General features: G+C 35.4%; 103 protein-coding genes and 2 tRNA genes (2 of these 105 cut by a window edge). 50 read left to right on the forward strand and 55 right to left on the reverse strand.

Translation table 11 applies throughout. From position 1 onward, the window contains the following. The 22 genes from ACFOUY_RS20955 to feoB all read left to right on the forward strand — a co-directional run. On the forward strand, nucleotides 1–216 hold the 3' portion of the coding sequence (locus tag ACFOUY_RS20955) for an amidohydrolase family protein (RefSeq protein WP_378963246.1). The gene continues 951 nt to the left of window position 1, outside the view; the window shows 216 of its 1,167 coding nt (coding positions 952–1,167); its start codon lies beyond the left edge, outside the window; its stop codon occupies nucleotides 214–216. 4 nt (nucleotides 217–220) lie between these two features. Continuing rightward, nucleotides 221–1,165 carry an NAD(P)H-dependent flavin oxidoreductase gene (locus ACFOUY_RS20960; protein ID WP_378963247.1) on the forward strand — a complete coding sequence of 315 codons (945 nt, stop codon included), beginning with the start codon at nucleotides 221–223 and terminating at the stop codon, nucleotides 1,163–1,165. 7 nt (nucleotides 1,166–1,172) lie between these two features. Next, on the forward strand, nucleotides 1,173–1,568 hold the full coding sequence (locus ACFOUY_RS20965; RefSeq protein ID WP_378963248.1) for a hypothetical protein: 396 nt from the start codon (nucleotides 1,173–1,175) through the stop codon (nucleotides 1,566–1,568). Between the two features lie 26 nt (nucleotides 1,569–1,594). After that, nucleotides 1,595–1,867 carry an acylphosphatase gene (locus tag ACFOUY_RS20970; RefSeq protein WP_378963249.1) on the forward strand — a complete coding sequence of 91 codons (273 nt, stop codon included), beginning with the start codon at nucleotides 1,595–1,597 and terminating at the stop codon, nucleotides 1,865–1,867. 83 nt (nucleotides 1,868–1,950) lie between these two features. Next, nucleotides 1,951–3,432 carry an oligosaccharide flippase family protein gene (locus ACFOUY_RS20975; protein ID WP_378963250.1) on the forward strand — a complete coding sequence of 494 codons (1,482 nt, stop codon included), beginning with the start codon at nucleotides 1,951–1,953 and terminating at the stop codon, nucleotides 3,430–3,432. A gap of 42 nt (nucleotides 3,433–3,474) precedes the next feature. After that, nucleotides 3,475–3,909 (forward strand): dUTP diphosphatase, encoded by a 435-nt coding sequence (gene dut / locus ACFOUY_RS20980; RefSeq protein ID WP_378963251.1) that lies wholly within the window; start codon nucleotides 3,475–3,477, stop codon nucleotides 3,907–3,909. Between the two features lie 82 nt (nucleotides 3,910–3,991). Beyond that, the gene (locus ACFOUY_RS20985) at nucleotides 3,992–5,686 is read left to right on the forward strand and encodes a tetratricopeptide repeat protein (protein ID WP_378963252.1); all 1,695 of its coding nucleotides are present in this window, start codon (nucleotides 3,992–3,994) and stop codon (nucleotides 5,684–5,686) included. Continuing rightward, nucleotides 5,664–6,455: a DUF4292 domain-containing protein gene (locus ACFOUY_RS20990; RefSeq protein WP_378963253.1), complete on the forward strand. Its 792-nt coding sequence runs from the start codon at nucleotides 5,664–5,666 to the stop codon at nucleotides 6,453–6,455. Before ACFOUY_RS20985 ends, ACFOUY_RS20990 begins: the two co-directional genes overlap by 23 nt. Nucleotides 6,456–6,611: 156 nt before the next feature. Beyond that, the gene (locus tag ACFOUY_RS20995; protein WP_378963254.1) at nucleotides 6,612–7,910 is read left to right on the forward strand and encodes a murein hydrolase activator EnvC family protein; all 1,299 of its coding nucleotides are present in this window, start codon (nucleotides 6,612–6,614) and stop codon (nucleotides 7,908–7,910) included. A 44-nt stretch (nucleotides 7,911–7,954) separates the two neighbouring features. Continuing rightward, complete coding sequence (gene tatA / locus ACFOUY_RS21000) at nucleotides 7,955–8,332, forward strand: twin-arginine translocase TatA/TatE family subunit (RefSeq protein ID WP_378963255.1); 378 nt, start codon at nucleotides 7,955–7,957, stop codon at nucleotides 8,330–8,332. An 11-nt stretch (nucleotides 8,333–8,343) separates the two neighbouring features. Beyond that, entirely contained in the window at nucleotides 8,344–8,544 is a 201-nt protein-coding gene (locus tag ACFOUY_RS21005; RefSeq protein ID WP_316755313.1) for a Sec-independent protein translocase subunit TatA/TatB, read from the forward strand. A gap of 15 nt (nucleotides 8,545–8,559) precedes the next feature. Continuing rightward, nucleotides 8,560–9,978 carry an Asp-tRNA(Asn)/Glu-tRNA(Gln) amidotransferase subunit GatA gene (gene gatA, locus ACFOUY_RS21010; RefSeq protein ID WP_378963256.1) on the forward strand — a complete coding sequence of 473 codons (1,419 nt, stop codon included), beginning with the start codon at nucleotides 8,560–8,562 and terminating at the stop codon, nucleotides 9,976–9,978. Nucleotides 9,979–10,299: 321 nt separating this feature from the next. Beyond that, nucleotides 10,300–11,703 carry a lytic transglycosylase domain-containing protein gene (locus tag ACFOUY_RS21015; RefSeq protein WP_378963257.1) on the forward strand — a complete coding sequence of 468 codons (1,404 nt, stop codon included), beginning with the start codon at nucleotides 10,300–10,302 and terminating at the stop codon, nucleotides 11,701–11,703. 234 nt (nucleotides 11,704–11,937) lie between these two features. Then, nucleotides 11,938–14,259: an NADP-dependent malic enzyme gene (locus tag ACFOUY_RS21020; RefSeq protein WP_378963258.1), complete on the forward strand. Its 2,322-nt coding sequence runs from the start codon at nucleotides 11,938–11,940 to the stop codon at nucleotides 14,257–14,259. Between the two features lie 58 nt (nucleotides 14,260–14,317). Then, a complete protein-coding gene (ruvA, locus tag ACFOUY_RS21025) occupies nucleotides 14,318–14,902 on the forward strand; it encodes a Holliday junction branch migration protein RuvA (protein WP_378963259.1) in 585 nt (194 codons plus the stop codon). A gap of 11 nt (nucleotides 14,903–14,913) precedes the next feature. Beyond that, on the forward strand, nucleotides 14,914–22,113 hold the full coding sequence (gene sov, locus ACFOUY_RS21030; protein WP_378963260.1) for a T9SS outer membrane translocon Sov/SprA: 7,200 nt from the start codon (nucleotides 14,914–14,916) through the stop codon (nucleotides 22,111–22,113). A gap of 95 nt (nucleotides 22,114–22,208) precedes the next feature. Next, complete coding sequence (gene gcvH / locus ACFOUY_RS21035; RefSeq protein ID WP_378963261.1) at nucleotides 22,209–22,589, forward strand: glycine cleavage system protein GcvH; 381 nt, start codon at nucleotides 22,209–22,211, stop codon at nucleotides 22,587–22,589. Beyond that, complete coding sequence (locus ACFOUY_RS21040) at nucleotides 22,582–23,001, forward strand: VanZ family protein (protein WP_378963262.1); 420 nt, start codon at nucleotides 22,582–22,584, stop codon at nucleotides 22,999–23,001. Before gcvH ends, ACFOUY_RS21040 begins: the two co-directional genes overlap by 8 nt. Nucleotides 23,002–23,256: 255 nt before the next feature. Next, nucleotides 23,257–26,070, forward strand: a complete 2,814-nt coding sequence (locus ACFOUY_RS21045) for an outer membrane beta-barrel protein (RefSeq protein ID WP_378963263.1) — start codon at nucleotides 23,257–23,259, stop codon at nucleotides 26,068–26,070. A gap of 150 nt (nucleotides 26,071–26,220) precedes the next feature. Next, a complete protein-coding gene (locus tag ACFOUY_RS21050) occupies nucleotides 26,221–28,986 on the forward strand; it encodes an outer membrane beta-barrel family protein (protein ID WP_378963264.1) in 2,766 nt (921 codons plus the stop codon). Between the two features lie 97 nt (nucleotides 28,987–29,083). After that, complete coding sequence (locus tag ACFOUY_RS21055; RefSeq protein WP_378963265.1) at nucleotides 29,084–29,299, forward strand: FeoA family protein; 216 nt, start codon at nucleotides 29,084–29,086, stop codon at nucleotides 29,297–29,299. A 3-nt stretch (nucleotides 29,300–29,302) separates the two neighbouring features. After that, nucleotides 29,303–31,417 (forward strand): ferrous iron transport protein B, encoded by a 2,115-nt coding sequence (gene feoB / locus ACFOUY_RS21060; RefSeq protein WP_378963266.1) that lies wholly within the window; start codon nucleotides 29,303–29,305, stop codon nucleotides 31,415–31,417. A 221-nt stretch (nucleotides 31,418–31,638) separates the two neighbouring features. Here feoB and ACFOUY_RS21065 read toward each other — a convergent pair whose 3' ends face one another. Beyond that, nucleotides 31,639–32,115 carry an Lrp/AsnC ligand binding domain-containing protein gene (locus ACFOUY_RS21065; protein ID WP_056848148.1) on the reverse strand — a complete coding sequence of 159 codons (477 nt, stop codon included), beginning with the start codon at nucleotides 32,113–32,115 and terminating at the stop codon, nucleotides 31,639–31,641. 154 nt (nucleotides 32,116–32,269) lie between these two features. Here ACFOUY_RS21065 and ACFOUY_RS21070 point away from each other — a divergent pair. The 3 genes from ACFOUY_RS21070 (at nucleotide 32,270) to ACFOUY_RS21080 (ending at nucleotide 33,758) form a co-directional block, all read left to right on the forward strand. Continuing rightward, a tRNA-Asp gene (locus ACFOUY_RS21070) sits at nucleotides 32,270–32,377 on the forward strand. A gap of 75 nt (nucleotides 32,378–32,452) precedes the next feature. Next, a tRNA-Asp gene (locus ACFOUY_RS21075) sits at nucleotides 32,453–32,596 on the forward strand. A 142-nt stretch (nucleotides 32,597–32,738) separates the two neighbouring features. Then, nucleotides 32,739–33,758: a LacI family DNA-binding transcriptional regulator gene (locus ACFOUY_RS21080; RefSeq protein ID WP_378963267.1), complete on the forward strand. Its 1,020-nt coding sequence runs from the start codon at nucleotides 32,739–32,741 to the stop codon at nucleotides 33,756–33,758. Nucleotides 33,759–33,817: 59 nt separating this feature from the next. Here the strand turns inward: ACFOUY_RS21080 and frr are convergent, their stop codons facing one another. From frr to pnuC, 9 genes are all read right to left on the reverse strand, one after another. Beyond that, the gene (frr, locus tag ACFOUY_RS21085) at nucleotides 33,818–34,381 is read right to left on the reverse strand and encodes a ribosome recycling factor (protein WP_378963268.1); all 564 of its coding nucleotides are present in this window, start codon (nucleotides 34,379–34,381) and stop codon (nucleotides 33,818–33,820) included. A gap of 39 nt (nucleotides 34,382–34,420) precedes the next feature. After that, a complete protein-coding gene (gene pyrH / locus ACFOUY_RS21090; RefSeq protein ID WP_378963269.1) occupies nucleotides 34,421–35,125 on the reverse strand; it encodes a UMP kinase in 705 nt (234 codons plus the stop codon). Between the two features lie 64 nt (nucleotides 35,126–35,189). Next, nucleotides 35,190–36,284 (reverse strand): N-acetylglucosamine-6-phosphate deacetylase, encoded by a 1,095-nt coding sequence (gene nagA / locus ACFOUY_RS21095; RefSeq protein ID WP_378963270.1) that lies wholly within the window; start codon nucleotides 36,282–36,284, stop codon nucleotides 35,190–35,192. 129 nt (nucleotides 36,285–36,413) lie between these two features. Next, complete coding sequence (gene tsf, locus ACFOUY_RS21100; RefSeq protein ID WP_378963271.1) at nucleotides 36,414–37,259, reverse strand: translation elongation factor Ts; 846 nt, start codon at nucleotides 37,257–37,259, stop codon at nucleotides 36,414–36,416. A gap of 107 nt (nucleotides 37,260–37,366) precedes the next feature. Further along, complete coding sequence (rpsB, locus tag ACFOUY_RS21105; protein WP_131557564.1) at nucleotides 37,367–38,227, reverse strand: 30S ribosomal protein S2; 861 nt, start codon at nucleotides 38,225–38,227, stop codon at nucleotides 37,367–37,369. Between the two features lie 18 nt (nucleotides 38,228–38,245). Then, complete coding sequence (gene rpsI, locus ACFOUY_RS21110) at nucleotides 38,246–38,632, reverse strand: 30S ribosomal protein S9 (RefSeq protein WP_025145383.1); 387 nt, start codon at nucleotides 38,630–38,632, stop codon at nucleotides 38,246–38,248. A gap of 3 nt (nucleotides 38,633–38,635) precedes the next feature. Further along, complete coding sequence (rplM, locus tag ACFOUY_RS21115; protein WP_378963272.1) at nucleotides 38,636–39,079, reverse strand: 50S ribosomal protein L13; 444 nt, start codon at nucleotides 39,077–39,079, stop codon at nucleotides 38,636–38,638. A 460-nt stretch (nucleotides 39,080–39,539) separates the two neighbouring features. Further along, nucleotides 39,540–40,508 carry an AAA family ATPase gene (locus ACFOUY_RS21120; RefSeq protein WP_378963273.1) on the reverse strand — a complete coding sequence of 323 codons (969 nt, stop codon included), beginning with the start codon at nucleotides 40,506–40,508 and terminating at the stop codon, nucleotides 39,540–39,542. Continuing rightward, complete coding sequence (pnuC, locus tag ACFOUY_RS21125; protein WP_378963274.1) at nucleotides 40,505–41,167, reverse strand: nicotinamide riboside transporter PnuC; 663 nt, start codon at nucleotides 41,165–41,167, stop codon at nucleotides 40,505–40,507. The genes ACFOUY_RS21120 and pnuC overlap by 4 nt, the downstream gene beginning before the upstream one ends. A gap of 213 nt (nucleotides 41,168–41,380) precedes the next feature. Between pnuC and ACFOUY_RS21130 the strand changes: the two genes are divergently transcribed. Further along, nucleotides 41,381–42,460 carry a mechanosensitive ion channel family protein gene (locus tag ACFOUY_RS21130; RefSeq protein WP_378963275.1) on the forward strand — a complete coding sequence of 360 codons (1,080 nt, stop codon included), beginning with the start codon at nucleotides 41,381–41,383 and terminating at the stop codon, nucleotides 42,458–42,460. A 109-nt stretch (nucleotides 42,461–42,569) separates the two neighbouring features. Here ACFOUY_RS21130 and ACFOUY_RS21135 read toward each other — a convergent pair whose 3' ends face one another. From ACFOUY_RS21135 to fumC, 5 genes are all read right to left on the reverse strand, one after another. Then, nucleotides 42,570–44,846 carry a Tex family protein gene (locus tag ACFOUY_RS21135; protein WP_378963276.1) on the reverse strand — a complete coding sequence of 759 codons (2,277 nt, stop codon included), beginning with the start codon at nucleotides 44,844–44,846 and terminating at the stop codon, nucleotides 42,570–42,572. Between the two features lie 363 nt (nucleotides 44,847–45,209). Further along, entirely contained in the window at nucleotides 45,210–46,013 is an 804-nt protein-coding gene (locus ACFOUY_RS21140; RefSeq protein ID WP_378963277.1) for a S1/P1 nuclease, read from the reverse strand. Between the two features lies 1 nt (nucleotide 46,014). Continuing rightward, nucleotides 46,015–46,533: a fumarate hydratase gene (locus ACFOUY_RS21145; RefSeq protein ID WP_378963278.1), complete on the reverse strand. Its 519-nt coding sequence runs from the start codon at nucleotides 46,531–46,533 to the stop codon at nucleotides 46,015–46,017. A 17-nt stretch (nucleotides 46,534–46,550) separates the two neighbouring features. Further along, nucleotides 46,551–46,898, reverse strand: a complete 348-nt coding sequence (locus tag ACFOUY_RS21150; RefSeq protein WP_378963279.1) for a hypothetical protein — start codon at nucleotides 46,896–46,898, stop codon at nucleotides 46,551–46,553. Between the two features lie 267 nt (nucleotides 46,899–47,165). Further along, nucleotides 47,166–48,563, reverse strand: a complete 1,398-nt coding sequence (gene fumC, locus ACFOUY_RS21155; RefSeq protein WP_378963280.1) for a class II fumarate hydratase — start codon at nucleotides 48,561–48,563, stop codon at nucleotides 47,166–47,168. A 415-nt stretch (nucleotides 48,564–48,978) separates the two neighbouring features. Between fumC and ACFOUY_RS21160 the strand changes: the two genes are divergently transcribed. The 3 genes from ACFOUY_RS21160 (at nucleotide 48,979) to hisS (ending at nucleotide 52,981) form a co-directional block, all read left to right on the forward strand. After that, nucleotides 48,979–50,580, forward strand: coding sequence for a sensor histidine kinase (locus tag ACFOUY_RS21160; RefSeq protein ID WP_378963281.1), 1,602 nt, complete (start codon nucleotides 48,979–48,981; stop codon nucleotides 50,578–50,580). A 1-nt stretch (nucleotide 50,581) separates the two neighbouring features. Further along, complete coding sequence (locus ACFOUY_RS21165) at nucleotides 50,582–51,325, forward strand: LytR/AlgR family response regulator transcription factor (protein WP_378963282.1); 744 nt, start codon at nucleotides 50,582–50,584, stop codon at nucleotides 51,323–51,325. Between the two features lie 264 nt (nucleotides 51,326–51,589). Then, entirely contained in the window at nucleotides 51,590–52,981 is a 1,392-nt protein-coding gene (gene hisS, locus ACFOUY_RS21170) for a histidine--tRNA ligase (protein WP_378963283.1), read from the forward strand. Between the two features lie 133 nt (nucleotides 52,982–53,114). On the opposite strand, the gene ACFOUY_RS21175 is transcribed toward hisS, so the two are convergent. The 11 genes from ACFOUY_RS21175 to ACFOUY_RS21225 all read right to left on the reverse strand — a co-directional run bounded on the left by ACFOUY_RS21175 (nucleotide 53,115) and on the right by ACFOUY_RS21225 (nucleotide 68,624). Beyond that, nucleotides 53,115–54,740, reverse strand: coding sequence for an NADP-dependent glyceraldehyde-3-phosphate dehydrogenase (locus tag ACFOUY_RS21175; RefSeq protein ID WP_378963284.1), 1,626 nt, complete (start codon nucleotides 54,738–54,740; stop codon nucleotides 53,115–53,117). Between the two features lie 126 nt (nucleotides 54,741–54,866). Next, nucleotides 54,867–56,306, reverse strand: a complete 1,440-nt coding sequence (locus tag ACFOUY_RS21180; protein WP_378963285.1) for an MFS transporter — start codon at nucleotides 56,304–56,306, stop codon at nucleotides 54,867–54,869. A 30-nt stretch (nucleotides 56,307–56,336) separates the two neighbouring features. Next, complete coding sequence (locus ACFOUY_RS21185; protein ID WP_378963286.1) at nucleotides 56,337–56,999, reverse strand: bifunctional 4-hydroxy-2-oxoglutarate aldolase/2-dehydro-3-deoxy-phosphogluconate aldolase; 663 nt, start codon at nucleotides 56,997–56,999, stop codon at nucleotides 56,337–56,339. Further along, nucleotides 56,996–58,045, reverse strand: a complete 1,050-nt coding sequence (locus tag ACFOUY_RS21190; RefSeq protein WP_378963287.1) for a PfkB family carbohydrate kinase — start codon at nucleotides 58,043–58,045, stop codon at nucleotides 56,996–56,998. The genes ACFOUY_RS21185 and ACFOUY_RS21190 overlap by 4 nt, the downstream gene beginning before the upstream one ends. Before the next feature lie 112 nt (nucleotides 58,046–58,157). Next, complete coding sequence (uxaC, locus tag ACFOUY_RS21195; RefSeq protein ID WP_378963288.1) at nucleotides 58,158–59,558, reverse strand: glucuronate isomerase; 1,401 nt, start codon at nucleotides 59,556–59,558, stop codon at nucleotides 58,158–58,160. Between the two features lie 95 nt (nucleotides 59,559–59,653). Then, nucleotides 59,654–61,300, reverse strand: coding sequence for a UxaA family hydrolase (locus ACFOUY_RS21200; RefSeq protein WP_378963289.1), 1,647 nt, complete (start codon nucleotides 61,298–61,300; stop codon nucleotides 59,654–59,656). 2 nt (nucleotides 61,301–61,302) lie between these two features. Further along, complete coding sequence (locus ACFOUY_RS21205; protein ID WP_378963290.1) at nucleotides 61,303–62,814, reverse strand: tagaturonate reductase; 1,512 nt, start codon at nucleotides 62,812–62,814, stop codon at nucleotides 61,303–61,305. A gap of 52 nt (nucleotides 62,815–62,866) precedes the next feature. Further along, on the reverse strand, nucleotides 62,867–63,883 hold the full coding sequence (gene pelA / locus ACFOUY_RS21210) for a pectate lyase (RefSeq protein ID WP_378963291.1): 1,017 nt from the start codon (nucleotides 63,881–63,883) through the stop codon (nucleotides 62,867–62,869). A gap of 23 nt (nucleotides 63,884–63,906) precedes the next feature. After that, a complete protein-coding gene (locus ACFOUY_RS21215; RefSeq protein WP_378963292.1) occupies nucleotides 63,907–65,838 on the reverse strand; it encodes a glycoside hydrolase family 88 protein in 1,932 nt (643 codons plus the stop codon). 1 nt (nucleotide 65,839) lies between these two features. Continuing rightward, entirely contained in the window at nucleotides 65,840–67,510 is a 1,671-nt protein-coding gene (locus tag ACFOUY_RS21220) for a glycoside hydrolase family 28 protein (protein ID WP_378963293.1), read from the reverse strand. 157 nt (nucleotides 67,511–67,667) lie between these two features. Next, the gene (locus ACFOUY_RS21225; RefSeq protein WP_378963294.1) at nucleotides 67,668–68,624 is read right to left on the reverse strand and encodes a pectinesterase family protein; all 957 of its coding nucleotides are present in this window, start codon (nucleotides 68,622–68,624) and stop codon (nucleotides 67,668–67,670) included. 244 nt (nucleotides 68,625–68,868) lie between these two features. Between ACFOUY_RS21225 and ACFOUY_RS21230 the strand changes: the two genes are divergently transcribed. Continuing rightward, nucleotides 68,869–70,509, forward strand: coding sequence for a glycoside hydrolase family 43 protein (locus ACFOUY_RS21230; protein WP_378963295.1), 1,641 nt, complete (start codon nucleotides 68,869–68,871; stop codon nucleotides 70,507–70,509). Between the two features lie 259 nt (nucleotides 70,510–70,768). Continuing rightward, a complete protein-coding gene (locus ACFOUY_RS21235) occupies nucleotides 70,769–71,218 on the forward strand; it encodes a GDSL-type esterase/lipase family protein (protein WP_378963296.1) in 450 nt (149 codons plus the stop codon). Nucleotides 71,219–71,349: 131 nt separating this feature from the next. Here ACFOUY_RS21235 and ACFOUY_RS21240 read toward each other — a convergent pair whose 3' ends face one another. Next, nucleotides 71,350–71,784 (reverse strand): carboxymuconolactone decarboxylase family protein, encoded by a 435-nt coding sequence (locus tag ACFOUY_RS21240; protein ID WP_378963297.1) that lies wholly within the window; start codon nucleotides 71,782–71,784, stop codon nucleotides 71,350–71,352. 196 nt (nucleotides 71,785–71,980) lie between these two features. Between ACFOUY_RS21240 and ACFOUY_RS21245 the strand changes: the two genes are divergently transcribed. Then, nucleotides 71,981–72,913, forward strand: coding sequence for a hydrogen peroxide-inducible genes activator (locus tag ACFOUY_RS21245; protein ID WP_378963298.1), 933 nt, complete (start codon nucleotides 71,981–71,983; stop codon nucleotides 72,911–72,913). Nucleotides 72,914–73,174: 261 nt separating this feature from the next. Here the strand turns inward: ACFOUY_RS21245 and ACFOUY_RS21250 are convergent, their stop codons facing one another. The 11 genes from ACFOUY_RS21250 to ACFOUY_RS21300 all read right to left on the reverse strand — a co-directional run bounded on the left by ACFOUY_RS21250 (nucleotide 73,175) and on the right by ACFOUY_RS21300 (nucleotide 81,421). Further along, entirely contained in the window at nucleotides 73,175–73,615 is a 441-nt protein-coding gene (locus tag ACFOUY_RS21250; RefSeq protein WP_378963299.1) for a hypothetical protein, read from the reverse strand. 90 nt (nucleotides 73,616–73,705) lie between these two features. Beyond that, nucleotides 73,706–74,314, reverse strand: a complete 609-nt coding sequence (locus tag ACFOUY_RS21255; protein ID WP_378963300.1) for a superoxide dismutase — start codon at nucleotides 74,312–74,314, stop codon at nucleotides 73,706–73,708. Nucleotides 74,315–74,451: 137 nt separating this feature from the next. Continuing rightward, on the reverse strand, nucleotides 74,452–74,919 hold the full coding sequence (locus ACFOUY_RS21260) for a nucleoside deaminase (protein ID WP_378963301.1): 468 nt from the start codon (nucleotides 74,917–74,919) through the stop codon (nucleotides 74,452–74,454). A gap of 14 nt (nucleotides 74,920–74,933) precedes the next feature. Continuing rightward, nucleotides 74,934–75,269 (reverse strand): tRNA-binding protein, encoded by a 336-nt coding sequence (locus tag ACFOUY_RS21265; protein WP_378963302.1) that lies wholly within the window; start codon nucleotides 75,267–75,269, stop codon nucleotides 74,934–74,936. A gap of 145 nt (nucleotides 75,270–75,414) precedes the next feature. After that, nucleotides 75,415–75,795, reverse strand: coding sequence for a hypothetical protein (locus ACFOUY_RS21270; protein ID WP_378963303.1), 381 nt, complete (start codon nucleotides 75,793–75,795; stop codon nucleotides 75,415–75,417). Nucleotides 75,796–75,798: 3 nt separating this feature from the next. Next, complete coding sequence (locus ACFOUY_RS21275) at nucleotides 75,799–77,025, reverse strand: ABC transporter permease (protein WP_378963304.1); 1,227 nt, start codon at nucleotides 77,023–77,025, stop codon at nucleotides 75,799–75,801. 38 nt (nucleotides 77,026–77,063) lie between these two features. Beyond that, nucleotides 77,064–77,702 carry an MBL fold metallo-hydrolase gene (locus ACFOUY_RS21280; RefSeq protein ID WP_378963305.1) on the reverse strand — a complete coding sequence of 213 codons (639 nt, stop codon included), beginning with the start codon at nucleotides 77,700–77,702 and terminating at the stop codon, nucleotides 77,064–77,066. 24 nt (nucleotides 77,703–77,726) lie between these two features. After that, nucleotides 77,727–78,314 (reverse strand): gliding motility lipoprotein GldD, encoded by a 588-nt coding sequence (gene gldD / locus ACFOUY_RS21285; RefSeq protein ID WP_378963306.1) that lies wholly within the window; start codon nucleotides 78,312–78,314, stop codon nucleotides 77,727–77,729. Nucleotides 78,315–78,355: 41 nt separating this feature from the next. Next, on the reverse strand, nucleotides 78,356–79,105 hold the full coding sequence (locus tag ACFOUY_RS21290; protein WP_378963307.1) for a shikimate dehydrogenase family protein: 750 nt from the start codon (nucleotides 79,103–79,105) through the stop codon (nucleotides 78,356–78,358). 84 nt (nucleotides 79,106–79,189) lie between these two features. Continuing rightward, a complete protein-coding gene (locus ACFOUY_RS21295; RefSeq protein ID WP_378963308.1) occupies nucleotides 79,190–79,957 on the reverse strand; it encodes a phosphosulfolactate synthase in 768 nt (255 codons plus the stop codon). Nucleotides 79,958–80,017: 60 nt separating this feature from the next. Further along, nucleotides 80,018–81,421, reverse strand: a complete 1,404-nt coding sequence (locus ACFOUY_RS21300; RefSeq protein WP_378963309.1) for a tetratricopeptide repeat protein — start codon at nucleotides 81,419–81,421, stop codon at nucleotides 80,018–80,020. Between the two features lie 249 nt (nucleotides 81,422–81,670). Between ACFOUY_RS21300 and ACFOUY_RS21305 the strand changes: the two genes are divergently transcribed. Both ACFOUY_RS21305 and amaB read left to right on the forward strand, forming a co-directional pair. Next, nucleotides 81,671–82,129, forward strand: coding sequence for a nuclear transport factor 2 family protein (locus ACFOUY_RS21305; RefSeq protein ID WP_378963310.1), 459 nt, complete (start codon nucleotides 81,671–81,673; stop codon nucleotides 82,127–82,129). A gap of 36 nt (nucleotides 82,130–82,165) precedes the next feature. Next, nucleotides 82,166–83,707 (forward strand): L-piperidine-6-carboxylate dehydrogenase, encoded by a 1,542-nt coding sequence (gene amaB, locus ACFOUY_RS21310; protein WP_378963311.1) that lies wholly within the window; start codon nucleotides 82,166–82,168, stop codon nucleotides 83,705–83,707. Between the two features lie 65 nt (nucleotides 83,708–83,772). Here amaB and ACFOUY_RS21315 read toward each other — a convergent pair whose 3' ends face one another. Beyond that, a complete protein-coding gene (locus tag ACFOUY_RS21315) occupies nucleotides 83,773–84,117 on the reverse strand; it encodes a hypothetical protein (protein ID WP_056086038.1) in 345 nt (114 codons plus the stop codon). Between the two features lie 139 nt (nucleotides 84,118–84,256). On the opposite strand from ACFOUY_RS21315, the gene ACFOUY_RS21320 reads away from it, so the two are divergent. Genes ACFOUY_RS21320 through ACFOUY_RS21330 form a run of 3 tightly spaced genes read left to right on the forward strand, consistent with a single transcriptional unit; the run spans nucleotide 84,257 to nucleotide 86,998 of the window. After that, nucleotides 84,257–85,282 (forward strand): Gfo/Idh/MocA family oxidoreductase, encoded by a 1,026-nt coding sequence (locus ACFOUY_RS21320; RefSeq protein ID WP_378963313.1) that lies wholly within the window; start codon nucleotides 84,257–84,259, stop codon nucleotides 85,280–85,282. A 26-nt stretch (nucleotides 85,283–85,308) separates the two neighbouring features. After that, nucleotides 85,309–86,082: a M90 family metallopeptidase gene (locus ACFOUY_RS21325; RefSeq protein ID WP_378963314.1), complete on the forward strand. Its 774-nt coding sequence runs from the start codon at nucleotides 85,309–85,311 to the stop codon at nucleotides 86,080–86,082. Nucleotides 86,083–86,107: 25 nt separating this feature from the next. Then, the gene (locus ACFOUY_RS21330) at nucleotides 86,108–86,998 is read left to right on the forward strand and encodes a DUF6263 family protein (protein WP_378963315.1); all 891 of its coding nucleotides are present in this window, start codon (nucleotides 86,108–86,110) and stop codon (nucleotides 86,996–86,998) included. Nucleotides 86,999–87,159: 161 nt separating this feature from the next. Here ACFOUY_RS21330 and ACFOUY_RS21335 read toward each other — a convergent pair whose 3' ends face one another. The 5 genes from ACFOUY_RS21335 to ACFOUY_RS21355 all read right to left on the reverse strand — a co-directional run bounded on the left by ACFOUY_RS21335 (nucleotide 87,160) and on the right by ACFOUY_RS21355 (nucleotide 91,367). Next, a complete protein-coding gene (locus tag ACFOUY_RS21335) occupies nucleotides 87,160–88,146 on the reverse strand; it encodes an alpha/beta fold hydrolase (RefSeq protein WP_378963316.1) in 987 nt (328 codons plus the stop codon). A gap of 333 nt (nucleotides 88,147–88,479) precedes the next feature. After that, complete coding sequence (locus ACFOUY_RS21340; protein ID WP_378963318.1) at nucleotides 88,480–89,328, reverse strand: hypothetical protein; 849 nt, start codon at nucleotides 89,326–89,328, stop codon at nucleotides 88,480–88,482. 4 nt (nucleotides 89,329–89,332) lie between these two features. Beyond that, nucleotides 89,333–89,707: a GntR family transcriptional regulator gene (locus tag ACFOUY_RS21345; RefSeq protein WP_378963319.1), complete on the reverse strand. Its 375-nt coding sequence runs from the start codon at nucleotides 89,705–89,707 to the stop codon at nucleotides 89,333–89,335. Nucleotides 89,708–89,724: 17 nt separating this feature from the next. Continuing rightward, nucleotides 89,725–90,534, reverse strand: coding sequence for a hypothetical protein (locus ACFOUY_RS21350; protein WP_378963320.1), 810 nt, complete (start codon nucleotides 90,532–90,534; stop codon nucleotides 89,725–89,727). A 5-nt stretch (nucleotides 90,535–90,539) separates the two neighbouring features. Next, nucleotides 90,540–91,367, reverse strand: a complete 828-nt coding sequence (locus tag ACFOUY_RS21355; protein WP_378963321.1) for an ABC transporter ATP-binding protein — start codon at nucleotides 91,365–91,367, stop codon at nucleotides 90,540–90,542. Between the two features lie 181 nt (nucleotides 91,368–91,548). Here ACFOUY_RS21355 and ACFOUY_RS21360 point away from each other — a divergent pair, with 181 nt between their 5' ends. The 9 genes from ACFOUY_RS21360 (at nucleotide 91,549) to ACFOUY_RS21400 (ending at nucleotide 101,234) form a co-directional block, all read left to right on the forward strand. Next, nucleotides 91,549–91,944, forward strand: coding sequence for a DoxX family protein (locus tag ACFOUY_RS21360; RefSeq protein ID WP_378963322.1), 396 nt, complete (start codon nucleotides 91,549–91,551; stop codon nucleotides 91,942–91,944). A gap of 2 nt (nucleotides 91,945–91,946) precedes the next feature. Then, entirely contained in the window at nucleotides 91,947–92,936 is a 990-nt protein-coding gene (locus ACFOUY_RS21365) for an aldo/keto reductase (RefSeq protein WP_378963323.1), read from the forward strand. A 108-nt stretch (nucleotides 92,937–93,044) separates the two neighbouring features. Further along, nucleotides 93,045–94,124 carry an NADH:flavin oxidoreductase/NADH oxidase gene (locus ACFOUY_RS21370; protein WP_378963324.1) on the forward strand — a complete coding sequence of 360 codons (1,080 nt, stop codon included), beginning with the start codon at nucleotides 93,045–93,047 and terminating at the stop codon, nucleotides 94,122–94,124. Between the two features lie 368 nt (nucleotides 94,125–94,492). Beyond that, entirely contained in the window at nucleotides 94,493–95,623 is a 1,131-nt protein-coding gene (locus ACFOUY_RS21375; protein WP_378963325.1) for a Fic family protein, read from the forward strand. Nucleotides 95,624–95,891: 268 nt separating this feature from the next. Continuing rightward, the gene (locus tag ACFOUY_RS21380; protein ID WP_378963326.1) at nucleotides 95,892–97,670 is read left to right on the forward strand and encodes a DUF885 domain-containing protein; all 1,779 of its coding nucleotides are present in this window, start codon (nucleotides 95,892–95,894) and stop codon (nucleotides 97,668–97,670) included. A 175-nt stretch (nucleotides 97,671–97,845) separates the two neighbouring features. Beyond that, entirely contained in the window at nucleotides 97,846–98,397 is a 552-nt protein-coding gene (locus ACFOUY_RS21385) for a cupin domain-containing protein (RefSeq protein WP_378963327.1), read from the forward strand. Nucleotides 98,398–98,465: 68 nt separating this feature from the next. After that, the gene (locus ACFOUY_RS21390; RefSeq protein ID WP_378963328.1) at nucleotides 98,466–99,695 is read left to right on the forward strand and encodes a serine hydrolase domain-containing protein; all 1,230 of its coding nucleotides are present in this window, start codon (nucleotides 98,466–98,468) and stop codon (nucleotides 99,693–99,695) included. Nucleotides 99,696–100,198: 503 nt separating this feature from the next. Continuing rightward, entirely contained in the window at nucleotides 100,199–100,504 is a 306-nt protein-coding gene (locus ACFOUY_RS21395; RefSeq protein ID WP_378963329.1) for a YbaB/EbfC family nucleoid-associated protein, read from the forward strand. Nucleotides 100,505–100,556: 52 nt separating this feature from the next. Further along, nucleotides 100,557–101,234, forward strand: a complete 678-nt coding sequence (locus ACFOUY_RS21400; protein ID WP_378963330.1) for a metal-dependent hydrolase — start codon at nucleotides 100,557–100,559, stop codon at nucleotides 101,232–101,234. Between the two features lie 54 nt (nucleotides 101,235–101,288). On the opposite strand, the gene ACFOUY_RS21405 is transcribed toward ACFOUY_RS21400, so the two are convergent. From ACFOUY_RS21405 to polA, 3 genes are all read right to left on the reverse strand, one after another. Next, on the reverse strand, nucleotides 101,289–101,612 hold the full coding sequence (locus ACFOUY_RS21405; protein WP_378963331.1) for a hypothetical protein: 324 nt from the start codon (nucleotides 101,610–101,612) through the stop codon (nucleotides 101,289–101,291). Nucleotides 101,613–101,761: 149 nt separating this feature from the next. Further along, a complete protein-coding gene (locus tag ACFOUY_RS21410; RefSeq protein ID WP_378963332.1) occupies nucleotides 101,762–102,619 on the reverse strand; it encodes a TonB family protein in 858 nt (285 codons plus the stop codon). A 9-nt stretch (nucleotides 102,620–102,628) separates the two neighbouring features. Continuing rightward, nucleotides 102,629–105,439, reverse strand: a complete 2,811-nt coding sequence (polA, locus tag ACFOUY_RS21415) for a DNA polymerase I (protein WP_378963333.1) — start codon at nucleotides 105,437–105,439, stop codon at nucleotides 102,629–102,631. Nucleotides 105,440–105,594: 155 nt separating this feature from the next. On the opposite strand from polA, the gene ACFOUY_RS21420 reads away from it, so the two are divergent. Continuing rightward, nucleotides 105,595–106,278: a hypothetical protein gene (locus ACFOUY_RS21420; RefSeq protein ID WP_378963334.1), complete on the forward strand. Its 684-nt coding sequence runs from the start codon at nucleotides 105,595–105,597 to the stop codon at nucleotides 106,276–106,278. Nucleotides 106,279–106,286: 8 nt separating this feature from the next. On the opposite strand, the gene ACFOUY_RS21425 is transcribed toward ACFOUY_RS21420, so the two are convergent. Continuing rightward, a complete protein-coding gene (locus tag ACFOUY_RS21425) occupies nucleotides 106,287–106,835 on the reverse strand; it encodes a GNAT family N-acetyltransferase (RefSeq protein WP_378963335.1) in 549 nt (182 codons plus the stop codon). A 20-nt stretch (nucleotides 106,836–106,855) separates the two neighbouring features. Continuing rightward, nucleotides 106,856–107,203, reverse strand: coding sequence for a carboxymuconolactone decarboxylase family protein (locus tag ACFOUY_RS21430; RefSeq protein WP_378963336.1), 348 nt, complete (start codon nucleotides 107,201–107,203; stop codon nucleotides 106,856–106,858). A 59-nt stretch (nucleotides 107,204–107,262) separates the two neighbouring features. Between ACFOUY_RS21430 and ACFOUY_RS21435 the strand changes: the two genes are divergently transcribed. Beyond that, nucleotides 107,263–107,625, forward strand: a complete 363-nt coding sequence (locus tag ACFOUY_RS21435; RefSeq protein ID WP_378963337.1) for a hypothetical protein — start codon at nucleotides 107,263–107,265, stop codon at nucleotides 107,623–107,625. On the opposite strand, the gene ACFOUY_RS21440 is transcribed toward ACFOUY_RS21435, so the two are convergent. Both ACFOUY_RS21440 and trmB read right to left on the reverse strand, forming a co-directional pair. Continuing rightward, nucleotides 107,615–107,947, reverse strand: coding sequence for an MGMT family protein (locus tag ACFOUY_RS21440; protein ID WP_378963339.1), 333 nt, complete (start codon nucleotides 107,945–107,947; stop codon nucleotides 107,615–107,617). The genes ACFOUY_RS21435 and ACFOUY_RS21440 overlap by 11 nt on opposite strands. Then, nucleotides 107,947–108,597, reverse strand: coding sequence for a tRNA (guanosine(46)-N7)-methyltransferase TrmB (gene trmB / locus ACFOUY_RS21445; protein WP_378963340.1), 651 nt, complete (start codon nucleotides 108,595–108,597; stop codon nucleotides 107,947–107,949). The genes ACFOUY_RS21440 and trmB overlap by 1 nt, the downstream gene beginning before the upstream one ends. Before the next feature lie 116 nt (nucleotides 108,598–108,713). Here trmB and fcl point away from each other — a divergent pair, with 116 nt between their 5' ends. Beyond that, the gene (gene fcl / locus ACFOUY_RS21450; RefSeq protein ID WP_378963341.1) at nucleotides 108,714–109,640 is read left to right on the forward strand and encodes a GDP-L-fucose synthase; all 927 of its coding nucleotides are present in this window, start codon (nucleotides 108,714–108,716) and stop codon (nucleotides 109,638–109,640) included. Here the strand turns inward: fcl and ACFOUY_RS21455 are convergent, their stop codons facing one another. The 3 genes from ACFOUY_RS21455 to ACFOUY_RS21465 are packed head-to-tail and all read right to left on the reverse strand — an operon-like array spanning nucleotide 109,641 to nucleotide 113,841. Beyond that, nucleotides 109,641–110,210 carry a Crp/Fnr family transcriptional regulator gene (locus tag ACFOUY_RS21455; RefSeq protein WP_378963342.1) on the reverse strand — a complete coding sequence of 190 codons (570 nt, stop codon included), beginning with the start codon at nucleotides 110,208–110,210 and terminating at the stop codon, nucleotides 109,641–109,643. It lies immediately after the preceding gene. 47 nt (nucleotides 110,211–110,257) lie between these two features. Then, nucleotides 110,258–111,040, reverse strand: coding sequence for a GLPGLI family protein (locus tag ACFOUY_RS21460; RefSeq protein WP_378963343.1), 783 nt, complete (start codon nucleotides 111,038–111,040; stop codon nucleotides 110,258–110,260). A 5-nt stretch (nucleotides 111,041–111,045) separates the two neighbouring features. Next, a complete protein-coding gene (locus ACFOUY_RS21465) occupies nucleotides 111,046–113,841 on the reverse strand; it encodes an outer membrane beta-barrel family protein (RefSeq protein WP_378963344.1) in 2,796 nt (931 codons plus the stop codon). Between the two features lie 346 nt (nucleotides 113,842–114,187). Here ACFOUY_RS21465 and ACFOUY_RS21470 point away from each other — a divergent pair, with 346 nt between their 5' ends. Then, on the forward strand, nucleotides 114,188–114,826 hold the full coding sequence (locus tag ACFOUY_RS21470) for a GIN domain-containing protein (RefSeq protein ID WP_378963345.1): 639 nt from the start codon (nucleotides 114,188–114,190) through the stop codon (nucleotides 114,824–114,826). A gap of 204 nt (nucleotides 114,827–115,030) precedes the next feature. Here ACFOUY_RS21470 and ACFOUY_RS21475 read toward each other — a convergent pair whose 3' ends face one another. Next, a protein-coding gene (locus ACFOUY_RS21475) for an OmpA family protein (protein WP_378963346.1) crosses the window boundary here: on the reverse strand, nucleotides 115,031–115,343 show its end. 365 nt of this gene lie beyond the right edge of the window; only the last 313 of its 678 coding nucleotides appear in the window; its start codon lies off the right edge, out of view; its stop codon occupies nucleotides 115,031–115,033.

Genomic DNA, 115,343 nt, shown 5'->3' on the forward strand with positions numbered 1-115,343 from the left:
CAGCTAAATATTTTATCAGAGATGAAAACTTTGCAAGAGCAAAAGCATGTCGATTTTGAAAAACTTTTACAATGGGCAACCATTAACGGAGCCGAATTTTTAGGATTAGAGAAGAAAATTGGAACGATAGAAAAAGGTAAAAGTCCAGGCTTAAATCTTATTCAGTTATCAGAAGATTTTATAATTGAGGATGACGGGGTGATTAAACTAATTTAAATTTATGAATCCAATCTGTAATCTTTTCAATATAAAATATCCAATTATACAGGCTGGAATGGTTTGGTGTAGTGGCTGGAAATTAGCCTCTGCAGTTTCTAATGCTGGCGGTTTAGGTATAATTGGTGCAGGCTCTATGTATCCTGAAGTTTTAAGGGAACATATTCGGAAATGCAAAATTGCAACAGATAAGCCTTTTGGTGTTAACATTCCACTCTTGTATCCAAATATTGAAGAAATTATAAATGTTGTTATTGAAGAAGATGTAAAAATTATTTTCTCTTCGGCAGGAAATCCGGCAACCTGGACGAGCATTTTAAAAGAAAAAGGAATTACAGTTGTTCATGTTATTGCGAACTCAAAGTTTGCTTTGAAAGCAGAAAAGGCTGGTGTGGATGCAATCGTTGCTGAAGGATTTGAAGCAGGCGGACATAATGGACGGGAGGAAACGACAACCATGTGTTTAATTCCAATGATAAAAGAAGTTATTCAAATTCCAATTATTGCCGCCGGCGGAATAGCAAGTGGAAAATCGATGTTAGCTGCATTTGCATTAGGTGCTGATGCGGTTCAAATAGGCTCTGCTTTTGCTGTTGCAGAAGAGTCGTCTGCTCATCCTTTATTTAAGGATAAAATTATTTCATCTGTGGAGGGCGACACCAAATTATCAATGAAAAAATTAGTTCCGGTAAGGCTATTAAAAAATAAATTTGCTGATATTGTTGAACAAGCGGAAGCCGAAGGCGCAAGCCAAAACCAGCTTACAGAACTTTTGGGCAGAGCGAGAGCAAAATTAGGTATGTTTGAGGGAGATGTAGAAAAAGGCGAACTCGAAATTGGCCAGGTATCAGCTATGCTTAAAGAAATTAAACCCGCAGCGCAGATTTTAACTGAGATTTGGCAAGAATTTATCGATGCGAAAGATAGCTTATCTCGTTTAACCATGTAATTAATTTATGAATACCAAAATATTAATGATTGCCAGTTGTATTCTTTTCGCTATAATGGGTGTCACTTGTTCTTTTCTCCCGGCTGAGATTTTAACTTTTTTAAAATTGGGAAACCCAGAAGCTTTGGTGCTTATTGTTCAAGTATTGGGTGCTCTTAATTTTGGTTTCGCTATTTTAAACTGGACAGCCAAAGCGAATCTTATTGGTGGTATATATAGTAAACCAGTTTCACTCGGGAATTCTATGCATTTTTTTATGGTTTTTATAATCCTGATTAAATACTTTTTAAAACACACGGAATTTACCATGATGATAATTCCAATCGCTATTTATGGATTTTTCGCTATAGCCTTTGGTTTAGTTTCTTTTGGGCAACATGAGTTTAAAAAAGGCTCAACATAAATCAAAAGAATTAACTTTGCAGAATTATGAAACACTTTAATATTACGATCACCGGTAAAGTTCAAGGCGTTGGTTTTAGGGAAACTTCAAAAATAATTGCCAACCAAATGACCGTTAATGGTTTCGTTAGAAATGAAAAGGATGGTTCGGTTTACATTGAAGCTGAAGCTGAAGATATTTTTCTTGAAGAATTTGTAAACTGGTGCCATGAAGGGCCAGATCGTTCTCGCATAGAAAAAGTTGTGGTTACGGAAGGTGAACTGAAAAACTATCGTAATTTTGAAATCTATAAAAAGTAGCAAGTATTTGGTGTCAAGTAGCAAGACCGTGATGGTGAGCTCAAAATCTTGATACCTGATACTTTCATCCTGATACTAATTAAATGTCTGTATATAAAAAATTTCTTGGGCAAACAATGGTTTACGGGATAAGTACCGTTTTTTCAAGATTGTTCAATTTTATTCTAACACCGATTTACACAGCGGTTTATAAAAAAGGTGTTTATGGCATTTTTACAAATATGTATGCCAACGCATCTTTAATTAATGCAGTTTTGGCCTTTGGAATGGAAAGTACCTATTTTAGGTATTTAAATAAATTTGAAGATAAAAAGCAGCAGGTTTACAACAATTCATTTTTGTGCATTGGCTTTATTTCTACGCTATTCTTAATTACTGGTCTAATCTTTTCTTCTTCAATAGCAGGATATTTGGCTACCAAAAGCAGCGAACTATCAGATTACAAACAGTACGTGAGCTTTTTTTTATGGATTTTATTTGTTGATGCAATTTGCGTTATCCCTTTTGCAAAACTTCGAGCAGATGGAAGGCCATTTAAATACAGCGTTGCTAAATTTTTAAATATCGGCTGCTTTGTTGGTTTTAATTTAATCTTTCTTTATTTAGTTCCTGCCATAATTAAACACAATTGGCTTGGTGCAGAATGGTTTGCTTCATGGTACAGGCATCAATGGATTGGATATGTTTTCGTAGCAAATCTTATTGCCTCGATTGCTACATTTATTTATTTACTTCCGGAATTTTTAAAACTTCAATTGCGTTTTGATGGTAAACTTTTCGAAAATATGTTCTCTTACAGTTGGCCAATTTTAGTTGCAAACCTATCTTTTATTGTAAACGAGAATTTGGATAAAATTGTGCTTCAGAAGTTACTACCCCCAGAAATTGCCGATGGCGAGGTTGGTATATATGGGGCGGTATGTAAAATCGCTATTTTTCTAAGTATATTTATCACAGCTTTCAGGCTTGGCGCAGAACCTTTCTTTTTTAGCCACGCTAAAGAAGCCAATGCAAGGAATACTTACGCAACCATTTTAAAATATTTCGTAATTGCATTATCCGTTCTTTTTGTTGGTATTATTGCTAACATCGAAGTATTAAAATTCTTTATTCGGAAGGAAGAATATTGGGTTGGTTTACCAGCCGTTCCTTACTTGTTATTGGGCTATGTTTGCCTTGGGATTTACATGAATTTATCAATTTGGTATCGCCTTTCAGATCAAACTCGTTTTGGATTATATATCTCTTTGGCCGGCGCTGTAATCACCATCGTTTTAAATGTTGTATTAATTCCTAAGTACAGTTATATGGGCTCTGCTTGGGTAAGTATGCTGGCTTATTTTGTTATGATGGTTTTGTCGTATATCTTAGGCCAAAAATACTATCCAATTCCATATAATCTAAAAAAGATACTGGCTTATTTGATCGTTTCAACCATAATTGTTTTCTCTTCGTTTTTTATCTTTAACAGAAATATTTACATAGGTAATGCAATGTTAATTGCTTTTGTTGCAGCTATAGCTTATTTTGAGAAAAACGATTTGATGAAAATACTAAAGCGATAATTTTTAATCAGTCACTCATATAATTCATTTATTCAGTATAAAATGGAAATAAAAATCATCAATAAGTCTGCGCATCCATTGCCACAATACGAAACTGCTCACGCTGCGGGTATGGATTTGAGGGCATCAATAAGTGAGGAAATTGTTCTTAAACCTTTCCAACGCCTGTTAATACCAACGGGTTTATTTATCGAATTGCCTATCGGCTTTGAGGCACAGATTAGACCGAGAAGTGGCTTGGCTTATAAACATGGAATTAGCATTGTAAATGCACCAGGAACTATAGATGCAGATTATCGGGGAGAATTAAAGGTTTTATTAATAAATTTATCAGATACTGATTTTAAAATCGTTAACGGAGATAGAATAGCGCAAATGGTTGTTGCTAAACATGAAACCGTTATCTGGCAAGCCGTTGAAGAATTAGGAGAAACACAAAGAGGCGAGGGTGGTTACGGGCATACAGGCAAAGCTTAATAATTGAGTTTTTGAATGATTGAATGTTTTGCATTTCGCAAATACACTCATTTTAATTCTCTTTCATTCAATCATTAAAAATATGATCAAAGGTTGTTTATTTCTCGCAGTAAGCTTTCTGAGCGTTCAAGCTTTCGGACAAGTTAAGCCTATTCCAGATCTTAGTCGCGATAGTAACATCGTGAAGCAGCTGTTTTTTGCGGCCTTGAGAGAAAAAATGTTTGAGAATTATGCCGTTGCTTCAACGAATTTTACCAAAATTGTTAGTCTGGATCCAAATAATCATGCGGCTTATTTTGAATTGGCAAACGCAAATTTTCGTCTAGATAAATTAACAGAAGCAGAGCAAAATATAAAGCAAGCAATAAAATTAAGCCCTGATAATAAATGGTATTTGCGTTTACAAGGCGAAATCTATAAACGCACAAATAAAATACCAGAACTTATACTTGTTTTAAACCAACTTATTCGTGTTGAGCCAGATAAAGATTCCTATTATTTCGATAAAGCTAATGCTCAGGTTATTTTAAATCAGCCTGATGAGGCTAAAAAGACCTATGAACAAATTCGGGAAAAATTTGGCGAATCTAGGGAATTAACTATCGCCATGAGCCGTTTTCAAACTAAGGGGAATGCCACTGAAAGTGATATAGTTAAGCTTTTGGAAGGAAATCAAGCCGATGTTAAAAATTATTTATATGCTGCAGGATTACTTTTGCAAAAAAATAATGAAGCTGAAGCATTAAAAGTTTTACTCAAAGCGCATCAGCTGGAGCCAAATAACTTCGAAGTTAATTTAGGTTTGGCAGATGTTTACCGTAAGCAAAAAAATGACGGAGCTGCTTTCGAATCACTTAAACTTGCTTTTGATAGTAGCGAAATGCCATTAACGGAAAAGGTAAAAATTATAGCTGCATTATTTCCAAAAATCGACCAGCCGATTGTAGCTAAAAATATTACAGATTTGAGTAAAAGCATTGCAGAAAAAAATCCGGATGACGCAAAGGCTTTAGCATTATATGGTGATGTTTTGTATCAGCAAAACAAGTTAAAAGAAGCGTTGGTTAAATATCTGGCGGCACTAAAGTTAAACGAACAGGTTTATGCAGTTTGGGAACAGGTAATTAATATTCAAACGCTTTTAGGGCATTACCAAGATGCGGTAAAAGTAGGCGATGAGGCACTAACACTTTACCCAAATCAAGCAGGATTATATTACTATATGGCTTATGCATTGTTTAAAACGGGTAAATATGACAGCGCTCAAAGCAATTTAAAAAATGCGCTTCAGCTGGATGTGGATAATAAAAGCCTTCAGGCTCAGGTTTATGCGTTACAAGGAGATATTTATATTAATCAAAATAATTTTTCTTTAGCGAAGTCAGCTTTTGAAAAGGCAATAGCAACAGAGCCCGATAATTACCTTATCATGAATAATTATGCCTATTACCTGGCTTTAAAGAATGATGATTTAGTAAAAGCAGCAAAATATGCGGAGACGGCTGCCAATGCAATGCCAGATAATTCCTCGGTTACCGATACCTATGCCTTCATTTTGTTTAAGCAACAAAAGTACGACTTAGCAAAAATGTGGATTGAAAAGGCTTTGCAAAACAATAACAATAAGAATGGTGTTTATTTGGAGCGCTACGGCGATATTCTCTTCATGAAAGGTGAAAAAGAGGTTGCGGTAATCCAATGGCAAAAAGCAAAAGAGGCCGGAAATGGCTCAGAATTATTAAATAAAAAGATAAATGAAAAAAAATATTTTAAATAGCCTGTTTATTCTAGGGGTGATAATTTTTGTTTCGGCTTGTAAGCCAAAAAAAGAAATTGTTGTTGCACCACCAAAAGCAGAAACTAAAGTTGATAATACTAAAGCAGAAGCGCTTACTCTACTTAACAGTAAACAGCTAAAATTTAATACACTCTCTTTAAAAGCTAAGGCTACGCTTGATATAGACGGAAATTCTAATGATGTTACAATGAATTTTCGTATGAAAGATAAAGAAACCATTTGGGTAAGTATTACCGCATTAGGTGGTTTAGCAGAAGTAGCGAGAGCTTTAATCACGCCCGATAGCATTAAAATCCAAAATAAGCTAAAAAGTGAATACCTGAAAAAACCTTTTAGCTACATTTATAATTTCACAAACAAACAAGTTAACTTTAATACCCTTCAGTCAGTTTTAACGGGGAATGCAATGGGCGAATTTTTAGCAAATGATTCTAATATAGCCCAGGAAAATGGGGTTTGGGTAGTATCTGGCTCAAAGGCAAATTTAGATTATAAATTACTTTTCAATACGCTGTTTAAAGTTTCAGAAACTAATCTAAATGATGCAAAAAATGGGCAGGCGCTAAAAGTTGCGTATGATGATTATCAAAAATTAAACGAGTTTTTATTCCCGGGAGCATTAAAAATCAATACACTTTCTGGTGCTAAAAAAATAAATATAGATTTGCAGTATGTTAAAATCGATGGCAATGTTCCGGTAGATTTTCCGTTTACAGTACCAAAGAGATACACGTTGGTGGATAAGTAACTAGTTTATAAATTCTACACTTTCGTATTTGTTATAATAATTGTGTTTTAAGCTTAGCATGAAGTTTTTGTGAATAAGGATCGCGTGCAGGCTTTTATCCAATCTGTATCTCAATTTTAATGTATTTTACTGTAAAATTTTTATACTTTTGGCTTAATGAAGCTCCATAAACTCCTATTTATCCTAGTTTTTTTTGTGTTTGCGTATTCTGCTTCGGCTCAAACTGCTAATGAACTCAGAAGAAAAAAAGAAGCAATTGAACGTGATATTGAACAACTTCAAAAAAGCTTAAGAAAAACGGCAAGTGGTAAAAAACTTACTTTACAGCAAATTAATGGTATAAATGCACAAATTCGTTTGCGTCAGGATAAGATAGGTACTATCAATTCTGAAATTAAAAATCTCGATAGCCAAATCTCTCAGAACACAAATACCGTACATACATTACAAGGTCAGTTAGGTGATCTTAAAAAAGAATATGCAGGCATGATTCGTTTTGCTCAGCGAAACAGGAACTCATACGATAAGATGATGTTTATTTTTGCTGCAAAGGATTTTAATCAGGCTTACAAAAGAATAAAATATTTACAACAATTTAGTCAATACCGTAAAAAACAAGCAGGTTATATAGAAAATACCCAGCAAGATTTGAACGGTAAAATCAAAGTTTTGGATAAAACATTGAGAGAGAAAGGTGATTTGTTAAAAGAACAAGAGCGTGAAAGAGAGCGTTTAGCTAAAGATAAAAGCCAGCAGTCTGCTGTTTTAAATAACTTGAGTAAACAAGAAAAAACTTTTAAGCAGGATATTGCTTCAAAGAAAAAACAACAAGCACAGATAGATAGAGCTATTAGAGCGGCCATTCAGCGGGCTATTGAAGAAGCGAGAAGAAAAGCTGCTGAGGAAGCACGTTTAGCAGCAGCAAGAGAGGCAGCGGCAAGGGCTGCTGCAGTAGCTAAAGCAAAAGCCGAAAACAAGCCTGTTCCTGTTGCACCACCTGCTGCTAAAGCTAAAACGAGCGGTGAGGCACTTACAGCCACACCAGAATCCGCAAAGCTATCAGAAGGTTTTGAAAATAATAGAGGAAGATTACCTTGGCCAGTTGCTTCAGGGCAGATTACTGAAAGATTTGGGGTACATAAAGTAGATCAGGCAACATACTCAAACGATGGTGTTGATATTACAACGTCTGAAGGCGCAACCGTAAGGGCTGTATTTGGTGGAAAAGTTGCAGCAGTGCAGAATTACCTTGGTAAAAATCTTGTTTTGATTAATCATGGGGAATACTTTACTGTTTATCAAAATCTGAGGTCGGTAAGTGTTAGTGTTGGTAGTACAGTAGATACAAAACAAGCAATTGGAACCGTTGCAAATACAGATGGTGTTCCGTTACTTAATTTCCAGATTAGAAGGGTTTCTACACCATTAAACCCCGAGGCTTGGATTAGTAAATAATATTAGGAAATTAAATGTTTATATTTGTATAAAATAGATTAGTGATGTATCAAGGCACGTTATTAGAGTTTTTAAACATGGGTGGATCGGAGATCGTACTCATTTTAGGGGTAGTTCTATTGTTATTTGGAGGTAAAAAATTACCTGAATTAGCAAGGGGCTTAGGAAAAGGAATCAGAGAATTTAAAGATGCCTCTGATGGTGTGAAGCGTGAAATTCATAGAAACATAAATGCTATGGATTTGGATAAAGAAGAAGCAGAACAAACAGTCGCAAATAATAATAACGAACGTCATCATCCTACTGAGAGTACTTTTACAGAAACTGCAACTCCTCCTGTAGCGCATGAAGGTTCGGATGTCCCTTATCCACAAAGCACTCCCATCGACGAAAAAATTGTAACTGACAGTCAAAAAGTTTAAACAAAAAAGTTATGTTAAATACAACAATAGCAGCAATGCTTGGTACGCCAGAAATTATCATTATCGCGGTAGTGGTATTGTTATTATTCGGTGGTAAAAAAATTCCTGAACTTATGCGTGGCTTAGGTAAGGGTGTTAAAGAATTTAAAGATGGTAAAGACGGTACTGACGGAGAACAAGTTGATCCCTCTAACCGCGATAAAACCGTTTAATACAATATTTTAGTTTTGAAGAAATACAGCTCTCTTAAAGGGATACAAACGCTCATTTCGCAGAAGCAATTAACTTTACCAGATTTATTGGCTTATTACTTTAAGCAAATAAAAGATAATGAACACCTCAATGCATTCAACGAGGTGTTTTTTTATTCGGCAGAAGTTCAGGCGAAGGCAGTACAGCAAAAGATAGAAGAAGGTGCAGCAGGTAAGCTTGCAGGTATGGTTATCGGTATTAAAGATAACATTTGCTACAAAGATCATATCGTTACCGCATCTTCAAAAATGCTAGATGGCTTTGTTTCTCCCTATTCATCAACTGTTGTGCAACGCTTATTACAGGAAGATGCCTTAATCATCGGTCGTTTAAACTGTGATGAGTTTGCTATGGGTGGTTCAAACGAAACTTCCTATTTCGGACCGGTGGGTAATGCCGTAAATTCCGATCTTGTTCCGGGAGGTTCTTCAGGTGGTTCGGCAGTTGCAGTTCAGGCAGATATGTGTCTTGCCTCTTTGGGTACAGATACGGGTGGCTCAGTTAGACAACCAGCGGCCTTCTGTGGTCAAATAGGTTTAAAACCAACCTATGGGCGTATTTCCAGATACGGTGTTATTGCCTATGCTTCTTCTTTCGATCAGGTTGGACCAATTACCTCATCTGTTGAAGATGCTGCTCTACTTTTACAGGTTTTAGCTGGCGCTGATGAAAATGATTCTACGGTTTCTCCTTTAGAAGTTCCAGATTACTCAGCGAATTTAAACCAAAGTAAGAAGCAAAAAATTGCAGTTTTAAAAGAAACGATAGAGAGCGAAGCGCTTGATCCGGAAATAAAAACGGCGATACTAAAATCAATTGAAGATTTAAAGGCTCAAGGGCATACAGTGGAATATGTATCGTTTGATTTGCTTGATTATCTTGTGCCAGCATATTATATTTTAACAACAGCCGAAGCCTCTTCAAATCTTTCGCGTTACGATGGCGTTCATTACGGACATCGTAATACTGAAGCTAAATCACTTACCGAACTTTATAAATTATCTCGGGCTGAGGGTTTTGGAGAAGAAGTTAAGCGTAGAATATTACTTGGAACTTTTGTTTTAAGTGCAGGATATTACGATGCATATTATCAAAAAGCACAACAGGTAAGGCGATTAATTAGAGACAAACTTGATGTTTTGTTCGAAGATTATGATTTAATTCTATCTCCTGTAGCGCCAACTCCACCATTTAAAATTGGAGACAATTTGCAAGATCCTTTGGTGATGTATATGGCCGATATTTTTACAGTTTTACCATCATTAAGTGGTAATCCAGCAATTGCATTGCCATTGGGCAATAATAAGGATGGTTTGCCGTTAAGTATTCAGTTTATAGCCAAACATTTTGAGGAAGAACAGTTGCTGGCTTTCTCTCAGGCATTTTTATCATAAGTAGTTTATGCGGGGCATAACGCAAATTTTTAGTTTTAGAAAATTTAAGTATTTACCTGGTGGCGGACTTTAGTACCGCTTTTTGTTACAAGCTCCGAGAAAATCGGAGGCTTTCCACTACAATCGGGTTTAGGTACTAAGGTCTGTGCAGGTTTGAAACGTTAATATAAAAAACCGAACCCTGCAATTTAGCCCCGGGTGCAGCAATTACCCAGCAACAAGGAGGAAACCGACGAAGCGAAGCGTAAAAGCGCAACACGGGAGGGATTTTTAATAGCTGTAGGAATTGCGCTACAATATTTTTATATTAAACCAAAACGTATGATTAAAAAATTACTTTTTACTTGTATTTATGCTCTAACGGGATTTGTGCTTACCTCATCAGCCCAGCAAATTTTAAAACTCGACAGTCTTCATAAAATTCAGAACAATATTTTCATTAATAATGATACTATAACTGTTCCCTTAGCAATAGAAAATCCACTGCTTTTAAGTCAGAATTATGTTTATAAACTTCGTTTAGATTCTATTACAAAAGCAGTACCCTTACCGCATAACGAATTCGTTCAACAATACATTGATATTTACGCTAAACGGAAAGATATGTTTGGTAAAATGCTGGGTTTATCCGGGTACTATTTCCCGATTTTTGAAAAGGCATTAAAGGATTACAACATTCCTCAAGAGATAAAATACCTCACTATTGTAGAGTCTCAAATGAACCCTCATGCGGTTTCCCGAGTTGGTGCAACAGGTATTTGGCAATTTATGTTCGGTACGGGAAAAGCGTACGGCTTAAAAATGGATAACTACGTTGATGAGCGGAAAGATCCGGTTCAGGCTAGTTATGCTGCAGCAGCATATTTTCGTGATGCTTACGAAGAACTTGGGGACTGGTTACTTGCTATTGCAGCATATAATTGTGGTAAAGGAAATGTAACGCGAGCAATTGATAAAGCTGGTTCAAGAGATTTTTGGGCGATAAGACAGTATTTGCCAAAAGAAACCCGCAATTACGTTCCTGCATTTATTGCTGCAGTTTATGTAATGAATTACTCAAATAAACACCAAATTACACAACAAGCCTGTAATCTGTTTTTAAAAACAGATACCATGCAAGTAAATCATTTTGTTTCATTATCATCACTGGCAAAAGTGCTAAACATCGAAGATGAGTCGCTATTTGCTTTAAATCCATCCTATAAAAAGAAGATTATTAATGGAACGGCAGATTTGCCAAAACGATTAATTTTGCCAAAACTAAAAGGTGCCGATTTGGCTGGATTATACGATTTACTAAATAATAGCGAACTCGATAATCAGATGCAGGTGATTCAGGCAAGCACAGATGATGTGCGGGAATTAAGGAAAAAGAAATCTACATCTATTGTTTCTGCAGGTGTTGTGTATCACAAAGTAACTTCAGGGCAAAATTTAAATGCTGTTGCCGATAAATATGGTGTTGAAGTTCAAGATTTAAAAGTTTGGAATGCTCTAAAAAGCAAAACTATTGTTCCCGGACAGAAACTTAAAATATATACGAGTAAGAAAGTTGTATTAAAAGCGCCCGTATCTTACTTAAGTTATACGGTTAAACGTGGAGATACGCTTTCAGAAATTGCCGAAAAATTTGATGGTGCCACTGTTCAAAGTATTAGGAGGGATAATAAATTAGCAAAGGCTGGTTTACAAACAGGTATGGTACTTAGGATTAGTAAGGGGTAGTAAAACATATATATTGCAAAGAAATATTCTCAGATTGAGTCTCAATTCTAACCGGGGTTCAGACTTTTTATTTAACCACTGTCTTACAACATTATTTTTTGTATTGACATCATAAGTGAATAGATTTAGAGAGAAGTTGTTTTTATCTTTCGCATTCTTTTTATTCAATCGCCTTTTTATTTCAACGCTCATAAAAAGAATTGTACCTTTGCCGCGTCACTAATAAGTTACTTAATGAGTAATATAAACAGAAAGCAAGATGCGCTTGATTACCACTCGCAAGGGCGGCCGGGAAAGATAGAAGTCGTACCAACAAAACCAACAACTTCACAAAGAGATTTAACTTTGGCTTACTCGCCAGGTGTTGCAGAGCCTTGTTTGAAAATAGCAGAGAATAAAGAAGATGTTTATAAATATACCGCAAAAGGGAATTTAGTTGCTGTAATTAGCAATGGCACAGCTGTTTTAGGTTTAGGTGATATAGGCCCGGAAGCTGGTAAGCCAGTAATGGAAGGTAAGGGTTTACTTTTTAAAATTTTTGCAGATATTGATGTATTCGATTTGGAGTTAGATACTAAGAATGTTGATGATTTTGTAAAAATCGTTAAAGCTTTAGAGCCAACATTTGGTGGGGTTAACTTAGAAGATATTAAAGCCCCTGAATGTTTCGAAATTGAGCGCCGATTAAAGGAAGAAATGAATATTCCTGTAATGCACGATGACCAACACGGAACAGCTATTATTTCTGGTGCTGCATTGCTTAATGCCTGCGAAATTCAGAAGAAAAAAATAGATAAAATTAAGGTTGTGGTAAGTGGAGCAGGTGCTGCTGCAGTTTCATGCTCTAAAATGTACCTTTCTTTAGGTGTTAAGCAAGAGAATTTAGTCATGTTCGATATTAACGGACTAATTGATATTCACCGTACAGATTTAGACGAAATGCGCATGCGTTTCGCAACAACAAGAAAAGATATTAACAGTATAGGCGATGCAATGAAAGGTGCCGATGTTTTCATTGGTCTTTCTGCGGGCAATGTTATCCAACCAGAAATGTTGGTTGGCATGGCTAAAAACCCAATTGTTTTTGCAATGGCAAATCCAAATCCGGAAATTGCCTACGAGCTTGCGGTAAAAACCCGTAAGGACTTAATTATGGCCACTGGCCGTTCCGATTATCCTAACCAGGTTAACAACGTTTTAGGTTTCCCTTATATTTTTAGAGGCGCTTTAGATGTTCGGGCAACAACAATTAATGAGGCAATGAAAATTGCTGCGGTTAAAGCAATTGCAGAGCTGGCTAAAAAATCAGTTCCTGAGTCGGTTAATTTAGCCTACAACGCTCGAAACTTAAAGTTTGGTAGAGATTATATCATCCCTAAACCAGTCGATTTCAGATTAATAACCGAGGTTTCAATTGCTGTTGCAAAGGCCGCCATTGAAAGTGGCGTTGCTCGTAAAATGATTACCGATTGGGATGCTTACAACGAAGAATTAAGAAAGCGCTTAGGCTTGGACGATACCATTATGCGCTCCATTACTAATAAGGCAAAATCAGATCCCAAACGTGTTGTTTTCGCAGAAGCGGATAATTATAAAATTTTAAAAGCTGCACAGATTGTTAGAGATGAAAAAATTGCTATACCCATACTTTTAGGGAATAAAGAGAAAATTCAGGCAATTATTGATGGCCATGCTTTGGAGTTAGATGGTGTTCAGATTATCGATCAGATGCAGGAATCTGAAAAAACTAAAAAGTATGCAAATGCGTTGTACAAAAAGCGCCAGCGTAAGGGCATATCAGAAAGAGACGCTATAAAATTACTCAGAGATCGTAATTATTTCGGGGCTTCGATGGTCGAATTTGGTGAAGCAGATGCCATGATTTCTGGTTTAACTAAAGATTATGGAAGTACAATTAAACCTGCTTTGCATGTTATAGGTGCCGATCCCGAAGTTAAACGCGTTGCAGGGATGTATATGATGATGACTAAACAAGGACCTGTGTTTTTTGGTGATACAACTGTTAATGTAGATCCAACTGCCGAAGAACTTGTAGATATTACTTTGCTGGTAGAAAAATCTGTAAAACAATTTAATATTAAACCTCGTGTAGCGATACTCTCTTACTCTAACTTTGGTTCTAACGATGGCGTTGTACCTGAAAAAGTTAGAAAGGCGGTAAGTATTCTTCATAAACAACATCCTGAAATTGTTGTAGATGGAGAAATGCAAGGTAATTTTGCAATTAACAATGAATTATTAAAAGATAATTTTCCGTTTAGTACACTTGCCGATGCACCAGCAAATACCTTAATTTTTCCTAACTTAGAATCTGGTAATATTGCTTACAAATTATTACAAGAATTAGGTGGTGCTGAAGCAGTTGGGCCAATTTTACTAGGTTTAAACAAACCGGTACATATTGTGCAACTGGGTAGTTCGGTACGCGAAATTGTAAATATGGTCACAATTGCTGTTGTAGATGTGCAGGGTAAAGAAGAGTTGGCTTCATCACAACGAAAAGGTATATTTGGAAAAACCACAACTAAGAAATAAATTGGTTTGAGATTTAGCTCGCTAAATCTCAAACGTAAAAATCTAATATCGCAGATAAATGTACGCCTACATCGATGGTAAACTAGCATTTAAAAATCCAGCTTATGTTGTGGTTGAAGCCGGAGGTATAGGCTACCATATTAACATTTCTTTAAATACTTACAGTAGTATTGGCGATGCAGAAAGATGCAAACTCTATACCTGGCTGCATGTTAAAGAAGATGCACACACATTATACGGCTTTGCCGATGAGGGTGAGCGTCGTTTATTTTTACACCTAATATCAGTTTCTGGTATCGGACCAAATACTGGCAGAATGATACTATCGTCCATCACTCCTGTAGAAATTCAAACTGCAATTGTTAAGGCAGATTATGCCTTAATACAACGAATTAAAGGGCTTGGAGCTAAAACAGCTCAACGATTAGTTTTAGAATTACAAGATAAATTAAAAAAAGAAGGTGTAGATTCATTAATTTCTATGCCTCAACACAATACCGTTAAAGATGAAGCGTTATCAGCATTGGTAATGCTCGGATTCGCCAAACAAACAGCCGAAAAAACTATCGATCAGATTTTAAAAGTAACAGAGGGGACACTTTCGGTAGAACAGCTTATTAAACATGCATTAAAAAACTTATAGAACTAACGCCTTTGAAGAGAATATATACCCTATTAATTCTCATCCCACTTTTTTTTGCTAATAAAAACGCCTTATCTCAGGTTGTTGCTGGCAAAGCCGACACCGTCATGTCGAAAAATAGCTTTAGCCTTCGCGAAAAACAGCTACTTGGATTGAGCCCTACAACTAATCCATTTTATCCGCTACCTAATAATCTAAAAAGGGTGGTAGAATATGATGCAAAAAACAAAAGATACATAGTTAAAGATTTGGTTGGCGATAAGTACGTTGCCAATACTCAGTATTTAACTATTGAAGAATACCAAAGATTGGTTAACAGTGAAATTAAGAGAGGCAATTGGCGTAGTATTTCTAATGCCGAGGTCAGCGATTTTCGTAATACCGGAATTATTCCTCAGATACAGATTAATAGTAAAGCTTTCGAGAAAATATTTGGAGGTACTACAATTGATATCCAACCTCGTGGTGAAGCTGAACTTACCTTTTTGGGTCGAATTAACAAAAACGAAAACCCCTTATTTAACGAACGTCAGCGAGTTCAAACTAATTTCGATTTTAACCAGCGAATTCAGATGGATTTGGTTGGTAATATTGGTACAAAGTTAAAAATTAAAAGTAACTACAATACAGAGGCACAATTTGATTTCGAAAACCAAATAAAACTAGACTATACTGGCGGACCAGATGATATTATTAAAAAAATTGAAGCTGGTAATGTTAGCTTACCTCTAAATACAAGTTTAATTAACGGAACTCAAGCCCTATTTGGGTTAAAAACTCAGCTTCAGTTTGGCAAACTTAATGTAACCAGTGTTTACACGCAGCAGAAATCTCAATCAAGAGAAATTAAAATAACAAACGGAGCGCAGTCTAACGAATTCCGATTAAGTGCTGATAATTATGAAGCAAACCGACACTACTTTTTATCTCAATATTTCAGGAATAATTATAATAAAAATCTGGCTAATGCACCGATTATTACTTCTGCAATTCAAGTAACAAAAATTGAGGTCTGGATAACAAATAAATCAGGTAGTACAACAGATTCCAGAGATGTATTAGGTTTCTTAGATTTAGGTGAAAATGTACCATACAACACGGCTCAGATAACAGGTGGTGGCTCTGTTCTGCCAGGTGGCACAACAGCTACAGGTTTTCCGCAGCAATCGAATAATTTATTGCAAAACCTTCCTGCGGGTGCAAGGTTTACAAACTCTAATGATGTAATTTCTTATTTTCAGGCAAATGGTGCTACAGATAACTTCGCAAAGCTTACTTACGCTAGAAAGTTAACAGAAAGAGAGTTTAACTTTCAACCACAGCTGGGTTATATATCTTTAAATAATGCTTTAAATTCTGATGAGGTTTTAGCAGTTGCCTATCGTTATACCTACAATGGAGTAGAATATCAGGTTGGGGAATTTTCTACAGATGTAACCTTCGATGCTGCAAATCCGAAAGTGTTATTTGCGAAGTTGTTAAAAAACGAGACTACAAAAATAAATCTGCCAACCTGGGATTTAATGATGAAAAATATCTATTCAATTGGTGGTTATCAAATCAGTAGCCAGAATTTTCGATTAGATATTTTCAGAATAGATAATGAAACCGGTGTCGAAAACCCAGTAATGACCGAAGGGGTAAATACGGCAAACAAGCAATGGATTAACTTGGTCGAATTTGATAGATTAAATCAGCAGAATGAGCGTAAATCTGATGGTGTTTTCGATTTTGTTCCAGCCAATAATGCCTTTGGTTCTGCATCTAATTCATACACAGCGAACAATATCGGGAATTTTGGCTCCAATTTGTCAACCACAGGTTTGGCGTCTTTAGTAAGCAATACGAATACTGGTTACATAACAATAGACCCTGCGAATGGACGAATCATTTTTCCAATAATTGAACCATTTGGAAAAGATTTGGCAACTAAGTTTTTACCTGGAGAGCAAGCTTTAATTGATAAATACACATTTACTGCACTTTATGATTCAACTCAAACGATTGCAAAACAGCTCTTTCAAAATAAGAACAGGTACATCATTAAAGGTAATTATCAATCTGATGTTTCGTCAGAATTTAGCTTAAACGCAATTAATGTTCCCGAAGGTTCTGTTAAGGTTTTTGCAGGAACAATGCCCTTAACTGAGGGTATAGATTTTACAGTCGATTATCAAGGTGGAAGGGTTAGTGTTATCAATCAGGCTTTGCTAACCTCTGGCCAGCCGATTAGAATTACTACAGAAAATAATGAGCTTTTTGGTTTGCAGCAACGCTCGTTATTTGGTACAAGATTAGATTATAGGGTTAACAATAAGCTAAATATCGGAGGTACTATTATGAACCTTACCGAAAAACCATTAACGCAAAAAGTTAATATCGGCGAAGAACCAATTTCTAATACCATATGGGGTACAGATATTAATTATAGTTCTCCATCAAGGTTTTTAACCAAAATGGTCGATAAAATTCCTTTTATTTCTACAAAAGCGCCATCAAGTGTAACTTTTTATGGAGAATATGCACAACTAATTCCAGGGCATCCGAGAGCATTAAATTTTGCAGGCAGTAAAAACGGGGTAAGTTATTTAGATGATTTTGAGGCATCGAGATCTGTTATTGATTTAAAAAGTGCCATTTCTTGGCAGTTATCAGGTACGCCTCAACTTTTTACAGAGTCTCAACTGATAAATGATTTGGCTTATGGTTACAATCGTGCTCGTGTTGCATTTTACAATATCGATCCAACTTTTTATAACTCAGCAGCCTCAACAACCCCAGCAAATATTCGGAATAATCGAACAGAACTTTCTAATCACTACGTGAGAGAAGTTATTGAGCAAGAAGTTTTTCCTTTCAAACAAACGGCTACGGGGCAGGCGTTAAACATTACTACTTTAGATGTCGCGTATTATCCAACCGTTCGTGGACCGTACAATTTCCGTACTACAGGCTTTAACCGAGATGGAGCTTTGCTTAACCCAAGAAATAATTGGGCAGGTTTTCAGCGAAAGATAGAAACCAACGACTTTGAAGCTTTAAATATCGGATTTATTGAGTTTTGGGTTATGGATCCTTTCATTTACAAAACAAATTCTGCAGGTGGTGATGTATACTTTAATTTGGGTAACATCTCCGAAGATATCCTGAAGGATGGCAGAAAATCTTTAGAAAATGGTTTACCCGCTACGGATGACCCCACTAAATATGATGAAACCAATTGGGGAAGGGTTCCGAAATTACAGCCGGTAGTTCAGGCATTTGATAATAATGCTGATGCCAGAAAAGCTCAGGATGTTGGTTTGGATGGTTTATCTAACCAAAATGAAAAGGCAAAATTTGCATCTGCAATAAATGCAATAAAAGGACAATTGAGTCCGGCGGCGGCGGCAATTATAGATGCCGATCCATCATCAGATGATTATGCGTATTTCCGTGGTCCACTTCTAGATCAGGCAAATGCAGGCATTTTAAAACGATATGAAAAATATAATGGACCAGAAGGGAATTCAAAAACCTCACAACAATCTCAAGATGAATTAGGGTTAGAAAATTCTGCTTCAACATCATTACCAGATGGTGAAGATATTAATCGCGATAATAATATGACGCAAAGCGATGAGTATTTTCAGTATAAAGTTTCAATGCGTCCAGGCGATTTAAATGTTGGTCAGAACTTTATTACTGATAAAGTTACTTCGCAGGTGAAATTGCCAAATGGTAATACACAGGCCGTTTCATGGTATCAGTTTAGAATTCCGATTGGGCAGTACGAACAAAAGGTTGGTAATATTCAGGATTTTAAATCTATCCGTTTCTTCAGAATGTTCATGACTAATTTTGCTGATACAGCAGTTATGCGTTTTGCTAAATTGCAGTTAATTAGAGGCGAATGGAGAGAATATAATGCAGCAAATACATCTGCTCAGGTAATTGTAGACCCGGCTTTGCCAGCATTAACGCCCGATAATTCAACAATAGAAGTTTCTACGGTAAATATCGAAGAAAATGGTAAGCGTTCTCCAATTCCTTATGTAACCCCTCCTGGAATTGTTCGCGAGCGAGATTACAGCAATTATCGTGGAGATACCCAACTTAATGAGCAGTCTTTATCTGTTACGGTAAAAGATTTAAGAGATGGTTATGGAAGAGCTGCTTTTAAAACAGCGTATAGCGATTTCCGCTCTTACAAACATTTGGAAATGTATGTTCATGCTGAAGCTGTTAATAATCAGATTTTGAACGATGGGGATGTTTCTGCATTTTTAAGAATAGGTACCGATAATCAGGATAACTATTATGAATATGTTATGCCTTTGAAAATTACAACACCTGGGACTTCAGATCCTGATGCAATTTGGCCTGAGGCAAATAGAATGGATATCGATTTATTGCTGTTTCAGAATGCAAAATTGGCTCGTAATGTAGCCAAACAGGCTAACGGACAGCCCTGGCCAATAAATGTTCCATTTACCTATTCTGATGGGCTTAGAACAATTATAGTTAAGGGGCAACCAGATATGAGCAAGGTTAGGGTTTATATGCTTGGTGTTAAAAACCCTTTGAGAAGTCAAACCAATCCCGAAGGAGACGACGGCTTAACTAAAAGTGTTTTGGTTTGGTTTAATGAATTAAGATTAACTGAATTTGATGAACGTGGTGGTTGGGCTGCAACAGCAAGATTAAACTTAAAACTTGCAGATTTTGCCGATGTTAATATTTCTGGAAGTAAATCTACCATTGGTTTTGGTTCTATTGATTCGAAAGTTAGCGAACGCAACCGTGCAGATAATACACTATTGGATGTTTCTTCGGCGGTAGAATTGGGCAAATTCTTACCTCAGAAATCGGGTGTGAAAATACCAATGTATGTAAGCTATTCAAAACAGGTTTCAACGCCACAATACAATCCGAAAACACCAGATATTGAGCTAAAAAATGCTTTAGAACAGGCAACTAAAGAGCAAAAAGATTCTATTTTAAATTTTGCACAAGATTATACGGTTCGCAGAGGCATTAACTTTACCAATGTGCGTAAAGAACGTACAAATAATACCAAACCAGTTAGACTTTGGGATATAGAAAACTTTGCGGCAAGCTATGCTTATACTCAATATAACCACCGCGATTTTATTAATCAAAGTAGTATTCAAAATACATATAGAGGCTCATTACAATATAGTTATTCAAAAGAAGCACGGAGCTACGCACCATTCGAGAAAATTATTAAATCGAATATGCTCGCAATACTTAGAGATTTTAACTTTAGCATTTTGCCAAGTGCGATTAATTTCAGGGTTGATGTAGACAGACTTTATTCAGAAAATACTTTAAGAAATAACGATCCGAATAATTCGATACCAATTTTTCAAAGTGGGTACGGCACAACGTTCAATAAAAATTTCAGAATGAGCCGTATTTATGGTATTGCATGGAATTTAACCAAATCGCTACAATTAGATTTTAATGCCACCAACTATTCGATTATTGATGAACCTGACGGTAGAATTGATGGCTTGAAACGAGATACCGTTTGGGAAAACCTTAAACGCCTTGGACGCACAACAGATTATAACCATAATCTAAATGTAACTTACGCTTTGCCGATTAATAAAATTCCTGGTTTAAATTGGGTTACTGTATTAACTAAATATGGTACAAATTTTAACTGGCAAACAGAACCTTTATCAACGCTTCGCGATCCGAATATTAACTTAGGAAACACAGTTCAGAATAGTCGAAATATTCAGGTTAATCCAACCTTAAATTTAACTACGCTTTACAATAAGTTTGGTTTTATTCGTAATGCAACAAATGATCAGGAAGGTGGCGGAGCCAAAAAACTCTTTATTAACTTATTAACCAGTATAAAGAATGTAAATGTAAATTATGTACAAACAAAGGGGATATTTCTGCCCGGCTATTTGCCTAAAACCAGTTATTTAGGTATAGATAATGTAACAGGTGCACCTGGTTTAGGTTTTGCTTTCGGAAGCCAAAGGGATATTCGAGACATGGCACTTAACAATGGTTGGCTAACAACTGATACCTTGCAAACGCAAATGTATGTAAATACGCTTCGTGAGGATTTTCAGTTAACAAGTCAATTAGAACCAATAAGAGATTTACGGATAACTTTACGTGCAAACAGAGCCCAAACCAGAAATTTCTCAACTAATTTCAGATATCTAGCTACTACATCTTCATTTGAAAATTTAAGCGCAATTACTACTGGAGATTACAGTATTTCATATATCGCAATCAATACTGCTTTTAAAGAAAATAATGCAAGTAATGTAACCACGCTATATAATCGCTTCATTTCAAACAGACTCATAATATCGCAACGTTTAGGAGCACAAAATCCTAATTCATCAGGTAGCGCGAATGGTTTTGCTGATGGGTATGGAAAGGAAAGTCAGGATGTGATTATTTCGGCTTTTCTTGCTGCTTATTCTGGTAAAGATGCCGGAAGCTCTAAAATTAATTCATTCCCAAGAATTCCACTGCCAAACTGGAGCTTAACCTATAGTGGTTTAACTAAAGTTGCTTTTATTGCAGATAGGTTTTCTTCTGTAGATCTTAGACATGGTTATCGCTCTGCGTATAACATTAACGGATATAACTCTTTATTACGATACCAGGAAAATGATGGTTTTGTAAGCAGCAGAGATGCCAATAATAACTTTTTACCTCAATTTCAGTTTGCACAGGTAACCGTGTCTGAATATTTTTCGCCATTAATTGGAGTTGATACCAGACTAAAAAATAACGTTACCGCAACTTTTGAGTTAAACCGTTCACGTTTGTTAGGTTTGAGTTTATCAAATAGTCAGCTTGCACAATTATCAGAAAATAACGTGGTATTAGGTTTAGGCTATCGTACAAATAAATTCCGTTTCCCTTTTGGCTGGTTTAAAAGTTTAAAAATGGATAACAATATGGATTTTAAACTTGATGTTGCCATAAGAGATAATAAAACCGTAATTTACCGTACAGTTTTAGATGATAATAATGCTGATGTTGCCCAAACCGAAGTTTCTTCGGGAGCAAAAAACATTACGTTGAGACCAAGTGTTGATTATGTATTAAACCAAAAATTTAATATTAAACTTTTCTACGATTCGAACATTACCAAACCTTACACCTCTCAAACCTTTAATACCTCGTTTAGTAATTTTGGGTTTAGTTTAAGATTTACTTTGAATTAAAAACATTGAAAAGTTTAAGCGTAACATTTCAATGCTTAAACGTTTCAACATTCCAACTTAATATTTAACTTTGGCTCAAACTAATAATAAAACAAATGAATTTCCCATCAGAATTAAAATATACTAAAGACCACGAGTGGGTTAAAGTAGAAGGCAATGAAGCATTTATTGGTATTACTGATTTTGCACAACGCGAATTAGGCGATATCGTTTATGTTGATATTAACAGCGTAGGTACTGAAGTTGCTAAAGAAGAAGTTTTTGGAACTGTAGAAGCCGTTAAAACTGTTTCTGATTTATTTATGCCTGTTACTGGAACAGTTTTAGAAATCAATGCAGAACTAAATGATAATCCTGAACTTGTAAATTCTGACCCTTATGGAAAAGGCTGGATGGTTAAAGTTTCTTTATCAGATTTGGCTGAGGTTGAAGATTTACTTACTGCAGATGCATACCAATCATTAGTTGGTGCCTAATTCTGACAATACATTGTACAAAGCACTAAAACATCAAAAATGGGCCATATTCTGGACCGTAGTTATTTTAGTGCTTTGTAATATCAAAATGCCCGAAAGTAATGGGCAAGGATTTTTCTTTACAGGTTTTGATAAGATGGCCCACTTAGGGTTTTTCTTTGTCCTGTCGGTTTTGCTTTTTTATGGAAAAATCGCTTATCAGCACAACTTTGGTTTCAGAACCTTAACGATTTTTAAAATAATTTTAATCAGCGCAATAATTGGTGGTGGCATAGAGTTATTGCAATGGAAGATTTTTACTTATCGCTCTGCAGAATGGTGGGATTTCGCATGCGACATGCTTGGCTGCTTAATGGCCGTTTTTAGCTACGTATTATTACATAAATTAAATTTCAATGAGAAAAGCAATTAGTTTAATTTGTTTAGTAGCAGTTTTAGGTTTAACTGGTTGTGGCATTTTTAAAAAAGGCTGTAATTGCCCAACTGTTTACTATAAATCTTATCCATCACCTCGCAAGTAGTCGTTATTAATGTTTGATTTACAGCAAAACCATGGATTTTGGCGCTGTATTTAAAATGTTACCTAACTTTTAACAATCCTTAACAAACCTTTCTACATTCTCTTAGTCTGATAGCTTAGTTTAGTATTACTTATATTTATATTTTGATGAAAATTTACGTTCAAAGAGCAATATTTCTTGTTCTTATTTTTTGCGGATACTTCGCACATGCACAAAACACTGGAGCCATTAATGGCCGCGTAATTAATGCTAAAGATAAAAAACCTGTTGATTTTGCAACAATAGCTATCAAGAGTTTAAAAGATTCGAGCATAGTTGCAAGTGGTCAAACAAATCCTGATGGAACTTTCTCCTTTAAAAATATTCCTGCCGGAAATTATCGGGTTATCGCCGCCTTTTTAGGTTTAAAAACTACAAATAAAAATGTTACAGTAGCTAAGGCTGCGGTAAGCACCGGCGATATAGCAATGGCTGATGATGGTTTAAACCTTAATGATGTAAATGTAACCGCACAGGTTCCAACTGTTGTTGTTAAGAAAGATACTTTAGAATATGATGCAAAATCGGTTAAGGTGCGTGAAAATGCAGTTGTGGAAGATGTTTTAAAGAAATTACCAGGTGTTGAGGTTGCAAAAGATGGAAGTATTAAAGCAGGCGGGGAAACGGTAACCAGGGTAAAAGTTGATGGGAAAGAATTCTTTGGAAGTGATCCATTATTAGCTACAAAAAATCTTCCTGCAGATATGGTTGATAAAATTCAGGTTATTGATGAACTATCTGAGCAGGCACAGTTTACAGGTATTGATGATGGAACAAGAACTAAAATATTAAACATTACCACCAAAAGCGGCATGAAAAAAGGCTATTTTGGAAACAGTACCGTTGGCTATGGCACAGATGATCGTTACGATGCAAGTTTAAACGTAAATAAATTTAATGGCGATCAGCAGTTCAGTTTTATTGGCCAGTTTAATAATGTAAACAAGCAAAATTTTGGTGGTGGCGGTGGCCAGGGTAATGGGTTTGGCGGCGGTGGTGGTGGTCGTGGTTTTGGCGGTGGCGGTGCGGCTTCTGGCGGCGGTGGTATAACAACCACTAATGCAGCTGGTTTAAACTTTGCCGATACTTATAAAGATGGAACTCAAATTCAGGGAAGTTATTTCTTTAACAAATCCTCTGTTTTTAATGAACAAACCAGTAATACACAAACATTATTGGGTAATAGTTCTCAAAACGTAAATAACTATTTAAACAGCAATAGCGATAGATTAAATCATAGATTAAATTTTATGATTGATACGAAGTTAGATTCATCAACAAGTATAAAAATACAACCAAATATTGCTTACACTGAAAATGATGGGCTAAGCTTGAATGACTATGTTAGAAATAATGCAGTTGCTACTGGTACTTCGAACACAGTAGGTAGCCAAAATTATACAACAAAGAATTCTACCCCAGTAATTACTAATAATATTCTGGTGCGTAAAAAGTTTCAGCGTAGAGGTCGTACGCTATCATTAAACGTTAATACTTCGATTAACGATAGTAATTCTGATAATATCAATTACATTTTAGATAATAATACCATAAATGGTGTAACTACTCAAAAATTAACAAATCAATTAAATGATTTGAGCAGTCATAATATTACGAATACCACTAGAGTTGTTTACACTGAGCCGTTGTCTAAAACAACGAGCTTAGAACTTAATTATCAAAACGGAATTAACAATAGTACTTCAGATCGTAATGTTTTCAATTTCAACGCAGTAACCGGCGATTTTGATTTAGTTGATAATACCTATTCAAATCACTACGAAAATCAAACTTTAACAAATGCAGCTGGTGTTAGTTATACGGTTAATCAAAAAAAGTATAACTGGAATATTGGCGTTGCAGGGCAGCAAACACATAGAGAAAATACGAACTTAACAACAGGCGCTGTATTTTCTCAAAACTTTGTGAACTTAACACCATCAGCTCAGTTCAGATATAATTTTAGTAATAGCAAAAGATTATCTGTTAACTATAGAGGAACCACACAACAACCTACTATCGATCAGATTCAGCCAATTCCTGATAATACGAATACACAATCTGTAATTTTAGGTAATCCAAATTTAAAGCCAGCGTTTAACAATACTTTAAGTGTTAGATACAACAATTTTGCTTTCGCTAAAATGCGTTTCTTCGCTGTATTTTTAAATTTAACGCAAACCTTTAATGCGTTTGCTTCAAGCCAGCAATCGGTAACGGATATAAACGACCCGAATTATGGTAAAATTGCTTCAACCTATGTAAATGTTGACGGTAATTATAGTGGAAATGCAAACATTGTATTAGGTCAACCGATTATTCCAAATAATAAATTAAACTTAAATGCAACATTAACCGGAACCTATTCAAAAGGTACCAACATTACCAGTGGTGTAAATAACATTACAAACAACTGGAGCTTAGGCAATACATATCGTTTCGTTACTAACCTTGATAAATGGGATATAACGGCAGGAATTGGTGGAACAGTAAATAGTGCAACTTATTCTGCTCAGCCAAATTCAGATAACAAATTTTACACAATTAATCCAAGCTTTGATATTTCTTATGTTTTACCAGGAAATATCCGTTTAGCAATCGATTTAGATTATTTTAAAAATACTGGTCGTGGAGAGGCTTTCAATACAGAGTATACAATTGTAAATTCTTACATCAGCCGTCAGTTCTTTAAAAACCGTGGTACATTTAAAATTGCTGTAAATGATGCATTGAACCAGAATCAAGGTATCAGCCGTACAGCGACAAGTAATACCATTACCGATTTAAATTATAATGTATTAAAACGTTATTATATGTTCTCTTTCACCTATTCATTAACTCGTATTGGTGGTCGTAACATTGGTAATGACGCTCAAATGCCTGGTGCTCCTGGTCAAGGTGCTCCACGTATGAGATTCTAAGTTCGTAAATGAATTATTTTGAAACAGCTTTCTGATTGAATCAGAAGGCTGTTTCTGTTTAATAATAAAATGTATTTCAATTGTTACTTCTGTAAAAACAAACCTTCCCTTAAGTTAGCAGTCATAAATAAACACTACTTAATTAACCGAATGAAGCTATTTTTTACTTGCCTTTTACTCTTAACATGTCCTTTTATTTATGCCCAGCAAAAAATTGGTTCAGTGAGCGGACGGATTATTCAAGCTAAGGATAAAAAACCAATTGATTATGCCTCAATTGCGGTGAAAAGCCTTAAAGATTCGAGTGTTATTGGTTCAAGTACTACCAACGAAGCAGGAAAGTTTATTTTTAAAAATCTACAGCCTGGTTCGTATCGGTTATATGCAGCTTTTTTGGGCTTAAAAAACTCAAATAAAGATTTTATAATTTCTATTGATAAGCCAGACGTAAACTTAGGCGATATCAGTTTGGAAAGTGGTTCATTTGACTTGCAAACAGTAGAAATTAAGGCCGAAGTTCCGCCGATAGTTGTTAAGAAGGATACATTAGAATTTAATGCAAGTTCTTTTAAAACAGTAGAAAACGCCGCGGTAGAAGATTTGTTAAAGAAACTTCCGGGAGTTGAAGTTGACAAAGCCGGGGCTGTAAAGGCGCAAGGCGAAACAATAACTAAAATAAAGGTAGATGGAAAGGAGTTTTTTGGCAACGACCCATTGCTGGCTACAAAAAATCTTCCGGCAGATATGGTCGATAAAATTCAGATTATTGATGAACTCTCTGATCAGGCACAATTTACAGGAGTAGATGATGGAACGAGAACGAAAATCATCAATATTACAACCAGAAAGGATAAAAAGAACGGTTATTTTGGGAATAGTAGTATTGGTTATGGCTCTGATGATAGGTATGATGTAAATGCTAATGTAAATAGATTTAATAAAGATCAGCAGATGAGTGTTGTTGCACAATTTAATAATGTAAACAAACAGAATTTTGGTGGTGGTTTGGGTGGTAATGGAGGGAACGGTGGTAGAAGTTCTGGCCTTACAAATACAAATGCATTGGGTTTTAATTTTGCAGACACCTATGCCGATGAAACACAAATTAGTGCCAGTTACTTTTTCAATAAAACAGAAAATTTTATCCAAAGAAATAGTGTAACCCAAAATTTGTTAGGCGACATAACAACTGTGTTTAACAATAAGCAGGATAATGTTTCTGATAGACTAAATCATCGTTTAAACTTTATGGTAGATACCAAAATTGATTCCTTAACATCATTACGTATTCAGCCAACTGTAAGTTACACCAATAATTCTAGTTTAAATAATAGCATTTACACAAGAGATTATAGTACCTACACAACTAATGGAAGCCAATCATTAAATAATAATAATACTGCACCTACAATTAACAATAACATCCTGCTAAGAAGGAAGTTTAAAAGGAGAGGACGAACATTGTCTCTAAATTTTAATACAAGCATTAATGATAATGATGCAGATAATTATAATAATATAACCGATAATACTTTAAACGCCGGGGTTACGACTCAAAAAATTACTAATCAGTATAACGATCAGAATTCATCATCGATTAATCAGAATTCGAGATTAGTTTATACAGAACCTCTATTAAAAACATTGAATCTAGAATTGAATTATCAGAACGGATATAACCATAATACCTCAGATAGATTTACTTACAATTTTAATCCTGCTACATTAAAGTACGATTTGCTTGATTTAACCTATAGTAACTCTTACGAAAACACGATTTTAACAAATACCGCAGGATTCAGCTTTAATGGTAATGGGAAAAAGTTTAATTGGAATGTTGGAATGGCCGTTCAAAACACGGATAGAACCAATAATAACCTTACTCAAAATTATGTTTTGAAACAAAATGTATTCAACTACACCCCTTCTGCTATGTATCGCTATAACTTTAGCAACAGCAAGCGGTTAGTTATTAATTATCGCGGAAGTACGAATCAGCCAACAATAAATCAGTTACAACCAATCCCGAATAATACAAATACGCAAAGTATTCCGGTTGGTAATCCTGATTTGAAACCAGAGTTTAATAATAGTCTGCGAGTTGCCTACAACACATTTACTGTTGGTAAAAACAGGTCATTGTTTGTCAATTTAAACTTAGTTCAAACTTCAAATAAAATAGCAAATAGTAGCAGTTTGATTCAAAGTGGTATTAATCAGGGTAAATTGGCCATTTTACCTGTAAACGTTAATGGAACTTATTCGGGCAATATATCATCATCTTTAAGTTTGCCCTTAATGGCCGAAAATAAACTAAATTTTCACATTAGTGTTAGCGGAAATTATGATCGTGATGTAAACTTCACCAATTCAATTAAAAATATAACCAATAGTTGGGCAATCACAAACGGTTATAGATTGGTATCTAATTTGGATAAACTTGATTTAACAGCTGGAGTTAATGGTTCGATAAACCGATCTACTTATTCTGTTCAGCCTAATTCTAATACAAGATATTACACATTTAGCCCAAATATTAGCGTTAGTTATCTCTTCCCTGGCGAAATTCGCTGGTCTGTAGATGCCGATTATAATCAGAATACTGGCAGAGGAGAAGGCTTTGATACACACTTTACCCTGATCAATTCTTACATCAGCAAACAATTTTTCAAAAACAGAGGGACATTCAAAGCCGCGGTTAACGATTTGCTTAACGAAAATCAAGGAATAACTCGCACAGCAAATAACAATACGATACAAGATGTGAGTTATAATGTTTTGCAACGTTATTTTATGTTTTCATTCACTTATACCTTAAACAGGATGGGTGGTAAAAACCGTAATAACATGCGCAGAGGTGATGGACAGGGTGAGAATCGTGGAGGTGGTAATGGCGGTGGAGGAAGAAGAAATTAAATCATTTTAAGGTAATTCCTTTGCGTTTAAGAAGAGAATCTAAGGCTCTTATTTGGAATAAATCTAAAGAAAGGCTACCTTGCAGCAAATTTAATACATGAAACTTTCACAATTAAAAGTAGGGCAAAAAGGTACGATATTGGCTTTTACAGATTTAGAAATGTCTGTAAAACTTATGGAAATGGGATGCTTGCCTGGTGAAATAGTAGAAGTAGAAAGATTTGCTCCACTAGGAGATCCAATGGCCATTCGCGTGGCCGGGTATCAGCTTTGTTTACGTAAAAGCGAAGCTGCGGTTATTATCATTCAATAAATTTTGGGTTTGGATATTAAAGTTGCATTAGTTGGTAATCCCAATACAGGTAAATCTACTCTGTTTAATCGCCTAACGGGATTAAATCAAAAAATTGGAAATTTCCCAGGAATAACTGTCGATAAAAAAATTGGTTATTCAAAGCTTACAGATGATAGTCTGGCAGAAATTATAGATTTGCCAGGAACCTATAGCCTTTATCCAAAGAGTAGCGATGAAAGCATTGTTTTTCAGGTTTTAGCAGATAAAAAAAATAATAGTCATCCCGATGTTATTGTATTAGTTGTAGATGCATCAAACCTAAAACGCAATATGCTTTTGTATTCGCAGGTTGCTGATTTAGGTATTCCAATGATTTTGGCCTTAAACATGATTGATCTCTCTGCTAAACAAGGTATAGAAGTTAATGTAGATAAACTTGCTGAAAAGCTTGGTGTACAGGTAATTCCCATATCGGCCAGAAATAACCTTGGTATTGATAAATTAAAGCAGGCTGTTGCTTACACTACAAAAATAGCCACACAGTTTAGCACTATTGATGTTGTAGGTTTTGCTTCTGATGCTATCAATGAGATAAAAGCGAAAATTAATACAGATAATAATTACTACGCCTTACAGGTTTTACATCAGCATGAGTACTTAAACTTCTTTTCAGAAACCGAGCAAGAAGAAATTGAGGCAATTGAGCGTTCTCATAAATTCGAGTCATCTAAAATACAAGCTGCGGAAACTATTGCCCGCTATAAACATTTGGGTACAGTACTATCTGATGTAGTTATTGATAAAGGAACTGCACAGAAGTTTAGTTTTAGCGATAAACTAGATTCGATTTTAACCCACAAAGTTTGGGGTTTTACTATTTTCCTGCTCATACTTTTTGTGATTTTTAATGCAATTTTTGCTTGGTCATCCTACCCTATGGATTGGATTGAAATAGGTTTTGGATTCATTACAGAAATTGGACATCAATATTTGCCAGCTGGAATGTTAACCGATCTATTGCTTGATGGTGTAATTGCAGGCTTAGGCGGTATTTTTGTTTTTATCCCTCAAATTGCAATCCTATTTGCTTTTATATCTATCCTCGAAGATACTGGCTACATGGCCAGGGTTACCTTCATGATGGATAAAGTTATGAGCAAGGTTGGCTTGAATGGTAAATCTGTTGTGCCAATGATTGGTGGCTTAGCCTGTGCTGTACCTTCCATTATGGCTGCCAGAAATATCGAGAACTGGAAAGATAGAATGATAACCATTATGGTTACTCCATTAGTTAGTTGTTCTGCAAGGTTACCGGTTTACATTCTTATCATTTCTTTGATTATCCCATCTAAAAATGTACTTGGCATATTTAACCTGCAGGGTTTAGCGCTAATGGTTATGTATCTGGTTGGTATAATTGCAGCAGTTTTGGTTGCCTGGGTTATGAAACTTATAATCAAAACTAAAGAACGTTCCTATTTTATAATGGAATTGCCAGTATATCGTATGCCGCGTTGGAAGAATGTGTTTTACACCATGTACGAAAAATCTAAAACCTTTGTTTTCGAAGCTGGTAAAGTTATCATTGCCATCTCGATAATTCTATGGGTAATGGCATCATTTGGTCCTGGAAACCGCTTCGATAATATTGATAAAAAATATGCGACAGCTTTGGCTGATACAAATAAAAACACCGATCACATCGCAACATTAGTTGCCACAGAAAAACTAGAAAACTCTTACGTAGGTATACTGGGGCATTGGATAGAACCCGGAATTCGTCCGCTCGGTTATGATTGGAAAATTGGTATTGGTTTAATTACCTCTTTCGCTGCTCGAGAGGCATTTGTGGGCACTATGGCAACCATTTACAGTGTTGATGGTGGAGATGAAGATACTTCGACTATTAGAGAGCGAATGGCCGCATCAGTTAATAGCCGAACAGGTTTACCTGTGTATAGTTTTGCAACGGGTATATCGTTGATGCTGTTTTACGCTTTCGCAATGCAATGTATGAGTACTGTTGCTATCGTTTATCGTGAAACAAAAGGTTGGAAATGGCCAGTAATTCAATTAGTTTACATGACTGCTATGGCCTATTTCGCCGCATTAATTGCTTATCAATTGTTAAAGTAGAACTTTCATAAAGGTTTAATTGTGCTTTTTTTGAAGAGCACTCACCGTAAATCTTATCAAAGTATGTTTCCGTTTTACTCATCCCGATGAAAATCGGGATTCGCGTTCACTACAATCGGGTCTAAGTGGCTAAAGCTGTTCAACTATTTAGGACTATGTGCAAAAAAAATAGCGTGGTTTAGCATTTCCAGCTTCAGTCTTTAACCTTTTAGCTTTACGCTTTACCCAAGCTCAATTTGGCGCTTAATGCTTTCTTCTAACGATATTAATGTCTCTGTGCGCTGAATGCCATTAACAGCTTGTATTTCCTCATTTAATACATGGCGTAAATGATTTGTATCTCTACAGATAATCTTAGCAAACATACTGTAAGAGCCAGTTGTATAATGCAATTCAACTACTTCCTTTATTTTACTCAATTGTGCTACAGCATCCTTGTACTGAATACCTTTTTCTAAATATATCCCTAAAAATGCACAAATATCGTATCCTGCCTTTTGCGGATCTATAATCAAATGCGAACCCTTAATAATACCCATTTCCTGTAATTTTTTCATTCTAACATGGATTGTACCGCCCGAAACGATTAAATCTTTTGCAATTTCTGTATACGGTTTTGTAGCATCCTGCATTAATTGTTTTAAAATATCAATGTCGAGGTTGTCAATTTCTAAATTGGAATTGTCTTTTTTAAGCATATTTTCTAAATCTGTTAAGCAAATTTAGTAAAAATTATCAATATTATAAAAATAAAATTAAATGATTAAAATATTTGCAAGGTATTAGATGTTCCTTTACATTTGTATCAAGCAATTAACAAAAAGGAACGTTCTTTAAAATTGTTTAATATAATGTAGGGTGGTGAAACAGGCAGACACACCTCCTTGTCTCGGTGGTGGAGAATATGGAAAACCGGCAACGGCTAACTACTCCTTGAAGGTTCGATTCCTTCCCCTACAGCAATTTACTGTTAAAGGTTTAAAGTTGGCAGTTTCCAAACTGAAAAACTTAAAATTGAAAGCTGTAAACTAATAATGTTGGGTGGTGAAATTGGCAGACACGCCTCCTTGTCTCGGTGGTGGGGAATAATGGGACAAACGCAGTTTATTGGGTTGACCACAATTAATTTTTTGAACTGTAGCTAACTACCCCTTGAAGGTTCGACTCCTTCCCCAACAGCATTTTTTATGAATAATAAGTTAGTTAATCGAGCAATCCCGGATGGGTTGCTCTTTTTCTTTTTATAGCATTCTGTTAAAATTTAGTCTCTAAATAAATATTTTGGTATATTCCCTTCTTTAATAACGTTTCCTAAATTTTAATGAACACAAAAATAAAAATTAAAGATATTGCAGACGAACTTAATATATCTTCCACAACGGTTTCATTTGTAATAAATGGTAAAGCAAAGGAGAAAAATATAAGTAAAGCAGTAGCACAAAAAGTGTTAGATTTGGTAGCTGAGTGGGGCTATCAACCTAATTCCTTAGCCAAAAGTTTAAGAACTGGGAAATCGAAAATTATTGGCTTTTTAGTTGATGATATTTCTGAGCCATTCTTCTCTCGTATAGCCAGATTAATCGATGAAAAGGCATCAGAGCATGGATACAAAATACTTTTTAGCAGTACTAGAAATAATAACGAAAAAGCGAAAGAATTGCTTCAAATTTTTCGCGACAGGCACGTTGATGGTTATGTAATAGCGCTGCCCGAAGGACTTGAATCTGAAATAGAAAAGTTGATTAATACCCAGGTACCTGTTGTGTTGTTTGACCGATATGTCCCTGGAATTGAAACCGATTACGTTGTAACAAACAATGATGAAAGTGTTTTCGAAGCAACGCAACATCTTGTTAATAATGGTTATAGAAATATTGGTTTTATAACAATTGAGACCGAGCAACAGCAGATGTTAGATCGTTTAGCTGGTTTTAAAAGAGTAATCGAAGCGAATAACTTGAAAAATAATGTTCTAAAAATCGACTATCAAAATTCAGAAAATTCGATTAAGCAAATGAAAAAGTTTTTTGAGATTAATCAAAACCTTGATGCTGTTATCTTCGCAGCTAATTATATTTGTATGGATGGCTTAAGAACTTTCAAACAGTTAAATATTAATCCGTTAAACAATATTGCAATTGTCTCTTTTGATGATTTTGAATTGCTGGAATTTTATAATCCACCTATTACAGCCATTGCGCAGCCTGTTGAGCAAATAGCAGAAAATATTATGAAAATTTTGCTTTCTAAACTTAATGGTCAACTTCAAATTTCTGAACACAAACAAGTAGTGCTTCCCGCTTTATTAAATGTGCGCAGCTCTACTTTAAAAAGAGTTTAAAACTAAAAAAGGAAAAGCTAAGCTTTTCCTTTTTTAGTTGAAATATTTTGAGACTAAACTTAAACAGTCATCACATCTTTTTCTTTAGCTTCAGCATGCTTATCTACTTTAATAATGTAAGCATCTGTTAATTTTTGTACTTCGCCTTCGCCTGTTTTAATTTCATCGTCAGAAACACCCTCACCTTTTAACTTTTGGATTTTAGTGTTTGCATCTTTACGAATATTTCTAACTGTAATGCGGCCACGTTCGGCTTCTTCTTTTACTTTTTTAACAAGGTCTTTTCTTCTCTCTTCGGTTAATGGTGGTACAACCAAACGAATAACAATACCATCATTTTGAGGATTAATACCAATATTTGCCACTTGAATAGCCTTTTCAATTGGAACTAGCAAAGCTTTTTCCCAAGGTTGGATAACTATGGTTCTTGCATCTGGTGTATTGATACTGGCAACTTGCGATAATGCAGTAGATGCTCCATAATAATCTACAAAAATACCATCAAGCATTCCAGCTGATGCTTTACCAGCTCTAATTTTAGTTAATTCAGCTTCACAATGATCGATCGCTTTATCCATTGAAGATTGAGCGTCCATTAATTGTAATTCTATGAGTTCGTTCATAATTGTGTGTATTTCTACAAAAATAATAATTTTTATATGCTATTTTACTAAAGTACCAATAGCTTCACCATTTGCAATTTTCATAAAGTTGCCATGTTTGTTCATATCAAACACGATAATCGGAACTTGGTTTTCTTCACATAATGTAAAAGCAGTCATATCCATAACATTTAAGCCTTTAGCATAAACTTCTCTGAAAGAAATTTCGTCATATTTAGTTGCCGATGGATCTTTTTCAGGGTCAGCGGTGTAAATTCCATCTACTCTTGTGCCTTTTAATACAGCATCGGCCTTAATTTCAATTGCTCTTAATGCAGCAGCTGAGTCAGTTGTAAAGTACGGATTACCTGTTCCTGCACCGAAAATTACCACACGACCTTTTTCTAAGTGACGTACAGCTCTTCTGCGGATGAATGGTTCGCAAATTTGCTCCATTTTAATTGCGGTAAGTAAGCGGGTTTTTATCCCAACCTTTTCTAACGCATCTTGCAAAGCCATTGAATTGATAACAGTTGCTAACATACCCATATAATCGGCCTGCGCTCTATCCATTCCACTTTTTTCAGCACTAAGGCCTCTAAAAATATTTCCTCCACCAATTACGATTGCGATTTCTAATCCTTTATCGTGTACAGCTTTAATATCTTCGGCATATTGTTTAACGCGTTCATTATCAATTCCGTATTGTTTATCGCCCATTAGCGATTCGCCGCTAAGCTTTAGTAGGATGCGTTTGTATTTCATGACCTCAAAAATATTAACAATTTTTTAATACCTCGCTATGCTTTTTAACAAATGATGTAAATATTTAGCTTGATATTTGATTTCCTTCAAATATTACTTCCTGCAAGTTCAAATCTTTATCTAGAACCAAAAGATTTGCTTTACAGCCAATATCAATTCTGCCAATAACATCTTGTCTGCCAATTAATTTTGAGGGATAGATTGTAGCCATATTTAATGCGTCAACAAGCGAGATATCGCAACGTAGTACACAATTTTTCACAGCCTGTAGCATTGTTAATGATGAACCAGATAAGGTTCCATCTGGCATTACAAATTTTTCTGCTTTGGCAACATGTTGATATGGGCCAGTAGAACATTCTGTAACTGCATCGGTGATCAGAAACAACCGCTGTTTTAATAACTTTTGAGCAAATTTTACAACTTCAAAATTCAAATGTTGTCCATCTGCTATTATGCTGGCCATTGCCTTGTCATGACTGAAAACGGCGGTTGGTATTCCAGGTTCACGATGATGAATGGGGCTCATTGCATTAAATAAATGCGTTGTGGTCTGAATTCCTTTATTGTATGCTGCTGTTGCTTCATCAAAAGTGGCATTACTATGCCCAAGGGAAACAACCACGCCATTATCTAAAAGGTATTGAATAACATCGTCATCTTGTAATTCTGGTGCAATAGTCATCATTTTAATTACGCCATCTCCAAAATCTAAAAGTTGTTTAATTTCATCAAGCGAAGCTTTACGGACAAATTCAGGGACATGTGCACCTAAGCGTTTTGGATTTAAATATGGGCCTTCGAGATGTAAGCCTAAGCAATTTCTGGCTGATGAGCGGTGTTCTTTTGCTGCTTTAATACATTCATTAAAAACTTCGGGTGTATTGGTGGCCATGCAAGCTAAAAAACCAGTTGTACCTTTTTTCAGCAAATCATCTTCCATAATGGTCAAAGATTCTACGGTTGGTGCTGCAGAAAACAATCTCCCACCTGCACCATAAATTTGTAAATCAATAAAACCAGGAACAACAAATTTTTCTGTTTTCTTTTCTGGTGGATTTGATTCGAATGATGTGATAAGTCCTTGATTAATTTCTATATTTTGATTTTCGATTAGAACATTATTTTGATAAAAGCTTACGTTTTCAATGACTGGCATATTTTTTAATATTGTTTTAGCTAAATTACAAAGTAACAAGCTAATTGTTGATAGTGAAACTGTATTATAAAAAAGGGCAAAAAAAAATCCCGATTTTCATCGGGATTTTTTAAAAAATTATTTTTTTACTTATGCACCTAATTGTACACGTTTGAAAGCTGTTACAGTTAATCCTTTAGCAGTATTATCTAAGAATTTACGAACATCTACAGAACCATCTTTAACAAACTCTTGGTTTAGTAAAGTACTGTCTTTGTAGAATTTGTTTAATTTACCAGCTGCAATTTTTTCAACCATTTCTTCTGGTTTACCTTCAGCACGGATAACATCTTTAGCAATTTCAATTTCACGCTCAATTGTAGCAGGATCAACTCCGTCTTTATCAACAGCAACGGGGTTCATTGCAGCAATTTGCATTGCAACATCTTTACCAGCATCAGTAATATCTGCACCGTTTGCACCTTCAAAAACTACTAAAACGCCCATTTTACCATTCGAGTGGATATATGAAACGATTTTTTCGCCAGATACATTTGCATACTCTTGAATAACGATTTTCTCGCCAATTTTACCAGTTAATTCAGTAATAGTTTCAGCAACAGTACGTCCATCTTCTAAAGTAATTGCTGATAATTCTTCAACATTAGCTGGATTGTTTGCTACAGCTGCTGCTAAAACAGCTTGTGCTAAATTACGGAAATCTTCAACTTTAGAAACTGGCTCAGTTTCGCAAGCTAAAGCAACTAATTTACCGTTTGTACCATCTGCTGATACATTGATTGATACAAGACCTTCAGAAGTAGCATTTCCAGAACGGGCAGCAGATACTTTTTGGCCTTTTTTGCGCAATAAATCAACCGCAGCTTCAAAATCGCCATTAGCCTCTACTAAAGCTTTTTTGCAATCCATCATACCAGCGCCAGTTTGTTGGCGCAATTTGTTTACATCAGCGGCAGTAATTTGTACTGTAGACATTTTATTTCCTTTTTACCCCCAAACCCCCTGAAGGGGGCTTGCGAGTGATTAAATAATTTTATGAATTTGAATTTTTTGACCCGATACTCCCCTTTAGGGGTTGGGGTCTATTCTTCTGTTTTAGTTTCTTCCGATGAAGGTGCTTCAACTTCTGCTTCAGCAGTTACCTTTTTAGTAGTTGGTCTTTTTTCACCAGCTGCTCTAGGCTCTTTTGCTTCAGGAGCATCAGCTGCAACTTTCGCTGCTACTGCTTCTTTCTCAGCTTCATCATCTTTTTCACGTTTACGCTCATCTAAACCTTCTTCAATAGCTTTGATAATTACATCAGTAATTAAAGAGATTGATTTTGTAGCATCATCATTCGCTGGAATAGGGAAATCGATGTTAGAAGGATCAGAGTTTGTATCAACCATCGCAAAAGTTGGGATGTTTAATTTTAACGCTTCAGTTACTGCGATATGCTCTTTCTTAACATCAATTAAGAATAAAGCTGCAGGTAAACGGTTTAAATCAGCAATACCACCTAAAAGTGATTCTAATTTAATACGTTCACGCTGAATCATCAAACGCTCTTTTTTAGATAAAATCGCATAAGTACCGTCTTTAGTCATTTTATCGATGGTAACCATCTTTTTAATCGACTTACGAACTGTAGCGAAGTTAGTTAACATACCACCTAACCAACGTTCGGTTACGAAAGGCATGTTTACTTTCTTAGCTTGCTCAGCTACGATTCCTTTTGCTTGTTTTTTTGTTGAAACAAATAACACTTTACGTCCTGATTTTACGATTTGTTTAATCGCAGCCGCAGCTTCTTCAGTTTTAGTTAAAGTTTTATTTAAATCTATAATGTGAATTCCATTACGCTCCATGAAAATGTAAGGAGCCATTTTTGGATTCCATTTACGGGTAAGGTGACCAAAGTGTACACCTGCATCCAATAAGTCTTGATAAGTTGTTCTTGCCATTGTCTTTGCCTCCTGTGATTAACGTTTACTGAATTGGAATTTCTTACGAGCTTTTGCACGTCCTGGTTTTTTACGCTCAACCATACGGTTATCACGTGTCATTAAACCTTTAGCACGCAATGCTGGTTTTTTCTCCGCATCAAGTTCTACAATCGCTTTAGCAATAGCTAAACGAACAGCTTCTGCTTGTCCTTTTACTCCACCACCTTGTACATTTACAGTGATATCATAACGACCTGTAAGTTCAGAAACCTCTAAACTTTGGTTTACGATGTATTGTAAAGGTAAAGTTGGGAAATATACTTTGTGATCTTTACCGTTAACGGTAATTGCTCCAGCACCATCTTTTAAGTAGATACGTGCAACAGCTGTTTTTCTTCTGCCTGAAGTGTTAGTAACTGACATTTCTTAAAGTTTAATGGTTTTTGGAGATTGAGCCGAGTGCGGATGAGATTCACCAGCATACACAAAAAGATTTGTGTATAATTTTTTGCCCAATTTAGTTTTAGGTAACATACCTCTTACTGCTTTCTCAATTACACGTTGAGGGTGTTTCGCCATTAACTCCTTAGGAGAAATAAAACGTTGACCACCTGGATAACCAGTATAAGAAACATATTGCTTTTGGCTGAATTTGTTTCCTGTCAATTTAACCTTGTCTGCATTGATAACAATTACGTTATCTCCGCAATCTACGTGTGGGGTGTACTCAGGCTTGTTTTTACCACGGATGATCATAGCGATCTTCGATGACAAGCGCCCCAAAATCTCGCCTTGTGCATCAACAACAATCCACTGTTTGTTAACAGTTTTCGCATTGGCAGAGACAGTTTTGTAACTTAACGTATTCACTTGCTTGTATTTAATTTATTAAACAATTTATTATTCCCATTAAAATTGGGACTGCAAAGATAGATAGAAAACTTTTATTATCAAATAGTTGGTTAAAAAAAATAACCCCAACCCCTAAAAGGGGTTTTTACCTGCGAAAGATGTAAGTCCCCTTTGAGGATTTAGGGGTAAAGCAATTGCAGTAGTTCTTCGGTCGGTTTCTGTCCCGCTTTTTGTTTCAATTTTTTTTGAACTCCTTTCATTCTTTCAAAATTCCCGTCATTGCGTGGAAGAACGACGAAACAATCTATTAAGTTAGGAACTACAAAAAAAGGATTTCCACTTCAATCGGGTTTGAGGAACTTAGTTTACCAATACTATTTTCGTTTTGGCTTAGGCATAAACAATTAATTGCCCTCGCTTGAAACGAGGATACTTGAGATACACATTTTTAATGTGTAATGTTGTTCCAGGTGAAACCTCAAAGAATTAACATTTCATCAATAATCGTTTTCACCATTAATTCTCTTTGCTGATAATCCCCTCTTATTTCAATGTATTTAATACTTCGCTTATCAAGTTCATTTTTAAATATCGCATACATTTCTTTTCTTCTATCACCCATATCGCGTAAATCATCTTCAACCCAGGCAACATCAATATTTAACAAGAAGTATAAATCATATTTAATTTGGGCTTCAAGTTCGAAGAGAATTTCAGGAATGTATTGCAGATAATGTTGTGAATAAATTTGAGTGGTAATCACGTCTGTATCGCAAAAGAGAATTTTATTGGCAATAAGCGTTTTCTCTAAAATACGTTGCGTTTGTGCTTTGCCTATTTTAATAATATCATCAACAGAAATATCATTAGATGTAATAAGCTCTCTGGCAACTTCTGGCACAAATTCAGTTTTATAAAGTAAAGCCATCTTTTCTGTTAGTGTAGATTTTCCTGTGCTTTCAGGCCCGTAGAAACAAATTCTTTTAACAAAATAAGATTTAACCTCATCAGGAATGTATTCCCAATATTTATAAGGATTGCTGCGAATCATAGTAGCAGAAACTGGTGTTGTAATTCTTTGCTGGTCGAACAGAATATGTTCGGCCTCTAAGTTTAGTGCGAAAGGCTTACCATATTCTTCTGAACTAAAAAGTATATCAATTTTTGGATAAACTTCTTGCATTCTTTTTGCCCATATTTCTGTTCTTTCTTCAAGGTTTAATAAATTGTTATCAAAATCATCAGCAATTAAAGCTGGTTTAATATTCGATTGGTTTTTGAAGATTTCTTTTATCCAGTTAAAACGCAATTCTGCATTTATTGGGTCGCTTGGCGATGAACTCATCGATACGATAAGTTCATCGCACTGCGAAGCCGCAAAATTAATTAATGCCATATGCCCTTTATGAATAGGCATAAACTTACCAATTACTAAACCTCTTTTCATCTGGTTTTGCTATAGCTTTTAAACTCTTTAATCCAATTCCAAAGTGCAAAAGCAGCAATAATGGTAAATATAAAATACTCTACTCCGAAAAATTTAGCGCCTTTTAAAAAGTATAAATATGTCGCTACAACATCAATCAACAACCAAATAATCCAGCACTCTATTCTTTTCTGAATCATTAAGAAAGTAGTAATCACACTCATCACTAAAATAAAAGAATCGACAAATGGATAAGCACTTGGTAAATTAAAAAGTAAAGGGAACCAGTTGTGTAATTGACTTGCTAAAGTGCCTACAAGTATAGTGCCAGCAATGCCCGCTGCAAGCCAGATGTAAAATTGCTTTCGAGGCATGAGACTTACTTTCAATTCTTTCTTTTTATCTTCCTCATCGGGTTTAGGATTTGCCCATCGCCACCAACCTAAAATATTGGTTACGAAAAAGAAAAACATCAAAAACATATCTGGGTAAAGCTGAATTTGATAATAGAAAAAAGCCGATAAAAAAACATTCACAATTCCGGCCGGCCAACTCCAAATGCTTGCTTTTGCCGAAAGTACGACAGAAATTATGCCTGTGGTTACAGCAAAGAATTCGAGATAACTCATTTGGTAGCCCAGTGCGGTAAAAAATATACTATGTGAATTAAAAAAATCCATATTGATTGGTAAGGAAAAGCAGGTTTAAATTTACTTCATTTATCTACAGTTATCATGCTGAAGCCTGTGGAAGCAAATATAAACTTAAAAACAGTTTTCAATTTTATATAATTTATTGTGTTCGATTTCTTCAGCACAAACAAATACAAAAGATTCTTGTTATTTAATTGTCTAATGGCTTTCGGCCTATTTATTAACCAACAAATTTCTTAAATGCAGTATTTAGATAATATTTTCGGTTATCCTATTCCATTATTTTTAAAGAATCTGATTATTGCTTTGATAGCAATTTTACTAGGTATTTCAGTTAAACTCATCATTCATAAGATATTTATTTTACTATCTCGTTGGTGGGATTTTGTTGTCATCAAATCTACAATTAAGCATCTTCGTCGCCCAATTGCAGTTTTCATACCGTTACTTTTTCTAAATTTTTCTTTGGATTTAATGATAATGCCAGCGACAGTTAGATTATCATTGGATAAAGCACTCGAAATATGTTTAACCATCATTTTTGCTTTAATTTTGGTACGAACAATTAATGTTCTCGAAGATTATTTCTTCCTCAAATACGACCTTAACAAAGAGAATAATTTAAAGGAACGCAAAATAAGAACCCAGCTTCAGTTTGTTCGGAAATTTATTGTTTCCTTAATTATTTTAATTACTGCTGCAATAATTCTATTGAGTTTCGAAAGTATGCGAAAAATAGGCGCTGGCTTACTTACTGGCGTTGGTATTGGTGGTATTATTATAGGCTTTGCTGCGCAGAAATCGCTAGGAAATTTACTCGCAGGCTTTCAAATTGCCTTTACACGACCTATTCGTATTGATGATGTTTTAATTGTGGAGGGCGAATGGGGAAAGGTAGAAGAAATTACTTTAACCTATGTTGTAGTTAATATTTGGGATCAGCGAAGACTCATTCTGCCAATTACTTATTTTATAGAGAAACCATTTCAAAACTGGACAAGGGTTTCTGCTGATTTACTTGGAACGGTTTTTCTTTACCTTGATTACACCATTCCAATTGAACCAATGCGACAAGAATTAACACGATTATTAAATTCTAATCCCCTTTGGGATAAAAGGGTTAATGTGGTTCAGGTTACCGATAGTACCAAAGATGGGTCGATTGAAGTGCGTTATTTAATGAGTGCTTCCAACTCTTCGAGGGCTTTTGATTTACGCTGTAATATACGAGAAGAAATGATTGCGTTTATTCAAACCAATTATCCTGAAAGTTTACCAAAGAAAAGGTTAGAATGGAAAGATAAATTTGAGGGGATCTAGTCGTTGCTGTCCTTTCGACTGGAGGAACCGTAGTGGAGATTTTTTTTTACTTGGCATATAATCAGGTACAAAGATTTCTCCACTACGGTCGAAATGACGATTTTAGAAACTATTTAAACATCCCTTTTAACTTAGCTAATTTTTCTTGCAAATCGCCATCAGCATTCTTTGGCTCATTTTTGGGTTTAAAATTAGGTTTGTAATCTTGCTTTGGTTTATCTTCTCTTGGCTTTCTACTTTGCTCTTTCGGTTTTGCGCTCTCTTCGGTTTTCATAGAAAGCGAAATCCTTTTGCGAGCCACATCAATTTCCATCACGGTAACTTCTACTTTTTGGTGAACTTTTACAACATCATTCGGGTTTGCTACAAAACGATTAGCCAATTGACTGGTGTGAACCAAGCCATCTTGGTGAACGCCAATATCAACAAAAGCACCAAAATTTGTAATATTGGTTACAATTCCCGGCAATTTCATGCCCGTTCTTAAATCGGCAATTTCGTTTACACCATCTGTAAAGCTGAAGGCTTCGAACTGTTCACGCGGGTCGCGGCCAGGTTTTGCCAACTCTTTTAAAATATCGGTTAAAGTTGGTAAACCAATTTCATCGGTAACGTATTGTTGAGGCTTAATTTGTTTCTGTAATTGCGTATCTTTTATTAAAGCCGAAACGGTTGTGCCTAAATCTTTAGCCATTTTATCAACTACAGGATAACGTTCTGGGTGTACTCCACTGGTATCTAAAACGTTTTCCGCATTTCGGATACGCAAAAAACCTGCCGCTTGTTCGTAAGCTTTATCACCTAACCGAGGAACTTTTTTCAAACTTTCCCGATTTTTAAACGCACCATTAGCATTTCTATAATCGACGATGTTTTGTGCTAAACTTGGACCTAAACCAGAAACATAAGCCAAAATTTGTTTAGAGGCAGTATTCAATTCAACACCAACCGCATTTACCGCACTAATAACGGTATCATCTAAACTTGCCTGTAATTTACTTTGGTCAACATCGTGCTGATATTGCCCAACACCAATTGATTTTGGGTCTATTTTTACAAGTTCAGCTAACGGGTCCATTAACCTACGACCAATTGAAACGGCACCACGAACGGTAATATCTTGAGTAGGGAATTCTTCACGAGCAACATCAGATGCTGAATAAATTGAAGCGCCGCTTTCATTCACCATCACAATGGCAACATTAGGTAGATTTAAACCGCGGACAAAAGCTTCAGTTTCTCTGCCTGCAGTTCCATTACCGATTGCAATGGCTTCAACATTGTGTTTCTCACAAAGCTGCTGAATAGTAACTTCTGCATTTTTAACGTTTCCTTGTCCGGTATGTGGGTAAATTGCCGTGTTTTCCAATAACTGACCTTGTTTATCTAAGCAAACTACTTTGCAACCTGTTCGGAAACCTGGATCGATAGCCAATACATTTTTTTGCCCCATTGGCGCAGATAATAAAAGTTGGCGAGCATTTTCTGCAAAAACCCTTATAGCTTCTTCATCTGCTTTTTGTTTGGTTAACACACGAAGTTCTGTTTCCATTGCAGGCTCTAGCAAACGTTTATAACCATCTTCTAAAGCTAATTGAACTTGCTTCGAAGCCTCATTATTGCCTAAAATAAACTCGTTTTCCAAAATTGCCAAAGCATCTTCGGTTGGTGGTAAGGCATCTAAACGCAAAATCAATTCCTTTTCGCCACGGCGCATAGCCAAAACACGGTGCGAAGCGGCTGTTTTTACAGGTTCACTCCATTCGAAATAATCTTTGTATTTGATTCCTTCTTCTTCTTTTCCCTTAATCACTTCCGATTTGAATTCGGCTTTTTCTTGAAAATAAGCCCGCATTTTTGTACGGACTTCGGCATTCTCCGAAATCATTTCGGCAATAATATCTCTGGCGCCAGCAAAGGCTTGGTCTAAAGTATTTACCCCTTTATCAGCATCTATAAATTTTTGGGCAACAGCTTCCAAATCAAAATTCTTCTGGTCGAAAATTTGTAAAGCCAATGGCTCTAAACCTTTTTCTTTCGCCATCGAAGCACGTGTTTTACGCTTCGGTTTGTAAGGCAAATAAATATCTTCTAAAAGCGAAATGGTTTCAGCTTCGCTTATTTGTTTTTCCAACTCTGGGGTTAGCTTGCCTAGCTCCGTCATCGATTTTAAAATCGCTTCGCGGCGCTTGTCTAAATCGCGTAATTGCAAAACTCTGTCTCGAATTCCAGCCACCTGAACCTCGTCTAAGCTTCCGGTTAATTCTTTTCGGTAACGAGAAATAAATGGTACGGTTGCGCCGTCGTCTAATAAATTTACGGTCGCAGTTACTTGTTTTTCTGCAACTTTTAATTCGGCTGCAATTATTTTATGGTGAGCTAACATATTCGAAAATTAATGTGGCAAAGCTAATCAGGTTTTGTGGAATTTAAAGTGTTTTAAAATCAAGTTTTCCACCGAAATATGTGAGTAAAATTATCTCAGGATTAGATAGATTTTCGATAAAGTGATGATTTTATTTTTTGAAAAGCAAAGGCGTTAAATTTTTTTATGATGGCAAATGACGGAAAGTGGAGATCAACAGATTAGAATAAATGATGGAACTAAAGGAGCCAAAAAATACTTGCTATTGTTTTCAGAAAAACTTTACCATATAAGACATTTTAGCCCATCTAAGCTTAAATGTCTTTATGGTAGAAACAAAAAATCCCCTAAGCATTGCTTAGAGAATTTTAATATCAATGAAAATTATCCGTAAATATCATTCAACATTTTCGCTAAACGAACTCCACCTTTTAAAAGCTGTTGATTCAATGTTTCAACCCATTCAAAATTGTAACGATAACTTAACTTAGAATCAGGTTTCGTGTTATCATAAATTTTGCTGCAAACCGTATAAGATTCGTAAATGCAATCTTTTAAAGTGGTATTTTTCCAATTATATAATTGCACTGCCGATGGATGATTAATTGCTTTCGTGTATTCTGTATAACTTAACTGCTGATATTCGATTAACTGCTCATCCCAAACTCGATGTAAATTAGATTTTTCGTTAAACCACAATACAGAAACTCTATTACCGCCTAAATCTTCTTTATGGGCAACATGCATTGGCTGGCATAAATCGCCTGCCATGTGTACAAGCATTCGTAAGGCTAATTGTTTTTCGGATGCAGTACTGCCTGTTTTTTTTAGAATTGCAGTTAAATCGATTATCTTGTTGTAAAGGTTTGGAGCCTTTTCGGTTTCTAAAATATTATAAACACCTTGTTTATCTAATCCTCCTGGGAGGTTTACAAAATGCCAGTTATACATATAGTTATAGGTAGAATCCGATTTAATGAAATCGCCCCAGTTTGCACACATGGCTAAACTTTCTGTCCCTAAAATAGCTTGTATCGCTTTGCGGGCTTTTGGTGTTAGGTAGCTATCGGCAACTTCGCCAACTACTCGGTGACCAATCATTCCCCAGGCCATAACCTGAGTAGGTAAATAGGCCAATGCTGCCACAGCAAATGCTGTAACTAATTTCTTTTTAATAGATGATATCATTTTATAATTCTTTTTGAACACAGGTAATTTTTTCTTTGAACGATAGTTTAATTTCTCTTTGATCGCTTAAACTTTCCATTAAGATAGAATCAGCGGTACGTTTTTTAATCAGAAAATTTTGGTCGTAACGACCAATACGATAACAACCCGATATTTTCTGTTTGTAATTAGCATGTGTAAAAGTTGCCCCGATAAATAATGTATCGCCTTTTACAGCATAAACACCTTTTGCATATTCTTTCCAAACGCCATTGTTATAGCAAGAATCTTCGTAAAAATTAATTTTGCTGTGCGTTACAAAATCTATGTAAACAGAATCGCAGGTAAATTTTAAATGGTGCTGCGTGTAGTTTTTTAATTTATTACTAAAAGCAACCGAATCTTCGTTCCACACGCCTTGCATATATGCTTCACCTTTACCTTGTATGTTAGGGCGAGGAGAACAAGCAAAATGTAAAATGGGTAAAGTAAAAAGGAAGATGTAAAGCGGCTTTGTAAATATTTTTTTAAATGCGGGCATGATGAAAAATTTATTCGCTAGTGTAGCGGAAATTGATTGGCAACGATTTTATTACTATTTACAGTGTTGTATATCAACATAAATAAGCCTACGGCAAAGAAGATTCCGCCGATAAAGCCAGCAACACCTAAAATTTTATAATATTGAGTTACTTCTGAAGCTGGCAAATTACCTGCACTCATTAAATAAGGCATTAAAACATTATAAGTAATGCTCAACAATAACGACATTCCTGAACCTATTATAAGTAAAACTGCATCTGCACTTCGTTTTTTAGAAATATAGTAGCATGAGGCAATGAAAATTAAAAGTGGCGAGAGTAACGAAATCAGGCTGTAAAAAATTGTCATTATTGAACTATCCATTTTTCTGGTTTTTAAGTTTTTACTTTACGTTTTGCAACCGAGATTTTCTGTTATAGGCCTAAGTTAATTAAACCCGTATTGAAGCGAAAATACTTTTATCCCTAAATCCCCAAAGGGGACTTGGGTAAAAGATTGAAGCAAAAAGCAGGGCTTGCGAAACCGAAGAACTACCGCCTTTTGCTTTACATCCCAAACTCCTAAAGGGGCTTTCATTTCTAATGCTAAATAAACTGTAGAAAGGAATTTACCCTTCAGGGGGCTAAGGGCTTACTTCAAACTTCCAACCATATCGCCGGGTTTAACCCACTCATCAAATTGTTCGTTTGTTAATAAGCCTAGTTCTACTGCAGCTACTTTTAAAGTTTTATTTTCTTTATGTGCTTTTTTGGCAATTTTAGCTGCGTTTTCATAACCTACATGAGGATTTAATGCCGTTACCAACATCAACGAATTTTGCAAATGTTTCTCAATTTCTGGCAAGTTAGCCGTAATCCCTTCTGCACATTTTTCAGTGAAAGAAACGCAGGCATCACCAATTAAACGAGCCGATTGCAACACATTAGCCGCGATTAAAGGCTTGAAAACATTCAGTTCGAAATGACCTGACATACCGCCAATAGAAACCGCGACATCGTTGCCCATAACCTGGGCACAAACCATAGTTAATGCCTCTGGCTGTGTTGGATTAACTTTTCCTGGCATAATTGAAGAACCTGGTTCGTTATCTGGAATTACGATTTCGCCAATACCACAACGCGGACCAGAACTTAGCATGCGTACATCATTTGCTACTTTCATTAAAGCTACAGCAGTACGTTTTAAAGCACCAGAAAGCTCAACCATTGCATCGTGAGCAGCCAAAGCTTCGAATTTATTTGGAGCGGTAACAAATGGTAAACCTGTTAAATCGGCAATTTTTTTAGCCACTAAAACATCGTATCCTTTTGGCGTATTTAAGCCAGTACCAACTGCAGTACCGCCCAAAGCTAATTCAGCAACCATTACCAAAGCATTTTTAATAGCTCTGATGCTGTTGTCAATCTGTTGTACGTAACCCGAAAATTCTTGCCCTAAAGTTAATGGAGTTGCATCCATAAAGTGGGTACGACCTGTTTTAACAATCGAGCTAAATTCTTCTACCTTTTTAGCCAAAGCATTATGTAGTTTCTCTAAACCCGGAATGGTATTTTCTACCGTTAATTTATAGGCTGCAATATGCATTGCTGTTGGATAGGTATCGTTTGATGATTGCGATTTGTTCACATCATCATTCGGGTGAAGCACTTTTTTATCATCAGCCAATTGGCCACCGTTAATTACGTGAGCACGGTTTGCAATCACCTCGTTCCCGTTCATGTTACTTTGTGTACCAGAACCGGTTTGCCAAATTACCAATGGAAATTGGTCGTCTAAATCGCCAGCAATAATCTCATCACAAGCTTTGGCAATTAATTCTGCTTTATCTGCAGAAAGTACGCCAAGTTCGGTATTAGCCAGAGCAGCAGCTTTTTTCAAATAGCCAAAAGCATGAATAATTTCTTTAGGCATTGAACCTTCAGGCCCGATTTTAAAGTTATTACGTGAGCGTTCGGTTTGTGCACCCCAGTATTTATCTGCAGGCACCTGAACCTCGCCCATGGTATCGTGTTCTATTCTGAAACTCATGATAATTTTGATTTTTATTGTGGCAAATTTAAGTTTTTAGATTTTTAAAGCGTTGAATTTATGTAAGATATTTAATGCAAAGCGAAATATAATAAGAAAAGGTGCTGAACTGGTTTTTGGCTTGGGTTCTGCCCTGGTAATTCGCTTCAATCTTTGTCGTTCGGCTTTAGCCAATGGCAAATTAAAAATTTTTAAATGAGCAAATTTGCTCTATATTCTTCATTACCTATAATAATAATGGCTAGTTCGGCTAAAGCCTTGATTTTTCTTTTAAATTCCGTTGGTTCAAACCAACGGTAAAACTAAAAATAAATACTGTTCGAAACTCGGTAAATACTAAGTTTAACAATCCATTTACTATTTTGGGCTTTTTTAAATGGGCTTTGAACTGGAAGTTTATGAAAAATTAAAACTTATGAAAAAGATAACCTTCCTATTGCTCAGCTTTATGATCACCATTTCTACTGTAAATGCACAAAAAGGCATAGACTTTAATAAAAAATATCCTGGTGGTGGAAAACTACTTATGTGTGTTGATAGCTCAGCCAAAAATATCTCGTATTGGAATGTATTTCCAAATCAACCTCAAACATCATTTAATTATCTACCTGAAGTAAATAATGTTAGTATCCAAATTAATTTTAGAAAGACGATTAATATACAGGACTATCGGTACACAATTTTAGTGGATAATATTCCTGTAGCAGTAAATAAACTAATTAACCAGTCGCAATTAACAGATACTCATGCCGAGGGAGATGATGAAATATTCAGTTCTACAACACTCGGCACTTATCCAATAAAAGGTAAAGTGATAACAGTATTAGTTTATAGCATCGAAAAACCTCAGGATATTGATAAATCAATTTTTTACGGGAAACCTATCCCAGAAGCAAAAATCAAAGGTCTTGGAAAGCGCTTTATAGTTGAAAAGGGTGTTGACTACAGCTACATAACCAACCCACAAGAAAAAACAAACCTCAATCTCACTAAGAAAGATGACGAGCTAACAATTGTAAAAGACAGAACAGATATTGATTACATCTATCAAGCCTCGATAAAAGATAAGCAAACAGATAAAATAATTTACGAATCAACTGCCTGGCAATATGGTGGCCACATTGATGAAACACATCAGTTTTCTCCATATTTAAAATTTGATAAAAGCATTTTTAAAAAATCGGGGGATTACGAAATTATTATTCAACCATTGATTAAAATGAATGCTTCGCCGAAAGAGATAGAAAAATATATAACTAGATATACGCTTTCTATAACACTTGATGAACAAGCCTATACTAAAAAAGAATTGATAATTGCTGGAATTCTTATCGCAGCTATGTGTGGAGCCATTTTTGGTGTAGCGGTTACCTACATCAAAAAGAAAGATGCTAAAAAACTAGCTCAACAGTTTAAAGAAAAAGAAATTGCGCAACTTCAGTTAAATTCTGTTCGTTCACAATTAAACCCACACTTTTTGTTTAATGCTTTAGCTGGGATTCAAAATCTGATGAACAAAAATGAAACTGATAATGCCAATCGCTACCTCAGTAAATTTGCTCGGTTAACAAGAAATGTTTTAGATAGCAAAGACCTTATCAGCCTAACCCAAGAAAAAACTTTGCTAGATGATTACCTGCAAATGGAACAGTTGCGTTTTGGCTTTCAATATACTTTAAAAGCTTCGTCAGATTTAGATACCGAGAATAACGAAATACCAGCCATGCTTTTACAGCCTTTTGTAGAAAACGCAGTTAAACATGGTATTGCAGAAAAGGGGAAGGATGGCTTGATAGCGGTCAGCTTCGAAAAGCAGTCTGCAGATTTAGTTCTCCAAATTAAAGATAACGGACAAGGTTTCGATGCAGCTAAAACTTACAACGGCTTAGGCTTGGCTTTAAGCAAAAACCGAATATCTTTACTAAACACAATTTATAAACAAACATCATTTGTTTTGAATATTCAATCTGATTTAAACGGAACAGTAGTTACGATTACTTTAAAACAATGGTTATAAAATGAGGGCAATTTTAGTAGATGATGAACAGGCAAATTTAGAAAACCTACAGGTTTTACTGGCAAAGAACTGCCCTGAAGTTAAAGTCGTTGCTGTTTCAAATGGCATTGATGATGCTTTTGCAAAAGTAAATCTGCATCGCCCTGATTTGCTTTTTCTCGATATCCAAATGGGAAAAACAACGGGTTTCGATTTACTAACCTTACTTACTGAAAAATCTTTTGAAGTTATTTTTGTAACGGCCTATGATAACTACGGAATCCAGGCGGTAAAATTTGCCGCCTTGGATTACCTGCTTAAACCTGTCGACCCAGACGAATTAAAGCAGGCCGTTTCAAAAGCTGAAGAAAGGATCAAAAGTAAAATCAATGGAGAGCAACTAAATTTTTTGCTCAACCAGATAAAAAGGGTTGAACCAAGTGTACCTAAAATTGCTTTGCCACAGCAGAACGAAATCCGTTACGTTTCAGTTGATAATATTGTACGTTGTGTAGCTGACAATACTTACACTTTTTTCTATTTATCTAGCGGAGAAAGAATTTTAATATCGAAACCTCTTAAGGAATATTCCGATTTATTGAAACCGCATGGTTTTGTGCGGGCACATCAAAGCCATTTAGTAAATCCAAAATTTGTTAAAAGCTGGCTTAAAGAAGATGGGGGAATTTTGTTGATGAATAATGGAGATAAAATCCCTGTTTCTAAGCCAAACAGAGAAATGGTAAAAACTTTTCTAGGGAAGTAAAAATATTTTTACTACAAAGACAAAAAAGCATCTATGAGCCTGGCTTAGTTCCCAATATTGCGAGGCACAGCTTGTCGAGCACTTCGAGAAAGCCACCTTTTAATTACAGTTATTTTTTCAGCGAGCACAATAACGATCGCTTTTAGAAACTTTGCTATTCATTGCCGCTGGGCTTTAGCTAGCGGTTTCTAGCAAGCTCTTATATTCTCTGTGAAAATCTCTGTGCGCTCTGTGGTTAATAAACCTTTTTGTACTTTTGCAGCTATGTCAGTTATTAAACCCTCATTAGCAAAAGGTACACGCGATTTTTCGCCTGTTGAAATGGTAAAACGCAACTTTATTTACGATACAATTAAAACGGTTTTCAAAAAATATGGTTACGCCGAAATTCAAACGCCAAGTTTCGAAAACCTTTCTACCTTAACCGGAAAGTATGGCGATGAAGGTGATAAACTGATTTTTAAGATTTTGAATAGTGGGGAGTATTTAAAGGATGCAAAGAAACATTCCTTCGACTTCGCTCAGGACGACAACAGTAATAAGCTTATTCCTTTAATTTCCGAAAAAGCCCTACGTTACGATTTAACCGTTCCTTTTGCCCGTTACGTAGTAATGCATCAACACGAAATCACCTTGCCTTTTAAACGTTTTCAGGTTCAGCCGGTTTGGCGTGCCGATAGACCTCAAAAAGGCAGATACCGTGAGTTTTACCAATGTGATGTAGATGTTGTAGGTTCAGAAAGTTTGTTAAATGAGGCAGAATTTATCCTGATTTACAATGAAGCCCTAGCCAAATTAGGGCTTAAAGATTTCAGCATCAAAATTAATAATAGAAAAATTCTATCAGGCATCGCCGAAATTATAGGTAAACCTGATTTGATTATCGATATGACTGTCGCTATCGATAAACTGGATAAAATCGGTTTAGATGGTGTAAGTAAAGAATTATTAGAACGCGGTTTCACTGAAGATGATTTGGAAAAACTTCGTCCCGTTATTTTATTAGAGGGAACCAACGAAGAAAAGCTAACAAGTTTAAAAGACGTGTTAGCGGGATCTGAAACGGGTTTAAAAGGCGCGGCAGAAATCGAACAGGTTTTTGAATATGTAGAAAGTTTAATTTCTTATGGCTTGCCATTAACGGCTAAGGTAGAATTAGACATCACTTTAGCTCGTGGCTTAAATTATTATACAGGTTGTATTTTCGAGGTTAAAACCAATGAAGTTGCGATGGGCAGTATTGGTGGTGGCGGTCGTTATGACGATTTAACTGGCATGTTTGGCTTGAAAGGTTTAACTGGCGTTGGCGTTTCATTTGGTGCCGACAGAATTTACGATGTATTGGAAGAATTAAATCTTTTCCCTGCATCGGCAGAAGTTGGAACAAAAGTTTTAATCAGCAATTTCGATGATGAGGCCGAAAAATATGCTCTACCTATTTTACAACAATTCAGAAATGCAGGAATAGCAACGGAATTATATCCATCATCAGCAAAGCTGAAAAAACAAATGGCTTACGCAGATGCCAAGAACATTCCTTACGTAATTTTAATTGGTGGTGATGAAATTGCAAGCGGCGAATTAACGTTAAAGGATATGCAAAGCGGTGAGCAAAAAAAGTTAACGGTTTTGGGTATTTTGGATTTGTTGAAGTAGGTTTTCACCATCAAATTACAAAGGATACAAAATTTAGCACATTCCACAGCAAAAATCATAAAGAAAACAAAAACCCCCAGATTCGCAGCTTAAAAACTGTAAATCTGGGGTATAATCTTATTGAAATTAATCTTTAAAAAATATATTTCGTACTTAAGAAATTCGAATCATTACCGCTAACAATCTCGTTCAATAATTTCTTGTTGCTATCTGTAAGTTTAGTTGCCACCAAAGAACGGATAGAGAAAGAACGCAAGGCATCAACCACTGAAAGTGTTCCTTCAGCGCTGTCTTTTCTACCAGTAAATGGAAACGCATCAGGACCACGTTGGCATTGGCAGTTAATGTTTACTCGACTAACCTGGTTAACCAATGGGTCAATTAATGAAGAAATAACTGCTGAATTATTACTAAAAATACTTACTTGTTGTCCGTGTGGCGAGCCAATTAAATACTCAATTGGTTCTTCCAAATCATCGAAAGGAACAACTGGAACAATTGGGCCAAACTGTTCTTCGCGATACAATTTCATATTGCTGTTAACAGGATAAACAATGGCTGGATAAACGAAAGTTTCGAGCGTTTGACCGCCATTTTTATTTACCACTTTAGCGCCATGAGCAACTGCATCATCAATGCATTCCTTTAAATATTCTGGCTTGTTCAATTCTGGAAGAGGCGTTAAAGCAACTCCTTTTTCCCAAGGCATTCCAAATTTTAATTTTTCTACCTCAGCAGATAGACGTTTTAAAAACTCTTGTGCCAAACTGCGGTGTACATAAACAATTTTAATTGCTGTACAACGCTGTCCGTTAAAAGAAAGCGAACCTAAAAGTGTTTCAGAAACGGCTAAATTTAAATCAGCATCTTTTGTAATAATTGCTGCATTTTTAGCATCCAAACCTAAAATTGCTCTTAAACGATTAACTTTTGGATGCAGTTTTTTCAACTCATTAGCTACTTTACTCGAACCAATTAATGTTAAAACATTAATCTTTCCCGATTTCATTAATCCCGGAACAATCGTATTTCCACGACCGTAAATCGTATTTACAACACCTTTAGGGAAGCTTGAACGAAAGGCCTCTAACAAGGGATAATGTAATAAAGTTCCGTGTTTTGGTGGTTTAAACAAAATGGTGTTACCCATAATTAACGCCGGAATTAACGTTGTGAAAGTTTCGTTTAATGGATAGTTAAAAGGCCCCATGCAAAGCACAACGCCAAGCGGGGAACGACGAACCTGTGCAACAATTCCTTGCTCAATTTCAAAACGTGAAGATTGCCTGTCGATATCTTTTAAAGCATCGATAGTGGCGTAAATATATTCCACTGTACGATCAAATTCCTTGATAGAATCTGAATAAGATTTACCGATTTCCCACATAATTAATTTCGCAACAATATCTTTTTGCTCAATCATTTTGTGTGTGAAGTTTTCTACACAGCTTATGCGGTCGGCAACACTCATGGTAGGCCATTGCCCGCGACCATTATCGTAAGCAGCAACAGCTGCATCCAATGCTTCGGCAGATTCTTTTTCCGTACACACAGGAAAACTACCAATGCGTTTTCGCTTCAAGCCATCTGCGGTTTTTACGCATACCGGAGAAAAAACCTCGTTAAAAGGTCCGCTCCATGTTTTCATTTCTCCGTTAGAAAGAAATTCTTTTTGATTGATTTCTTCCTTGAGCCTGAATTCCTCAGGAATCTGGCTTTCATCAACGAAAATACTTTCGAGATTTAAAGTTGTGCTCAATTTGGTTTGTTTTAAGGGTTTATAGTTCTGTTAAATCCATAGTTTTAGTATAGATTTTTAATGTGATTTGGTTATATTTTGAAATTTGGAAGCCCAATTAAAGGCTTCCATTGTTTAAAATCAATTTTATTTTAGTTCGATAACTTTATATTTCGGTACAAGGGCTTTCATTACAACCCAGCCGATTAGGTAACAAACCGCACAGATAGAAAATATAATGAAGTAACCTGCTTCTTCACCTTTAAAACCCATGAAAACGATTTTGTTTTTACCCGTATAATCGAATAACACACCAGAGCCTTTGTTGATAATAAAAGCGCCAATACCACCTGCCATACCGCCTATTCCGGTTATAGTTGCAATTGCCTTTTTAGGAAACATATCGCCAACGGTAGAAAAAATATTTGCCGACCAAGCCTGGTGCGCCGCACCAGCAATACCAATAATAATTACCGGAATCCAATAAGTAATGTGGCCTAAAGGTTGTGCAGCCAAAGCTAAAAGAGGGAAAAATGCAAAAATTAACATGGCTCTCATTCTGCCTTCGTAAGGGTTCATTCCTTTCTTATCAACAAAATAAGTTGGTAACCAACCTCCAATAATCGAAAGTAAGGTTATCATGTAAAGTACAAATAATGGTAATGCACTTTGGGTAGAGTCCATCCCGTAAACAGATTTTAAATAAGCCGGGGTCCAGAATAAAAAGAACCACCAAACACCATCTGTCATAAATTTACCAAAGGCAAACGCCCAGGTTTGTTTGTATTTAAAACAATCTATAAAAGAGACTTTTTCCTCCGTTTCTTCTACGTAATCGGCAAGTTTTCTATCATTAATAACGTCTTGTTGTATGTAAGCTAATTCTTCTGAGCTAACTCTTTTATGTAGCTCGGGCTTATTGTAAACGAAAACCCATAAACCCATCCATATAAAACCTAATGCACCAATAATAAGAAATGCCATCTCCCAACCATAAGCTCTAGCAATAAATGGAATTGTAATTGGCGCAGCTAATGCACCAACTGTTGCGCCAGCATTGAAAATACTGGTAGCAAATGCTCTATCTTTTTTGGGGAAATACTCTGCGGTTGCTTTAATTGCTGCCGGGAAATTTCCTGCCTCACCAACTGCTAATACAAATCGGGCAAAAATAAATAAGGTAACACTCACAGAAACAACCATTCCAGTATTGTTAATTCCTCCGATAATTTCTTTAGCACCTTCAAAACCAACAAGCCAATTTCCATTTATTATTCCGGCGGTTGCAATTCCACAAAAAGCATGTAAACAAGCACCAACCGACCAAATTCCAATTGCCCACAAAAAGCCTTTTTTAGTATCTAATTTATCAACCAAACGACCTGCAAAAAGCATCGATATGGCATAAAAAATAGAAAACAGCGCTGTTATATTTCCATAGTCGTTATTATCCCAATGAAATTCTGGTTTAATAAAATCAGTCCATGTTAACGAAAGTACCTGTCTATCTAAATAATTTATTGTGGTAGCAAGAAACAAGAGTAAACATATCGTCCATCTGTATTTGCTTGTTTTTGGTTGGTTCATTTGGTTAGTTTGTTGAGGTTGAGACTAAGGTTATTTGCTTTGCTTAATTAAATCGATTGCTAATTTGGTGTTATCAAACAGCTCATCGTAAAGGCGTTTGCTCATAACATCTTTACTAATTAATTTACTGCCCATTCCAACAGCACAAACACCCGATTTAAACCAGGTTTTTAAGTTGTCGAGATTAATTTCTACGCCTCCCGTTGGCATAAAAAGTTGTCCGGCGAATAAATCTTTAATAGAAGATATAAACTCTGGACCTAAAATATTTGCAGGAAAAATTTTAATTAACATGGCTTTATGCTCTTGCGCAATGCTGATTTCTGTGGGTGTCATACAGCCAGGAATCCAAAGCATACCAATTTTATTTGCAATTTCTGCAACAGCAGGATTAACAATTGGTGCTACAATAAAATCCGTTCCGGCTTCAATAAAAGCATTCGCATCAGCAGGTGTTTTTATCGTACCAATTCCTAAATATAAATCAGGCATTTCAGCGTCGCGTACTTCTTTTAATTTCTTAAAATTAGGCAAAGCCGATTTACCGCGATTGGTGTATTCGAAAACACGAACACCAGCTTTATACAAAGCCCGAAGGATTTCTACACTACCTTCTTCACTATCCTGATAAAAAAGTGGTAACATGCCTTGCTCTAAAATGGCATCTAAAATTTTATGCTTATTGGTTATCATCTTATTATTCTTTTTTCTATGTCGGCAACAGTACTGGTTGTTGCATCGCTTGGAATATATAATTTATCGTATGCTGCTGCAGTAGCAAAGTTTAAAGTTTCGCTAACGGGTAAATGGTTGTAAAAACCATAAATTAATCCCGCCATAAAACAATCGCCACTGCCAACCTTATCTAAAATTTCTTCTGAAACATATTCTTTAGAAACCGTTAATTCGTCATTTGTATATATTGCAGTATAATATCTAATGCCTTTTCCATTATCAAAACGGAAGGTATTCGCTACAGCTTTGCAGGCTGTGAACAAACTTAATATTTCTTTCGAAGTATCTGTTGCTTGTTGCAGTAACGTTTCCTTTGCATAGCCTTCGGTTGGTTTTAAATCATCGTGAAGTGCAGTACCGAGCATTTTATTTGCCGCCCAAACATTTCCCATAATCAGCGTACAATATTTGGCTAATTCTGGTAAAATATTGATGGGTTCTTTTCCGTATTTCCAAAGTTTTGCACGGTAATTTAAATCCAAAGAAATGGTAATGTTTTTCGAAGCGGCTACTTTTAAGGCTTCTAAACATATATCAGCAATAGATTGGTTTATCGCTGGACAAATGGCGCTAAAATGAAACCAGCTAACATCTTCAAAAATTTCTTCCCAATTAATTTGACCAATTTTTAAATCTGCATAAGCCGAATTTGCTCTATCGTAAATAACACCCGCGTTTTTTAAATCTTTTCCCTTCGGGAGATAATATAAACCAAGACGCTCGCCATGGTAAATCATTGGCGATGTATCTATATTTCGCTTATCAAGATAGTCTACAATTTCTCTTGTAACAGAATTATCAGGCACCGCTGATAAATAAGCCGATGGAACATTCCAAAGTGCCAAAGCTGTGGCCACATTTAATTCTGCTCCACCAACATAAAATGGTAATTTATTTTCTTTAAGCCATTCGCCATCCATATCTGGGCAAATGCGTAAAAGGATTTCCCCGAAGCTTAAAACTTTTTTTCCGTTTTTTGATTTTGATAATATCTGCTCGCTCATTGTTTGGTTAATCGGCACATTTCTGTTCGTTTTTAATTCGAAACAGAAGATGAAAGGAAATCGATTGAAACGATTTGATTCTAATCATTTCCCTTTAAAAAGTTCATTTTTATTAAAATTTAAAGTAATTTTTTGCGTTAAAATACGAAATATCCTGCACAATTTTGCCAATCCATTCCATGTCGTTTGGCAATTCGCCATTCTCCACATCATCACCAAAAAGATTACAAACTATTCTTCTGAAATATTCGTGACGAGGGAAAGAAAGAAAACTACGCGAATCGGTAAGCATACCAACCATACGACTTAAAAGTCCCATGTTTGAGAGTGCATTCAGTTGTTTTATCATCCCATCTTTTTGGTCCAAAAACCACCATGCAGAACCGAATTGAACTTTTCCAGCAATTGAACCATCATTGAAGTTGCCAATCATGGTTGCAATTAATTCATTATCTGCCGGATTTAAATTATAGATTATGGTTTTAGCCAATTTATCCTGATTATCCAATCGGTTTAAAAATTTAGAAAGCATTCTGGCCTGGCTAAAATCTCCTATAGAATCCCAACCTGTATCCGGACCTAATTGCCTTAACATACGTGCATTGTTGTTACGCAAAGCGCCTAAATGATATTGTTGTACCCAACCTTTTTCGTGATCCCACTCTGCAAAATAAATCAGCATAGCCGATTTGAATTTTAAGTTTTCCTCGAAAGAAATACCTTTTTTACTTCTAATTTTTTCGAAGATCGACGTAATTTCTGCATCAGTATAATCCTCAGCGTAAATTTGCTCTAAACCATGGTCGGAAACAGAACAGCCGTTAGCCGCAAAATAATCGTGACGACTTTTTAGAGCATCAAGATAATCCTGAAAACTGCCTATTGTTTTGTTTACAACAGATTCTAATTTATCAATATATTCATTTAAACCTTCAATATCATCACTATTCATCGCTTTATCCGGACGGAAAGCTGGCAACATTTTCAGGTTTGTTCCCTCAGCTGCCAATTGCTGATGAAAATTTAAGCTATCTAAAGGATCATCAGTTGTACATACGGCTTCAACATTCATTTTCGCCAATAAACCACGAACCGAATAATCTGATGCTTGCAATTTTGATGAACATTCGTCGTAAATTTTTTGCGCCGTTTTACCTGAAAGCAATTCATTAATTCCGAAATAACGTTGCAGTTCCAAATGTGTCCAATGATACAATGGGTTTCTTAAAGTATAAGGAACGGTTTCTGCCCATTTTTCAAATTTCTCGTAATCTGTTGCATTCCCGGTAATGTATTTTTCATCAACACCGTTCGCTCGCATGGCTCTCCATTTGTAATGGTCGCCTGCAAGCCAAACCTGACTAATATTCGAAAACTGAATATTATTTGCAATTTGCTCGGGAATTAAGTGATTATGATAATCGATAATCGGCATTGATTTTGCAAAATCGTGATAAAGCTTTTGAGCTGTTTTAGTTTGCAAAAGAAAGTTTTCGTCTAAAAAAGATTTCATTCTAAAATGAGGTTTTTAGATAGAGGCGAAATGAAGACTTCTATCTGTTAATATTATGTTATTGGTCTGTGAGGACACAGACCATTAGTTTTTCACTACAAACTCACACCACGTTTCCATGGGATAAAATCATCTTGATTTAGTAAAACTGCTTTCGGAATTACTTCTCCGCTTGCCGCTTTAATGCAGTATTCAAGAATATCTTCACCCATTTGTTCTATGGTTTTTTCACCTTCGATAACTGGCCCACAATTGATGTCGATAATATCGCCCATGCGTTTAGTTAACTTGTTATTTGTAGCAACCTTGATGGTGGGGCAAACCGGATTTCCGGTTGGCGTGCCTAAGCCTGTTGTAAACAAAATCAAAGTAGCGCCAGAAGCCGCTTTTCCTGTTGTTGCTTCTACATCATTACCGGGTGTACAAACCAAATTTAAACCAGGCTTTGTTGCAGGTTCGGTATAATCTAAAACATCTTCAACTGGCGATGTGCCTCCCTTTTTGGCTGCACCAGTGCTTTTTATCGCATCGGTAATTAAACCGTCCTTAATATTTCCTGGTGATGGATTCATGAAAAAGCCCGAACCTACGTTTTCTGCCGATTGGTTATAAGCCGTCATTAACTGAATGAATTTACGTGCTGCAGTTTCATCTTTAGTACGGTCTATTAATTGTTGTTCTGCACCGCAAAGTTCAGGGAATTCTGCAAGTAAAACTGTTCCGCCTAAAGCCACTAATAAATCGGAAGTATAACCAACAGCTGGATTTGCACTTATGCCACTAAAACCATCGCTTCCTCCACATTTTACACCTAAAACTAATTTGCTTAAAGGTGCTGGCTGACGTTCTATTTTATTAATTTCTGTTAAACCGATAAAGGTTTTTCTAATCGCTTCTTTTACTAATTGTTCTTCGCTTTGCGATTGTTGTTGTTCGAAAATAAATAACGGTTTATCAAAATTCGGACTACGGTGTTTTAAGTCATCCATAAAATCCTGAACCTGTAAATTCTGGCAACCTAAGCTTAAAACGGTAACACCAGCGACGTTTGGATGGTCGGCATAAGCTGCTAATAATTTACTTAAAACCGCAGCATCCTGACGAGTACCACCGCAACCACCCTGATGGTTTAAAAACTTAATACCATCAACATTTTTGAAAATTCTATTTGCAGCAGGATTAGCTTGCCCGATAGAACTTATATCAGCTTCGCCAAGAATTTCTCCATTTTTATATGCATCAACTAATTGATGCGTGTATGATTTGTATTTATCGGTTACTGCGTAACCCAATTCGTTATGTAGCGCCTCACGGATTACATCCAAATTACGATTTTCGCAAAAAACCGTGGGGATAAAAAGCCAGTAATTTGCTGTTCCAACGCGACCATCATTACGGATATAACCATTAAAAGTTCTGTCGGCATATTTCGAAACGTCCGGTGCATGCCACTCATAATGATAGGGACGAAACTCGAATGGATCTGAAGCATGTTTGGTATTTTCAGTATCCATTAAACCACCTTTTAAGATAAAATGCTGTGCTTTTCCAACCAACACACCATACATAATAATGTGGTCGCCTGCATTCATATCCTGCATAAAAAACTTATGCTTTGCCTGAATATCATCCTGTAAAGTATATTCATGCCCATCATGAATAATGGTTTCACCTTTTGCCAAATCTTGTAAGGCAACTAACACATTATCGTTCGGATGAATTTTTAAAATTCTTGTAACCATTTTTAAATTGTTCTTTCTGTATGCAAGTTACTTAATGTTTCCTTTGCACCTGTATTTTGTAGCAAATCAACGTAATTTTTAATAGCTGCGTTAAAGCCAGGATAATTATTTAAGTTTTTATCCCACAAACGTCTGTCGCCTAAAATATTATCAATTGCAGTTTCTGGATTTTGCCAGTAAGTGTATAAAATTTCTGCAAATTCATCTTGAACAGGATAAGTTTTACCATTCACGTTTGCAACGTAATTTGCACCATCTTTTGTGGTATTCATGAAGATGATATAAGCCGAAAGGCCAAGCGCAATAAGAGGTGGTACTTCGTTTTTCTGACTATAATATTTCCTGATTAAAGGCATATTACGCATCTGCATTTTTGAGGTAAAATTTAACGTAATTGCTTGCCATTGATGTTCTAAAGATGGGTTGCTAAAACGGTCGATTACACTAGACGCAAAATCGATAGCATCTTGATAAGTAATATCATCGTTTTCTAAAGAATGCGCAATTTCCTGTTGCATCAAGTTAGAAACGTATTTAGCGAAAACTTCATCAGCCATTGCTTCTTTAACCGTATTGAAACCTGATAAAATTGCTAAGCCACAACTTAAAGTATGCGTTCCGTTGAGTAAACGAAGCTTTAATTCTTTAAATTTATTTATAGATGGAACGATAAAAACCCCTTTATCTGCTTGTTCAAAAGATAAAATCTCTTTTACTCTTGGGTTTGCTGATTCGATAGCCCAAAGCCTGAAAGGCTCTGCCATAATCATCAACTCATCTTCGTAGCCTAACTGCTCTTGAATTGATGTTTGCTGTGTAGCAGGTAGTTTACCCGGAACAATTCTATCAACCAAAGTTTTGCAAAAATGATTAGACGTTTTTAACCACTGCTCAAAATCCCAACTTAATTTATTCTGAACCGAAAGTTTTAGCAAAATTTCTTTCAGTTTATCTGCATTATCGCTAATTAATTCTGTTGGTACGATAACCATTCCGCTTTCTTCTGAACCATTAAAAGCTTTATACCTTTCGTGTAAAAAAGCAAGTAATTTACCCGGATAAGATTGGGGTGGATTATCAGTAATTTTATCTTCGCTCAACACAATTCCAACTTCGGTCGTATTAGAGATTACAACTTGCAAATCAGGATTATGAGCAGCTTTTAAAATTTCAGTCCAATCTTGCGAAGCAGATAAAACACGGCTAATAGAAGAATTGATTATATTTTCTTCAACTTTTACGCCATCTTCGATTCCCTTAACACAAAGTGTATAAAGATTATCTTGTTTAGAAAAAGCATCGGCACCGCCTTGACTAGTTGATTTTACAACCAAAACACGACCATTAAAAACGCCAGCCCTGTTGGCTTTGTCGATAAAATAATCGGGCAAGCCACGAAGTAAAACCCCGGTGCCAAATTGAATCACTCTTTCGGGCAATTCTAAAAGTTCTACTGCAGGTTTATTTACGCTTTCCCCGCTAATATTTTTTAAATTTTCTTTGCTTAAAATCATCTTCTTACGATTTCCGTCATTGCTAGGAATGAAACAATGACGTATTAAAATTTTATTTTGTTCCGTTGGTTATTAACCATTTTGGATATTCTTTTTCTATAATTTTCTGCGCCCAGTTACCATACCATGCATAACCATTACGGCGCTCTGGACTTAAATCCTCAAGTTTTAGTTTTATGGTGTTATCACGGTCTCCAAAAATTGGAATGTTCTTTTCTAAATCATAAAAACGAGCCCAAACAACGCTAGAATTATCCGCTATTAAACCAGAGGAGGTTTTTTCTCTATCGAAACGGTAGCCCAAAATTTTATTATCACTAAACCATTTCACAGCACCAGCTATTGAAGTTTTAATGTCTGGAGACGGATTTTTTAGACGCATTAGGAAACGAACAATGCTTACCGACTCGGCTGTACTTAAAGAAGCGGGTTCAAAAGCTCTGGCCTTAGCTGGCAACATAGAATCTTTATCATATTGCGCAGCCCAAATGGTTAAATTTCCTTTTTGTTTAACTTGCGTTTTTAAAATACAATCGATGCCTTTTTTTATAGCCTTTTCTGCTTTAGGAATGTAGCTGGGATTTACTGCATCAAAATCGTTGGTTTTTGAAGCAATATCTTGCAGTATATTTAAAACGTTAATCATTGCATCATCGTTATAAGTAATTTCAGAACGATATAGTGCTTTATCAGGATAATATTGTGGCCAACCACCATTTAGATATTGTGCCATTAATATATAATCCAAGCCTTTTTCTGCAGCTTTTAAATAGGTTTTATTCTGTGTTTTTTTATATGCCTTTACCAGATAAACCACCTCCCTGCTTGTTGCTTTATTATCGAAAGTTGCATGTAGATCTGTAGTTGCTTTTATTTTTTCTTTTATTTCTGGTGTTAAAGCTAAGCTATAATTCACTACACTTTTATCTTCAAGCTGCTTTGGCCATCCGCCGTTACTTAACTGGTAAATCAGCATTTTATCTGCAACAGAATCAGTTGGTACTTGTGCAAAACAAGACATTAGCAATGTGCTTAAAGCAAGGGAAAGAAATGTTTTTAATCTTTTCATGTTTGTTGTGTTATAAAAATCACCTATTTCTTCCCTGGTACTTGTTTAATCAGCCAGTTTACTAAATCGTTGGTTGCCTTATAATTTTCCAAATCTTTTGGAAGCTTTCTTCCATCGATATATTCATTGTAAAACCAAGGGTCGCCAACGGCAAAAACAGTTCCCTTGCCATATTTTGCAGTCGCAATAATTACATCTCCGTTATCTGTTAATGCAGAAACCGCTGGGGCTTTAGCTGTGATTGTAGAAATTTCTTTGATATAAACTTTCTTAGCTGTTTGGAAAATGCTGTTTCCGGCAGGGATTTTTATAGCGCCTTGTTCAAAGTTTAATCCTTGCACTTTATTACGGCTATCTTCATTAAAATGAATGCCAAAAGTTTCTGGTAAAACATTAAATTTTGTGATTTCGCAATTGCCAACATCGTTTAATAAGAGCACCAAAACACCTCCAGCCTTTACCCATTCGCTAATTTGCTTTGCATGAGCAGCATTCATAAAATTCGGATTTACAGTTTCTTTTTCCGTATCAGGGTCTACGATAATGTAGATATTAGAAGCTTTTAAATTTGCTGTAGTGGGTGCAGATGATAGTGTTGATGTTTTTACACCAGCATCGTTAAATACTTTTCCGAAAAGGGAGAAACCATTGTTATCATCTTCGTTCCATAAATAATGAAAAGGAATTTTATCACCAGTTGGACCAGTCATGAATTCATTATTGAAAAAATTATCAACCGTTACGGTTAAGCCTTTTCCTGGTTTAGGTAAAGCATCAATCTCCATTTCAGCAGCAGCACAAATAAATGCGCCTACACCTTTTGGGTCGTTTGTAATTACTTTCTCGCTGATGTAATATTCAAAACTACCATCACGATATTTTGGTTTTCCACCCAAACCGGAAACAGAAACAGTTTTGGTTAAGTTTACCCTTTCATTGCCAGCAGACTCTATAAATTCTTTCTTTAAGCCAGCATAACCTTTATTCGCAGCATTTAAGTACGATTTTGGCAAATATCCCTTGCGAACGCCTTTAGCCAAGCCATAAACAAGCATGCTAGAAGCAGAGGATTCAAGGTAATTTCCTTTGCGTTTTGGCATATTCAGAATATCGAACCAAACACCAGATTTTGCATCCTGATATTTTACGGTTGCGGCAGCTGTGCGATTTAAAATTGCAATCAGTTCTGCTCTTTTAGGGTGATTTTTGGGGAAATTATCTAAAACATCTACTAGTGCCATAATATACCAGCCCATTGCTCTGCCCCAAAAATTTGGTGATTTCCCGGTATTTTTATCCGCCCATTTTTCTAATCTGCTTTCGTCGTAACCGTGATAAAGTAAACCAGTTTTTGTATCTCTGGAAACTTTCTCCATTAAAATAAACTGCTGAGCAATATCATCAAATGCAGCCTCTTTTTTCATCAAAGCGGCATATTCTGCATAAAAAGGTTCGCCCATGTACAAACCATCTAACCACATTTGGTTTGGATAAATTTTCTTGTGCCAAAAACCACCCTCTTTAGTACGAGGTTGTTGTTGTAATTGACTGTATAGTTGCGTTGCTGCAGTTAAGTACTTTTGTTGTCCGGTAACTTTATAAAGCAACAATAACGAGCGACCATTTTTTATGTTATCAATATTAAAATCCTCTGCTTTATACGTTCTGATGTTTCCTGTTTTATCTACATAAGCATCCATCGATGATTGGATGTATTTAAAATAATCGCCGTTGCCAGTGTTGCGCCAAACCTGTGCCGCACCTTCCAGTACAACACCCATATCATAACTCCACTTGGGACCCTTCGCATCTTTAAGTACAGTTGTATCTTGAAACAAGGTTTCCATTGCAGTTAAAGTTAACTGCTCAGATAATTTCTTTTGTGCAAAACTGCTCGTAGATAAAGCTATCAAAACAGCTAGAGCTGAAGCGGCTTGTTGAATAAATTTTTTCATATTATTTAGAAATCTCTAATACTGATTTGTTTACTTCTTCACTAAATGCTGATGTTTTCTTTGCTTTGGATACATCGGTGCCACTTACTTTAATATCCTTGGTTTTATCGCCAGAAATATTAAAAAGTAATTCGCTTTCATTTTTATATTGCAAGCCACTAATATTAATATTTGTTCCGTTTTGAATATTAACAATAGGGTTAGTGTCTTCGGTTATTACATTTACGTTTTTAAGAAAAATGCCAGAAGCCTCAATAATTTCTATTCCTTTTTTTGATTGAATAGTTACGTTTTCTAAATGAATATCTTTAATATTCATTTCAGGTAATCCTCTAAAAAATATTGCTTTTTCTGCGCCATTTGCAACTACATTTTTAATGTAAAAGTTTTTAAACTGTGGCGTTGCTTCTGTAACAGGAAGAAGAACGGTTTTTATGGCTTCACGTTTTTCTCCAGCTAAAGGAACCGGGTCAACAGCCGCGTAGTACATATCAAATAAAATCGCTTCCCCAGGAATGTCAATCATATTTATATTATTTACATATATATTTTCTACCACCCCACCCCTACCACGGGTTGTTTTAAACCGTAAACCAATATCTGTACCAATAAAAGAACAATCGTAAACCCAGATATTTCTGGCGCCACCGCTCATTTCACTTCCAATTACGAAACCACCATGTGCGTGGTAAACAATATTATTTCTGATAATAACATTTTCAGTTGGCATTCCTCTTTTTCTGCCCGATTCATCTCTGCCCGATTTTATACAAATCCCATCATCGCCAACATCAAACGTGCTGCCTTCTATTAATACGTTTTTACAAGATTCTACATCTACACCATCGCCATTTTGTGCAAACCAAGGGTTTTTAACCTGCAAGTTTCTTAAAGTTAAATCTTCGCACATTAATGGATGTAAATTCCAGGCAGGCGAATTTTGAAAAGTAACACCTTCCAAAAGAATCTTTTTACAACTGGTTAAAACTAACAAATTTGGTCTTAAAAAATCTTTAATATCTTCATAATCTGCAGCAGTTTTTCCAGCTACAATAATACCTGCATTCTTGATTTTTGAACCTTTAAAAGTTTTTTCTGATGGATACCATGTTTTACCATCTTCGCTAACTAATCCACCACGAGAAACTAATTTTTTCCATTGGGTTTCTGTAAGCTTATCTTTTTTAACCATACGCCATGCACCGCCATTTCCATCAATAATTCCAGAACCAGTTATGGCGATATTTTGCAGGTTAGTTCCAGAAATAGGGCTTTGATTGCGCCAGGCAGGTTGCCCTTCCCAGTTGCCCTCAACCAACTTATATTGATTAAAATCATCTGTAAACTGAAGAATTGCATCGCGTTTTAAGTGCAGATTAACATTACTTTTTAACTCTATAGGTCCTGTTAGCCATAAGCCAGAAGGAATTAAAACAACGCCACCACCTTTTTGGCTTACGTTTGCTATAGTTTTATTTATGCTAATTGTATTTAGTGTTACCCCATCGCCTTTTGCACCGAAATTAACAATGCTCGTAGTGTCCTTTTTAAATTTAACCTGTTGGATAATGGGTAAAGTTTGGGCTTGTGCTATCGCAACGCTTGTAAAGAGTAAAACTAGGTAAGTTAAAACCGTTTTACAAAGGTGTAATTGACCTATTAATTGTTTCATTAGTTGCTACGTTAAATTATACTTGGTTATTGTAAAAACAAGTTTACGGTCTTTAACGCTAAAACAGAAAAGAAATCTATGCAATCGTTGCCAAAGAAAATTGCACATAATGACCAATATACACAATCAAAAACCTGATAATCAAACTTTTAAAGCCCTATTTAGCTTCTGGATTCCATCCACGGAAAACGTTTTCCAAAGTGTAACCTTTGTATTGAACATCAGTCATCTGATGCGACCAGCTAGATCTTTTTGGTGTATTGGCACCTTCTCCATAGCTTTTATACTCAGCATAGTATACTGTTTTTTCATTACTTTCTTTGCTCCAGTTATTCCAGCCTTCTGGGTGAATAAGCTGAGGAAGCTCACAATTTAAATAAACCACTTTTGCATACGGCCTCCATGGCCGGCCTAGATAGAAGCTACTTGCTGGCGCATCTCCTTTTATTTTGCAATTATTGAGTATGTAGCCAAACTTTGTAGTATCAGCAGTTGATGCTGCAGTTATATAGCCGGCTTTTTTGCAGAAAATGACACAGTTTTCAAACCATGCAGTTGCAGAACCAAAAATAAAATCTACAGTTCCTTCTATATAACAGTTTTTATAATATTGACGATTACTCGCACCATAAGTGTAAAGTGTATCTTGGAAACCTAAAAATCTACAATTATTAAATTTCAATTTGTCTCCACCAGCCCAAACTGCAACAGCTTGACCAACTGGCCCAGAAGAGTTTTCGAAGGTTATATTTTCAGCCGAAAAGCCCTCCCCGTAAATATAAAAGCTTGATGACCCCGAAGTTCCCTTTTCCTCCCCGAAAATGTTTTTTTTCTGGTTGTAATCATCATAGGTTAATATGGTTTTATATAAGTCCTCGCCAATAAACTTTACATTCTTTTTAGAAGCAGCCAAAACTAGTTTTTCTTTATAGGTGCCCTTTTTTATAAAAATTACGGTTGTTTTATTTCTAAAATCCGGCACCGCGTTTATAGCTTCTTGTACAGTTTTAAAATTTCCGCTTCCATTTGCCGCAACAATAAAATCAGGTTTAACTTCAAAGGCATTAGCCGATAAAAAAAACGTGACCAGGATTAGAAAAAAGGGAATTTTCATATAGAGAATTTAGTAGAAAAATTAAAATCGGTTGCGCAATTGGCAAACTTTAACGCAACCGTATTTTAATAAATATATGATGAACAATTTTAAATATAAAACCTGATGCAAAAGAAATAAATAGAAAATTAAACTTTGCAAACGATAACGGGAACGATTGCACAATAAAGATTGGAATAAAATTAAAAATCACTTAACCTTGTTTAGCCAAATATAAAAAGGATTTTTCTTCAAAACAGTAGTTATGAAATACATCGCCCTAATTTTTTCTATCACTTTTATTTGCTTGTCAGCTTTTGCACAACAAACATTAAAGGGCAATTACATTTCTGGAGTTTGGGTTGCAGATAAAGGCGATGGAACATACAAGAACCCAATAATTAATGCAGATTATTCAGACCCAGATGCGATTCGTGTTGGCAATGATTTCTACATGGTGGCTTCTAGCTTTGATGCCATTCCTGGTCTACCAATCTTGCATTCAAAAGATTTAGTGAACTGGAAAATAATCGCACACGCTCTCTTACGTCAACCTCCATTCGAGCATTTCGAGAAAACCCAGCATGGCAATGGTGTTTGGGCACCTTCAATCCGATATAGAAATGGAGAATTTTACATTTATTATCCAGACCCAGATTTCGGTATCTATTACATAAAATCTAAAAATATAAGTGGAGATTGGTCTGCTCCACAATTAGTTGTTGCTGGTAAAGGTTTAATAGATCCTTGCCCATTTTGGGATGATGATGGAAAAGCATATTTAGCTTATGCATACGCTGGTAGCCGTGCCGGAATTAAAAGTGTTTTAGCAATTATGCCACTAAATTCAGAAGGAACAAAATCTACATCGACAGGCATAATTATTTATGATGGGCATGAATTAGACCCAACAGTAGAAGGGCCTAAATTTTATAAGCGAAATGGTTATTATTATCTTTTTGCTCCTGCAGGTGGTGTTTCTACAGATTGGCAATTGGTACTAAGAAGTAAAAATATTTACGGCCCTTACGAGCGAAAGGTTGTAATGGATGAAGGAAACTCGAAAGTAAATGGACCACACCAAGGCGCATGGGTAAATACACAAACTGGCGAAGATTGGTTTTTACATTTTCAAGATAAAGATGCGTATGGCAGAGTTGTTCATTTGCAACCAATGAAATGGATAAAAGATTGGCCTGTTATTGGTGTAGATAAAAATGGTGATGGTAAAGGAGAACCTGTTTTAACGTATAAGAAACCGAACGTAGGAAAGGTTTTTCCGATAGAAACGCCTGTAGAAAGTGATGAGTTTGGGGCTCAAAAGATAGGTTTGCAGTGGCAATGGCAGGCAAACCCAAAAGCAACCTGGGCTTTTACAGATGTGGCAAAAGGGATGCTTAAGTTATACACAGCTAAAATTCCAGATGAGGCTAAAAACCTTTGGGATGTTCCGAATTTATTAATGCAAAAATTTCCTGCCGAAGAATTTATGGCAACAACTAAATTAACTTTTAAACCAAATATTAAACTCGAAGATGAGAAATCGGGCTTGGTAATTATGGGTAGAAGCTATGCCAACCTTACGGTAAAAAGTAAAAAAGACGGCTTGTATTTGGTATTGGGCATTTGCGAAAATGCAGATAAAGGGAAAAGCGAACAAGAGAAAGAAATCGTTAAAATAAAATCTGCAACTATTTACTTAAGAGTAAAAGTTTTGGCAGGGGCAAAGTGCAAGTTTAGTTTTAGTGAAGATGGCGAAAGTTTTATTGATGTTGGCAATACCTTTCAGGCTACTGCTGGTCAGTGGATCGGAGCGAAAATGGGTTTGTTTGCAACCAGAGAAACACAAACTAACGATTCTGGAATTGCTGAATACGATTGGTTTAGAGTTGAAGCTTTGAAATAGATTATCATGAAGAAAAATAAAGTATTTGCCTAATTGGTTTTTGTTACTTGTGCTTTATTTTACTATCGGCTTTTTTGTTTAAGCCAAAACCCATTCTATTTACTTAATTGGCGATTCTACAGTTGCAGGTTATACTCAGGAATCGGATTATTTGCAAAAGAAATTTCTAATTACAGGTTGGAGTCAGATCTTTCAGCAGTTCTTGCATCACGATAGCCTAAAAAATTAATCATTTTGATAAAAAGGTGATACGGTTTTAGTGGTAGATAAAGCAAAAGGTGGTAGAAGTACCAGAACTTTTTTTGAAGAAGGAAGATGGAATTTATTAGAGAAAAATGATTTAGTCCTGATTCAGTTTGGGCACAACGATGCTGCTAAAGATAAGCCAGAACGATATGTCGATATTCCAGAGTATAAAAATTTCCTTCGGATGTATGTTAAAGAAAGCCGGAGTAAAAAAGCCATTTCCATTTTAATTACTCCGGTTATGCATAATTATCCATGGAAAAATGGTGTGCTTGGAAGTGCGTATGGCGATTATCCTCAAGCGGTAAACGATGTTGATAAAGAATTAAAGGTTCCCGTTATAGATTTAACTAAACTTTCTACCATGTTTCACTCAAAAAGGCAAAGATTTTGTATCGAAAAACTATTTTATGAATCTCGATTCTGGCAAATACGAAGCATATCCGAAAGGGCAAAAAGATAATACCCACTTTCAGCCGGAAGGTGCTATGCAAATTGCCAGACTAGTTTACTTAGATTTGGTTCGTATTAATAAACAAAAATGAATTTCGCCCGGTGTTAATCAATAGACCAGGCAAAATTCTTTGCTGTTTTTTATCCAACTATTGTTTTTGACGTTATCGCTATCCTATTCCATGCATTAATGGTTACAATTGCCATAATAACCTGTGCTAAATAATTTTCATCAAAAAGACTTGCTGCTTTTTGGTAAGTTGCATCAGAAACGTGATTAGTAATTAAAGTTACTTCTTCAGTCAAAGCTAAAATCGCTTGTTCTTTTTCTGTGTATAAATTAGTTTCTCTCCAGGCATTTAACAAGTAAATTCTTTGTTCGGTTTCGCCGAGCTTACGGGCATCAATACTGTGCATATTTATACAAAATGCACAGCCATTTATTTGAGAAGTCCTTAGTTTAATCAACTCTTTATGTGTTGCCGTTAATGCGCTAGTTGCTAAATATTTTTCTAATGCATACATTGCCTGATAAGCTGCAGGCTCAACTTTTTGAATATCAATTCTACTTTCCATTTTTTTGTTTTTTATTTAACGATGTAAAGTTGCGGATCCAAATCTTCTAAAAACTTAATGTAGATTAAGAAATTCTAAAGTTTATGAAATCATTACTTTTTGATTTCATTATTGAAATTTTTATTAATTAACTAAATCATTAAACATATCATAACTAAAATCGATATATTTGAAATTATAAATCAATTTTACCTATATGACACTTGTTCAGCTTGAATATATCGTTGCAGTAGACACATACAGAAGCTTTGTAACTGCTGCCGATAAATGCTTTGTAACGCAACCAACATTAAGTATGCAAGTACAGAAACTGGAAGAACTATTAAGCGTAAAAATATTTGATAGAAGCAAACAACCTGTAACTCCTACAGAAATTGGTGCTCAAGTTATCGCCCAAGCAAGAATTATTTTGCAAGAAAGCGGCAAAGTAAAAGAATTAATTAGCAGTCAGCAACAGGATGTTTTAGGAGAATTAAGAATAGGTGTAATTCCGACGGTTGCTCCTTATGTATTGCCAGAAGTAATATCTGCCATGCTGGAAAAGTACCCAGAATTAAAATTAATGATTTGGGAGTACACAACCGAAGATATTATTCATCATTTAAAAACAGGTATTTTAGATTGTGGTATTTTGGCAACACCATTAACCGATTCAAATATTATTGAAATGCCTTTGTATTATGAAAATTTTGTAAGCTATATCAGTAAGAACAGCAAGCTTTATAAAAAGAAAGCGGTAGATGCTGAAGATTTAAATGACGAGAATATCTGGCTTTTAAATGAAGGACATTGTATGCGTAACCAGGTTCTAAACATCTGTCGATCTACAAAAAACAACAGACTACAAGGTTTAGAATATAATACAGGAAGCGTAGAAACCTTAGTCAGAATGGTTGATTTAAATGGTGGAGCTACTTTGTTACCAGAGCTTGCAATTGCCGAGTTAAACGCAAAACAAACAAGCAAAATCAGGTATTTTAAATCGCCAGAACCTGTACGCGAGATAAGTTTGGTTACACATAAGAATTTTATAAAAAAACGTATGCTGAATGCTTTGAAAGAAGAAATTTTGGAGATTATTCCGAAAGCAATGAAGCAGAGAAAGAAAAAAGACGTGATTGGCATTTAAACAAAATGCTAAACACTGGACTGCTTGATCCTTATCAACATGATCAGCTAGTTTATAGCCTTCAGTTCGCAGGTTTTTATCCTCAAGAAAAATTAAAATTATAAGCGATACAACAGGGATTAAAAAAGAGATACAAAACCAAAAATTTCTTCCAGTTCTCTTAGCCAGAAAGCCTGCTAAAAGCTGGGGAGATAATAAAAGGGCAATAACAATACCAGCTGCAATTATTTCTGGAATCGTATTTAAGCGAAGCTTTGGGTATTAATTAACCTTTTCAGGTTTAATTAATAAACCATTAATATCTCCTTCAACTTCTTCTTCTTCACCTTTTTTCTTTTTCCTATTAGCCTTTCCACTCAAGCGATCTTCAATAATTTTATCATATTTTGTTTGCTGGTCGCCCTTTAAAACATCACGGATGTTTTTAGAAGTTTGATTCTGAAGTTTATAATATTTATCAGCATCATCCTCCCTGGAATTGCCAGTTTGTTGCCTTTTAACTAAATCTGCCTGCTCTTTAGCTTGGTTAAAAGTTAAACTATAAATAATACTCTTTTGCGTATCGTTTAATTTTAGTTTTTTATCTAAATCTTCAACATTTTTCTTCGCAATTTCGGAAGGTGTAGGCACTTTATTTTGCTGTGCGCTAACCAAAGTATTGAAACTAATAACAATTAAGAATAAAAATATAAGCTTTTTCATATTGACAAATAATATATGCGAAGGTATTAATTAATAAGAAAGCCTGCAAATTTGAGTTTGCAGGCTTTCTGAAATTCTATTTCTAGACGTTTACAATGCTTTTTTGTAAAGTTCTGCAACAGCATCCCAGTTTACTGCATTCCAAATTGCAGCTAAATAATCAGGGCGCTTGTTTTGGTATTTTAAGTAATAAGCATGCTCCCAAACATCAATTCCGAAAATTGGAGTACCTTTTACCTCAGCAACATCCATTAATGGATTATCTTGATTTGGAGTAGAAGAAACTTGAAGTTTTTTATCAGCACCAACTGATAGCCAAGCCCAACCAGAACCAAAGCGAGTTGCGCCAGCTTCTTGCATCTTAGTTTTAAAATCTGCAAAAGAACCGAAAGCAGCATTAATTGCTTTAGCTAAATCGCCTGTTGGTTCACCACCTTTATTTGGACCTAAAACAGTCCAGAATAAAGAGTGGTTATAATGACCACCGCCATTATTTCTAACAGCAGCTGGGTATTTAGAGATATTTTTTACAATTTCCTCGATACTCAAACTCGCTTCAGGCTTACCTTCAACAGCTTTATTCAAGTTGGTAACGTAAGCTTGGTGATGTTTGTCATGGTGGATTTCCATGGTCATTTTATCAATATGCGGTTCTAATGCATCGGTTGCGTAATGTAACGCAGGTAATTCAAAAGCCATAATATTATATGTTTAAAGTTTAAAAAATGTTTCTTGAAGCAAATATAACATTCGAAGGTTAAGTTTTGTTCATGTTATTATCATCAAATGTTTTTTGTTATTCCCAATTGCCGCTTGCACGCGTTTATGAATGGATTTTATCTTTTCTTTGCAAAAAAATTCTTCATCATAGAAGCACATTCTTCACCTAAAATCCCACCTTTTAGTTCGGTTTTAGGATGAAGTAAATTAACTCCTTTTGACAAAAAACCTCTTTTTTCTTCCCTGGTGCCGTAAACTATCCTACTTATTTGCGTCCAATAACTAGCTCCTGCACACATTACACAAGGCTCAACAGTAACATACAATGTGCAATCTGTTAAGTATTTACCGCCAATAGTTTGGCTTGCAGAGGTAAAAGCCTGCATTTCTGCATGAGCAGTTACATCATTAAAACGCTCTGTTAAATTATAACCACGACCAATAATCCTGTTTTTAGAAACCACTATTGCGCCGATAGGAATTTCATCCTCTGCCATCGCTTTTTGTGCTTCCGCTATTGCCAGTTTCATGTAATGAATATCTTCAGCGTCGGGATCTTTATTTTCGAAATCGTAAAAACTCATGTTGTAAAGGTAACTTATATCATTTTACTTCCATTAGGAACTTTCTGCTCAACTGTACTTAAAACAATATCGCCATTTTCATCGGCAAACCCTGTTATTAAAAATTCAGACATAAACTTGCCGATCTGTTTTTTAGGAAAGTTAATTACCCCGATAATTTGTTTACCCGGCAATTCTTCCTTTTTATATCGTTTAGTTATTTGTGCACTGCTGATTTTAACACCAAATTCTCCAAAATCTACCTTTAATTTATATGCAGATTTTTTGGCTTCCGGAAAGTCTAAAACTTCTAAAATTGTCCCTGCACGTAGTTCTACTTTTTCAAAATCGTTCCACGATATCTCTTCCATTACCAATAGCATTTGAGTTAAATGGTAAAAATATAAAATTTAGGTTAGAATTATATTGAGGTAAAATTTCTACAGAAACTATATTAACGGGATTTTGGGCAATTGTAGTAATCGATAAATAAACTAAGCACTAAGGAAGAACTATTTATTGTGCGCAAGGCCCATCAGGAATTTCTTTACTTATTTTAATTACTTTCGTAACAACGAGAGTCGAATCGAAGTCTGCTGAAACTGTCGCTGTGTCAGATTTGGCAAAATAGCCCTCTAACTCAACATAAACTGGCTCATATGGTTTCTCGAAATTAAGGTTGCTGTAAGAAAGTTCTAAATTTTTAACACTATCTGTAACCCAGTATTCCCTACCATCTTCGCATAAGGTAAATGATTTCATTTCTGGCCCGAAGCTGTAAAGCCCTTTAACTGTTTTAATGTTACTGGTTTCTGCTGTTTTTTCGGCTCTATTACAAGCGGTAATGGCCACACCAAATAGCATAACAAATACAGTTGCTTGTTTAAATGATTTCATGTTTTATAGTGTTTGATTAATTTGATCTATCTTCTTTACGCTCAAATTAGATGACAAAGCAGATGCCAAAAATGAGAAAATACCAACAGTTACAAAAACTAAAATAAAATCTTTCCACTTTAAGCCTATGGGATAAGAACTTATGAGTGTATCATCGCCCATTTTAATTAAGCCATAATTGTGCTGTAAAAAGTAAAATATTAAACCAATAATAAGGCCGAGTATACATCCTGACATGGTTATCATCATACCTTCTAGCAGAAAAATTCGTTTTATCAGTTTTTTGCTCGCCCCTAAACTGCTTAATATCGCAATATCTTTTACCTTATCAATTACCAACATAGTTAGTGAGCCAATAATATTAAATATAGCAATAATTAGGATAAATGTTAAGATGATATATACAGCCCATTTTTCGGTGTTTAAGATATGATAAAGCGATCTGTTCTGCTCAGCTCTGTTTCTTACTTCAAAGGCTGTCCCGATTTTTTCTGTAATTTCTTCCTTAAATTTATCTACATCTACTCCAGGTTGTAAATTTATTTCTATTGAAGAGATGTTTTTTTCTTCTCCTAAAAGTTCCCTGGCAAAATCTAGGGGTACAATAATTCCATTATCAAATTCCTGTTGTATTTCGAAAACACCACTAACGCGTATGCTTTTATTCACAAAATCATCTGCAGGGTTAATGTTATTTACAGCAATATCTTTTTTAGGAGAGAAAATTTCCAATTCTGTAAAAGGATCTACCGTGTTTACCGCCAGATAAGTTTGTAAGGCAGAACCGATAACCGAACTATAACCGCTTTTATTATTTAACACAAATCTCCCCTCACGAATAGTACTGTCTAATTTTGGGTTTTTTAAGTAATCGTAACTTACACCTTTAACCATACCTACGGCCTGCTTATTATTATATTTCAATAAAGCATTTTCCTGTAATACTTCGGTAAATGAGAAGATATCTTTACTTCTTTTTAAATCGTTAAAGTATTTGGTATCGGGATTAAATGTTTTTCCTTTCGCTGGCAGAATTGCAAGTTCTGGCGTAACCGTATTAAACATATTCAATATAGTTACCTCAAGGCCATTAAATACAGATAAAATTATAATCAGAGCTGCGCTTCCAACCATAACACCAACCATTGATATTCCTGATATCAAATTAATGGCATTTGTTGATTTTTTTGCAAACAAATACCTTTTGGCAATATAAAATGGAGTATTCACAGGGTTAAATATAAAAGAGTTTAGTCTACCTTATACAGCTAAAAGAATGGATTGTTTTGTTTTTCGAAGCCAATAGTTGTAGCCGGACCGTGCCCAGGGTAAACTTTAATATCTTCTGGCAATGGAAATAGCTTGGTTTCTATGTTATTTATTAATTGCTGGTGGTTTCCACCAGGCAAATCGGTTCTGCCTATACTTCCATAGAATAAAACATCGCCACCGATTATAAATTTATCAGCTTTGCTGTAAAAACATAGATGTGCAGGTGAGTGACCCGGCGCAAAAATTAAATCTAAAGTGCTGTTACCAAAAGTTATAGTTCCGGTCTCTTCTAAAAACGTATCAGGTTCTGGAGAAAGTTCGTAACGAGAAAAGCCCATTTGAGGCGCGTAACTTGGTACTGCTTGTAAAATCGGCAATTCTCCGGCATGAAATTGTGGCTTCAAACCCCAGGTATCAAATACAAATTTATTCCCGAATACATGATCTAAATGGCAATGTGTATTTAAAAGCAAAACGGGGGTTAATGCTTTTTCTTTTATAAATGATGCCAACTCATTTTGCTCCGAACCATCGTACATTCCTGGGTCGATGATAACACACTCGCTTGTTTCATCGTATAGAACGTAAGTGTTTTCACTGTAAGCGTTGAAGGTGAAGATTTTTATATTAATCATGTTTTGCTAAAATTAGGATGAATATTAATTCTTCCATTTAAAAGTTGATATCATTTTATCGATATCCTTTTTGATAAACTTTAGAACTGGTTCTATAGAATCGTACTGTGGACGTTCGTTAAAATACAATGCGCCTCTAAAATAGTGCTTTGCACTATCCGTTAAAAAAAATTGAACAGATGAAGCGGTATTGCCCTCAATTGCATAATAAATACCATAAACTTTTCTTTCTGGATAGTTAATTAATTTCTGATCAATTGCGCTCGCTTTTATGGTATGCTTAAAGGCCAACTTACGTGCATCCTCTACCATCTCATCATAGGCCGCTCTATCAGCTACATCATAATAAGTTAAGTGCAAATAGCCGTTGAATTGTGTATAATGCAAATTGAACCAATCTTTTTTAGCATTTCTTCCGTTATCAGCTTCCATTTTGGCATATATTGGATATTCGAAACTAAAATGTTCACCGCTATTAAACGTTTGATATTTTTTTTCTGGATAAACGATTCGGAAATAACCTTTAGGCTTGGGACTGTACTCGTTGTTTTGACAAGCCAACAAGAATAAAATTAAAATCAACGGAAGAAAAAATAGATACTTAAATTTCATGTAATTCTGCTTTAACCTGGTTGATAAGCCACAAATGATAATTACCGCACATTATTCCATATACACCAGGCTTTTTCAGCTTGTTTATACAGCATTTCTAATCCATTTTTAATACTTGCTCCATTTTCTGCTGCTTTAGCTAAAAAAATAGTTTCTAATGGATTGTAAACTAAATCGTAGGCAAGATATTCTTCATTCAGTAAAGAATAATCAATATTCGGGCAAGTTTCGATATGTGGCGACATGCCAAGAGGTGTTGTATTGATTAATAATTTATGCGATTTTAAAATCTCTGCTGTAATGTCTTCATATAATATAGCGCCCGAAATTGCCTTTCGAACCACAATTTGATATTCAATATTTAATTTTTCGAGTACATATTTAACCGCTTTTGCTGCACCACCATCACCAAAAACCAAAGCTTTTTGATGCTGAGGTTTTAACAATGGTTTTAATGATTCTTCAAATCCAAAGGCATCCGTATTGTAACCTTTCATGTAGGTGTCGCCTTCGAAACTTCTAATGCAAATGCAGTTTACAGCGCCAATTTTTTCGGCTGCTTCTTCTATATCATTTAAAAAAGGTAAAACAGTAACTTTATGCGGTATGGTTACGTTTAACCCAACAATAGATGGGTTTTCTGCCAATAAATCGGGTAAGGAATTAATGTCCCCAATAGGAAAAAGCTCGTATTGATTGTTTGTTATACCTTCATTTTGAAATTTCTCTGTAAAGTATTTTTTAGAGAAAGAATGAGAAAGCGGATAACCGATTAAGCCGTAAGTTTTCATTGTGCATATTTACTTCAATGCGAGGCACGAAGAAATCCTTTGATATAAACATTTCTTCGTGCCTCGCATCGACGATTTGAATATTTATTTTCCTAAATTCAGGAAATGATCGAAAGTATCTCCTCTTAAACCTAAACGAATGGTTTCTAAAGGAATAACTTCAGCAGGAGCAATATTACCAAGGTTAACGTTAGTTCCAATTAATTTGATAAACCAAACTTGTTGTTCCTTTTGAGGCGCTTCCCAAATAATCGTTTCTTCTGGTATTTGAGTTAAAATTTCATCAACTAATCCTTCTCTAACTTCCCCACTTCCGCGGTAAATACCAACGTTTCCACCTTCGCGAGCTTCGGCAATTACTTTCCATGCACCCGCTTCAAGCTCTGCTTTCATTAATTTTATCCATTTGTATGGCGCAAAAATTTTGGCAGCATCTTTACTTCCAACTTCCGAAATTACCGTTACCTGTTTAGCAAGTTCACTAATGTAATTGCATTTTAAATCGTGCTCAATCTCAATAGAACCATCAGATACTTCTGCGTATTCCATTCCGTATTGATCTAATACACGCTGATAATCTGAAAATTGATTACGGATGATGAATGCTTCGAAAAGTGTTCCACCAAAATAAGTTGGAATACCTGCACTTTTATATAAAGCTAATTTTTCTTTTAAGTTAGGGGTAACGTGTGAGGTAGCCCAACCTAATTTTACAATATCTGTATGTACGCCGGCAACTTCTATAAAATCTTCTACCTGGCGAAGGCTTAATCCCTTATCCATAACCATTGTTAAGCCTTTTTGGCGTGGTTTTGTTGGACGTTCGGGAACGTTTAATAATGGGTAATTCATATGTGTACAAAAGTGGAAAAAATTTTGAGATTTATCAGTCAAAATTTTCTCACAAGCTTTTTACCTGATGTAACGGTTTATAACATTAATAATTGCGCTGTTATCCTGCAACTGTGGCAAATATTCGAAAAGAATATAATGCTTATCCGGATCGGTTGTTAAAGCTGTTTCCAGGTATCCTAAGGCATCTGCATAGTGGCCTAAAGCAAACAAATAAGCAACCATTCTATAGTATAATTCTGCAGCTTCGGGATTATTTTTTATCGCTTCAGACATGGTTTCAGATGCTTCTAAAAGTTTTCCTTGCTCGTAAAGAACCGTGCTAAAATCTAACCAAGCCTCAATATCCAATGGATTATACTCTAAAACTTTATCATAAGCAGCTATAGATTCTTCAATCTGATTAAGCTTGTAATGCGCATCTGCCATTGCAAACCAGAAATCTGGATTTTCTGCTTCTAAATCAATTGCTTTTTTATAGAAATGTAAAGATTCGAAATAACGTTCTTCGTGATTTAAGGTTACACCAATACCAAACCATGCATCAGCCATTTTCGGATCCATTTTAACCGATTTTTTATAATAAGAACGTGCTTCATCCATTTTCTCCAACTTCTCGTAGCACTCACCAATAGCGCAATAAGTATCGGCATTGGGTTGTTCGTATTCAAAAGTCTGTTTGTAAACTTCAATCGCTTCTTCGTACTTGTCAAGCTGAACTAAGGCGTTGCCTTTATTAAAATATGCTGAGCTAAAATCTTCTTTGATTAAAATAGCATAATCGTATGCATCAATTGCTTTTTCGAAAAGGTTAAGCTTATGAAAACTGTTGCCCAAATTATACCAGGCTGCATAAGAATAAGGATCGGTATCAATATACTGTTGATAAAACTTAATACTTTCTTCCTGTTTATCTAAAACATCATAACAAAAAGCCAGTTCATACAAGCCGTCCTGGTTTTCCATATTTTGTTCTAAACTTAGCTTAATGTAAGAAATAGCACTTTCGTAATCAGACATGCTTTGGTAAACGTAAGCGATTTGAAGTAAAATTTCATCGGTGCTTTCTGCTAAACCTAAAGCTTTTTCATAATTTTCAAGCGCTTCGCTATAGCGTTCTGTGTTTTGATAAATGTTACCGCGAAGCAAATAAATATCAGCTTCAGAAGGCTCTAAAAGTTCGGCCTGTTGCAAAGCTAAAAATGCCTGGTCGTTGTTGTTTGTTAAAATAAATAAATGCGCCTGTTTGATTAAAAATACCGTTGCATACGGATGTTGACTAACTGCGTAATCTACAACCTGTAAAGCTTTAACCGGATCATTTTTTTCAATATAAAAATCTACAATGTATTCAAAAGCGCCTGCATCAAAAAAGTATTGGTCCTTATTACGGATCATCTCTTCGTAACGCTCTACTGAACGTTGTGCATCTTCATTGGATTCAAAAAAGAATTCTTCTTCCATATCGTTATACTATTAAGAACCGTGCTAATAAGCAGAAAAACACATTATAAGTTTACAATATTTACCAATGTTGTTTTAAAATAATTATTAACATTGAATGCATCTCTCGACGTAAATCGTTGAAAATTAACAGGATCTATTGTTTTTAGATGTGTGAATAATCAACAGTTTTTTTCTTCATCGCGGTTCCTTTTCCCTTCTTTCACAAAAATAACATAAATTTATTTCATTAATGGTAATTACGAAGTCATGAAAAAAATATTCATTTTGGTGCTTATATGTATGGTTTCTGGAAATAAATTAATGGCACAAAGCGAAGAAGAAGATGCGATTAAAACCACATTAAATAATCTTTTTACCGGAATGAAAACTGCTGACAGCACTTTAGCAAAATCTGCGTTTGCGACCAATAGCATACTGCAAACCATTGTTAGTAAAGATGGAAAAAACACAGTTCGAAGTGAGCCAGTTTCTGAATTTATCAAGTTCATCGGAACGCCACATCCACAGAAATATGATGAAAGAATTGTATTCACAAAAAATTTAATAGATGGCCCTTTAGCTAGTGTTTGGACAGACTACAAGTTCTATGTAGATGAAAAATTTAGCCATTGTGGTGTAAATTCCTTTCAATTGGTGAAAGGAGAAAAAGGATGGCAAATCGTTTATATAATCGACACCAGAAGAAAAGATAATTGTAAATCTTAGATTTGGTTTATTAATAATTAGAGCATATTAAATATTATGAGAACAGATATTCAATCTATATTAAAAAAATTAGGGATAGAAACCAACAATGCAGCCTTTAGCACGGGGAGCGATTGGGGTGGTCATTCTGCTGCAAATACAATTGATAGCTTTTCACCTGTTGATGGTGAAAAAATTGGATCTGTAAACGTGGCAAGCCACGCAGATTACGAAACAGTTATCGCTAAAGCTCAAGAAGCTTTTATATTCTGGAAAACAGTTCCTTCACCAAAAAGAGGAGAAATTGTTCGTCAGTTTGGCGATGCGCTGCGTCAAAACAAAGAAGCCTTAGGTACTTTAGTTTCTTATGAAATGGGTAAAAGTTTACAAGAAGGCTTTGGCGAAGTTCAGGAAATGATAGACATCTGTGATTTTGCAGTTGGTTTATCTCGTCAGCTTTATGGCTTAACCATGCACAGCGAACGCCCTAGCCACAGAATGTATGAGCAATGGCATCCCCTAGGAATTGTGGGCATAATTTCTGCATTTAATTTTCCAGTAGCTGTTTGGAGCTGGAATGCTGCTTTGGCTTGGGTTTGTGGAAATGTTTGTATCTGGAAACCATCCGAAAAAACACCATTAACGGGTATTGCCTGCCAAAAAATTATTGCCGATGTTTTAAAAATAAATGATATTCCTGAAGGCGTATCAAGCTTAGTTATCGGTGATAGGGTAATTGGCGAAATGATGACAAATGATGGTCGAGTGCCATTAATTTCTGCCACTGGTTCTACTAGAATGGGTAAAGCTGTAGGCGCTGCAGTTGGCGCTCGTTTAGGTAAAAGTTTACTCGAGCTTGGTGGTAATAACGCCATCATCATTTCTGAGCATGCAGATTTAGATATGAGTTTAATTGGTGCCGTTTTCGGAGCTGTTGGTACAGCTGGTCAGCGTTGTACATCGACCAGAAGATTAATTATTCATGAAAGTGTTTACGATGCTTTTACTGCAAAGCTGGTAAAAGCGTATGGACAACTGAGAATTGGCGATCCCTTAGACCAGAACAATCATGTTGGGCCATTAATTGATACTGATGCTGTTGCAGCTTATTTAGATTCTATAGAAAAATGTAAAGCAGAAGGCGGAAAGTTTGTAGTTGAAGGTGGCGTTTTAGAAGGCGAAAAATACAGTAGTGGCTGCTATGTAAAACCTTGTATTGCAGAAGTTAAAAACGACTATAAAATTGTTCAGCACGAAACCTTTGCGCCAATTTTATACCTAATTAAGTATAAAACGTTAGATGAGGCTATCGCTTTACAGAACGGTGTTCCCCAAGGTTTATCATCAGCAATTATGACCCTCAATTTAAGAGAAGCAGAACAATTCTTATCAAACCAAGGTTCTGATTGCGGCATTGCAAATGTTAATATTGGTACGTCTGGCGCCGAAATTGGTGGCGCTTTCGGTGGTGAAAAAGAAACTGGCGGAGGTAGAGAAAGTGGTTCGGATGCATGGAGAGCTTACATGCGTAGACAAACAAATACCATTAACTATTCCCACACTTTGCCTTTAGCTCAGGGAATTAAATTTGATTTGTAAAACTAATAAAACTGTAATTTCGAGGCACGAAAGAATCTTCAGGCCTCGAAATTACAAATTAAAAACTACGAATAAATGTCTTCGAAATAGCTCACCACCAGCGATTTCATCAGTAATTCCTGCTCTAGCATGGTGTAAGGCGGAATAGCTTTAACGAGTTTCCAATGTGGCCAGCCATCCTGATCTAAACCTTCTAGTTCATAGAAGCCCATTTCGCTGAGTAAACGGCAGGTTGCAATATGCATTAACTCTTCTTTTTGGCGTTTACTATACTTTTTCGGCCCCTTACCAAGTTCCTGAACGCCAATCAAAAAAAGCATCACCTTCAAATCTGGGAAATCTGAATCAAATTCCTGAGAAATCTTTTCCTGTAAAATTTTCCACTTGCTGTTAATCTCCGACGGTTTCATATCGCAAAGATAGTGTTAAAAAGAAATAAGCTTAAAGTTCGATGCAGAAACCAAAAACTTTGACTTTAAAAAGTAAAACTTTTATTATTCAGCATTTTCGAGATACCCCAAAAAGTATTTTTAGTTACATTTATAACCTATGAGTACGAATTCAAATAAAATAATTACTGCAGGTTTATTGGCCTACGGAATGTCTGGAAAGGTTTTTCATGCACCTTTTTTACACACACATAATGGTTTTAATTTAAAAGCAGTTGTAGAACGCAGCAATAAAAATGCGGTTAATGATTATCCACAAATTACAAGTTACAACAGTGTTGATGAACTTTTAAATGATCTGGAAATTGAGCTTGTGGTGGTTAATACACCTAACAATCTTCATTACGAACATGCTAAAGCAGCACTTCAAAGTGGCAAACATATTCTTGTAGAGAAACCTTTCACAGCAACATCTGCACAAGCAAAAGAGCTTTTTGAATTAGCTGACGAGGTTGGAAAACAAATATTTTTTTACCAGAATCGCCGCTGGGATAGTGACTTTGCATCAGTTAAAAAAGTACTTGCGAGTGGTAAGCTTGGCAAGCTTAACGAAATGCACCTACGCTACGACCGTTATAGAAATACAATCGGGCCAAAAGTTTTCAAAGAGAAAGCGATAGAGGCTGCCGGCTTACTATACGATTTAGGCCCGCATTTATTAGACCAGGTTATTAGCGTGTTTGGCAAACCATTAAGCTATCATAAAATTCTAGGGAAGAACAGAAAGGGAACTGAAGTTGATGATTATTTTACCATCCAGTTAAGTTATCCTGATAGTGTAAATGTATTTGTAACCTCAAGTATGTTGGTTGTAAATCCACAGGCTGCCTTTGTTTTACATGGCGTTTACGGAAGTTTTATTAAGCAAAGAGCCGATATCCAGGAAGAACAATTACTGGCAGGCATGAAACTGACAGATGATGGTTATGGTATTGAGCCTAAAGGAAAAGATGGATTGTTGACAACTATTGATGACGATGGAAATAAAACAGAAACCGTCATTCCTTCAGAAATTGGAAGTTATCTACCCCTTTTCGATGCTGTTTACCAATCATTAACCAATGACAAACCATATCCAGTAACCAGAGAAAACGTTATCACTCAATTGGAAATTTTAGAAAGCTAATAGCTAAAATTCTGTAATATTAAACTATGAACTCATTACCATTTGCTTACCTAATTCCAATATTTTTACTTGCATTATATTTTATTTTCAGGAAAAAGAAACCACTTACCGAGCCGCTTACTGATGTCGATAAGCAAATTTTGGATGATTATGTAGGTTATTATCATCACTTGGATTCTACCGATAAGCTCAGATTTGAACAAAAAGTTGCCGAATTTTTCAGCACCGTAAAAATTGAAGGCGTAGGCGTAGAAATGACTACTTTGGACGAATTATTAATTGCATCTAGTGCTGTTATTCCAATATTCGGGTTTAAAGATTGGCAATATAAAAATCTATCGAGCGTTTTGCTTTATCCTGATACTTTTAATAATGATTTTCAGTTTGAAGGTGGCGAAAGAAATATTATGGGTATGGTTGGCAGTGGTTACATGAACGGACAGATGATTCTATCCAGATCTGCATTACGACATGGTTTTTCGAAAAGTGCTGGCAAAGAAAATACAGCTATTCACGAATTTGTTCATCTTTTAGATAAATCTGATGGTGCAACAGATGGTGTACCCGAAAATTTAATCACTCATGAATATACTTTGCCCTGGGTAAAAATGATGCATCAGGAAATGGAAAAAATTGAAGATAATAAATCTGATATTAACCCTTATGCCATCACCAATCAGGCTGAGTTTTTTGCGGTAGTATCTGAATATTTCTTCGAAAAGCCAGAATTATTAAAAGATAAACACCCGGATTTATATCATCAGTTAAGCAGAATTTTTGCGCAGCAGCCTGCAGGTTAAAATTAAATAATAAAGTAAGTATAAAATGAAGTTATTAATCTCTTTTATTTGTTTTTCAGTTTCTTTAAGTGCTTTTGCACAGAAAACTTATCTCTTAAAGCAAGATTATCCAGTTGGAAAAAAATATGATTATTCTATCAATTCAGACCAGATTATTACACAGAAATTAGGCGGGAAAGATTTAAGTTATATTCAAAATGTGGCAACAAATTATAGTTTCGACGTTACTGAAGCAAAGGGGATGGATAAAAGAATAATGGTTACCTATAAACGAATAACCATTAAATCTGTAGGCATGGGAAATGAATTAATACTCGACTCTGAAAAAGAAGAAGCAGATAAGCAAAACCCATTTGCAGGGTTAAAAAATTCGAATTTCAACATGGTTTTATCCCCTAATGGTACTATAAAATCAGTTTCTGGAATTGAAACAATGGTTGATAATATGGCGGCCAAGATATCTACCGATACGGCTCAACTTAAGCAAATTAAACTTTCTCTCAGCAAACAATTTAATACCGAAGTTATTAGACAAACTTTAGAATCTTCGATGAGAATTTATCCTGATAAAGCGGTTAAAGTAGGTGAAAGCTGGGTTATTAATTCAAAGATAAAAATTACCATGCCTATTGAATCGATAACGACATATACATTAAAGGAAATTAAAGATGGTGTTGCAACTTTGTCCATTAAAGCTTCTTTAATTTCTAAAGGTGATTTCGATAGTATGGGAAATAAAATGCAAACTGATCTTAAAGGCATGAACATTGGCGACGCCCAAGTTGATATTAAAACAGGACTAATATTGAGTTGCCATACCAGAGTAGAATTGTATGGCAAAATGAAAGCTGTAGATCAGGATATCGATTTCGATATGGAAGGCATTAATAAAATTTCGGGTAAAGCAGTTAATTAAAATTTGCTTAATCTTCATATAAAATTTTAACTTGTAGCCGAGAGGCCACAGCCTGCACCGATTTCCCGGAAAGCAACCCTACTCCTATCGCTAATAATGAAAATCCGGTTGCTTTAAGATTGCTTCTCTTCTAAAAAACGCTAATTTAACCTTAAGCAATTCTATAAGCTTCCAGTTAATGCAACCAAAAACTCTGTCATAATTTCTACGTGAGGAATATGTCCACAAGATTCGAATTCTACAATTTTAGAACCTGGTATTTTTAAAGCAGTATTTTTACCTAAAAACCTATAAAGCCCATGAATGGCCTGCTGATCTGAGCTTAAAAGCCCCTTACCAACTATCGTTTTATCCTCTTTACCAATAAAAAGAATGGTTGGCACTTTTAAATCTTTAAACTCATCTACAACAGGTTGTTCGTAAATCATGTCATAAGTTAAGGCGGCAACTTTTGCATATCTCGGAAAATCGGCACTAAATGTTACCCCGGCGGCAACATTAACCAGTGTTTCGTAATCTGGCTTCCAATAAGTAAAGTAAGAGCTCTTGTAATACTGACGAATGCTTTCTGCCGTATTTTTAAGTTCACGCTGGTATTGTTCTTCAACTGTTGATGCTGGTACAAAAGTTTTATAATCTTCTAAACCTATCGGGTTTTCCAACAATAGCTTATCCATTCTTTCAGGAAACATTAATGCAAAGCGGGTAGCTAGCATACCGCCCATGCTATGTCCTAAAATCGAAGTTTTTTGAATGCCTAAAGTATCTAGTAATTTTTTATCCCACTCGGCAAGTTGTTTAAAGCTATAGTTTATAATCGGTTTTGATGAACGACCAAACCCAATTTGATCAGGTGCAACTACTCTGAAACCAGCTCCTGCAAGGGTCCTTATTACATGCCCCCAATAATAACCACCAAAGTTTTTACCATGAAAAAGCATAACCGTTCTTCCATTTGGAGTAATTGTTGGCGCAACATCCATATAAGCCATTTTAATGTCTTGTCCTTCTATTGTAATTGGCAAATATTTAATTGGATAAGGATATTTTACATTTTCGAGATTAATGGAGAGTGTATCAATTTTCTGAGCATATAAAACTGTAAACGATAAAAACGAAAGAGTAACTAGTAAGAAAAATCTTTTCATGGTTGAATATTTTGTTGCAATGCAATTTGCTAACCTGCTCAATTTAATATTTAATTATATTAATTGGCGAAACCATAAGACGAAAAACCATGCCTATTTTAGAAATTTGCAGAATATAGTTTTATAAAGAGTAATTGTTTCAGGAACTGTATTGCTATAACCTACTCATAAAGATTTGATTATAGACAAGAAAACCATTGTGTAAAAAATAAATTTTTAAACCCCTGATACAAATCAATGCCTTTTCTGTAGAAATAAATCAACAAAACCTGAGTTCCATTTAAATGGAGCATCAGGTTTTGAGATTATAATTTTGAAATAATTTACAGTAAGTTAATTTTTCAACATCTGTTTTAGGCTTATCGCAGGCATAACTACATTGGTAGAATCAGAAAGTGAACCAGAAATTTTATTAACTTTAATATCGCTTAAGGTTACTGTAGATTTTCCATTTGTGTTAATTTTCAAATCTTCTATAAAGTATTTATCTTTTTCTGCTTTATCGCCATCAATCTCGATATTAGAATTGCCGAATGAGCTTATTTTTAATGATTGATAAATAGATCTAAATGTATGAAAATTAGACTCACTTAGCTCTAAGTCAATATTTTTAATTCCTTTACTGTCAAAAAAGTTTAATTCCTTTACCTTTTCTGTAACCAGTTTTAAGCTTCTAACATTACTATTTTCTTCAAAGCTTAAACGGTCGACATTTTTTGCAATCATCGTTAAAGAATCTGTAGAAATATCGAGCGTAAATCCATTTGCCTTTTCAATTGTTAATAGATTAACGTCATTTGTGTAAACATAAATCGTTACTGAATATGTTAATTTTTTAGGATTCTGTTTTAATTTGATTTGCAAAATTTGCTTATCATCAACATTAAAATCATACACCTGCATTAAGTCAACAGGAATTTTAATGCCAGACTTATTGCTTTTTATAATATTAAAATTTATATGTGCGTCGTTTCCATTATTTATGTTTATTGCAGAAAACGTTGGTATTTCTTTAGTTTCAAACCCCTCTAATGGCGTGTTGAAATTTTTGTTTTCTTTTAAATGCTTAAAAAAAGTGTTTTTATCCCTATAGTTCATTTTTACATTTATCGCAATAACAACAATTGGAATTATGATGAGTGAAATTGCCAGGGCAATTAATAATTTATTACTTGTTTTCATGTTCTTAAGCATTAAAATTTTCTTTAACAAATGTTTTATATTTAGTTTCAAGCTCATCAAAACCAATATTTAGTAAGTAGATGTTTCTGAATACTACAGGCAATTCCTCATCTATAAACTGTATTTTACGATAGCTTTTTACATTCTTTACAGCATCATCGGCAATGAAGAAACCAATACCTCTTTTGTTATTAATGATGTTTTTATTTTGTAAAAATTCGTAGGTGCGCATTACGGTGTTTGGGTTTACTTCCATTTCTACGGCAAGCTCCCTAACTGACGGCACTTTCTCATCGGCTTTCCACTTTTCTAACAAAATATGCTCACATACATAATCTGCTATTTGGAGGTATATCGCCTTATTATCTCTAAATTCCATATCTAATCAGTTAAAAATTAAACCTCTTTTTCTTTAAGTCTAATGTATGTTATAGCCCAAATAATTAGTGTTAAAGCAATTGTTATTAATAAAATAATCGTTAAAATGCTGTCTTTATCCTTTACATTATTATTAGATAACATACCTCGTGTTAACAATTCAGCAGATTTGGCAACGATATATATTGCTACACCTGAAAAAACCATAACAGATATAGCTGTTTTGATGTAATGGAACCTGTTAAAATAAACCGACCCTAGAAGAAATACACTAGTTACCAAAAATGGCAAAGCAAAAAAACTGACTAGAAAAGACCTGTAATTAGCATCCGTAAAGATTTGGCTCGCAATACTATCAACAGATTGAATAGTTTTTTTACTATTTCCATCAATTTTAAATTCGGTTAAGTGGGCATTTATATATTTAACAAATGCAAAATCGGTAATGTAAAACAAAATTAAGAAGCTAAGTAAACTCAGTATTGCAGTATAAAAAATGCCTCCTAAAAATTTTTCAAAAATTGAAGCTGGGGTCATCAACTCTAAAATTGCTCTAGATTTTTGTCCTAATAATGAAAAATAACTACTAGCAACAATGCTTATAAATAGAAATCCTAAAATTAGAAATAGTGGATAACGGAAACGCATATCAAGATTTCCATCGTAATCAAAATTATTAGGTTTAACAGGCGAAGGCGAATTCCAGGCATAAAACCCAATAATTACCCCAGTAACAACAAGTAAACTTATCAGGTAAATTTTCCCAAAATCTAACCATTGTCTTTTCAGCAACAGGCCGAATCGATTTATATTAAATGTATTATTCATGATTGTTAGTTAAAAAGGGGTTTAAATTTAATTTTTTCTGCAAGAATGGCATTGAATAAAAGCTCCATGTCGAGTTTGCTATCTTCGTTGTGGTAGTTTGGCATTACTGCATTGTAGCCTGATAAAGATGCTTCGGCATAAATGATGCTATCATCTAGTTCTTTAACTCTTTTGAAGGTTAATTTTTCGGTTATTTCCTCAACCGATGCTTTCAATGCAACATCGTTCTCATCAAGCATAATTACAGTATCAATCAGATTATCCAAATCTCTAACCTGATGTGTAGAAATGATTATGCAACGATCATCAGTTAATGCTGAAGCCATAATTTTTCTAAACTGAGCTTTCGATGGGATATCTAAACCATTTGTAGGTTCATCCATTATAATTAATCTGGCTTGTGTGGCTAAACCAAAGGCAATAATGAATTTTTTCTTCTGACCATAGCTCATATTAATGAGTTTATTGCTTGCCGGAATATCAAATTCCCTCAATAATTCTGCAAAATAACTGTGGTTAAATTTTTTATAAAAAGGCGCATTTGCCTTTACATAAGCATCTATCTTAACCGAAGGCAAATAAAATTCTTCGGGGATAAAACAAATTTGCTCCAGCAATTCGGGTTGTCGTTTTGCAGGATTGAAACCCATAACATCCAATGTGCCACTTTGTGCATAAACCAAACCGGCTAAGTTTTTTAGCAGTGTTGATTTACCTGCACCGTTTTTTCCAAGCAAACCGTAAATATGGCCATTGCTTAAACGCATGCTCATATTTTTAAATAATGGTTTATGCTTGCTGTATCCAAAATTAAGATTGTTAATATCTATCATACCTACTGTATTAGTTAAATAATACACTAAAGTATGTTGTATTTTTATATCATCCAAATTATTTTGGATATATTTTTATTTCTGCTGAATTATAAAGCTTATGTAAAATGTGAGTTTAATGTTTATTTCGTTAAAACATCCTTAACATGTGGATTGTATGTTTGTATAATAACGCAACATTATGGATGTAAAATGGGGATATTTAATTAGCAGGTTGGCTATTGGTTTGAGCTTCTTTGGTCATGGTTTGGTACGTTTACCAAAACTTACCGGCTTTAGCTATTGGATGATGGCACAGTTTTCTAAATCCTTTTTGCCCGAAGCATTGGTTTTGCCTTTTAGTTATGCTTTACCAATTTTAGAATTTGCATCTGGCTTGATGATTTTAGTCGGCTTGTTTACAAGACAAGGATTATTACTTGCCGGAGCCGTTTCTTTAGCACTAATTTTTGGCACAACAATGATCGAAAACTGGGAAGCTTTGCCGTCTCAACTTATCCACGTTGCATTTATATCGTTGTTATTAGCCTACCTACCGCAAAATAGTTGTGCGGTTGATAAACTTTTAAAAAAATAATTATGGAATACAGAAAAATTGGAAATTCAGATTTAGAACTCTCAGTAATTACATTTGGCGCATGGGCTGCAGGTGGCTGGATGTGGGGAAGCACTGATAGAAACGATGCCATTAATGCAATTAAAGCAGGTTACGATTTGGGTGTAACTTCGATAGATACAGCGCCAATATACGGACAAGGCGATAGTGAAGAAATTGTTGGCGACGCCATTAAAGGAATTTCCAGAGATAAAATTCAAATTTTAACCAAATTTGGTATGCGTTGGGATTTAGCCAAAGGCGATTTTGGCTTTAAGAGTAAAAACAACGATGGTAAAGAAATCGATATTTATAAATATGCAGGTAAAGAAAGTATAATTTATGAATGCGAACAATCTTTAAAGCGTCTAGGTACTGATTATATTGATTTGTATCAAATTCACTGGCCAGATTCTACTACGCCAATTAATGAAACTTTCGAAGCAGTAAGCAGACTAATCGAACAGGGAAAAGTGCGTTATGCAGGTGTTTGCAATTACAATGTTGCTGAATTAAAAGAAGCTGATAAGACTTTAGAAATTATTTCTAATCAGATTCCTTTCAGCATGGTTAATCGCGGTGTGGAAGATGAAACCGTTCCTTACTGTATCGAGAAAAATAAATCTGTTCTTGCTTACAGTCCGATGGAAAGAGGTTTGTTAACTGGCAAAATGACTAAAGATTACAAATTCGAGGAAGGCGATCATCGCCAGGGAAATCCATTTTTTAAACCAGAGAGTATTGAAAAAACCAATGCATTTTTGGCCAGGATTAAGCCTTTAGCTGATGAAAAAAATGCAACATTATCTCAATTAGTTTTACGCTGGACAGTTGAGCGTCCCGGAATAACCATTGCTTTAGCAGGTGCCAGAAACGAAAAACAATCAGTACAAAATGCAGAAGCTATTAATGTGAAATTATCTACAGAAGAAATTCAGTTTATTAATTCAGAATTGAAAACCGCTGGATTTTAATTTAACAACCGCAAAGAAAATAAACAAATTGTAAAGCAAAAAAATGGCAGGAAGGCTTATTTTTTCTTTGCGTAAACTTTGCTTTCTTTGCGGTAAACCATAAATAATATGTCTAAATTATTTTCTCCTTTTACAATAAAGGATGTTACGCTAAAAAATAGAATTGTAATCTCACCAATGTGTCAATATTCTGCTGTTGATGGTTTTGCCAACGATTGGCATTTGGTGCATCTTGGCAGTCGTGCTGTTGGTGGCGCCGGATTAATTATCCAGGAAGCTTCAGCGGTAACCGCCGAAGGCCGTATCACCTATGGCGATTTAGGTATCTGGAAAGATGAACATGTAGAAAAGTTGAAACAAATCGTTTCTTTCATCCACACAAATGGTGCAATTGCCGGTATTCAATTAGCCCATGCAGGTAGAAAAGCAAGTTGCGAATTACCCTGGAAAGGCGGCGAGCAAATCGCAGAAGGCGAAAACAGCTGGAAACCGGTTGGTCCATCGGCAATCCCATTTAAGAAAGGACAGGTTGAACCGCATGAGTTAAGCATTTCTGAAATTCAAGATATAGTTTTTGCTTTTAGAGCCGCAGCAAAACGTGCTTTAGATGCTGGTTATAAAGTTGTAGAAATTCATGCTGCACATGGTTATTTGTTACACGAATTTTTTAGCCCACTTAGTAATAAACGTAACGATGTTTATGGCGGTAGCTTCGAAAACCGAATCCGTTTGGTTATTGATGTGGCTGAAGCCGTTCAATCGGTTTGGCCAGAAAACTTACCATTATTTGTTCGCATTTCAGCTACAGATTGGACTGAAGGCGGCTGGAATGAAAATGATTCGCTCCAATTAGCAGCCGTTTTAAAAGATAGAGGTGTAGATTTAATTGATACCTCATCAGGTGGTAATGTTCCAGATGCTTTTATTCCGGCAGGCCCAAACTATCAGGTTCCCTTTGCTGATAAAATTAGAAATGAAATTGGCATTTATACTGGCGCAGTCGGTGTAATTGTAGATGCACACCAAGCTGAAGAAATTTTGGAACAAGAAAAAGCTGACCTAATCTTTATTGCCAGAGAATCGCTTCGCGATGCTTATTTCCCGACTCATGCAGCACAGATTTTAGGTGATGAAACAGAGTGGCCTAATCAATATATTAGAGCTAAAAGAGAGATTTTCAAGAAATAGAGTCTACTTTAAACTTATTGAAAACGCCATCCTTAGGGCAACATCATTAACTTAAGTCGAAAACAAAAAAATATTGTCATCTTGAGCGTAGTCGAAAGACAAATATTTTTGTTTTCGACTATAAAAAAGGTCTTCGACTCCGTTCAGGTTGACACCGAATCTGCTTAAGTTAATGACATTGATACTTAGGGATGGCCTTTTCTTGCGTTTATGGCAAGTTTACTCTATCGGGTTAGAAATAAAGTCCTGCAATCATAAGAATATTATCCAAATAACGTGGGCCAAAAATCAATAAATTAACCCGCGTTATTTGGATATGGACAAAAAACCATTAAATTAGTCCACGTTATTATTCAATTGCAATATAAATGGCCAAAATACATCAAATACCCACATTGCCATTACCACAGGATGTGGAAACAAAGGCAGTTTTGAAAAGACTTAATGCGGTTCGTGCTGCATTGGCCGCATTAAATGGAGTTGCAGAAAGTATTCCAAACGAAAGAATAATATTAAATACGCTTTCCTTACAAGAAGCAAAGGATAGCTCGGCGATTGAAAATATTGTCACAACACACGATGAGCTTTACACCAGCGATAGCATTACAAGACAATTTACAAGCCATGCAGCCAAAGAAGTTTATAATTATGCCCAGGCTCTTTTAGAGGGCTTTAATCAGGTAAGAGAAAGTGGATTAATTACAATAAATCATATTCTTAAGTTACAAGCTTTACTCGAAGAAAATGATGCTGGGTTTAGAAAAGTACCAGGAACGGCACTAAAGAATGACCAAACTGGCGAAACAGTATATACTCCGCCACAAGAATTAGATAAAATTATTGAGTTAATGGGTAATCTTGAAAACTTTATCAATGACGAAGCACTGACAGATTTAGATCCAGTTGTGAAAATGGCAATTATCCATCATCAATTTGAGAGTATACATCCTTTTTATGACGGGAATGGAAGGACGGGTAGGATTATTAATATCTTATATCTCGTAAAAGAGAATTTGCTTAAGTTGCCAATTCTTTATTTAAGTAGATATATCAACCAAAACAAATCAACCTATTACCGCTTATTGCAAGAAACCAGGGAAACCAATGATTGGGAGCCTTGGATTTTATACATGCTTGATGCTGTCGGGGAAACGGCCTTACAAACATCATTTATCATCAGAGAAATTAAAAAACTGATGGTCATTCACAAACAAAAAATTAGGTCTGAATTGCCAAAAATTTATTCGCAAGATTTAATTAACAGTCTTTTTAAACACCCTTATACAAAAATTGAATTTATAAAAAACGACCTCGGAATAGCCAGGAAAACAGCCGGCAGACACCTTGATCAGCTTTGTGAAACGGGTTTAATCACAAAAAATAAAATTGGCAAAGAAAATTACTACTTCAATAATGATTTAATTGAACTTCTAATTAACGTAAGCAGTTTAAGGAAAGAAGATGTTGAGCAAACTAGCATCGTTACCGAAAATAGCTAAACATTAACGCGGGCCAAAAATCAATAAATTAGCCCACGTTAATTTTACGTGGTCAAAAAAAGAGAAAATTAGTCCATGTAATTTTTATAAAATCCTTTCAAATTGCAGTGGTTTTAAAATGAAAACTATACTGGCAAGAAAACAATCAATACATAAAGCTTAGGTTAACATTCAAGTAAAAAGCGTGGGTTTTACATTGTGGATTTAGGTGTACTTAACAGCTGTGCAAAAAATTTGCTATTTTTGGTTAGAACCTAAACAAAAATAAATGAAAAAGATATTTCTTTTTGCAGCATTCATTACAGCAATTACAGCATGCAAACAAAGTAATCAATCAGGCAATACGGAAGCGAATAAACAGTTTGCGGCAATGTGCGAAACTTATTACCAGGATGGATTGAAATTAAATCCAATTGCAGCTACATTTATTGGTGATGAACGCTACAATGATTTATTACCTAACGATGGCTCACTAGCTTATATCCAACAAAACAAAAGCTTTAATGAACGTTATCTGGATAGTTTAAAAAATTACGACAGAGAAAGTCTTAATGCTAATGATAAGCTATCTTTCGATTACATGAAAGACCAGATTTCAATGAACATAGAAGGTTTTAAATACCATCCAGAATATCTTCCATTTAATCAAATGTTTGCATTGCCCCTAATGTTTGGTCAGTTAGGTTCTGGAACAGGTGCGCAACCTTTTAAAACGGTTAAAAATTATGAAGACTGGCTAAAACGTGCCTCGGCATTTTCGGTTTGGGCCGATACTGCAATTGGAAACTTTAAAAAAGGCGCTTCGGCTGGTATTGTACTACCGAAAGCTTTGGTGGTGAAAATGATTCCACAAATGCAAAGTATGGTGGTTGCAACGCCAGAACAAAGTTTATTTTACGGACCAGTTAAATTAATACCTTCTACATTTTCTGCAACCGAGAAGCAAAAAATTACGGAGGAGTATCGCAATGCGATATCAAATGTAATTATCCCTGCATATAAAAAATTGGGCGATTTCCTTCAAAATGAATACCTACCGAAAGCAAGAACCACATCTGGTTATTCTGCAATGCCAGGAGGCGCAGAGTGGTATGCTTATCTGGTTAGACAGCAAACTACGACCAACAAAACGCCTGAAGAAGTTTATCAAACCGGACTAAAAGAGGTTGCCAGAATAAAAGCCGAAATGGATAGCATAAAAAATCAGGTTGGATTTAAGGGCGATTTAAAAACCTTTTTCGAATACATGAAAACGGATAAAAAATTTATGCCTTATAAAAACCCCAAAGAAATACTTGATGCATTTGAAGACATTCATCAAAGAATGAAACCGAACTTGAAAAAGATGTTTGAAAGTGAGCCTAAAACACCTTTCGAAATTCGTCAAACAGAAGCTTTCAGAGCTGCTTCGGCAAGTGCAGAATATAACCAGGGCTCGGCAGATGGTAAAAGACCAGGAATATTTTATGTTCCAATTTTGGATGCAACAAAATTTAACACCACTTCAGGAATGGAGTCTCTGTTCCTTCACGAAGCAATTCCGGGTCACCATTACCAAATTTCTTTAACACAGGAGAATACTCTACTTCCAAATTTTCGTCGTTTTGGTGGGCATAATGCTTACGTAGAAGGCTGGGCACTATACTGCGAATCGCTTGGCAAGGAACTGGGTTTATATCAAGACCCTTATCAGCACATGGGCGCTTTGGGTGATGAAATGCATCGTGCTATTCGTTTGGTTGTAGATGTGGCCATTCACACGAAAAATATGACGAGAGAACAAGCTATTAAATATATGACCGATAATGAAGCAATAAGTACAGAAGGTGCAACAGCAGAAATCGAGCGTTATATGGGCATACCTGCGCAAGCTTTGGGTTATAAAACTGGCGCCATGAAAATTAGAGAGTTGCGGAATAAATATGAAAAAGAGCTAGGCAGCAAATTTAAACTGGCGGCATTTCATACGGAGGTTTTAAAAGATGGTTCTTTGCCCTTATCAGTTTTCGAAAATAAAATGAATGCTTGGGCAGAGAGTCAGAAATAGAAATCAACAAGAAACTATTTAGATTTTCTTATAAATATCATCCTAAGCGAAGTCGAAGACTTTAAATATGTTTCGACTTCGCTCAATGTGATAAGATATTGAGTTTAACAGATAAATAATTTTTTAATTGTAAACCCTTCTCTTATTACTTTGTTAATTACATAAATACTTAGTTATGGATAAAGAAAAGCTAATTCAGGAGGCATATTTAGTTTCACACATTATAGAAGAAAACGGAAATTTCCCGAACAACGCCGTTTACCCATTAATGATTTACAAAGGTGCTTTTTTGATTCATCCCGATGACACTTCTGAAGTTATCAAAACAGTTTTTGCACAAAATGGCTACTCCAATGCCTGGATAGATGGCATTTTCGATTACCATCATTACCATAGCAATACACACGAAGTTATGGGGGTATTTTGTGGCAATGCCGATGTTCAGTTTGGGGGCGAACATGGGGTTTGTATTGAATTAGATAAGGGCGACGTAGTTGTTATTCCTGCCGGAGTTGCACATAAGAAGCTAAAGGCCAGTAAAGATTTTACAGTTGTTGGTGCTTATCCTGAAGGTCTGCCCTACAATTTAAAATATGGTGAAGCGAGCGAGCGCCCAGAGGCTGATGAAGAAATAGCAAAAGTAGACAAACCAGAAAACGACCCCGTTTACGGAGCAAAAGGACATTTATTTGAGTGTTGGTATAATCGGAATTGTAAGAATGTTTAAAACTCTTTGCATTTAACCATTCAAAATTCTTTAATTTTCGGGTTTTAAATATCACACTACCTGAATAAATGAATTTTCGACATATAGTTTCTGCCTTCGCCATCTCATTAACCCTCTTTACTGCTTGTAACAGCAAAAAATCTGAAGAAAAAAAAGCTGCGGATGCAAAGATCCGCGTTAAAGAGGATGATAAAGCTGATAGCCTTTTAATTGCTTACAATCCAGCCAAAGGCGATAAATGGATTGCCAACTTCGTTGATAACCTCCATAAAAAATATGGTTTCAATGGAAATATGCTTGTGGCGAAGGACGGAAAAATTCTTTATGAAAAAGCTATTGGCTGGGCTGATTACCTGCATCGCGATAGCCTTAAAATAAATTCAGAATTTGAACTTGCTTCGATTACCAAAACCTTTACCGGAACGGCAATTATGCAACTAGTCGAGGCTGGTAAACTCTCATTAAATGATGATGTTAAAAAATTCTATCCAAATTTCCCTTACAACGGCATTACCGTAAAACTTTTGCTAAGCCATCGTAGCGGTATGATGAATTATGTTTATTTCATTGACGATATCTGGAGGAAAGAAAAACGTCCGATGAAAAAAGGTGTAACCAATCAGGATGTGATGAATGTTATCGCTGAGAAAAAGCCTAATCCGTATACGAAACCAGATAACCGTTTTCATTACAACAATTCAAACTTTATGGTTTTGGGCGCAATTATAGAAAAAGTTACGGGTCAGCGTTATTCGCAATACATGATGGAACATGTTTTTAAACCCGCCGGATTAAAACATACCCACGTTTACAGCACTTCGGAGTATGAAAAAATACCTGTTGATGTTGTTGGGCACGACAGAACCTGGAAATATTCGGTTGCGCAAAACTTTTTAGATGGACCTGTTGGCGACAAGGGAATTTACAGTACCATACATGATTTAGTACTGTTTGATAAATACTTAAAAAATGGAAGACTTTTATCAAAAAAGAGTTTAGATTCTGCTTATGTTGGGCGAAACAAACCCGTAAACGGTCACTTTAATTACGGTTACGGCTGGAGACTTTTTGAAGGTGATAAAATGGATAGAGTTGTTTACCACACAGGTTGGTGGCACGGTTTCCGACACATTTATGTTCGCGATTTAGATAAAAATATTGTTATTATTTTCTTAGGCAATTTAACAAATGGCAGTTTAATGCACCTGGATGACTTATACAAGCATTTTAATATGCCAATTATTCGCAAAGGAGCTTATCACGGCAATGGAAGTTTGCCAGGTAGTGATGAGGATTAAAGCATAGATACTGGTAATATGGCTAAAAATAAATAATCCATCAAGCTTTCAATCTAGGCATCTTGGAAAACCTAAGTACTCCATGAGTCTGTCTCAAAATTGATTTTGAATTACTGTTAGCAGAATAATATTTTGAGCGGTCGTCATTCCCGTGAAAACGAGAATCGTAAAGCGATAGAAAGGTTATGAAATAAAAGCCTATTAAAGCATTAGGATGCCCAGTCAAGATGAGCATGACGATACCGCCAAATTAAATCTTTTACAATAGCTGAATTTTTATTGTGATACATAATCATTCATTCGCTTAGTTCAACTACTGCTGGTGTCATTTATATTGATTTTGTGAAATAAATTAATCCTCAAGATTACATTTTCTTCTGAAGTATTTAGCAAAACAGGCGACTGCTCTGTCCTATTCAGGAGGAACCTGCTTTTCTTAAAAAAATTACAAAAACTAAAAACAAATAGCTTTAATTTCGTTTTATAATAAAACAGTTAATATTATGTTCGATAAGTTATTTGCGGCACAACAAAAGGCCGAAGAAATTAAGAAACGCCTGGATACAATTTCGGTATTTGGCGAGGTAGAAAATGGTGCTATAAAAATTACGGCAACGGCAAATAAGGTAATTACAGCTGTAGCAATTGATGAAGAATTCTTAAAAAATGCAGATAAAGAAGAGCTTGAAGAACTTTTACTTACTGCAATAAATAAAGCTCTTGCAAATGCAGAAGAAGTAAGCGCTACTGAAATGCAGGCTTCGGCAAAAGATATGCTTGGGGGTTTGGGCGGCATGTTCGGTCAATAGACTAAAGCAAGCACAAGAAATATTCCTTTTCACAATTTTAAATCCCGATATTATGAAATTTACATATTACGGTCAATCATGTTTTTTGCTCGAAACAGCGAGTAAAAAACTTTTATTCGACCCATTTATTACGCATAACCCATTAGCTAAAGATATTGATGTTAAAGCAATTGAAGCCGACTATATTTTAGTAAGCCACGGTCATGGCGACCACGTTGCAGATTTGGTAATGCTGGCAAAGCAAACAGGTGCAACCGTTATTGCTATGCCTGAGGTTGCCGAATGGGCTAAAAACCAAGGTGTAGAAAAGTTTCATGAAATGAATTTTGGCAAGTTCACATTCGACTGGGGAACAGTTAGAATGGTTGTTGCTACGCACTCTTCTAGTTTGCCCGATGGTAGTTATGGTGGCAACCCTGCTGGCTTTGTTTTAGAAGTTGATGGAAAACAAATTTACTTTGCAGGCGATACTGGCTTAACCATCGAAATGAAGGTTTTAGCAGATATTTATAATTTAGATTACGCCATTTTGCCCATTGGCGGAAATTATACAATGGATATTGATGATGCAATAGTTGCGACGAGATATTTTGATTGCAATAAAGTTATTGGCGTACACTATAATACATTCCCGGTTATAGAGATTGATACTGAAGTAGCAATTGATAAATTTAAGCGTGAAAACAAAACTTTATTATTGCCAGCAATTGGCGAAACAATAGCGCTTTAAAACAAAAAAAGGTCCCAACTTTACGTCGGGACCTTTCGAATTATAAACCTAAACCTAATTCTTTTTATTTGCTTTGTAACGCATATCTGCTGTACCATCTTTTTTAGTTGGCCCTGCAACCTTAGTTACTGCTTTACCTTTATTTTCTTTAAAACGCATATCAGGCGTTCCGTCTGCTTTCATTTTTGAAGTTGTTGCAGTAGTTTTAGCCTCTACTTTTTTAGCTTCCATTTTAGTTGCTGCCTTTGCAGGAGCTACAGTAGTTTTCACCTCTTTTTTTACTGCTTTTTTAGCTGGAGTTGCTGTAGCAGGTGTTTGAGCAAATGCCGTTGTTAAACCAAATGCTGCGATTGCGATTAAACTCAATAATTTTTTCATGTCTTTTAGATTTTTTTAGTTATCATGAATCTTCTTCGTTTCACTTCGAGGTTTCATTTCCCTAATTTTTTAACTCGTTTATTTGTTTATATAAAATTGATTAATTGGGATGAAGATTTAATGAAGATAGGAATAATAATTATTTGATTTTAATTCACGCTAAAACTTATATTGAGCGTTTGTTTCATATCCACTGGTTTGCCATCTTCAGTAGCAGGAATCCATCTGGGCGAATTCATTACAACTCTTCGGGCTTCATCTGTGAGGGCGTAGCCTGGTGAAGATATAACTTTAAAATCTTTTGGTTTCCCTTCTTTATCAATTGTGATCATAAAATAAACTTTACCTGTTAGCCCCATCTTTAGCGCCTCTTTTGGGTATTGTATATTTCTACCCAAATATTGGTAAAATACTTTCATCCCTCCAGGGAATTGAGGAGGCGTTAGGTTTAGCATTTTAACTGCATTTGTATTAGGGCTTGTTAAAACGCCATCTTTAAAAATTTTAATTGATTTTAGCTCGCCATCTTCTCCAAACAGTTTCCATTCGCCTGTCATTTTTCCCTCCGAATAATTTCCCTGTTCCATTATTTTACCATTAACGTAATAAGAAGTAAAAGAACCGTTTAAAATATTTTGCACATACGTTTCGGTTTCCATAATTTGCCCTTCGGGATAATTTCTAGTCCACAAGCCTGTTTTATTATTTCTTAAATAAGAACCAAAAAGATTTATCTTCCCATTTTGATATTCTATATATGGACCGTTTAATACGCTTAAATTTTCATTTGCAAACGTTTCCTTTTTAACTAAAATAAGGTTTTTGTCAGAGGTTGTTCTTACCCAACTAGTGCTATCACCCCTGTAAACCTTATAAATGTTAACAGCCTTATCTAATTTTTTAACCTCTTTACCACCAATATTGGTATAGCTGTATAAAGTGTCGCTCTGCTGAGCAAAAACCGATAAAGAGATTAAACTCAAAACGAAAAATACTATCTTTTTCATATCCTGAAATTAGTGAGCAGCTAACCAGTTCTCGCCTTCGCCAATTTCTACAACAATTGGTACAGTTAGTTTAATAGCATTAGTCATTTTATCTTGAATGATTGCTTTCATTATTTCTTTTTCCGACTTTAAAACGTCGAAAACCAACTCATCATGCACCTGCATAGTCATGGTCGACTGAAGTTTTTGAGCTATCATTTCCTTATGGATATTAATCATGGCAATTTTAATCATATCGGCTGCAGAACCTTGAATTGGCGCATTAATCGCATTTCGCTCTGCGAATCCACGCACCGTTTGATTAGCCGAATTGATATCTCTTAAATAACGTCGTCTACCCATAATCGTTTCAACAAAGCCATTTTCTCGGGCAAAATTCATGGTATCGCTCATGTAGCGTTTTATACCAGGATATTGGGCAAAATATTGCTCGATAATTTCAGCAGCTTCCTTGCGAGGAATACCTAAATTTTGAGATAAACCAAAAGCAGATTGACCGTAAATAATACCAAAGTTTACCGCTTTAGCATTTCTTCTTTGTGTGCTATCTACATCTTCGATACTAATTCCGTAAACCTTAGCGGCTGTTGCCGTGTGGATATCGATGCTTTTTGTAAATGCATCGAGCATATTTTCGTCTTTACTGATTTCGGCTATGATTCTTAACTCAATCTGAGAATAATCGGCAGATAACAGAATATGGTTTTCATCTCTGGCGATAAAAGCCTTTCTAACTTCTCTCCCTCTTTCTGTACGAATAGGAATATTCTGTAAATTAGGATTATTAGAACTTAATCTTCCTGTTGCAGCTACCGCTTGATTATATGAAGTATGAACGCGACCGGTTTTTGGATTAACCATTAGCGGCAAGGCATCAACGTAAGTAGATTTAAGCTTCTGCAACTGGCGGAAATCTAAAATATCCTTTACAATATCACTTTTACTTGCTAAGGCTGTTAAAACATCTTCTCCAGTTTGATATTGACCCGTTTTAGTTTTCTTCGCTTTAGGGTCGAGTTGAAGTTTATCAAACAAAACTTCGCCTAATTGCTTTGGCGATGCGAGATTAAACTTAATCCCTGCCTTTTCATAAACACTTTGCTCAGATTTGATGATTTCTTTTTCAAGCTCTGCCGAGTAAGCTTTAAGGGTTTCCATATCTATACGAACACCTTCTTTTTCTATATCAGCTAAAACATAAACCAAAGGGTTTTCAATTTCTTCGGCAAGTTTTGCTGCATTTAATTCTTTTAGTTTTGGTTCGAAAACATGCGCCAGTTGTAAAGTTACATCAGCATCTTCAGCAGCGTAATCTACCACATCGATAACTGCTACATCCCGCATGGTTCCCTGGTTTTTCCCTTTCGGTCCAATTAACTTCGTTATGGAAATTGGAGAATAACCTAAATAGTTTTCGGATAACACATCCATTCCGTGGCGGGTATCCGGGTCGATTAGGTAATGCGCCAACATAGTATCGAAAAGTTTTCCTCTTACCTGTACACCGTACCATTTGAAAACTAAAATATCATACTTGGTATTCTGCCCAATCTTTTCAATTTTTTCGTTTTCGAGCACAACCCTAAATTCATCAACAATTGCTTGTGCTTCTTCTCTAACTGCCGAAACCGGAACATAATAACCCGTACCCGGTTTTATCGAAAAAGATAAGCCAACCAAATCAGCCATGTTTGCATCTGTACCCGTTGTTTCTGTATCGAACGAGATTCTATCTTGCGTAAGCAAAAGCTTTATTAATTCTGCTCGCTGCTCTGTAGTTTCAACAAGTTTATAATCGTGTTCGGTGTTTTCTATTGTTTTAGCCGGTAGCTTTTCTGCCGGCTCCTCTTCTATTGTGTTTGTATATTGAATGGTTTCTACCGAATGATTTCCAAATAAATCAGTCTGTGCACCTTCACCATATTTTGCTGTAGTAACTGAAAATCCATCTCCAAAAACTCTGCGACCTAAAGTTCTGAATTCTAATTCTGTAAACAGCGGTTCTAATAAATCACGACTTGGGTCGCAAAGTTCTAAACTTGCCTCGTCTAATTCGACCGGAACATCTAATAAAATTGTAGCCAGTTTTTTTGAAAGTAAACCTTGCTCGGCAAAATTTTCTACGTTTTCGCGTTGCTTGCCTTTTAGCTCGTGCGAGTTGGCTATAATGTTTTCCATCGAGCCATAGGTTTTAATTAAAGATTTCGCTGTTTTCTCGCCAATACCCGGAATACCTGGGATGTTATCAACTGCATCACCCCATAAACCCAAAATATCTATAACCTGCAATACGTTATCAATCTCCCATTTTGCAAGAATTTCTTTAACGCCAAGAATCTCCATATCATTGCCCATTCTTGCGGGTTTGTATATGAAGATATTTTCAGAAACCAATTGCGCAAAATCCTTATCGGGAGTCATACAATAAACCTGATAGCCTTTCTGTTCTGCCTTTTTGGCAAGTGTACCTATAATATCATCCGCTTCGTATCCGTCGGATGTAATTACCGGAATGTTAAAGCCTGTTATCAATTTAATAACGTAAGGCATTGCTGCAGCCAAATCTTCGGGCATTGCCTGGCGTTGTGCTTTATAGGCTTCGTAGGTGGTGTGTCTTTCTGTAGGTGCTTCTGTATCGAAAACGACTGCAATATGTGTTGGTTTTTCTTTCTTTAAAACATCGAGCAAAGTATTGGTAAAACCCATTACTGCTGATGTATTTATACCTGTAGAGGTGAAACGTGGGTTTTTACTTAACGCAAAATGCGCTCTATACATTAGCGCCATTCCATCCAAAAGAAAGAGTTTTTTATTATTCATGTGATTACACAGATTTAATGATTACCGATAAAAATGATGTATCGGATTTGTAAATTAACCAAAGTTAATAATCTGACGAAACTAAAACGTATGAATTTTAGGAATGATGTGCCAAAAGCATTAAAATTGCGTTATCCTAATTATTAACCTTTACTATGAAGATTTTTTGCTTTCTTATTGCAATATGCTTATTCAACATTTTTAGTGTTGATGCACAAGATTTTATCGTAAAAAATAACGATGATGTAATTCGTGGAACGATAAAAGGAACGGATTATTTCTCTGTTTTTATTAGTGAAAATGATAAAACTGATGTTATTCTTCCGGCGAGAGATGTGAAGAATTTCTTTTGGAATGGGAACAGTTATTTAAGCAAAGGTTTTGCTACAGGTAAAAATTTAGAATACCGTTTTGTTAAGCTAATTGAAATGGGAACCGTTAACTTATATTCTTTCGGTGGAGAAAACTTGATGCCGCCAGTGAAACAGAAAAATGTAAGATTCAGACCTTCGGTTGGAATAGGAACTGGTACTGGTGGTTACGGCGGGATGGGCTTAGGTGGTGGAATTAGCATTGGAGGAGGTCGAAATACTATGCCCGACAGACCAGCTGGCGCACCAGTGGTAAGGTATTTTATCGAAAAGCCTGGCGCCGGACCTTTACAGGAAATCCCGATTAAAGCAATTACTGAAGATATTAGAAAATCAGAAGTAAAAACAATTTTGCTTCAAAAACTTGGCGACCAACCCGCCATGAAAGAAAAGGTTGAAGCCAATACTGCACTAAACAGTCGCGATGTAATTGAGTTGATAAAAGAGTATAACGAAGCGAAGAAATAGGATGGATGCTAATCGGTGGTATTAAATCGAGCAAAAATCATAAGGCTGATAAACTCACCATTTTTGATTTCACAATCCATCATTGTACCTTCATAATTAAAGCTACTATTCAGTAAAGCCTTAGCACTATTTTTATTCTCTAGCTCTACAAAAGCTTCTATTCTATTTATATTTAAAATATTAAAAGCATAAGCACTGGTTAAATATATTGCTTCGGCAATTATTCCTTTACCCCAAAATTCTGGCAAAAGCCAAAAACCTAATTCTATTTTTTTGTGCTCCACACTAAGATTATTAAATCCAATTGCACCATAAAAAACTCCGTTTGGAGCACAAATTGCCCACCAAATTCCCTCTCCCTGATTTTGCAAATCCGCAAACCATTGTAATTGTTGTTTCGAAGATTCTAAACTAGAATAACTAACGCCATAATATTTAATAACATCTTTGTTAGATAAACCTTTATAAATATTCTGTAAATCATCTTCGCAAAAAGACCTTAAAGTTAGTCTTTCACTTTTAAGAATAATGTCAACAATTTTTGCAGAAGCTTTCATTTAAATATTTATTGGAATATCTACTCAGCTGAATTCAATTCGTCCCAATATTCGACGGCTCTTCTGTAATGCGGAATAACAATACTTCCACCAACCAGGTTTGCAATCATAAAAATCTCATTCATTTCTTCACTGTTAACGCCGGCATCTTGGCATTTACCTAGATGATACTTAATGCAGTCATCGCAGCGCAAAACCATCGAGGCAACCAAACCTAACATCTCTTTCGTTTTAACATCTAAAGCCCCATCAGCGTAAGAGGTTGTATCCAAAGCAAAGAAACGTTTGATATTGGTATTCGCGGTTTCCATTATTCTATCGTTCATTTTTTCGCGATAGCCATTAAATTCTTCTACTAATTTTCCCATTGCTATTTAATTAAATCCTTTTTGCAAATTAATTGTTTAAAACAAAAGCAATAATCAACATGAAAATTATTACCCCTAAATTTCACGCAATATTAGATTTTGTTCTGATTATTTTATTATTGGCATCGCCCAACATTTTTCATTTAAGCGATACCGCTTCTATCCTATGTTATGCCTTGGCTGTAATCCATTTTTTATTAACAATAATTACCGATTTTAGCGGCGGCATTTTTAAAATTGTGCATTTAAAACTGCACGGATTAATTGAACTGGTGGTAAGTGTTTTACTTGTAATTCTGGCCTTTACTTTCTTTAAGGGAAATCTTGTTGATGAAATTTACTTTGCCTGTTTGGGCCTTTTAATCTTGATAATTTTTACCCTTACCGATTACCAGAAAGCACCTCCATTAATTACAAGGTAATTTCATCCATCGGATTCCAGAATACCTTTTTAAAATCCACAACCTTATCATTTTTAACTTTTACGCCTTCCTGGTCTAACATTTCTTCCATCAGTTCTGGCGGACTAAAATGAAATTTACCCGTTAATAAGCCGCTACTATTTACAACCCGGTGTGCCGGAACTTTAGGATGAGCCGTACCTGCGTAAGCCATTGCATGCCCAACCATTCTGGACGATTTTGCAGCACCCAAACTTTTAGCGATGGCTCCATATGAGGTTACTCTTCCCTTAGGGATTAATCTGGCAATCTCGTAAACCTGTTCGTAAAAGTTTGTATTCATTATTCAAACGAAAATTGAATGTAGTTTATATTTTTATCGTGTAACAAATACTTTTTCTCGTAATATGTTTTAATAGACAAAACCTCATCCGCAAATTCTGACGTATATAAATGGTCAGTATTTTTATGAACTTTCAACCCTAATTCTTCTACTTTATCACAAGTGTAAAGATAAAGCTGGTCGTTATCGGTTTTAAGGTTAACCTTGCCACCTTGCTTTAAAACTTGCTTGTATCGGTTTAAAAAAGCTGGAAAAGTTAACCGTTTTTTCTCGCGACTATCCTGTGGTTGTGGATCGGGAAAAGTTATCCAAATTTCATCAATTTCTCCATCACCAAAATAATCTAACAGGTTTTCTATCTGAATTCTTAAAAAAGCAACGTTATCAATTCCCTCTTCAATTCCTGTTTTGGCACCACGCCAAATTCGGTTCCCTTTATAATCTACACCTATAAAATTCTTCTCAGGAAATAACTGAGCCAAATTAACCGTGTATTCACCTTTACCACAAGCTAATTCTACAACAACGGGGTTGTTGTTTTTAAAATGTTCTTTAGCCCAATTGCCCTTTAAAGGCTTGCCTTCTTCTAACTGATATACGTTTGCAAATGTTTCTATTTCAGCAAAACGTCTTAATTTATCTTTACCCAAAAGTTTTTTTCGACAAAAATACAATTAAATCATTCAACGCTACTTTTTTTACGAAGAATCTTAACCAGTATTTGCACAATGGATCGTACTTTTGCGTTTAAATTAATTTTTTTCAATTGGAAAAATCAGCGAAAATATACATTGCAGGCCATCGCGGAATGGTGGGTTCGGCTATTTATAGAAAATTAGAAAAAGAAGGCTATACCAACCTTTTAACAAAAACTTCGGCAGAATTAGATCTTCGTAATCAACAAGCTGTAACAGATTTTTTTGCCATAGAAAAACCTGAATATGTATTTTTGGCTGCTGCCAAAGTTGGTGGTATTGTTGCGAATAATACTTATCGTGCAGATTTTCTTTTTGAAAACCTAGCCATTCAAAATAATGTAATTCATAACGCATACTTAAATAGCGTTAAAAAATTAATGTTTTTGGGTTCGAGTTGTATTTATCCAAAAATGGCTCCTCAACCTTTAAAAGAGGAGTATTTACTAACCGGAACTTTAGAAGAAACTAATGAACCGTATGCAATCGCAAAAATTGCTGGTATAAAAATGTGCGATGCTTACCGCGACCAGTATGGCTGCAATTTCATTTCGGTTATGCCAACTAATTTGTATGGCTATAACGACAATTATCACCCACAAAACTCTCATGTTTTACCAGCATTAATCCGCAAGGTACACGAAGCAAAAATTAATGAGGAGAAACAAGTAACAGTTTGGGGTTCGGGTTCGCCAATGCGAGAATTTTTATTTGCTGATGATTTAGCTGATGCTTGTTATTTCTTAATGGAAAACTATAATGAATCAAATTTGATCAACATTGGTGTTGGTCATGATTTAACCATAAAAGATTTAGCCCTTTTGATTAAAGAAGTAATCGGTTTTGATGGAGAATTGGTTTTTGATGCAACAAAACCTGATGGAACGCCACGTAAATTAATGGATGTAAATAAACTGCATAACTTAGGCTGGAAACATAAAATCGATTTAAAAGAAGGTATAGCTTTGGCTTATCAGGATTTTTTGAGCAGATATTAGTTATTTCTTCGCCCTGATTTTACTTAAAAACTCTGGTGTAAAACCTAGATAAGAAGCGAGCATGTACTGCGGAATGCGTTGCACAAATTCGGGAAATAAACCATTAAAATGGCGGTATCTTTCCTCAGCTGTGAAACTGTATAAAAACATTATTCTCCTTTGAGAGGCTTGGTGATTTTTCTGTAGAATCAACCTAAAATATTTTTCCATTTTCGGCAACTTGGCAAACATTTTATCATAGTCATGTTGCTCTATTGCAATCACTTCTGTGTTTTCTGCAGCCTGTATAAAAAATTCTGAGGAGTTTTGAAACAAGAAACTTGTTAGATCGGTAATCCACCAGTTTTCGATACCGAATTGTGTAGTTTGTTCAACACCTTTAATATCTATAAAGTAAAGCCTTAAACAACCTTTTACAACAAAATAGTTCGCTCGGCAAACCTGGCCTTGCTCTAGTACAAATGCTTTCTTTTTAATTGAAAAAGATTTGAGCAACGATGCAAGTATTTCTTGTTCAGCATCACTCAAATCTACAAATTTGTTAATATGGGCAAAAAGCGCTTTAAACATCTATTTATTGAATTTATGATAAAATTAAGCATAAATTCAATAAACTTTTAAAGGGAGAAAGCCTTAAGATCTGGTTGAGCCCATTCGCCCCAATCTTTCATTGCTGCCATTAAAACCTTTTTTAAACCTGCATTATCTACCGGTTTACCTTTACTTGGTGGTAACAAGTCTTTTTCTGGCACAGTAACTTCAGTTACTTTAGTAGCAAACCAGGTAACATTTTCATGCGGCAGTGCAAGCCCAAGTATCATTCCTGGCAAACCAGCGAAAGATTCGGGTCCTCCCGAAACGGCAATTTGATTGGCATAATAAGCCACAACATAAACCGAATCCATGATGATGGCATTTGCTCTGCGACATTCATAACCAGCAATTTCACGGGTTTCATCCGTAATTTTCCAGTTTATTTTACGAATGCTATCCTTTACCAGATAAGTAGCTTCGTAAACGCTTTTTTGTGTTGTGCTGCTTTCTGTTTTAAAATCTGTGCCTATAATATTCTTTAAATCAGAAATTGGATTATTTGCAAGCCAATTGTTACTCGCTGGCGATGAATCTTCTTCAAATTTGTAAAGGCTTTTTTCGCTGTTAAATTTAAGTATGCTTTTTGCCGATTTAAATTGAGGATTGTTCTTTTTATAGCTCTCGAAAGCCTGATTCATATAGCTCTCATTATTCTTAGTAATCCGTTTTTTTATTAGGGCATATATATTAGATCTTTTTTCGAATTCGATAACTCCGTTTTTTATAAAGTGTACATTTTGAGCCAAGCAATTATTAGCAATAAAAATAATTGAGAGTATAATTGTAAGTTTTAACGCTGTTTTCATGATAATTAGTTTTGAGGTTTAACGCCGCCGCCCATTTTGGTAAAGTCCCAGCTAAGTGAGAACATAAAATATCTTTGAATTGTAGTGTAGTTACTCTGTATAATATTTCCATTCGTTGCAGAACGGCTAAACCCTTGATTTTGATTTAACAAATCATACCCGGTTACAGATGCTTTTAAATTCTCAGATTTGAAGAACTTTTTACTGATTGTTGCATTCCATAAAAAGCGTGTGAACGATTCGTTAAAAGCTTGTGTTTTTGCTCTGTAAGTGTACTCCCCATCAGACCCGATTTCAAATTTACCTGGTAAATTAACTTTTCCGGAGAAATATCCTTGGGCTCCCCACCCGTTACTATTGGCTGCTTGCTGCACTGATGCTTCTGAAGTATTATAACTTGGGCCGAAGTAGGCGTAAAAATCAAATTTCTTATCCTTGTATTTCGAAATATTAATTGTTGGGCTATATGTCATCGATTTTGTTTCATTTAAAACACTGTTGATGTAATTATAGGAGGTACTTCCATTCATATTAAACCCTAGGCCGGTATTTAAATCTATGCCCTTTATTTTTCGTCCAAAACTTGAGTAAACACTAAAATTAGAAGGCATTTTATCTGAAATATTAACAGACCTGAAAGTGCTTTTACCAGCAGCATCGGTGGTAACATCGCTTACAATTGGGTTATTTGTAAAACTGTAAAAACCACTTATGTATATAGATTGGCTGCTTAAAACTTTATAAGAATTATAACTTGCACTTATATTACTTCGGAATGATGGTCTTAAATCAGGATTTCCGAGCGTTATGTTTAATGGGTCTGTATTTACTCTGATTGGTTGAATTTGATCTAATGATGGTTGATTGGTATTACCATTGTAATTTATCCTAAAAGATTTTTGCTGAGAAAAATTATACTGATACATAGCCTGCGGCATGTAGTTTATAAAGTTTCTATTATATGTTTTTTTATTGTACAAATCCTCTTGCTTAAAATCTACCCCACTAAATTTAGAACCAACATTAAAAACAGTTTTTCCCTTTCTGAAGTTAAAAATTGCTCCTCCTTGATTTATTACCTGATCCAATTGATAATCGTTACTGAACTGCGAATCAAAAGCGTCGTAATTCCCTGGAGTTGATTGGTTAAAAGATTTTCGATCAGATCTTCCATTAATTAAACTCAGGCCATAATTAAGCGCTAAGGTTAATGTTTTTGATAATGGTTCTGTATAGGCAAGGTTTGATTTAAAAACGTTGTTTGTAATGTTGTTTACCTTATACTGATCTACATTTTGTGTACTATCTATGCCACCTGTTAAATTGTAAAAGCTATTTGCTGAATTTAAATATCCTTCCGTTTTGCTATCAGATATCGATTGGTTTAAGTTTAATGATAAAGTACGCCCTTTTTTCTTCAGTCTTTTTGTTAAAAGCGCATTTATATTAAAGATTTTATCGTCCCCGTCATTAGTTAATTTTCTTGCACTTGTATTTAATAAACTGTTATCACCTCTGGTACTTAATGTTGCATAATCCGTAAGTGTAGAGCTGTTTTTTATTGTTCCATCCACGTTTACTTTTAACGTTAAAGTTGTATCGAGTTTAATTTCATACATCGCATCTAATTTTTGTCTGAAAACATCATTATCAAAAGTTTGATTAGAATTAGTATTTATTATCCCAGATGCAAGGTTATTTTGGCTAATTGTGCTTCTATCCCCAACAACTCTAAGCGAGCCAATTTTATAATTCGTATTTAAGGTTTCCTTGTCGTCATTCCATTTGTTATCGAAATGTAAGCCGCCCGTTCTGGCAACTGGAATACCCTGGCCGTTATATTGCCCGCTGAACGAGTCAAAATCATCGCCGCCACCCGTAATATAAATACCGCCATCATCACTTACCGTCATATTATTAGATGAGCCATATTTCTGACTATCTTCCCAGCCTAACCCCACCTTTCCATTGTTACCCAAAACACCATAAGCAGAGAATTTCTTTTTACCTGCGAATTTGTTAAACATTAACTGCCCCTGATAATATTCATCAGTACCCACTCCAGCTATGGCCTTACCAAAATAGCCGTTCTTTGCGTTTTCCTTTAGCTTAATGTTTAGTGTTTTGGTTTTCTCACCATCATCTACTCCCGTAAAAGTTGCCTGATCGCTTTTCTTATCATATAATTGAACTTTATCAACCATATCGGCTCTAATGTTTTTAGTTACAAGCGTTGGGTCATCCCCAAAAAATTCCTCACCATCTACTAAAACCTTAACATTCTTCTGCCCTTGAGCGGTAATTTTTCCATCCTTATCAATTTCTATCCCGGGAAACTGCTTAATTAAATCTTCAACCTTTGCATTTGGTTCAATATTATACGCCTGTGGGTCGAATTCTGTAGTATCTCCTTTTATTTTGATAGCCGAGCGGTTTCCTTTAATAATTACATCGGCAAGTAGTTTCGCTTTGCCTGTAAGATTAATTTTGCCGTAATCAACATCCTTTTTTGTAGAGTCTAAAGCAAAATGATCTACAAAATCTGCATATTTTGGGTAAGAAACCAATAAGATGTATTTGCCATTTTTGATGTTAGATAATTCAAAAGATCCGTTTTCTGCTGCTCTGGTAAATTTTACCATAGTAGAATCCTTAGCATTTAAAACTGAAACAGATGTTCCTCCTAAAATTGTTGTTGATGCAGTGTCGATAACACGACCTTTAATACTGTGTACACTTTGCGCCTTTGCCGAAAAAAAACAAAAGATAAGAAAGCACACCGAGAGTAGTATTCTTTTCATAGATGAGATTTGGTTTATACTTCGAATATAAAACTAATTCCTTAGTTTAAATAGAAGTTAACATTTTTTAACAAAAACATTGTTGTTACATAACAACAAGTCCTTGAATTTTAAAAACCTTCTGCAAACCATTAATAAACTGCATTATGACCCTCAATTCGTCGAGGTTACAAAATTTCTATTCGTTTTCGTATAGATATTACAGGCGTTCGTCTATAATAACACGGCTGTGGTATATTACCCGTATCTCGGGTGAAACGTTTCTCAATTACTGTCGTCTTATATTCAAAACAACCTAACATTTAAGGATTTAAAAAAAAATTATAACATATAAAATATTAAGATCATGAAAAATTCTATCAAAAACTTATTCGCAGCAGCATTAGTAATGGTTACTTTAAGCGGCGCAACATTAGCAGCAAATGCAACAGAAAACAATTCAAGTTATACTGCTTTAACTCAGGTTAAAAATATTACCAAAATAGCAGTTAGCGGAAATGTAAAACTTATCATCGTTCAGGATGCTAAAGAAAGCATCGAAGTTTTCGATAAATATTACTCTAACAATGCTTTAGTACAACAGCAAGGTTCAGAGCTTCGCATTAGTTCTTTTACAAAAGATGCTTTGACTGTTATCGCTCATATAAACAATCTTACATCTATAGAAGCATCAAATACATCGAGCGTTACAACTTCAGGAAAATTCAATTTGTTAAACCTTGATGTAATTTTGAAAGATAAAGCTTCGGCAAACATCAATGCAAATACAATTAATTTAAATACAATTGCAAACGATGGCACAATATTAAACTTAGAAGGAACTACAGAAAGTCACACTGCAACTCTAGGTAATGAAGCAAAAATGAATATGGGTGATTTCGCATCAGCAAATACAAACATTAGCATTATGCCAAAGGCAATTTATGCGAATAATTTATCTCGCTACGAAGATTTAAAAATCGACTTATTAGAAAAACTTTTCTAATAATCTACATACATAGTTTAGTTTTAGTTAATGATAACGGTAGCAGAGCGATTCTGCTACCGTTTTTTATTTTATGAATTTTAACCAAAAACTACCGAAGCTTATTTTTAAGAACTATTTACCCCTTTAACAAAAAAAATCCCGAAGTTAAAAACTTCGGGATGGGTATATAATGACCTCATAGGTAGAGGGAATTTGCTTTTACTATCCTTGCGTTTTAGCAGTAGATTTTAATGCATCGTTAGCTACAATTACAATCTCTACACGACGGTTAGCAGCACGGCCAGCATCAGTTTCGTTATCAGCAATTGGCTCAGCAAAACCTTTTCCAATTGTTACTAATCTTGATGATGGAACACCTTGAGAAACTGCATAAGCTTTAACAGCTGCAGCCCTTCTTTCAGATAAACCCATGTTATATTGTTCTGTACCACGGCTATCTGTATGCCCGATAATTTTAATATCTGTATCAGGATATTGATTTAAAGATGAAGCAAGACTTTGAACATTTGCTTTT

The organism is Pedobacter jamesrossensis (assembly GCF_042650905.1).
In the GTDB taxonomy this organism is placed as follows: domain Bacteria; phylum Bacteroidota; class Bacteroidia; order Sphingobacteriales; family Sphingobacteriaceae; genus Pedobacter; species Pedobacter jamesrossensis.

Excerpts from the sequence above, each read along its gene's own strand:
- ACFOUY_RS21295 (WP_378963308.1), bottom strand. The coding sequence starts at position 79,957 with ATGAATTACCCATTATTAAACGTTCCCGAACGTCCAACAAAACCACGC.
- rpsI (WP_025145383.1), bottom strand. The coding sequence starts at position 38,632 with ATGTCAGTTACTAACACTTCAGGCAGAAGAAAAACAGCTGTTGCACGT.
- ACFOUY_RS20985 (WP_378963252.1), top strand. The coding sequence starts at position 3,992 with ATGATCAAAGGTTGTTTATTTCTCGCAGTAAGCTTTCTGAGCGTTCAA.
- ACFOUY_RS21395 (WP_378963329.1), top strand. The coding sequence starts at position 100,199 with ATGTTCGATAAGTTATTTGCGGCACAACAAAAGGCCGAAGAAATTAAG.
- ACFOUY_RS21150 (WP_378963279.1), bottom strand. The coding sequence starts at position 46,898 with ATGGATAGTTCAATAATGACAATTTTTTACAGCCTGATTTCGTTACTC.
- ACFOUY_RS21190 (WP_378963287.1), bottom strand. The coding sequence starts at position 58,045 with ATGAGCGAGCAGATATTATCAAAATCAAAAAACGGAAAAAAAGTTTTA.
- ACFOUY_RS21350 (WP_378963320.1), bottom strand. The coding sequence starts at position 90,534 with ATGAATAATACATTTAATATAAATCGATTCGGCCTGTTGCTGAAAAGA.
- pyrH (WP_378963269.1), bottom strand. The coding sequence starts at position 35,125 with ATGAAATACAAACGCATCCTACTAAAGCTTAGCGGCGAATCGCTAATG.
- ACFOUY_RS21390 (WP_378963328.1), top strand. The coding sequence starts at position 98,466 with ATGAATTTTCGACATATAGTTTCTGCCTTCGCCATCTCATTAACCCTC.
- amaB (WP_378963311.1), top strand. The coding sequence starts at position 82,166 with ATGAGAACAGATATTCAATCTATATTAAAAAAATTAGGGATAGAAACC.
- ACFOUY_RS20990 (WP_378963253.1), top strand. The coding sequence starts at position 5,664 with ATGAAAAAAAATATTTTAAATAGCCTGTTTATTCTAGGGGTGATAATT.
- ACFOUY_RS21405 (WP_378963331.1), bottom strand. The coding sequence starts at position 101,612 with ATGAAAAAATTATTGAGTTTAATCGCAATCGCAGCATTTGGTTTAACA.
- ACFOUY_RS21015 (WP_378963257.1), top strand. The coding sequence starts at position 10,300 with ATGATTAAAAAATTACTTTTTACTTGTATTTATGCTCTAACGGGATTT.
- ACFOUY_RS21200 (WP_378963289.1), bottom strand. The coding sequence starts at position 61,300 with ATGGTTACAAGAATTTTAAAAATTCATCCGAACGATAATGTGTTAGTT.
- ACFOUY_RS20970 (WP_378963249.1), top strand. The coding sequence starts at position 1,595 with ATGAAACACTTTAATATTACGATCACCGGTAAAGTTCAAGGCGTTGGT.
- ACFOUY_RS21300 (WP_378963309.1), bottom strand. The coding sequence starts at position 81,421 with ATGGAAGAAGAATTCTTTTTTGAATCCAATGAAGATGCACAACGTTCA.
- ACFOUY_RS21230 (WP_378963295.1), top strand. The coding sequence starts at position 68,869 with ATGAAATACATCGCCCTAATTTTTTCTATCACTTTTATTTGCTTGTCA.
- gldD (WP_378963306.1), bottom strand. The coding sequence starts at position 78,314 with ATGAAATTTAAGTATCTATTTTTTCTTCCGTTGATTTTAATTTTATTC.
- ACFOUY_RS21430 (WP_378963336.1), bottom strand. The coding sequence starts at position 107,203 with ATGGGAAAATTAGTAGAAGAATTTAATGGCTATCGCGAAAAAATGAAC.
- ACFOUY_RS21180 (WP_378963285.1), bottom strand. The coding sequence starts at position 56,306 with ATGAACCAACCAAAAACAAGCAAATACAGATGGACGATATGTTTACTC.
- ACFOUY_RS21045 (WP_378963263.1), top strand. The coding sequence starts at position 23,257 with ATGAAAATTTACGTTCAAAGAGCAATATTTCTTGTTCTTATTTTTTGC.
- ACFOUY_RS21410 (WP_378963332.1), bottom strand. The coding sequence starts at position 102,619 with ATGAAAAAGATAGTATTTTTCGTTTTGAGTTTAATCTCTTTATCGGTT.
- hisS (WP_378963283.1), top strand. The coding sequence starts at position 51,590 with ATGTCAGTTATTAAACCCTCATTAGCAAAAGGTACACGCGATTTTTCG.
- ACFOUY_RS21255 (WP_378963300.1), bottom strand. The coding sequence starts at position 74,314 with ATGGCTTTTGAATTACCTGCGTTACATTACGCAACCGATGCATTAGAA.
- ACFOUY_RS21165 (WP_378963282.1), top strand. The coding sequence starts at position 50,582 with ATGAGGGCAATTTTAGTAGATGATGAACAGGCAAATTTAGAAAACCTA.
- ACFOUY_RS21365 (WP_378963323.1), top strand. The coding sequence starts at position 91,947 with ATGGAATACAGAAAAATTGGAAATTCAGATTTAGAACTCTCAGTAATT.
- ACFOUY_RS21345 (WP_378963319.1), bottom strand. The coding sequence starts at position 89,707 with ATGGAATTTAGAGATAATAAGGCGATATACCTCCAAATAGCAGATTAT.
- ACFOUY_RS21065 (WP_056848148.1), bottom strand. The coding sequence starts at position 32,115 with ATGCTTAAAAAAGACAATTCCAATTTAGAAATTGACAACCTCGACATT.
- ACFOUY_RS21005 (WP_316755313.1), top strand. The coding sequence starts at position 8,344 with ATGTTAAATACAACAATAGCAGCAATGCTTGGTACGCCAGAAATTATC.
- ruvA (WP_378963259.1), top strand. The coding sequence starts at position 14,318 with ATGTACGCCTACATCGATGGTAAACTAGCATTTAAAAATCCAGCTTAT.
- ACFOUY_RS21320 (WP_378963313.1), top strand. The coding sequence starts at position 84,257 with ATGAGTACGAATTCAAATAAAATAATTACTGCAGGTTTATTGGCCTAC.
- ACFOUY_RS21315 (WP_056086038.1), bottom strand. The coding sequence starts at position 84,117 with ATGAAACCGTCGGAGATTAACAGCAAGTGGAAAATTTTACAGGAAAAG.
- ACFOUY_RS21435 (WP_378963337.1), top strand. The coding sequence starts at position 107,263 with ATGAAAATTATTACCCCTAAATTTCACGCAATATTAGATTTTGTTCTG.
- ACFOUY_RS21460 (WP_378963343.1), bottom strand. The coding sequence starts at position 111,040 with ATGAAAACAGCGTTAAAACTTACAATTATACTCTCAATTATTTTTATT.
- pelA (WP_378963291.1), bottom strand. The coding sequence starts at position 63,883 with ATGAAAAGATTAAAAACATTTCTTTCCCTTGCTTTAAGCACATTGCTA.
- ACFOUY_RS21050 (WP_378963264.1), top strand. The coding sequence starts at position 26,221 with ATGAAGCTATTTTTTACTTGCCTTTTACTCTTAACATGTCCTTTTATT.
- gcvH (WP_378963261.1), top strand. The coding sequence starts at position 22,209 with ATGAATTTCCCATCAGAATTAAAATATACTAAAGACCACGAGTGGGTT.
- ACFOUY_RS21355 (WP_378963321.1), bottom strand. The coding sequence starts at position 91,367 with ATGATAGATATTAACAATCTTAATTTTGGATACAGCAAGCATAAACCA.
- ACFOUY_RS21260 (WP_378963301.1), bottom strand. The coding sequence starts at position 74,919 with ATGAGTTTTTACGATTTCGAAAATAAAGATCCCGACGCTGAAGATATT.
- ACFOUY_RS21290 (WP_378963307.1), bottom strand. The coding sequence starts at position 79,105 with ATGAAAACTTACGGCTTAATCGGTTATCCGCTTTCTCATTCTTTCTCT.
- ACFOUY_RS21370 (WP_378963324.1), top strand. The coding sequence starts at position 93,045 with ATGTCTAAATTATTTTCTCCTTTTACAATAAAGGATGTTACGCTAAAA.
- ACFOUY_RS21340 (WP_378963318.1), bottom strand. The coding sequence starts at position 89,328 with ATGAAAACAAGTAATAAATTATTAATTGCCCTGGCAATTTCACTCATC.
- ACFOUY_RS21305 (WP_378963310.1), top strand. The coding sequence starts at position 81,671 with ATGAAAAAAATATTCATTTTGGTGCTTATATGTATGGTTTCTGGAAAT.
- dut (WP_378963251.1), top strand. The coding sequence starts at position 3,475 with ATGGAAATAAAAATCATCAATAAGTCTGCGCATCCATTGCCACAATAC.
- ACFOUY_RS21420 (WP_378963334.1), top strand. The coding sequence starts at position 105,595 with ATGAAGATTTTTTGCTTTCTTATTGCAATATGCTTATTCAACATTTTT.
- ACFOUY_RS21380 (WP_378963326.1), top strand. The coding sequence starts at position 95,892 with ATGAAAAAGATATTTCTTTTTGCAGCATTCATTACAGCAATTACAGCA.
- ACFOUY_RS21245 (WP_378963298.1), top strand. The coding sequence starts at position 71,981 with ATGACACTTGTTCAGCTTGAATATATCGTTGCAGTAGACACATACAGA.
- ACFOUY_RS21360 (WP_378963322.1), top strand. The coding sequence starts at position 91,549 with ATGGATGTAAAATGGGGATATTTAATTAGCAGGTTGGCTATTGGTTTG.
- ACFOUY_RS21215 (WP_378963292.1), bottom strand. The coding sequence starts at position 65,838 with ATGAAAAAATTTATTCAACAAGCCGCTTCAGCTCTAGCTGTTTTGATA.
- ACFOUY_RS21385 (WP_378963327.1), top strand. The coding sequence starts at position 97,846 with ATGGATAAAGAAAAGCTAATTCAGGAGGCATATTTAGTTTCACACATT.
- nagA (WP_378963270.1), bottom strand. The coding sequence starts at position 36,284 with ATGCCAGTCATTGAAAACGTAAGCTTTTATCAAAATAATGTTCTAATC.
- ACFOUY_RS20995 (WP_378963254.1), top strand. The coding sequence starts at position 6,612 with ATGAAGCTCCATAAACTCCTATTTATCCTAGTTTTTTTTGTGTTTGCG.
- rpsB (WP_131557564.1), bottom strand. The coding sequence starts at position 38,227 with ATGGCAAGAACAACTTATCAAGACTTATTGGATGCAGGTGTACACTTT.
- ACFOUY_RS21080 (WP_378963267.1), top strand. The coding sequence starts at position 32,739 with ATGAACACAAAAATAAAAATTAAAGATATTGCAGACGAACTTAATATA.
- ACFOUY_RS21120 (WP_378963273.1), bottom strand. The coding sequence starts at position 40,508 with ATGAAAAGAGGTTTAGTAATTGGTAAGTTTATGCCTATTCATAAAGGG.
- ACFOUY_RS21240 (WP_378963297.1), bottom strand. The coding sequence starts at position 71,784 with ATGGAAAGTAGAATTGATATTCAAAAAGTTGAGCCTGCAGCTTATCAG.
- ACFOUY_RS21145 (WP_378963278.1), bottom strand. The coding sequence starts at position 46,533 with ATGCCCGCATTTAAAAAAATATTTACAAAGCCGCTTTACATCTTCCTT.
- ACFOUY_RS21225 (WP_378963294.1), bottom strand. The coding sequence starts at position 68,624 with ATGAAAATTCCCTTTTTTCTAATCCTGGTCACGTTTTTTTTATCGGCT.
- ACFOUY_RS21185 (WP_378963286.1), bottom strand. The coding sequence starts at position 56,999 with ATGATAACCAATAAGCATAAAATTTTAGATGCCATTTTAGAGCAAGGC.
- ACFOUY_RS21160 (WP_378963281.1), top strand. The coding sequence starts at position 48,979 with ATGAAAAAGATAACCTTCCTATTGCTCAGCTTTATGATCACCATTTCT.
- ACFOUY_RS21220 (WP_378963293.1), bottom strand. The coding sequence starts at position 67,510 with ATGAAACAATTAATAGGTCAATTACACCTTTGTAAAACGGTTTTAACT.
- ACFOUY_RS21440 (WP_378963339.1), bottom strand. The coding sequence starts at position 107,947 with ATGAATACAAACTTTTACGAACAGGTTTACGAGATTGCCAGATTAATC.
- ACFOUY_RS21425 (WP_378963335.1), bottom strand. The coding sequence starts at position 106,835 with ATGAAAGCTTCTGCAAAAATTGTTGACATTATTCTTAAAAGTGAAAGA.
- ACFOUY_RS20965 (WP_378963248.1), top strand. The coding sequence starts at position 1,173 with ATGAATACCAAAATATTAATGATTGCCAGTTGTATTCTTTTCGCTATA.
- tatA (WP_378963255.1), top strand. The coding sequence starts at position 7,955 with ATGTATCAAGGCACGTTATTAGAGTTTTTAAACATGGGTGGATCGGAG.
- fumC (WP_378963280.1), bottom strand. The coding sequence starts at position 48,563 with ATGAGTTTCAGAATAGAACACGATACCATGGGCGAGGTTCAGGTGCCT.
- frr (WP_378963268.1), bottom strand. The coding sequence starts at position 34,381 with ATGAACGAACTCATAGAATTACAATTAATGGACGCTCAATCTTCAATG.
- pnuC (WP_378963274.1), bottom strand. The coding sequence starts at position 41,167 with ATGGATTTTTTTAATTCACATAGTATATTTTTTACCGCACTGGGCTAC.
- ACFOUY_RS21455 (WP_378963342.1), bottom strand. The coding sequence starts at position 110,210 with ATGTTTAAAGCGCTTTTTGCCCATATTAACAAATTTGTAGATTTGAGT.
- ACFOUY_RS21055 (WP_378963265.1), top strand. The coding sequence starts at position 29,084 with ATGAAACTTTCACAATTAAAAGTAGGGCAAAAAGGTACGATATTGGCT.
- ACFOUY_RS21270 (WP_378963303.1), bottom strand. The coding sequence starts at position 75,795 with ATGAAATCATTTAAACAAGCAACTGTATTTGTTATGCTATTTGGTGTG.
- ACFOUY_RS21465 (WP_378963344.1), bottom strand. The coding sequence starts at position 113,841 with ATGAAAAGAATACTACTCTCGGTGTGCTTTCTTATCTTTTGTTTTTTT.
- ACFOUY_RS21470 (WP_378963345.1), top strand. The coding sequence starts at position 114,188 with ATGAAAAATTCTATCAAAAACTTATTCGCAGCAGCATTAGTAATGGTT.
- ACFOUY_RS21135 (WP_378963276.1), bottom strand. The coding sequence starts at position 44,846 with ATGTTAGCTCACCATAAAATAATTGCAGCCGAATTAAAAGTTGCAGAA.
- ACFOUY_RS21400 (WP_378963330.1), top strand. The coding sequence starts at position 100,557 with ATGAAATTTACATATTACGGTCAATCATGTTTTTTGCTCGAAACAGCG.
- tsf (WP_378963271.1), bottom strand. The coding sequence starts at position 37,259 with ATGTCTACAGTACAAATTACTGCCGCTGATGTAAACAAATTGCGCCAA.
- ACFOUY_RS21280 (WP_378963305.1), bottom strand. The coding sequence starts at position 77,702 with ATGATTAATATAAAAATCTTCACCTTCAACGCTTACAGTGAAAACACT.
- polA (WP_378963333.1), bottom strand. The coding sequence starts at position 105,439 with ATGAATAATAAAAAACTCTTTCTTTTGGATGGAATGGCGCTAATGTAT.
- ACFOUY_RS21265 (WP_378963302.1), bottom strand. The coding sequence starts at position 75,269 with ATGGAAGAGATATCGTGGAACGATTTTGAAAAAGTAGAACTACGTGCA.
- ACFOUY_RS20960 (WP_378963247.1), top strand. The coding sequence starts at position 221 with ATGAATCCAATCTGTAATCTTTTCAATATAAAATATCCAATTATACAG.
- ACFOUY_RS21130 (WP_378963275.1), top strand. The coding sequence starts at position 41,381 with ATGCAGTATTTAGATAATATTTTCGGTTATCCTATTCCATTATTTTTA.
- ACFOUY_RS21330 (WP_378963315.1), top strand. The coding sequence starts at position 86,108 with ATGAAGTTATTAATCTCTTTTATTTGTTTTTCAGTTTCTTTAAGTGCT.
- ACFOUY_RS20975 (WP_378963250.1), top strand. The coding sequence starts at position 1,951 with ATGTCTGTATATAAAAAATTTCTTGGGCAAACAATGGTTTACGGGATA.
- ACFOUY_RS21325 (WP_378963314.1), top strand. The coding sequence starts at position 85,309 with ATGAACTCATTACCATTTGCTTACCTAATTCCAATATTTTTACTTGCA.
- ACFOUY_RS21375 (WP_378963325.1), top strand. The coding sequence starts at position 94,493 with ATGGCCAAAATACATCAAATACCCACATTGCCATTACCACAGGATGTG.
- ACFOUY_RS21250 (WP_378963299.1), bottom strand. The coding sequence starts at position 73,615 with ATGAAAAAGCTTATATTTTTATTCTTAATTGTTATTAGTTTCAATACT.
- ACFOUY_RS21335 (WP_378963316.1), bottom strand. The coding sequence starts at position 88,146 with ATGAAAAGATTTTTCTTACTAGTTACTCTTTCGTTTTTATCGTTTACA.
- ACFOUY_RS21140 (WP_378963277.1), bottom strand. The coding sequence starts at position 46,013 with ATGATATCATCTATTAAAAAGAAATTAGTTACAGCATTTGCTGTGGCA.
- uxaC (WP_378963288.1), bottom strand. The coding sequence starts at position 59,558 with ATGAAATCTTTTTTAGACGAAAACTTTCTTTTGCAAACTAAAACAGCT.
- ACFOUY_RS21020 (WP_378963258.1), top strand. The coding sequence starts at position 11,938 with ATGAGTAATATAAACAGAAAGCAAGATGCGCTTGATTACCACTCGCAA.
- ACFOUY_RS21205 (WP_378963290.1), bottom strand. The coding sequence starts at position 62,814 with ATGATTTTAAGCAAAGAAAATTTAAAAAATATTAGCGGGGAAAGCGTA.